Below are 109,585 nucleotides of genomic sequence, written 5' to 3' on the forward strand. Positions count from 1 at the left end.
GCTGGCGGCGCGGCTGGCCGGCCGCGGCCGGGAATCGGCCGAGCGCGTCGCCCTGCGGCTGGAGGAGGCCGCCGCGCTGACGCCGCCGCCGGACGCGGCGGTGCTGCAAAACGACGGCGAACTGGCCGAGGCCGGCGAGCGGCTGCTGCGGCTGCTGACGCGGGGCAGGGAGGCGGACTGTCCTTAATGCCTGGAAAACCGCGCCGGCGAAGCCGCCGCCGCTTGCTATAACCGGGGCAGTTCGCCGGCCGCGTGGCGGCGAGCCGCGCGCCGTCTCCGGCTGGCGGGACGCCGGAGAACGTGTTTACGATTTCGCGAGCTAAGGCGAGACAAGGCGAAAACCGCTGAGAAAGCGGAATGTACAGGTGGTACATGAGCATTTCGAAGTGGTTTTCAACGCGGTATCGCCGACGCGCAGCAGATCGTAAACAGGTTCTGAGCGGTGCGCATGCAATGGTCGTCCCGCCGTTGGCAGGAGAATGGATATGGCTTTGCAATCGAGAAACTGGCATGCCTGGCTGAACGTGATGCCGGGTCACCCCAAGAGCTTGCATGTGGCAGGCGACGTGGTGGTGGCCAACCCCGGCGTGGAGGCGCTGCTGTGCATGCGCGAGCCGCAAGGCATCAACCCGGCCATCCTGATGCTGGACTTGCACCTGGTGCAAAAGCCCGGCATGTGGCCGCAGGTGTTGGCGGTGGCGCACGCCCACTACGACAGGGTGCTGCCGCCGGGCGCGCCCAAGTACACGGCGGTGGAAGTGCTGCACAATAACGAGCGGGTGGCTTATATCGAGCCCATCCCCGAAATCGTATAGACAGCGGCAGTCACGGCGGCCTGGCAGGGCCGCCGGACGGCTTGCGGGATCGTAAACGGGTTTTACAGCGTGACGCTTTCGCAGCCGCTGCGGCCGGACTTTTTGGCCCGGTACATCGCCTGATCCGCCGCCTGCAGCAGGCTGTCCGCGCTGCTGTCGCCGTTGCCCAGCGCGATGCCGACGGAAATGCCCAGCTGGCGTTGTTCGCCGCCGATGTCGAAAGGCGTTTGCATCGTCTCTATGCATTTGGCCGCCACGATGCGGGCCGCTTCCTCCGCGTCCTCGCCCAGATCGCCGATCAGCAGCACGAACTCGTCGCCGCCGATGCGCGCCAGGGTGTCGGTCTGGCGCACGATGCCGCCCAGGCGCTGCGCCGCCTGCCACAACACTTTGTCGCCGGCCTTGTGGCCGTAGCCGTCGTTGATCTGCTTGAAGCCGTCCAGATCCAGAAACAACAAGCCCAGCCGGCTTGCATTGCGCTGCGCGCGCGCCAGCGCCATGGTCAGGCGGTCGGCCAGCAAGGCGCGGTTGGGCAAGCCGGTCAGGGTGTCGTGATGGGCCATGCGCGCCAGTTCCGCCTGATGCTGGTCCAGCTTGCTCAGCAGCCGGTTGAAGGCGGCCAGCAGATAGCCCACCTCGTCGTTGCGCTTGACCGGCAGCGGTTCCAGCGGCAGTTCGCCGCGGGTCATGCGGTCCGCGTGGCTGGCGGCGCGGAACAGCGGGCGGAACAGCAGATACAGGCCCGCGCCCGCGGCCAGGGCGAACACCAGCACGGCGATCACCGCGTTTTTCAGCAAAAAGGCTTGCGCCCGTCCCACGGTGGCGAAGGCCTCGCTGCTGGGCAGGCGCGCCACCACGAACCAGCCGGTGCTGGGCACCGAGGCGATGGCGGAGACTTCCTCGCGCCCCTGGGCGTTGACGGTGATGCCCACGCCGCGAAACCCTGTCATCGCCCGGTCGTGCAAGGGATTGATCCCCGCCGGCGGCGTGGGTTTGAGCACCATGTCCGGCTGGGAGGAGGCGACGAAGATCTTGTCCTGCGGCGAGATCAGCAAAAAGCCGCTATTGGGCCCGCCGATGTGGGAGGCCAGCAGCAAGTCCATGAAGCCCGGCGCGGCCAGCGCGGTAATGCCGGCCAGCGCGCCTTGCGGGCGGCCGTCGCGCCAGGGCAGCGCCGCCGCCATCGGCAGCACCGGTTTTTTGCTGATGCGGCCGATAAGCGGGCGGCCGATGACGACGCGGTCCAGATTGGGCGGGCTGGACAGGGCGACGCGGATATAGTCCCGGTCGGAATAGTCCCGGCCCACGCGGCCGGGCATGGACGGATAGTCGGCGATGGCGCGCCCGTCCGGCGTCACCACGTACAGGCCTTGCGAGAACGGGCATTGGAAGTCGCAATGCAGGCGCAGCCAGGCTTGCAGTTCCGCCGGGCGTTGCAGCAGCTCCTGGGGCAGGCTGGCGGCCAACCGCTGAAGCAAGGCCTGGCGCTGCTGGATCTTGAAGTCCACGTCGCGGGCGACGTAGCTGGCCAGCGCCATCTGCTGGTTCTGCACCACCTTGCTCAAATCCTCGCGCAGAAACTGGCTGAGCGCGTAGTAGCGCGCCACCGCGCCGGCCACCACGATGCCCAGCGCCAGCAGCAGCAAGCGGGTAACGATGCTATCAAGGACGCGGCGCAGGCTCATGGTCGCAAATAAGGTTGTCTTCAAGACAGTTTAGTCAAGGTTTCGGGCCTTGTATGCCCGGGCCCGGCGGGGCGGCTCAGCGCGGCAGCAGGCCGGCGCAACACAGCGCCACCGCGGCGCGGATGCGCTCGCCGGGGTCGTGCTCCGGCAGCGGCGGCGTCAGGCCCAGCGCCATCCGGCGCAGCGGCTCCGCTATCGTCATCGCCAGCAGCAGTTCGGCGGTTTGCGCCGGCTGCGGGCAGCGGATCAAGCCCTGTTCCGCCTGGCGTTCCAGCCAGCCAGCCAAGAGCGCGGCGCAGCGCTGCACGCCGTGCTCGGCGTACTGCGTCAGCGCCTGTTCCCGGCCGGGAAAGTCTCCTATCAGCAGGCGGAACAATCCCACCGCCTCGCGCGTGAGCACCTTGGCCGCCACGGTGTTCAGCAGCGCTTCCAAGGCCTGCGGCAGCGCGGCGGCCTCCGTCAGCGGCTCGCTCATCGGCGCGACGAAGGCGTCGGTCCAGCCGTGGATGACCGCGCCCAGCAACTGCTCGCTGTTGTCGGCGAAGCGGTACACCGTTTTCTTGGCCACCCCGGCCCGCTGCGCCACCGCCGCCATGGTGGCGGCCTGGTAGCCCTGGCTCAGCAAGAGTTCGGTGGCGGCGTCCAGCACCTGTTGCTTCAAAGCGTGTTCCGGCGCGGCGGGGCGGCCGCGCGCGCGCGGCGAGGCCTGATCCTGGCTTGACATCGGGGTAAGGTTTCCTCAATATGGAAACGCAATGCGTTTCTTAATTAACCAGCGCCGGCGTCGCGCCGCGCTGATCTTCAAGCCAAGGAGTGTACTGTGAATTCTCACTATGAAACATCTTACGATGAGCTGTTGCAGCCCGGCCCGCTGATGCTGGAAACCGGCGTGCGCCGTCTGGACGACGGCCGCTTGCTGGTGGCCGCGCGCACCGAAATGCCCGGCTGCGCCGGCCGCATGTTCGACTGGTGGTTCACCTTCTTCGATTCCACCCGGCACATCCGCTGGTGGCATCCGCACGACCATGTGGAGCTGCGCGGCTGGGACGGCCGCCGCCGCGCCGGCCGCGGCTATATCGGCTCCACCGTGCGCGCGGTGGAGGCGCTGGGCGAGATTCCGCCGGTGGCGGCGGTGTTGAAGTTCCACCCGCCGGAAACCTTCTTCGGCGCCGGCCGCTTGAGCGCGGCGCTGGCGCGCGGCGAGGCCTCGGCCGCGGTGTGCGCGCGCATCGCTTTCGGCAACGAACCGCGGCTCAGCGCCGACGGCGACCCGCTGGACGGCGAGATGGTGCACCTGACGCGGGACACCGCCCACGGCGCGGTGCTGCGCAGCCGCTTCTTGCTGGGCGCGGCCGACGGCAGCGGCGAACCGGTGCCGGAACGCCTGGGCCTGGAGCTGATGCGCCATTGCTACAACGAGTTCAGCTGCCTGGCGCGGTTCTTGCCGTCGCTGTATTACGGCGAGCACGCCAACGGCGAGAAAGGGCCGCTGGCCTGGTAGGCCGCCGCGCCGGCGGGCAGGACATCCAGCCGCGCAAGACAAGCTTCACCCGGCCGTCACCGCGCTGTCATCGGCGCGTCGTAAGGTGGCGGCTGATTGACGGACGGCGCATGGACCATGAGGTCTATACGTCTAAACCCATTGGAGCGATGTCGATGAAACAGCTGATTGTCCTGGCCGCCGGCCTGGCCCTGTCCGGCCTGACGGCCCCGCTGGCGCAGGCCGCCACCACCCTGACCGTGTACACCGCGCTGGAGGCGGACCAGGTCAAGGAATACAAAGAGGCTTTCGAGAAGGCCAACCCGGACATCGAAATCCGTTTCGTGCGCGAATCCACCGGCATCATCACCGCCAAGCTGTTGTCCGAGAAAAACAATCCGCAAGCCGACGCGGTATGGGGCCTGGCCGCCACCAGCCTGATGATTCTGGACCAGCAGGGCATGCTGCAGCCTTACGCGCCCAAGGGCGTGGAAAAGCTAAGCCCGGAATTCGTCGACAAGGCCAAGCCGCCCAAGTGGACCGGCATGGACGTGTGGGCCGCCGCCCTCTGTTTCAACACCGTGGAAGCCGCCAAGAAAAACCTGCCCAAGCCGGAGAGCTGGGCCGACCTCGCCAAGCCGGTCTATAAGGGCCAGATCGTGATGCCGCATCCGGCGTCCTCCGGCACCGGTTATCTGGACGTGTCCGCCTGGCTGCAGATGATGGGCGAGAAAAAGGGCTGGGATTATATGGACAAGCTGCACGCCAATATGGCCCAGTACGTCCACTCCGGCTCCAAGCCGTGCAAGATGGCCGCCGCCGGCGAGTATCCGATAGGCATTTCCTTCGAATACCGCGGCGCTCAGCTCAAGGAGAAGGGCGCGCCCATCGACCTGATCTACCCGAAGGAGGGCCTGGGCTGGGATCTGGAGGCCACCGCCATCATCAAGGGCAGCAAGAAGCTGGCCGCCGCGCAGAAGCTGGCGGATTTCTCGGTCAGCCTGCCGGCGATGCGTCTGTATGAAAAGAACTACGCGGTGCTGGCCATGCCCGGCGTGGCCAAGCCCAATCCCTTCATCCCCGCCGATTACGCCCAGCGTCTGAGCAAGAACAATTTCGCCTGGGCCGCCAAGCAGCGCGAGGCCATCCTGCGCGAATGGTCGCGCCGCTACGAAAGCAAGGCCGAACCCAAGAGCTGAGCCGGCTTCCGTCATTGCGCCGCCCGCCGGGCGGCGTCGTTTCTTTTTAAAAACCTGTTTACGATCTGCTGCGCGTCGTGGAGCGTTACACGGTGAGTGCGTCTTCAAAATGCTCATATACCGTGTGTGCGCTCGGCTTTTTCAGCCGTTGTCGCCTTGTCTCGCCCTTGCTCGCGAGATCGTAAACAGGTTCTAAGACACCCTGGAGTTGCGCATGAAACCGGCCGATAGCCTGGACGGCTTGTCCGAACACCTGTCCGTCCGCGGCCTCAGCCGCCGTTTTGGCGGCTTTACCGCTTTGGACGGCGTATCGCTGTCCATCCGCAAAGGCGAATTCGTCTGCCTGCTGGGCCCGTCCGGCTGCGGCAAGACCACCTTGCTGCGGCTGATCGCCGGGCTGGAACGGCCGGACGCCGGCAGCGTCCATTTGCTGGAGCGCGACATCACCGACGAGCCGCCGGCGCGCCGCGACTACGGCATCGTGTTCCAGAGCTACGCGCTGTTCCCCAATCTCAGCGTCGCCGACAATATCGCCTACGGCCTCAAGCCGCGCGGCGGCGGCGCGCGCCACGCCCGCCGCGTGCGCGAACTCCTGGACCTGGCGGGCCTGCCCGGCGCCGAGGACAAATACCCGGCCCAGTTGTCCGGCGGCCAGCAGCAGCGCGTGGCGCTGGCGCGGGCGCTGGCCACCTCGCCCGGCCTGCTGCTGCTGGACGAACCGCTGTCCGCGCTGGACGCGCGGGTGCGCGACAAGCTGCGCGACGAACTCAAAGGCCTGCAAAAACGGCTGGGCGTCACCACGCTGATGGTGACCCACGATCAGGCCGAGGCGCTGGCCATCGCCGACCGGGTGGTGGTGATGAACGCCGGCCGCATCGAGCAGATCGGCACGCCGGCCGAAATCTACCGCCGGCCGGCCAGCCGCTTCGTCGCCGAATTCGTCGGCGCCGCCAACTGGCTGCCGGCGCGGCGGCGGGACGCCCACGGCGCCGCCGTCGGCAACTGCCTGCTGCGGCTGGACGCGCCCTTGCCGCAGGCCGAGGCGCTGACCTTGTTCCTGCGGCCGGAAGACATCATCGTCAAGGCGCGCTGGGACGGCGCGCCCAACACCTTGCTGGCGAGGGTGGCCGACATCAGCTTCGGCGGCGCGATGACCCGGCTGCGCCTGCAGCCGGAAGGCATGCCCGGCCAGCTGCTGCATGCGGAAATCTGCCCGTCCATGCTGCAACGCCAGCCGCTGACGCCGGGCGAGGTGGTGCCGGTGGAATTGCCGGCCGCGCTGCTGCGCGCCTATGCCGGAGAGGGTGCATGCTGAGCCGCGCCTTGCCAGGCCGGCGCGCGGCGCCGGCCGACGGCGAGCGCCGCGTCGCCGCCGCGCTGGTATGGACGCTGACGGCCTTGCTGGCCTTGGCGCTGGGTCTGCCGCTGCTGTTCATCTTCGGCAAATCGGCATTGGACATGGACGGGGGCTTCGTTGGCCTGGCCAACTTCGTCCAGGTGCTGGACAGCCCGGGCCTGATGCGCGCCGCCCGCCACAGCTTGTGGCTGGCGCTGACCGTCACCGCCCTGGTGCTGCCGCTGGCCTTCGCCTTTGCCTGGGGCTTGAGCCGCAGCCGCGTCTGGGGCCGCGGCGTCTTTCGTCAGATCGCCTTGTCGCCGCTGTTGGCGCCGTCCTTGATGCCGGCCATCTCGCTGGTGTATTTGTTCGGCAACCAGGGCCTGCTCAAATCCTGGCTGGCCGGCGGCAGCGTCTACGGCTTTTGGGGCATGGTTTTGGGCGAAGCCTTCTATACCTTTCCGCATGCGCTGCTGATCCTGCTGACCGCGCTGTCGGCGTCGGACGCGCGTTTGTACGAGGCCGGCCGCGCGCTGGGCGCCGGCGCCTTGCGTCGCTTTCTCACCATCACCCTGCCGGGCGCGCGCTACGGTCTGGTCTCGGCGGGCCTGGTGGTGTTCACCCTGGTGATCACCGACTTCGGCGTGCCCAAGATCGTGGGCGGGGACTACAACGTGCTGGCGGTGGAAGCCTTCAAGCAGGTGGTGGGGCAGCAGAACTTCCCGCGCGGCGCGGTGGTGGGCCTGATGCTGCTGTTGCCGGCGGTGTTTTCCTTCTTCATCGAGCGGCGGATGGCGCGTCGCCAGCAGGCGGCGCTCGGCGCGCGCGCGGTGCCGTTTTCGCCGGGGCCGTCGCCGGGCCGCGATCTGGCCGCCTGGCTGTTGCTGGCGGCGATCTCGCTGCCGCTGCTGGCCTTGCTGGGCGTCGGCGTCGCCGCCTCCTTCATCAAATACTGGCCTTACGACTTGAGCCTGACGCTGGCGCATTATCAGTTCGACCGCGTGGACGGCGGCGGCTGGAGCGCCTATTTCAACAGCCTGAAGCTGGCCTGCCTCACCGCCGGCGCGGGCAGCCTGCTGGTGTTCGCCGGCGCTTACGCCTGCGAGAAGCTGCCGGCCGCGCCGCTGGGCCGCGCGCTGCTGCGCTTCTTCGCCATGCTGCCGATGGCGGTGCCCGGCCTGGTGCTGGGCCTGGGCTATGTGTTCTTCTTCAACCATCCGGACAATCCGCTGCATGCGCTTTACGGCGGCATGACGCTGATGGCCGCCTGCACCATCGCCCACTTCTACACCACCGGCCACCTGACCATGAGCACCGCGCTCAAGCAGCTGGACGGGGAGTTCGAAGCGGTGGCCGCCTCGCTCAAAGTGCCATTCTGGGTGACGCTGCGGCGGGTGAGCTTGCCGGTGTGCCTGCCGGCGCTGTTGGACGTGATGCGCTATCTCTTCGTGTCCGCGATGACCACGCTGTCGGCGTTGATCTTCATCGCCAGTCCGGACAACAGCCTGGCCGCGGTGGCCATCGTCACCATGGACGACGCCGGCGACACCGCGGCGGCGGCGGCGATGGCCACGCTGATCGCCTTGAGTTCGGCCGCGGTTTCGCTCTTGCTGCTGGGGCTGGAACGGCTCTTGTGCCGGCGCGGCCAGGGCTGGCGCGGCCGCGCTTGACTGCGGTTTGCTTTGGCGTGACGATGTCATGTCTTGGCCCGCCGGAGTGAGGAGACGCGCATGGGATGTCCGCAAGTGTGCATGGGCGCGATGCTGCAATGCAGCTTCGGCGTCGCCCCCAGCAGCCTGGTGGTGTTGCCCGCCAACCGGGTGATGGCCGGCGGCGTGCCGGCCGCCAACATCATGGACAACGTGCCCATGCTCAACGTCATGCCCTTCGGCATGTGCCAAAGCCCGGCCAACCCGATGGTGGCGGCCGCCACCGCCGCCGCCATGGGCGTGCTGACGCCCATGCCCTGCATCCCGGTCACCGCCGCGCCGTGGACGCCGGGCGCGCCCACGGTGCTGATAGGCAATATGCCGGCGCTGGACAGCAACAGCATGCTGATGTGCAACTGGGGCGGGGTGATCAAGATCAACGCGCCCGGCCAGTTCACGGTGATGATTCCCTGAGCAGGTTTAAGTGGTCGGAGTGGCTCGGCCTAAAGGCTGGACCGGCGAAGCGGCCTGCCGGGTTGGCGCTGACTGATTTGGACTAAGCAAGCCGGCTGTGTGTTGAGCCGCGATGATGGTATCCATTACTTTGTCGTAGACCAACCAGCCAAACAGCGCTCGCGGGATGGGCAGCAAAGATGAAAGCCAGCGGGGCGCATTGGAGAGGGGCAGCTTGTCCGCTTGGAGCAGGGCCTTGAACCTGGTTTTGACGCCATCGCGAATCTGCCCCAGCCGGGCTTGATCCAGCGCGTCGACCGGCCACTCCGGCTGAGGCGCCGGCAGCTCTTCACCGACGGATCCCAGCAAAGGAAGGATCCGCCATTCTTCCTGCCCTTGACCTTGCTGCGCCCTGGCTTGCTGCTGTTCACCCGAGCGGAACAAGGGGTGGCCGGCCGGCAGGGTGAAATGCTGCTTCAGAAACTGCTGGCAATTGCGGCGGCCCAGCATGAAGTCGTGATGGCGATAAGCTTGGTGCAGAAAGCCGCCGAAGGCGCCGAGGCTGGAGGAGGCGAGGTGTGGCAGTTTGGGGTCTTGCTGCTGCCAGGCTGCTCCCCGGTTAGGCGAAATCAGGAAGCGGCTGTAAACATGGTCATCATCGGCGAGCATGCTTTCAGCGCTGTCGGTGCGACACTGATCTTTCCAGGCCGTCAGCAGTTTGGGCAAGGCGGAGAACAAATCGTCGGTTTTCTCCGGCGCGTGATAGGCGGCGCTCTCCGGGAAGGGATCGATCATTATCATGGCGCGGGTGGCGATGCCATCCGAGGTTTCTAGATGCCCCAGCGGGCCGCAGAGCAACTGATGTGTCAGCGCCACCGGTTCGTTGTTCATGGTTCCGCCATCGACGCATAGATAGGAGTAATTGCCCGTCAGTTGGCAGGAAGGCCGCAGCCGAATCAAGCGTCCATTGTGAGGGATGAAGCGATATAAATAGTCGCTGGCGTGTCGTTCCAGCAAGCGGTGGCGCAGGCCGCCAGGAAAGGCGCTGGAACCTAGTGCGTGTTGCAGCATTTTGCGCCAGTTCTGGTCTGGCGTGTTCGTGGAAAGCGGATATTCATCGGGTTGCAGAGGCGTCTGCGCGCTGTCCGGCCGAGTGTTCAGCGCAAACAGGATGTGATCGGCGTGCGCTGTCATATCCAGGCCATGGGCTCCTGGCGCGTCGGAGTCACTGGACATGGCCAAGTCGTAAGGCACGCCGGACAGATTGGCTTGGCAAAACGCCAGTCGCAGGGTGTCGGCTACATGATCGCGCCGATACGGCGCACCGAGCGTGGTTTGAGACCGTGCCTCCTCGGCCAATTGATCCAGTCGGCTGCAATCCAGTAAAGAAGGAAAGCCGGAGTTTTGGTCTTGCAAGTCCTGAGTGCCGAGCAGATTCAGGATGTCCACGGCTTCCACCCAATTGTGGTACAGCGGGTTGTCGGAGCGAGGGCCGTGAGCGAAATTCTTGTGCAAGGAGCAGGCCAACAGCGCGGCCACGACGCTGCCGGCGGAAGCGCCGGCCATCACGCTGAGTTTGACGCTGTGGGAGGGAGGGTTTTGCGCAGGGTCCGCTTTAGCCTGCTGCCACGCCTCCAGCGCCTCCAGCAAAAAATCAAGCACGCCGGCGGTATACGCGCCCGCCGACACCGCACCGGCCAGACAGAGGCCGATTTCAAACACGTTGTTCTGCTTTAAGTCCACTTGTGACCGGGTTTTATCGGCCGGCATGGACATGGTTTCTTCATACTGTTCGTTGGATACGAAAATCGAGTCGCTCATGGTGTTCTCCCAAAGAAACACGCGCGCTCCGTTGCCATAGAACGGTGTGACGGGGGCTTCGGTGCGGGCTGACTTATGGCTGGTGGAAAATACAAGGGACTGTAAAAATCAAAACATGACAAGTTAAATAGCATCGCCATGGTGTTTTGTAATAATAGCCGTTCCCATCTTTTGGTATTTCATGGTGTATTGTTTCGATATTTATAAAATTCAAAAATGGTTTTGATGAAAATTCTAAGCACTTTTTTGACGCATGGTGAGTGTTTTAACAGAAGAGATGATTGCCGAGCCAGCACCGTGAGGCGGCTTGGCTTATTGGGTATAGTTACATTGTTCTAATTAGATCAAGTTTAAATGACTACGTGCGATTACTAAGAATATTTGCTGTAGTACAGTTTTGTGGTTGATTTATCCAATGGAAAGCGCTGGCTTTTAATTGACGGGTGAGCGAGATGATTTTAAGAATCAGTAGCAAATAAAGGAAGCCTTTAGGTGTGCAGGCATTTTTTATCAGCCTAAATGTCAGTTGTCCGTAATGCGGCAATGGCGAATTTGATAAATATCAATTTGTCATTTTTTGTTTGACGAAAAATGCCTGTTGTTTTCAACGCCGATATTGAAAGGGCATTCATGCAAGGATTCGCACTGTTTTCTCATGGCGCCGCTCTGGCACTCAGCCTGGCCGCCGCTTCCGTCTTCGCCGTCACCATCACTCCGCCCGGTCCCGGCGGCGCGCCTATGCCGTTTTCCGCGGTGGGGCCGGCCAAGGTGGGCAAGTTCGGCATCGATCTGGACTGCAAGGCGGTGTTCAGCGGCACCGTGGACGGCTACGGCAATGTGGCCATCACCAGCGCCTCGTTCAGCGGCGGCGCGCTGTGCAAGGTGATCAAGCCCTCCGCCTCGCTCGCCTCGCCGTGGACCGGCCATGTGGACACCGCCACCCAGCTGACCTTGGACAATGTGGCGGTGAACGTGAAATCGCCGATCGCCGGCGGCCTGTGCGGGCCCACCAAGATAGTCGGCAGCGTTGCCGACAACGGCAGCGAAACCGTGATCGGCCTGGATGCGGCCCAGCTGTCCGGCGGCTGCTCCATCAGCGCGACGTTGAGCACCACGCCCTATATGCGGGTCACGCCTTAGAACCTGTTTACGATCTGCTGCGCGTCGTGAGACGTGACATGGTGAGTACCGCATTCGAAATGCTCATGTACCGTGTGTACACTCCGCTTTCTCAGCGGTTTTCGCCTTGTTTCGCTCTAGCTCGTCACGGGTAGGGCGGGGGGAGCGCGGCGATACCCACGCGGGAGGCTTGAAGGGGCCGTCGAATACAAGGTTTCCCGCGTATCTACGCAAGGCTCCGACGTCATCATCATAGAAGGATGATGAACAGGCGCTTCAGCATCAAGGGCCGGGACCCCCTGATCCGTCGCAAGACGGCGTCAGGGGTTGTGTCCGTGGCGTTTGTCCAAACAGAAGCCCGGGCGCCCTCAATGGGCCGGCGTCTGGAGAAAGTGTTCGACGATGCGTTCGGTTTCGCCGGATTGCTTCATCGCCTGCAAGGCGGCCGTCAGTCTGCCGGCCAGCGAGGCCGGGTCCAGCCGCAGCGGGTAGTTGTCCGGGTTTAAGGGCTGGTCGGCGCGGTAATCCGGATTGGGCTGCGCGCGGTAAAAGCGGGAGTGTTTGGAAAAGCCCATATGCATGGCTTGCCAGGGCTCCAGCGACGGGTGCAGCGTCAGCCCGGCCGGCCGCAGCCGCTCCCAGTAGAAGCGCAGCGTCAGTTCGTCGTAGATGTAGAAATCCGCCTTGCCGGCGCTGATCAGGCGAAAGGCGCGCTCCACATCCATTTCCGGCACTTGCAGCACCTTGATGCGCGCTTGCCACGGCAGGGGAATCAGGTCCGGGTTGCCCAGGCTGCGTAGTTCCACGCCATTGTCCAGATCGGCGTAGCCGCGTACCGCGGGGTGGCTGGCGCGGGTAATGACGACATGGCGCTCGCGCAGGCCGTTGGGCAGGAACAGGGCGATGGGCTCGCGCTCCGCGTTGTAGGTATAGCCGGGATAGAAGTCCACCTCGCCCTGCGCCAGCGCTTGCAGCACGCGCTTCTTTGGCAGGCGAACCACTTTCAGCGTGCAGCCGATTTTTTGGCAGGCGCGGCTGTACAGGGTTTTATAGATGCCTTCGTCGTTGTCGTCGTCGATATAGGGACGCCGTTCATTGGTGCGGTAGCCCATCACCAGTTCCGGATCCTGCGCCAGGGCCAGGCGGGCCTGGGCCGCGATGACGGCGATGATGATGCAAAGCGCGAGACGCATGCCGGCCCCTCCTGTATTCCGTCTTCAGCTTATGTCATTCTTCCCGCCGGCGCGCGGCGGCGGGAAATACATGATAAAAATAGATAGGTTTCCGCAAAATTCATCGCTTTTTCAAATGCATGTCCGCTTGCACAATGCCAAGCACGGCCATGTGGCTGGAAACCGGCCTTGGAGACACGGCGATGAGCACTAGACGACAATTCCTGGGCGCAAGCCTGTTGACGGCGGGCGGCATGATGGCCGCCCGCGCTTGGAGCGCGGAGCCGAACGCGGCCGGCTACCGCATGCCGGACGAGGGCGAGGGCCACGCCGCCACCTGGATGGCCTTCGGCCCCAGCCTGGAGGTGTGGGGCACGAGTCTGCTGCCGGTGGTGCGGCGGGATCTGGCGCGAGTGGCCCAGGCCATCGCCGCCCACGAGCCGGTGCGCATGCTGACGCGCGCCGAGGACATGGTGCTGGCGGCCAAGCTGTGCGGCCCCAAGGTGGAACTGGTGGAGCAGCCGCTGGACGATCTGTGGATACGCGACAGCGGCCCGATCTTCGTCAAGGGCAAGGGCGGGGCGGCGGCGGTGGATTTCAACTTCAACGGCTGGGGCGGCAAGCAGGCGCACCGTAGGGACGCCAAGGTGGCGGCCGCGGTGGCGGCCAAGAGCGGCGCGCCGGTCGTGCGGACCTCGCTGGTGCTGGAGGGCGGCGGCATCGAGGTGGACGGCGAGGGCACCGCCATCATCACTGAAAGCTGCGTGCTCAACCCCAATCGCAACCCGGGCCTGAGCAAGGCGCAGTGCGAGCGCGAACTGCGCCGGCTGCTGGGCGTGGACAAGGTGATCTGGCTGCCCGGCATCGCCGGCCGCGACATCACCGACGGCCATACCGATTTTTACGCCCGTTTCGCCCGCCCCGGCGTGGTGGTGGCCGGCCTGGAGACGGACTCGCAGTCTTACGATTATCAGGTGACGCGCCGTCATCTGAGCCTGCTGCGCCAGGCGCGGGACGCGCGCGGCCGCAAGTTGGAGGTGGTGGTCTTGCCGGGGCCGGAGCGGGTGAGGCCGGAGTATGAGGGCCACGAGATGGCGGCCGGCTATATCAATTTCTACGTCTGCAACGGGGCGGTGATCGCGCCGGAGTTCGGCGACGCCAAGGCGGACCGCAACGCGGGCGCGGCCTTGCGCGAGCTCTTCCCGCAACGCGAGGTGGTGCAGTTGAACATCGACGGCATCGCTGCAGGCGGCGGGGGCATTCATTGCGCGACCCAGCAGCAACCGGCTTGAGCATGCGTTCACAGCCCGCTGCGCGTCCGCGCCGGCCGGAAATCAGGAGGACATATTCGGATGGAGAAAGGCGATAACAGCGGCGGGCCGCAGGCGGCCGAGCGGGAAGACCCGGCGACGGGCGCGCTTGGCCGCCTGCCCTCGCTGCGGCTGCTGACCGGCTTCGAAGCCGCCGCGCGCCTGGGCAGCGTTTCCCGCGCCGCCGAGGCGCTGCATCTGTCGCAGTCCGCGGTCAGTCATCAGATTCAACAGCTGGAGGCCTTTGTCGGCCAGCCTTTGTTCCAGCGAGTGGGCCGCGGCATCGAACTGACCTTTGCCGGCGAAATGCTGCAACAAAGCGTGCGGCGCGCGCTGGACACGCTGCGGCGCGGGCTGGACCGCATCGCGGTCTACACGGACCCGGGCCTGGTGGTGCTGGTGGGGCCGGCTTTTTTACTGCACGGCTGGCTGCAGGGACGCTTGGACCGGCTGCGCGCCGCCCATCCCGACATCGTGCCTTTGTTATCCATAGACGAGGAGCCGGGCCAGGCCGATGAGATCGACGTGGACATCGTCATCGGCCGGCAGCCGATGGCGACGGCCGGCTGGGAGGACGCAGTCTGGCTGCGCGAGGACTGGCGTTTCGTCGCCGCGCCGGCCTTGGCGGAACAGCTGGCGGCGTTGCCGGCCGAGCGCCATCCGCAGCTGGCGCGCTTGATCTGCCTGGAAAAGACGCGCATGCCGGAGGAGGCGGAGGCCGCGGTGCAAGTGCTGCTGCCGCGTTTCGGCGTCGCCGCCGTTTACGACGCGCCGCAACTGGCGCTGGACGCGGCCCTGCGCGGCCACGGCATCGCCTGTCTGCCGTCGCCGGCCTTGGAGGAGGCGCTAGCCGAAGGCAGGCTGCGCGAGCTGGCCGGCTACCCGCGCCGGCCCGGCGCGCAATGGTGGTTGTCCCGGCCGCGCGACGCGCTGCGCAGCGAGGCGATGGCGAATCTGTTTGATTGGCTGCGGGAAGAGGGCGGCGGCGAGTCGGCGCCGCTTTAGGTCCTGTTCACAGTCTGCCGCTATTCGTGAAACGCGGCGCGGGGAGCACGGCTTCGAAATGCTCATGCGCCGCGAGCACATTCCGCTTTCTCCGCCGCAACGCCTGGCCTCGCCCTCGCTCGCGAGGCTTTGAACAGGCGCTTAGTCCGCCAGTTGCGCCCGTCGCGGCAGGTCCGGGCCGCGCCGCGCGCAGGTGAGGGCGGCGGCGCGCGTTGCGAAGCGGACCAGATCCTCGGTTTCCGCCCGGCTCAGCGCCGCCAGCCCGTCCGGGCTCAGCCGGCCCAGCTCGGCCAGCCGGCACAGCAGCGTGGCCTGGAAGCTATCGCCCGCGCCCACGGTGTCCACCACCTGGACGGCGGCGGCCGGCTGTTCCCATTCGCCGTGACGGCGGCTGAACACGCGCACGCCTTGTTCGCCGCGGGTCAGCAGCAGCAACTGGCATGGCGGGGCGAGCCAGCCGCGGGCGCAGGCTTCGATCTCCTGTCCCGGATACAGCAGGGCCAGATCCTCGGCGCTGACCTTGATCAGATGGGCGTGGCGGCGATGGATGTCCAGGCATTGCCGCCAGCGCGCCCGTTCCGGCTCCACGTTCAGCCGCAGATTGGGATCCAGCGAGATCAGCCGCCGGCCGCTTTCGCGGGCCGCCAGCGCTTGCAGCGCCTCGCCGCCGGGGCGGCCCACCAAGGCGTAGGAGCCGAAGTGGACGGCGGCGACCTCGTCGTCCAGCGTCGGCAGCTCCTCCGGGCGCAGGCTGGCTTCCGGCGCGCGCTCGCCGTAGAAGCCGTATTGCGGCTGGCCGTCTGCGTCCACGCTCACCATCGCCAAGGTGGTGGGCAGATCGCGCGGCAGCAGATAGCGTCCGTCCACTCCCTCCCGCTCCAACAGCCGCCGCAGCTGCGCGCCCAGATAATCGTTGGACAAGGGCGTCAGCAGGGCGGCGCGCCGGCCCAGCCGCGCCAGGCCCACGGCCACATTGAACGGCGAGCCGCCGGGCACGGCGCGGTAGTTCAGCTGCGGCCATTCCGCCGCGCCGGGTTCCAGGAAAAAATCGTACAGGGCTTCGCCGCAGCACAGAATCATGGGGAGGTCTCCGCAAATGAGGGGGGCCGCGCCTGGTAGAGGGCGCGAAAGTGACGCAGGCGAGCTTGCAAGGCCTGATGCCGGGCGGCGTCCGGCGCGCAGCGCGCCCGCAGCGGCGGTTTGGCGCAGACGGCGCCGAGGTCGCCGCCGTCCGCCAGCCAGCCCAGGCGGGCCGCGCCCAGCGCGGCGCCGGCTTCGCCGCCCTGATGGGTGAGGATTTCGGCGTCCAGCGCGTCGGCCAGCAACTGCGCCCAGAACGGGCTGCGCGCGCCGCCGCCCACCAGGGACAAGGCTCGCGGCGCGGCGCCGGCGGCGCGCAGCGCGTCCAGCCCGTCCGCCATGCCGAAGGCGACGCCCTCCAGCACCGCGTAGCCGAGCGCGGCGCGGCCGTGCGCCTGGCTCAGGCCCCAGAAGGCGCCCGGGGCGAAGGGGTCGTTGTGCGGAGTGCGCTCGCCGGACAAATAGGGCAGGAACACCGGCGCGGCGGCTTGCTCCGCCGGGCTCAGCCGCTCGACTTCCGTCAGCAGCGTCGCCTCGTCCACGCCGGCCAGCCGGCAGAACCAGCGCAGGCAGCTGGCGGCGGACAGCATCACGCTCATCAGGCTCCAGCGCCGGGGCAGCGCATGGCAGAAGGCGTGCAGCGCCTGCGCCGGATTGGGGCGGAAACGGTCGTCGACGACGAAGATCACCCCGGAGGTGCCCAGGGACAGGAAGCCGTCGCCGGGGGCGATCGCGCCGATGCCGACGGCGCTGGCCGCGCCGTCCCCGGCGCCGCCGGCGATCAGCGGCGGCTGAGCGATGCCCCAGGCGGCGGCCGCCGCCGGGCTCAGCCGTCCGGCCGGCGCCAGTCCCTCCACCAGCCGCGGCATCTGGCGGCGCGACAGTCCGCCGGCGTCCAGCAGCTCCTCGGACCAATCGCGGCGGCCCACGTCCAGCCACAAGGTGCCGGAGGCATCCGAGGTGTCGGTGATCTTGTCGCCGCTCAGGCGCAGGCGCAGATAGTCCTTGGGCAGCAGCACGGCGGCGACGGCGCGGAAGCTCTCCGGCTCATGCCGCGCCAGCCAGCGCAATTTGGGCGCGGTGAAGCCGGGCATGGCCAGGTTGCCGGCGACGGCGTGGAGCCGCGGCGCGGCGGCGGTCAGCTCGGCGCATTCGGCCACGCTGCGCAAATCGTTCCACAAGATGGCCGGCCGCAGCACCCGGTCCCGGCTGTCCAGCAGCACCGCGCCGTGCATCTGGCCGGACAGGCCGACGGCGCGGGTGGCGGCCAGCGCGGCCGGCGCCTGCTCGCGCAGCTTGGCGACCGCCGCGCAGGCGGCGCGCCACCAGTCTTCCGGGTCTTGCTCGGCCCAGCCCGGCCGCGGCCGCGACACGTCCAGCGCCGCGCCGGCGCTGGCGAGCGGGCGGTTGTCGCCGTCCAGCAGTACGGCCTTGATTTCCGAAGTGCCCAGATCGATGCCCAGATACATGGTTTTGTCCTTGGAGGGAGTGGCGGACGGCCGGATGGCGGCTCTCTCGCGCAGTCTATCCCCGTCCGCGGCCGTCCAGCCAGCTGTCCACCCGCGCCAATGCGGCGCGCAAGGGCGCGACAAGCGCCGGGCTGCCGGCCAAGGGGCCCCAGAGCGCCGGGTCCGCGCAGTAGGCGGCCACCGGGTCGGCGGCCGCCAGCATGCGATGGCAGGCGGCGATGTCCATGCTGCCGTCCCGGTAGGCGTAGCCCAGCCGGCCGGCGCGCCAGCGTTGCAAAAAGCGCAGGAACAGCGCCGGCAGCATGGCGCAGGCGTCCGGCCGGCGGCCGGCGTCGATGGATTCCCGCAGCGTGGGCGCGATGAAGCCGGGCAGCTTGGCGTAGCCGTCCGCCGCCACGCGCTGATTGCTGTCGCCCAGCGCCGGATTGCCGAAGCGCTCCAGCACGCTGTCGCGGTAGCCGGCCAGGTCCAGCGGGCTGGGGCTGAGGCAGGGGATCACGTCCTGGCTGACGTAGTCGTGAGCCAGTTGCCGGATGTCCGGGTCCGCCGCGCCCTGGTGGATGAAGTCCAGGCCAAGCAGGCTGCCGGCCCAGGCGATGCCGCTGTGGCTGGCGTTGAGGATGCGGATCTTGGCTTCCTCATAGGGCTGGACATCGGCCACCAGCTGCGCGCCGACGCGCTCCAGCGCCGGGCGGCCGGCGGCGAAGCGGTCCTCTATCACCCACTGGGTGAAGGATTCGGCGGTGATCGCGCAGGGGTCGCGCCAGCCGGTGGCGGCGGCCACCCGCTCCGCCAGCTCCGGCGGCGGCCGCGGGGTGATGCGGTCCACCATGGCGTTGGGGCAGCTGCTGTGGCGGCGTGTCCACGCCAGCAGCTCGGTTTCCTGGCGCAGGGTCAGAAACTGTTCCAGGCCCTGGCGGAAGCGCTCGCCGTTGTGGCGCAGATTGTCGCAGTTGAGCAAGGTGAGCGCGCCGCCGCCGCGCGCCGCGCGCGCGCGCAAAATCGCGGCGACGGCGCCGTACAGGGTGTTGAGCCCGCCGTGCAAATCGTCCGCCAGCTCCGGATTGGCGGTGTCCAGCGCCTGCTCCTGGTTCAGGTAGTAGCCGGCTTCGGTGACGGTGAAGGAGATCACCCGGGTGGCCGGATGAGCGCCTTCGCCTATCAGCGCGCTCAGTTGGCGGTCCCAGGGCAGCACCGCGTCGATGGCGCGGATGCGCCGGTAGCGGCGCTCGCCGGCCGGGCTGACGGTTTCCAGCGTGTACTGGCCTTGCTGCGCCGCCAACTGCTCCAGCAGCGGGTTCAGGTCGGCGCGGATATTGCCGACGGCCAGCCGCCAGGGCTCGGCGTCGGCGCCGGCCAGTTGGTCCAGATAGACGGCCTGGTGGGCGCGGTGGAAGGCGCCGGCGCCGATATGCAGCCAGCGCGGCGGGGTGGGGGCAAGTGTCATCGCGGGTTCCATGGCGGGGTTTAGCGCGGCAGGCGCGGCAGGGCCAGGCCGTCCTCGCGGAACAGGTGGCAGTGTCGCGGCAGGGCGCTGAAGCCGGTTTCGTCGCCGGCGGCGAAGTCCTGCGCGTCCGAGATCCGGCTGATCAGCGGCTCGTCGGCGTCCGGCGCCTCGGCGTACAGATAGGCGCAGTCGCCCAGGCTTTCCACCGCGGCCACGCGGGCGCGCAGCGCCGCTGGCCCGGGGGCCGGTTGCAGGTGTTCCGGGCGGACGCCTACGGCGACGGCGTCGCCGGGCTTCAGGTCTTGCGCCGTCACCGCCGCCAGCAGCTCGCCGCCGCCGTCCAGACGCACGGCCACGCCTGCCGGCTGGATGCTCAACACGCGGCCCGGCAGAAAATTCATCCGCGGCGAGCCGATGAAGCCGGCGACGAAACGGTTGGCCGGATGGTGGTAGAGCGCGCGCGGCGCGCCCACTTGTTCGACGCGGCCGGCCGACAGCACCACGATCTTGTCCGCCAGCGTCATCGCCTCCACCTGATCGTGGGTCACGTAGATCATGGTGGTTTTCAGTTGCTGGTGCAGGCGGGCGAACTCCAGCCGCATTTTGACCCGCAGCGCCGCGTCCAGATTGGACAGCGGCTCGTCGAACAAGAACACCTTGGGTTGGCGGGTGATGGCGCGGCCTATGGCCACCCGTTGGCGCTGGCCGCCGGACAGAGCCTTGGGCTTGCGCTCCAGCAGGTGGTCGATGTGCAGGATGGCGGCGGCGCGGCGCACCGCGGCGTCGATCTCGGCGCGGCTCTTGCCGGCCAGTTTGAGGCCGAAGGCCATATTGTCGTACAAGCTCATATGCGGGTAGAGCGCGTAGGACTGGAACACCATGGCGATGCCGCGCTTGGCCGCCGGCACCTCGTTCATGCGTTCGCCGCCTATCTCCAGCTCGCCGTCGCTGATCTCCTCCAGGCCGGCGATCATGCGCAGCAGCGTGGACTTGCCGCAGCCGGACGGGCCGACGAAGACGACGAATTCGCCGTCGTCGATGTGCAGTTGAATGTCGGACATCACTTCCGGACCGTCGCCGTAGCGTTTGCCGACATGGCGCAATTGGACGCTTGCCATGCGTTTTCTCCTTTCAGTATTTCAGAACGGACGGGCTTGCAGCCGGCGCACCAGCTCCGGCAGCCGCCGCATATCGTCGAAGACCAGGCCGGCCCCGGCGGCCAGCAGCCGCTCCGCGTGGCCGGCGGCGATGTGGCCGGCGCCGGCGAAGCCCAGCACGCGCAGGCCGGCGGCGCGGGCGGCGGTGACGCCGGTGACGCTGTCCTCCAGCGCCAGGCAGCGATCCGGCGCGGCGCGCAGCGAGCGGCAGGCCGCCAGGTAGACATCCGGCGCCGGCTTGGCCGCGCCCACCTCGTCGGCGCAATGCACGCGGCCCTGGAACAAGGGCCACAGCCCGGTGCGGCGCAACGCCGCGCGCACCCGCGCCCCGGCGCTGTTGCTGGCCACCGCCTTGGGCAAGGGGATGGCGCGCAAGGCGGCGGCCACGCCGGGCACGGCCCGCAGCCGCGCCGCCACCTCGGCGTCCACCGCCCGGCGGATGCGCGCGATCTCGTCCGGCGTCAGCGGCAAGGGGTGCTGGCGGGCGATGTCGGTCAACAGCGCTTCCAGCGTCATGCCCAGCCGCGGCTGGATCACCGCGGCCGCGTCCACGCCGGACGGCAGGCGCGCCGCCAGCTGCGTTTGCAGCGCGCGCTGGGCGGCGGCCTCGCTGTCCAGCAGCACCCCGTCGCAATCGCAGACCAGATGGGCGACGGCGGCGCTCATTTGACCGCTCCGAAGGTGAGGCCGCGCACCAGCTGCTTTTGCGTCAGCCAGCCCAGCGCCAGGATGGGCGCCACCGCCAGCAGCGAGGCGGCGGACAGCTTGGCCCAGAACAGGCCCTCCGGGCTGGAGTAGGAGGCGATGAACACCGTCAGCGGCGCGGCGTGGGCGCTGGACAGATTGATGCTCCAGAACGCCTCGTTCCAGCTCAGAATCAGCAGCAGCAAGCTGGTGGACGCCAGGCCGGGCAGGGCCATCGGCAGCAGCATATGCGTGATTTCCTGCCACAGGCCGGCGCCGTCCATGCGCGCCGCTTCCAGGATTTCGCGCGGCACTTCGCAGAAATAGGTGTAGGCCATCCACACCGCGATCGGCAGATTGGCCAGCGCGTAGACCAGCGCCAGCCCGGTCACGGTATCCAGCAGGCCGCCCTGTTTCAGCAGCAGATAGACCGGCAGCAGCACGCCCACCGAAGGCAGCATCTTGGTGGACAGCATCCACAACAGCAGCGGCTGCGCGCGCGCGCCGGGATGGAAGGCCAGGCTATAGGCGGCCGGTACCGCCAGCAGCAGGCTGAGCGCGGTGGCGCCGAAGGACACGGCGACGGAATGGCCGGCAAAGGCCAGGTAGTCGCTGCGGGCGAACACCTCGCGGAAGCTGTCCAGCGTGGGCTGGAACCACAGGCTGAGCTGGTAGGCCTGGGCCTCGGTCTTGAAGGCGGTCAGCAGCATCCACAGGATGGGGAAGAACAGCAGCAGGGCGATCAGCCAGGCCGCGGCGGAGGTGGCGGCGTAGCGCCAGGACAGCGTCGCTTTCGCGTTCATGTTTGTCGTTCCTCCTTGAAGTTCTGCGCCAGCATGCGGATCAGGAACACCGCCACGATATTGGCCAGCACCACCGCCAGCACGCCGCCGGTGGACGCCAGGCCGACATCGAATTGCTGCAAGCCCACCGCGTAGATCAAAAAGGACAGCGTGGTGGTGGCGGTGCCGGGGCCGCCGCCGGTGGTGGCGTAGATTTCCGCGAACACCGATAGCAAAAAGATGGTTTCAATCATCACCACCACGCCGATGGGCCGCCTCAGATGCGGCAGGACGATGTGGAAGAACATGGCCAGCGGGCCGGCGCCGTCGATCTGGGCGGCTTCCTTCTGCTCCGGGTCCAGCGACTGGATGGCGGTGAGCAGGATCAGGAAGGCGAAGGGCAGCCATTGCCAGCTGACGATCAGGATGAGAGAGAACATCGGGTACTGGCCCAGCCAGTCCACCGGCGGCAGGCCCAGCGCTTGCGCGGCGGCGGCGAACAGGCCGTAGACCGGGTGCAGCAGCATGTTCTTCCAGATCAGCGCGCCCACGGTGGGCATCACGAAGAATGGCGCGATGGCCAGCAGCCGGGCCGGGCCGCGGCCGAAGCAGGGCTGGTCGAACAGCACCGCCATCAGCACGCCGCCGACGACGGAGATCAGCAGCACCGCGCCGGTCAGCAGCAAGGTGTTGGCGATGGAGGGGACAAAGGCCGGATCGCTCCACAGGAAGCGGTAATTGTCCAGGCCGGCGAAGCCGGATTCGTCCGGGCTCAGCAGGCTGTAGCGGTTGACCGAGAAATACAGGGTCATCGCCAGCGGCACCAGCGACCACAGCAACAGACTGAGCACCGCCGGGGCCAGCAGCCAGCGCTGTACGCCGCCGCGGCGCGGCCTGGGCGGCGGGGCCGCGCCGGCGGCGGCGCGCAAAGTGTGAGCGGGAGAGGGCATGGGTTTTCCTCCGGACCGCCGCGACGGCGGTCGTGGGTGGATGGGAGCGGCGAAGCGCTGGGAGCAGACTCCGTAGGTTCTACGGCTTCTGATAACCGCCTTGCCGCACCGCCCGGTCCGCCGCCGCCTGGCCGGCTTTCAGCGCCGCGTCCACGCTGCTTTGACCTGCCAACGCGCCGGAAACGGCCTGGCCCACCACGGTGCCGAAGGACTGGAACTCCGGGATGCCGACATACTGGATGCCGGTATAGGGCACTTTTTTCAGCGCCGGCTCATTGGGGTTGGCCTGCTGGATCGCCGCCAGCACGAATTTGGCGAAGGGCGCGGCCTTCTGGTATTCCGGCTGCTGGTAAGTGGACAGGCGGGTGCCGGGCGGCACCGAGGTCCAGCCCTGATCCTTGGCCACCAGCCGGATGTAGTCCTTGGAGGTGGCCCATTGCGCAAACTGCTTGGCCGCCGCCTGCTGGCGCGAGGACTTGGGCACCGCCAGCGCCCAGGACCACAGCCAGCTGGAGCCCTTGGGCGTCACCCCCGTCGGCGCTTGGGCGAAGCCCACCTTGTCCGCCACCTGGGATTCCTTGGGGTTGAACAAGAGTCCGGCGGCCACGGTGGCGTCTATCCAGATGCCGCATTTGCCGCTGGCGAACAGGGTCAGGTTCTCGTTGAAGCCGTTGGTGCTGGCGCCGGGCGGGCCGTAGCGGCGCATCAGGTCCACGTAGAAGTTCAGCGACTGCTTCCACTCCGGGCTGTCTATCGTCGGCCGCCATTGCTCGTCGAACCAGCGGCCGCCGTTGGTGTGGATCAGGGTGGACAGATAGGCCATGTTCTCGCCCCAGCCGGCCTTGCCGCGCAGGCAGATGCCGTACACCCCGCCTTTTTCCTTCAGCGTTTTGGCGAAGCCGGCGATCTGCTGGTAAGTGGGCCGCTCCGGCATGTTCAGCCCCAGTTTGGCGAACAAGTCCTTGCGGTAATAGGTCATCGAGCTTTCCACGTAGAAGGGCAGCGCGTACAGCTGGCCCTTGTAGGACAGCGCGTCGCGCGCGGTCTTGACCACATCGGCCAGCTCATAGCCGGGCGCCAGTTGATCCATGGGCTGCAACCAGCCTTTTTGGGCCCAGATCGGCGCTTCGTAGGTGCCTATCGTCATCAGATCGAATTTGCCGCTCTTGGTGGCGATGTCGGTGGTGACGCGCTGGCGCAGCATGTTTTCCTCCAGCACCACCCAGTTGAGCTTGATGCCGGGGTTTTGCGCCTCGAAGGCCGGGGACAGCTTTTTCAGCGTGATCATGTCCGGGTTGTTCAGCGTGGCGATGGTGAGGGTGGCGGCGTGGGCGGAGCCGGCCAGCAGCAGGGTGGCGGCCAGCGGGAAGCGGCAGGGTCTGGTCATGGCGTTTCTCCTTGCTTGAAGCGTTGAGGACAAAGCTGGTGCGGCCGGCTTGCCGGGCGCGATGCGGCGGCGGCTCGGGCCCGCTCGGGGCGGTGTCTGCGGTTCTGGATCGGGTATTGAGGCGTGAATCAGGGCGGCTTAGAACGTGTTTGCGATCTCGCTAGCTAAGGCGAGACAAGGCGTTGCGGCTGAGAAAGCGGCGTGTACATACGGTACATGAGCATTTCTAAGCGGTACTCACCGTGTCACGTCTCACGACGCGCAGCAGATCGTAAACAGGTTCTCAGCTCATCCAGTTGCCGCCGTCCACGTTCAGCGTCTGGGCGGTGATGTAGTCCGCGTCGGCGGAGGCGAGAAACACCGCCGCGCCGCATAAATCCTCCGGCCTGCCCATGCGGCCCAGCGGCACCGCCGCGCCCACCCGCCGTTTTTTCTCGCCGGGGCCAAGGCTCTCGTAAAGGGCGAACTGCGCGTCCACCTGATCCCACATCGGCGTGTCCACCACGCCGGGCGCGATGGCGTTGACGTTGATGCCGTGCGGCGCCAGCGCCAGGGCGGCGGACTGGGTGTAGCTGATCACCGCCGCCTTGCTGGCGCAGTAATGGGCCACCAGCGCCTCGCCGCGGCGGCCGGCCTGGGACGACAGATTGATGATCTTGCCGCCCTCGCCCTGGGCCGCCATTTGCCGCGCCGCCGCCTGCATCAGGAAGAACATGCCCTTGACGTTGACGGCGAACAGCCGCTCATAGCTGTCCCAGCTGGCTTCCAGCAGCGGGGCCAGGTCGAACAGCGCCGCGTTGTTGTAGAGGATGTCCACGCGGCCGAAGCGCTCGATCGCGGCGCGGACGATGTGTTCGATATCGTCGCGCTTGCCGATGTCGGCGGCCAGCAAGGCCGTGTTGTCCGCGTCCGCCCCGCCGGCCAGCGCCAGCAGTTCCGGGCTCAGCCGCAGGTCCACCAGCAGGCAGCGCGCGCCTTCGGCCAGATAGCGGCGCGCCACCGCCAGCCCGATGCCGCCGGCCGCGCCGGTGACGATGGCCACCTTGTGTTTCAACTTCATGCTTTCTCCTCCAAAGATTATTTTTGAGCATTTGCTCTTGTTGTGGGCAAATATTCGATAAAATGGAGAAGGCTGTCAAGCGCAGAGGGCGAAAAAGAAGTGCTGCATAGCAGCATGATTTTTAAGAAAAACTTGCCGCCCGTGACGACGGCGGGGCCGGTTCCGGCGTGGCATGGCTTGTCATTGCGGCGCTATGCCGCTTGGCGTATAAACACCTATGTGTATAAACGCCTTGTGGAGGATGTCATCATGAACACCGTTCGCTGGAATATCGCCGTGTCGCCGGAGGTGGATCAGTCCGTGCGCATGTTCATCGCCGCGCAAGGAGGCGGCCGCAAGGGCGATTTGTCGCGTTTCATCGAGGAGGCCGTGCGCGCCTACTTGCTGGAGAGCGCCGCCAAGCAGGCCAAGAGCGCCGCGGCCGGCATGAGCGAAACGGAGCTGAGCGAGCTGATAGACGAAGCGGTGCAATGGGCGCGTGAAGACTGATGCGGGTCATCTTGGACACCAATGTGCTGCTGGGCGCGTTGATTGCGCCAAGCGGTCCGGCGGATGTCATCTATCGCGCCTGGCGCGCTTCGCGCTTCGAATTGCTGACCTCCGCGGCGCAACTCGATGAGCTGCGCCGCGCCAGCCGTTACCCCAAGCTCAGGGCCATCCTGCCCGCGCATCGCGTTGGCACCATGGTTAACAATTTGCAGCGCGCCATCGTATTGGACGTTTTGCCGCCGCTGCCGCCTGGGGTGGAGGCGACGGATCCGAACGACGTTTTCCTGCTGGCGATGGCCTTGGCGGGCGAGGCGGACTATCTGGTGACGGGGGACCGCCGCGCCGGCTTGCTGCAACGCGGCAGCATCGGCCGCGCGCGCATCGTCACCCCGGCCATTTTCTGTTCTGATAACCGGTTCACGATCTAGCGAGCAAGAGGAACCGCGCTGAGAAAGCGGAATGTACTCGTGATACATGAGCATTTCGAAGTGGTGCTCGCCGTGTGACGTCTCACGATGCGTCGCAGATTGTGAACAGGCTCTGAGCTGCTTTGACGCAGCGACAAGGATTGGTAAGCGAGGAGGGTGTTTTGTCCAAACAGCAGGAAAAGCTGGACCAGGCGGCGCGGGCCGCCTGGCTGTATTACGTGGCGGGCAAGACCCAGAACGAGATCGCCGAGCAGCTACAAGTGTCGCGCCAGGTGGCGCAGCGGCTGGTGGCGGCGGCGGTGGACCAGGGCCTGGTCAAGGTGACGGTGACGCATCCGGTGGCGGCCTGTCTGGAATTGGCGGAAGCCTTGCGCCGGCGTTTCGGCCTGCAACTGTGCGAGGTGGTGCCGGCCGACGCAGACACGCCGGCGGAACTGCGCAAGAAGCTGGCGGTGGCCGGCGCGCGCGTGTTCGAGCGCTATTTGCAGCAGCCGCGCCCGCTGGTGGCGGCGCTGGGCTCCGGCCGCACGCTCAAGGCCGTGATCGACGAACTGGGCGACATCCACAGCCCGCAGCACCGGCTGGTGTCGCTGATCGGCACCATCGCCCACGACGGCTGCTCCAACCGCTACGATGTGGCGCTGCCGGCGGCGCAGAAAACCCAAAGCCGTTACTACCTGCTGCCGGCGCCCTTGTACGCCGACAGCGCCGACGACCGCGCGCAATGGTGCCACCACCGGCTGTACCGCGCGGTGGAAGCGCTGGGCGCGGAGGCCGACGTGGCCTTCATCGGCATCGGCGCCATTGAACCGGGCTGCCCCTTGCAGGAGGACGGCTTTCTGGATCAGGAGGAGATTGCCGGGCTGATGGCGCGCCAGGCGGTGGCGGAGCTGCTGGGCCGGCCGATGGACAGCGCCGGCCGGCTGGTAGGCGAAGCGGTGCAGCAGCGGGTGACCAGCCTGGCCTTGCGGCAGCGGCCGGCCAAGCCGGTGATCGCCTTCGCCGGCGGCGAGGGCAAGGCGGCGGCCATCCTGGCGGCGCTGCGCGGAGAATGGCTGTCCGGCCTGGTCACCGACGAGGCCTGCGCGCGCAAGATGCTGGAAGGATGAGGCCAGCGGCCTCTAAGAAGCTGTTTACGATCTGCTGCGCTTCGTGGAGCGTTGCACGGTGAGTACACGCTCAAAATGCTTTGTGCCACGTGTACATTCCGCTTTTTCGCTTGTTTTCGCCTTATCTCGCCCTGGCTCGCGAGACTTTGAGCTGGCTCTGAAAGGTGGCGCGCATGAGCGCGGGCGGGCTCGGAACCGGCTCGTCTCTCTTGCGCAGCGTGAGCCGCGGCGCGGCGAGCGCGGCTTCTAAAACGCATGGGCGCCGTTTGCGCTGGCCGCCGTCTCGGCCGCAAGCGCCAGTCTCGCGCTGGCTGGCGCGACGGTCACGCCGCCGCTCAGGAGGTCACCGCCTCCAGCTTGGCCGCCGCCAGCTGCAAACGTTGCTGCAGCGGCTCCAGCAAGGCCCACAGCGCCTTGCCGCGCAGTTGCGCGTTTTCGGTGTGGCGCAGCATCAGCAGCAGCGCGCTCAGCGCCTCGCAGCACTGGCGCAGCTCGTCCGCGATATCGTCGTAATGCTCGCAGCAGCGGGACAGATAGGCGAGCTCGAGATCGATGGCGGCGAGGGCGGGGTTGTCGGCGCGCTGCGCGTGCAATTGCTGCACGGTCTTGATCAGGCGGGCGAGCGGCTTGGCCGGCGGCGGCTTGGCGAATCGGGCGAGGAGGGTGCGTATCGGCATGGCTGCTCCTAAAGGGGGCCAGCGGCGCGGCCGGCTTGCCGCCGGCGCGCCGGCCGGGGCTGGACCGGCCGGATTCGCGCTTTCCAGAGGGCGGGCTTAGAATGCACGAATCGTGTCGGCGCCTGGTTTGGCCTTGACGCAAGCGCGGCCTGGCGGATGGCCGCCGGGCCTGGGCCGGCTCAGCCTTGACGGCGTCGGCCGCTTCTTGTCATCGGCATGGAAACATCTGACCACGATTGAGGTTTATTGCAAATGCGAGCGTGGTCCGTCATGCGGGAAAATAAATATATTCAATAAAGTCAATGCATTGCATGGACCGCGAATGTTGTTTTTCCGTCTATCAGCTGGGTCCGTTGTTGAATCTGAGGGGGTGGGCAGTGGAATCTCTTGGCAAACGACTGAGGTTTATCCGCGATACGGTGCTGAAAGAAGCGCGCGACGTCACCGCGCAGAAACTGGGCATCTCGCTGGTGTCGCTGCAAAACTACGAAGGCGGCGCGCGCCAGCCGTCCGCCGTGCTGGTGGCCAAGTTTTCGCGTTTGACCGGCGTGCGGGCGGATTGGCTGCTGTTCGGCGAGGGCGAGGCCTTGCCGGGCGAGGCCGGTCCGCGGACCGGCGAGACGGCGGAGCGCTATGCGCCGCAGGGCGCGCATGTGGAGGTGCCGTGTTACGGCGCCGGCGCGGCCTTGCCGCTGGCGCAGGGCTGGCTGGCGTCCCGGCTCAAGCTGCCGGCCGAGCAGCTGGCGGTGGTGGCGGTGGCCGGCGACGCGATGGCCGGGGTGTTGAACGACGGCGATCTGGCCCTGGTCAACCGGGCGGAGACGCAGCCGGGCAGCGGCTTGTACGCGCTGGAGCTGAACGGCGAGGTGGTGGTGCGCCGGGCGCAGCGGCTGCCGGGCGGCAAGCTGGGGCTGTCCAGCGCCAATGAGGCTTATCCGCCGTTTGAGGTGGACCTGGCCGCGCCGCCGGCGGATTTCTCGGTGTTGGGACGGGTGGTGTGGCTGGGGCGGCAGGTGTAGCGCTCGCCTGTTCATGGTCTTTGCTGACGGGAAGTCTTGTTCAAAGCCTTGAATCCGCTGCGTGGCTAGGCAGCATTTCACGCACTGAAGAAATCGTAATGTGAGCCTACAAGTTTAAAAAACGGATATTTTTATTTGCGAAGGAGAATAAGGAAATGTCGAATAACAATTTTACGAGTGTAGTCTCCGTTCTTCACGTGAATGATTTTGACGGAGCCGTTGAATGGTACGCCACATGGCTTGGGCGCAAGCCAGATGTGACCCCTTATGAGGGCGTCGCCGAATGGCAGCTGGCGAAAAATGCTTGGATTCAAGTTTCGCTGGCTCCTGACCCTAGCCTTGCGGGTAAATCATCTGTGGTATGCGGTGTCCACGATATCGAAACACAGAGGGCCGTTTGTCAAGACGCTGGTATTGCCGCTAGCGAAACACAGGACCTAGGATTCATAAAGCTTGCGCAAGTGAGCGATCCAGCCGGAAACACGGTGATGTTCGTTCAAGAAATGTAGAGCCGTCCTGATTGTCGAAAGACGTGAAACTGACAATGTTAGCCGCTCTTAGAACGTGTTTACGATCTCGCGAGCAAGAGCGAGACAAGGCGAAAACGAGCGAAAAAGCGGAATGTACACGTGGTACATGAGCATTTTGAGCTTGTTTTTAACGCCCATTTCTATCCATCCCGCCGATGCGCAGCAGATCGTAAACAGGTTCTTAGGCCCCGCGCTCACCCCATCATCTTTCTCCACCACCAGCGCCAGCGCGCCATCGGCTTGCCGTCCGCGTTCAGCGGCCGGCCGTCGTCGGCGAAGCGTTCCGGCGGCCCCAGCGGCTTGCCCTCGACAAAATTCTGCCGTTCCGCCAGCGCGCCGTTGGGGTGGTAGCGCTGTTGCAGGCCGTGCTTGAGGCCGTTGCGGTAGACCGCCAGCTCCGCCGCCTGGCCGTTGGGAAACAGGGTGCGGGTTTCGCCGTGCGGCAGGCCGTGGCGGTAATGGGCCTGGCGTTGCAGCGCGCCCTCCGGCGACCAGTACTGCGCCGCGCCGTGCAGCTGGCCGCGCTGGTAATGCAGCTGGGCCGAGGGCTGGCCGCCGGGGTGCAGCAGGGTGGCCGGGCCGTGCAACTGGCCATCCTGGTAGTGGAAGCGCGCCAGCGGCGCGCCGGCCTGATCGATGCGCGCCGGGCCTTGCAGCTTGCCGTCGGCCAGCTGGCCGACGAAGCGCTGCTGGTCTTGCTGGAGGTCTATCGGTTCCGCCATCGCGTCAGTTCTGCTGGATCAGCCCGCCCTTGAGGGTGAGCATGCCGCCGCCGTCCACGGTCTGGCTGGCGCTGGCTTTGTTGGTCAGCGACACCCCGGCGTCGTTGGTCAGGGTGGTGCCGGCTTTATTGGTCAGCTCGGTGCCCGCCTGGTTGGTGAGCCCGGTGCCGGCCTTATTGGTCAGGCTGGTGCCGGCCTGGGCGGTGTAGGCGGCGTCGCTCTTGGCGGTGAAGGCGCCGCCGCTTTGCAGGGTGAGGGTGCCGCTGACCTTGATGGTGAGGTTGCCGTCCACGGTCAGCGTGTAGTTGCCGCTGACCTTGTGTTCGTGATTGCCGCCGGTGCTGTGGCTCTGGTCGCCCTCCACCTTGACCGTGCGCTTGCCCTTGACGTTGAGGGTTTCATTGCCGGTTTTCACTTCCACGGTGCGGTTGCCCTTGTCCACGCTGAGGCTGTCGTTGCCCTCGGTGACGCTGCGCTTGCGCTCGTTCTTCACCACCAGGGTTTCGTCGTGGCCCACGTCGGCGGCCGCGTCGTTGAGCACTTTCACCGTGTAGTCCTTCTGCGCCTGGAAGAACACTTCTTCCTTGTCCTTGCTGTCGTCGAAGCGCAATTCGTTGAAACCGCCGCCGCCTTTTGTCGAGTTGGTCTTGAGGCCGGATTGGGCCTGCTTGGCCGGCAGTTCGTAGGGCAGCGCGTTGTCGCCGTTGTAGACGCAGCCGCTGACCAGCGGCTTGTCCGGGTCGCCGTCGATAAAGCTGACAATCACCTCCTGGCCGATGCGCGGGATGAACTGCATGCCAAAGCCCTTGCCGCTCCATGGCTGCATCACCCGCAGCCAGCAGGAGCTGGATTCGTCGTCCTTGCCGTCGCGGTCCCAGGGGAATTGCACTTTGACGCGGCCGTATTTATCGGTCCAGATCTCCTCGCCGGCCTTGCCCACCACCTTGGCCACCTGCGGGTGCATCACCGGCTTGGGTGTGAGCCGCGGCGGGCGGTAGGGCGTGGCCTTGGGGATGGCAGCGAAGCGGTTGCGGTAATGCTGCTGGCCGGCCTCGTGGCTGACGCGGGTCACCACCCAGGCGATATTGCAGGCCGGGTCCGGGTGGCCGCTCAGGGTGAAGCAGTGGCCGGGAATCAGCCAGCGGCAGTCGCTGTCGCCCACCAGTTCCACTTCCTCGGCGCGCAGACCGTCGCTGCGCTGCTTGGCCAGCGCGTCGCCGTCCGCCTTCTTGGCGTAGCCGCCCGGGTATTGGTAGAGGTTGGGCAGATCGGATTTGGCCAGCGCCTGCGCGTACAGCGAGGCGCTGGCGGTGGTGAATTCGTAATCGCCGGCGCGGTAGCCGCCGGCCACCGCCTGGCGGCTGATGCCGGCGCTGCGCACGCCTTCCAGTTCGCGCCCGCCCAGGTCCTGGCCCAGATAGGGGATCTTGGCGTTATTGGGGCAGTCCGGGAAATGGCTGTTGCCGTCCGCCAGCACCAGGGTGTGCTTGCCGTCGGCGTGGGTGAAGAACCAGAAGATGCCGGCGTCTTCCAGCAGCCGCATCACAAAATTGAGATCGCTCTCGCCAAACTGCACGCAGTATTCGCGCTTGGGATAAGTCGCATCCAGCTTCAGCTGGTAGTCGCTGAAGCCGTGGCCGGCGAATACCGCTTTTACGATGTCCGGCACGCTCTGGTTCTGGAAGATGCGGTTGTTGCCGGCCAGGCTCAGCCACCACAGCCAGGGCCGCAGCGTCACGCTGTAGCGGTCCGCGGTGGCGTCGCCCGGCAATTGGCGTATCGCCGCGCACAGGCCGTCTACGGGCCGGGTCTTGTCGTCGCGGCGCAGGCTCAGCGTCAGGTGGGAAGCCACCGCCTTGTCCAGCGTCAGCGCGCTGTCGCTGAAGCCGGCCAGGGTGAAGCTGCCCAGCGCGTTCAGCGCCTCGTCGCCGGACAGGCTGTCCGGGTACAGCTCTTTCAGCGCGGAGGCGCTGAGCGAGAGCGGGGTGGTTTTGTCGGAGGGGCGGGGCATGACGGTTCTCAAATATTGGGAAATAGAGCATGAGCGGCGCGGCGGGATTGACTCTGCTCCTGCCTGGGCGTCTCTGGCGGCAAGACGGCCAATAGGGCGGCTTGCCGCTGGCCAGGCCGGCTTGAGGCGGTGAATGGGGCGCGGTGTTTCATGTGCACTTCCCCTCTGCCCCCGGCTCGGAGGCTGGCGCGCATCGATGCTTGCGATTGCCGCGTCATACGATATAGGTGGTTTTTAATTTGGATTCGGGAATGACGTACAGGTCTTCGTGCCCCCATATCGAGTCCGGCGCGTCCAGCCCGTCGTACATCCTGACCCATTGCGATAATAAAGGGTAAATGTCGTCGTCTTTCTTCATCTCGCACACTAGCAGGTTGGGATCGTAAAACTGGACTCTGCCCGTCCAGGGAAAATAGACACCCAACGCATGGCCGCTGCCTTTGGAACTGGCGATGATGTAGAGCTTGTATTTGCCTGACCATGGGGTTTTGTCTTTGATGTTTTCCGCGGAGTTTTGCCCGCGCATATTGACGGTTTTCTCCGCTATCGACGCCAGTATTCTGGTGTTGCCGTTATTCAGCTGTTCAAAATGCAATTGGGTGGCCTGTTGTTGCGGACTTAATAGCGATTCGCTAAGGCCGGTGCCGCTTTTCAAGTTGCCGCTCAAGGCGCGAAACCAAGTCAGCACCTGACCGGTGCAGCTGCTGTTGGCATTGCCGGGAAACTTGCCGTCGCCTTCTATCGATGTGACATTCACCAGGCTCTTCAGCAATTCAAATCTCAACCTTAGACTCATCGCTATGCTCCTCAAAGGTGGGCTTAGTATTGCTTTGTCGAATAATCAGTCAGGCCGATGGCGGGGCATGGGCGTCTCGCGGCAGCGGCGCTCAGCTGAGGACGTCGAAGACGATGGGACGATGGTCCGGGCCGCTCATATCGAACGCGTCCGCCCAGCCGCTGATGTCGAAAGGCGCGACTTTGACGTCGACCGAGGCCAGCACCCAATCCAGGATGCCGCCTTTGGCGTGGGTGGCCTGTCCTTGCCAGCATTCATAGGCCACGCCGGGGGTGTCCAGCTCCTCTACACGGGTGTAGTCCAGGTTCAGATCGCCGGTGGCCACCCAGTGTCCGTCCAGGCTGGTGCAGTCCCGCAGCTGGCTCTTGGTCAGCCCGCCCTGGCCGGATTTGAAGTGAGCCAGAAACAAGAGGCCGGTGTAGCCGTTGACGCCTTGGGCCACGACCGCGATCAAGTCCCGGTTCAGGCCTTTCAAGTGTCCCTGGCTGACAACTTCGAGATGTAGCCCTTTTCTGGTTATCACGATGTAGCCGTTGGAGTGTCCGCCGGCAAAGGCGTGGACATCATAGTTTTGATACACGCCGCGTAAATAATCGTAATAGTCGTCCAGCCTGGCGGAGTGCACTTCGCACAGAAACACCACGTCAACGTCCCAGCTGTCGTTGGAGCAGCATTGGTGGATGAAGGTCTCGACCTGCGCCTTTTTATCCAGCGGCGAGGATTCGCCGTTTTTTTCCAGATTGAAGCTGGCTACGCGCATCGTTGCTCCTTGACGGCTCTAAACGTCTGTTCACGATCTTTTCAGGTATTGCCCAATACATTGAATCCGCTATGCGGATGATGGTTTGCATTGCCGGGGCTGCCCGGCGGGCAGGAAGGGGAATTTGCTCGGCCAAATTCCCCTTCACCCCAAAGGCCGCCCTGCAAGCCTGGCCTACGGCTTCCCGTCGGGCCCCGTCAGGCCCGAGGCGCGGCTGAACTCGCCCCGCGCTAACGTCGCGGTGCTCGAACAAGCAGCCGCTTAAGACCTCGGGCCTGCCACCCGACGGCAGGCTTGAAGGGACCTGGGGAGCATCGAATACGCGGTTTCCAGTGCGGCTGGCAAGCCAAGTCGCTTTGATCTTGACCGCGTAGCAGATGGTAAACAGCTTCCAAATTAATGCTGCGGTGTTAGTGCTGCTTGTCTTGGCCCCCGCCATGCGCTCTGGAGTAGGTGCTGAAGGTGCACATGGATAAAGTGTCCCAGATGATTTTAATCAGGGAGGTACAGCAATTGTCATCTTTCTGGTAGTAAGACAGCGAGTCAAAGTCGATATCGAATAAGTCGAATTCGTCACGTTGACTTTTCCCGGCTTGGGAGATTTTATTGGGGGCGTAGCCCAGCAAGTCCGTGCTCAGCAGGCCTTGTTCGCTGAGTTGCGCCAGGGTGTTTTTCTGGATGTTAAAGGCCAGTTTGCTCACCGAGGTAGGCGAATGGCAGCAGCAGATGCAAGCGCATAAGGGCAGCGTGTAGCCGGTGGTCAGCGGCCTATCCCGAGCGTCGGTGATGCCGGCCTCAAGCACCGCCGCCACCACCTCCGCGCAGTTGCCCAGGTTTTTTCCATTATTCTCCGTCATGAATTGGATCATTCTGTCTTGATCCAAGCCCAGCGCCGTCGGCATTTTTTTTAATAGCGGCTTATGCGAGAAGGCCTTTTCATCGCCATGGCTGCCGCCAATGTCAATCAAGACATCATCGCCGCGACGCATGGTCATGGTGGGCGGCTTCATATCCACTACCGAACCCATGCTCTGATGGGCTGGCGGCGGCCTGCCGATGGCGCTGGTTGGCGGGATGCCGATTTCCGGCGGCTTGCTTCTTAGAATGTGCGCCACTTCATTCTTGCTGGGGATGTAAATCACATGCCGGACCCGGATGTGAGCGGCTTTGGTGTTGGTCCAAAACTGGGTGATCTTATCCTTGGCGGTTCTGAGATACATTGTTTGATGGCCGGCGGAGTATTGAAACTGATAGACCTCATGGTTTTGAGTGCTAATGGAAATGAGGCTGTGGTCTTGGCAGTCCCCATTCTTGCAACTGCAAAACATGGTGCCCGAGCCACCACTGAGGGTCATAACGGTAATCATGCGGCCTCCCTGTGTTTGTTTCCAATGAGTTGATACTCTGCCGGTTGCTGCTTAAATCATCGTATCGATTCTAAATTCGTTCCGCTAACTTGCTAACTAGGATAGAAGAGCTTTGTTCTGTGGTAGAGCGCTGTCGCTGAAGCCGGCCAGGGTGAAGTTACCCAGCACATTCAGCGCCTCGTCGCTGGACAGGCTGTCCGGGTAGAGCTCTTTCAGCACGGAGGCGCTGAGCGAGAGCGGGGTGGTTTTGTCGGAGGGGCGGAGCATGGTGGTTTAGTGGATTGCGTTTATTTTATGCGTGAATAGGAAAGCCCAAGGTTATGTCGCTTTTGGATGGTGAATGGTAAACGTTGGGCTTCATTGCATTTAGCCCAACCTACGGCCCTTAGTATTTCCGTAGGCTATAAAAATAAATAAATTGAGTGGGGCGTATTTCAGGTTCTTGGTGGTGAGTATATGTCCGCCTCTAGCACAGGTGCTTCTTTTGTGTTCTATCTTAATTTGAGTTGGCATAGTTGGCTCGTCTTAAATGAAGTCATCGTCACCTAAATTCGAGTTAAGCGATTCTCCGGTTATTTTTTTGTAGACTTCTGCCGCAAAGGTTTGGCAATCTGCTTGGTCGTAGTATGGTCTAGCATTTTTTGTTTCTGAAAATGCAATAAAAACGGTTTTTGTGTTTATTTTTTTGTCGGTTATTTTCTTTTCATGTAGTACATTTTTTGCATATTTCCCTGTATCTATAGCATCTAATTGAAGGGTGTCCTCCCCATTTGTTCTTGATACCCTTATATTTATTGAATTTTCTAGAAAAATCATTAGCTCATGATGAACGCCGGTTGTGTAGGAGTCTCCTCGTAGTTGTATTTTGTTTATGGGCACTTCTTTTATTGCATGGTAGCGTGACTGCTTAGCCTTAAGAAGTGTAGAATTTTTTTCGCGCGTACTACCTATGCCTGAAAAAAAGAAGTCATCATCCATGTTATTCTTTCTAGAAAAATGTTGGTGAATTGTATTTCACTGGTCAGTGTTCGTGGATAAATAAAAAGCCTTCATTGCCCTTGCTGTTTCTATCTAAATAGCCTGTTCTTGATAGTCAAAGGGGCGGGTAGGGTAGCTTTAGTGTCGATAGGGTGAGGCATTGGTTTGTCTCATAAGTGAGAAATATCTATCTGTGCCATCGAGGCCAACTGCACTAGCTACGTAAAGAAAATTGTGTCTTTTTCCGAACGACTAGCATGCATTTGGGGCTTGCTGATCATGAGGCCGTGTATTTTTATAAATGGGGCTCTTCGAAAAATCATTACTCCACTTTCAAATGAGTCTTTTTCGCATGAATAGCACCATGCATCTGCTATCTCGATGCCAATCGTAAGCGGACGACTAAACTGATTCGCCATGTTTGGATTCGTGGTGTATTCAACTATCGCGTTGTCTCCTGTGTGATTCTTCTGCATAAAGTAGATCCAGGCGGAGTCTTGGGAGTAACGGGTTTCGCCATCGGTTCCTTTTTGTACATCACAGGCGTCCTTAGGCGGCTTGGCTGGAACTTCATTGGGTATGGGGGCGAACCCGCCAGCAGTTTTGTAGGTCAGTATTGTCACAGCTTCAGCGTAACTATTCAGTCCTCTGAGTAAGTTCATGTGCATATCTCCTAGGGTTCCAACACCCACTCCGCCAACTTCCCCGTCACCTGCGCCATCAACACGTTCTCGATATCCCGCGCGCCGGCAGAGCTGCATTTAGCCAAAACCGCTTTCACAATGGCCGGGTCGAAGTCGAATTGTTTCCCTGTCGCCGCCTTATAGCGGGCTTGCAGTTTTTCCAGCTTATTGATCACGATGTTTTCCAATGTGCGTTCCGCCAATGGCGGATAGGGCACCACGGTCATGCGGGCGAGGAAGGCGGGGCGGAAGGCTTGTAACAGCGTTTTGCGCAGGCGTTCGTCGAACTGCTGGGTGGCGAGTTGTTCGCCTGGCGTGGTTTGCAATAGCTCCGCCCCCACATTGCTGGTGGCCAGGATGATGGTGTTGTTGAAGTCCACCGTCAGGCCGGTGCCGTCTTCCATGACTCCCTTGTCGAACACGTTGTAGAAGGCTTCCAGCACATCCGGGTGGGCTTTTTCGATTTCGTCCAGCAGCACCACGCTGTAGGGTTTGCGCCGCACCGCTTCGGTCAGCACGCCGCCCTGGCCGTAGCCGACGTAGCCGGGCGGCGCGCCCTTGAGCTGGCTGACGCTGTGGGCTTCCTGGTATTCCGCCAGGTTGACCACGATCAGATTGCGTTCGCCGCCGTAGAGCGCGTCGGCCAGCGCGTAGGCGGTTTCGGTCTTGCCCACGCCGGTGGGGCCGAGCAGCAGGAACACGCCCACCGGTTTGCCGGGGTCGGTCAGGCCGGCGCGGTAGGCCTGGATGCGTTGGGCGATCTTGCCCAGCGCGGCCGGCTGGCCGATCACGCGCTGGCCCATGCGCTGGGCCAGGGTGCGGATGGCGTAGGCTTCGTCGGCCAGCATCTTGCCCACGGGGATGCCGGTCCAGCCGGCGATGACGGCGGCCACCGCCTTGGAATCCACATGCTCCGGCACCAGCGGGTCGTCCTGGCGCAGCGCGTCCAGTCCGGCCTCCAGCCGCGCCAGTTGTTCCGCCAGCCGCAGCGCCGGGTCCGCGGCTTCGTCCTCGTCGGCGGTCGCTGGCCCGTCTTCGGCTTCTTCCAGCAGCAGCGGCGGTTCGCCGGCGGGCAGCTCGGGCTCGCTGGCCAGGAAGTCCAGCAGTTGCTGGCGGGTGCGCAGGATTTCGCGCACCGCGCGCAATTCGTCCTGCCAGCGCACGGTCAGTTCGCGCATGGCTTGCAGCTGGCGCGCGCTGTCTTGGCGCAGCGCGGCGATGCGGGCGGCGTGGTCCAGGCCGGTGGCCTGTTCGTTCAGCAGCCGCTCCAGTTCCTCGTCCAGCATGGCCTGGCGGTGGCGCAGGTTTTCCAGCTGCGGCGGCTGGTCGTGCTGGGCCAGCGCCACGCGGGCGCAGGCGGTGTCCAGCACGCTGATGGCCTTGTCCGGCAGCTGGCGGCCGGAGATGTAGCGGTGGGACAGTTTGACCGCGTCGTGGATGGCGGCGTCCAGGATGCGCACGCCGTGGTGTTGTTCCAGCCGGGCGGCGACGCCGCGCAGCATGGCCACGGCGCGGTCTTCGTCCGGTTCTTCCACTTGCACCGGCTGGAAGCGCCGCGCCAGCGCCGGGTCGCGCTCGAAGTATTTCTTGTATTCCTGCCAGGTGGTGGCGGCCACGGTGCGCAGCTCGCCGCGCGCCAGCGCCGGCTTGAGCAGGTTGGCGGCGTCGCTGTGGCCCTCGGCCGCGCCGGCGCCCACCAGGGTGTGGGCTTCGTCGATGAACAGGATGATGGGCCGGGCGGCGGCGCGGATGTCGTCCATCACGCTTTGCAGCCTTTGTTCGAATTCGCCCTTGAGCCCGGCGCCGGCTTGCAGCAGGCCCAGGTCCAGCGCCAGCAGGCCGACGCCGGCCAGCGCCGGCGGCACTTCCTCGTGGGCGATGCGCAGCGCCAGGCCTTCCGCCACCGCGGTTTTGCCCACGCCGGGCGCGCCCACCAGGATGGGGTTGTTCTGGCGGCGGCGAAGCAGGATGTCCAGGCATTGGCGGATTTCGCCGTCGCGGCCGACGATGGGGTCGATGCGGCCGGCGCGGGCGTCGGCCACCAGGTCGTGGGTGAAGCGCGCCAGCGCGCCGGCCGGCTCCGCCGCGGCGGCGGACGGGGCTTCGCGCGAGGCGGCGGCCCAGGCGTCCAGTTGTTCGCTCAGCGGCTGGCGCGGCGCGCGCAGCAGGCAGGGCGCGCCGATCAGCAGCAGATTGCGCAGTTCGTCGCGCTCCAGCAGGGTGAGCAGCAGCAGGCCGGAGCGGATGCTGGCCTGCTGGCGCAGCGTGGCCAGCAGCAGCGCTTCCTTGAGCCAGGCCACGGTGTGGCTGGAGAAGGCCGGGGCGCGGGTTTCGCCGCGCTTGAACTGGTCCAGGCTGCGGCGCAGCTCCGCGCTCAGCTGGTCTGTGCTCAGGCCCAGCTTGGGCAGCAGCAGCGGCAGGTCGCCGTTGGGCAGTTCCAGCAGCTCCAGCAGCACGTGTTCGATTTCCACGTAGTAGTGGCTTTGTTGCAGGCAGCGCTGGGCGGCCAGCTCCAGCGCCTTGCGGCAGCTGGGGTTGAGGCGGGCCACCAGTTCGGACAGTTCGGCGCTCATGCCGGGTCCTCGCCGGCCGGGGGCGGCCGTTGCAGCCGGGTGTCCAGCTGTCGCGCTCCGCCGGGGCCGCCCAGCCAGCTGTCCCAGCTCAGCCGCGGCGCGGCGCGGGCTTGCAGCTTGAGCGCGGCGGCCGGCGCTTGCCACAGCAGGCTGAGCTGGATGTCCAGGTCCGGGCCAAAGTAGAACACCGCCAGCGCGGCCAGCGCGCGGTGGCGTTCGCCGCCGGGCAGGAAGGCGCGGTAGCCGGCCGGGTCCAGCGGGCCCACGGTGAGGCGGATGCCGGCGTGTTCGTCCCAGGCGCGGCGGCCGGCCAGCGCGCCCTGGCCCAGCGCGGCGTTGCGGCCGTGGGGGCCGATGCGGGTGCGGCTGGCCGGCGGGATCTCGCGCCAGCCGCCGGCGTAGGGGCTGGCTTGCACCGGCGCGGCCAGGTGGCGGCTGGCCAAGGCGGCGAAGCCGGCCAGCGAGCGGCGGCGGTCCGCCAGCAGGGCGGCGCGGGCCAGCAGCGCGGCGTCCGGCACCGCCTGGCGTTGTTGCAGGCCGGCGGGCAGCAGGCCGCACAGGCTGAGCAGCAGCGGCCGCGCCGGGCTGAGCCGCGGCGCGGCGAAGCTGGGCGCCAGCCGGTATTTGCGCTGGGCGCGGTAGAGCAGGGCCAGCAGCCGGTGCTGGAACAGTTGCAGGAATTCCGCCGGCGCGTGGTCTTTGTCCTGGCGGCGTTGTTGCAGCCATTCCTGGTAGGCGTAGGGCAGCGGGCCGTCCGGGCCGCCCAGGCCGAAGGACTCGACATCGAGCGCCGGCTGGCCGTCGCGCGCGTCGCCGCCCAGCGCGCCCGGTTCCAGCGCGCTCAGTTCGCTGGCGGCGAAGGCGGGCAGCAGCGGGCCGCGCAGCCGCAGCGCCTCGCGCGCCGGGTCCGCGCCCTGGCCCAGCGGCGCGGCTTGCGGCGTCAGCCGTTCCAGCAGCATCACCGCCTGGGCGAATTCAAAGCCCTGCGGCCGCGTCAGCAGCCGCTCGGCTACAGAACCAGGCTGGGGCCGGGCGGGGGCTGCCATGTCTGGATCTCCTGTTGCTGGTGGACGAGTCGGGTGCGCACGAAGCGGTTGGCGTGGGCGTAGAGGGCGAAGAAGTGGGCGAGCACGGCGGCGAACAGCACGCGGCTGCCGCCGGCGAAGCAGGCCGGGTCCAGCTCCAGCGTCAGCAGCAGGCCGTTGCGCCAGCCGCGCCAGGCGTCGGCGCCGACGTGGTCGACGATGCGTTCGCTGCCGAGCGCGACGATGCCTTCGATCTGGCGGCGCGCGGCCGGCTGTTCGCCCAGATTGTGCAGCGCCAGCATTTCGCGCAGCGCGGCCAGCGCTTGCGGGCCTTCGCTCAACGACAGGTGGTTGAGGCTGAGCTGGGACACCAGTTTCCAGCGCGAGGCGCCGTCCAGCGCGGCTTCGGTTTGCGGCCGCGGCGGGCGCAGCAGCCGCGCCTGGCCCACCGGGCCGGGCAGTTCGAACATCAGCGGCGCGCCGGCCGGCAGTTGCTCGGCCAGGTGGCGGTTGGTGCATAGCAGCTCGGCGGTGAGGCTGAGCTCGCTGGCGGCCAGCGGGTCGAAATCGGCGTCCACCAGGGTGAGCAGCATGTCGCTGCCGGGGCGCAGCCGGTTGAGGCCGCGCACGCGGCGCGCGTGCCAGTAGCGGCCGTCGCCGCCCTCGCCGTGGCTGCAGGCGAAGTAGGGGGCGATGCGGCGCGCGCCGTCCGGGCCGGCGGCGCGCAGCTGGCGGATGGAGTGGATTTCCACGCTGTGGTCGCGGTGGGCGTCGGCCACCAGCAGGTATTCGCTGCGGCTGCCGTCCGGGCGCAGCGGCTCTGAGGTGTGCGGAAACAGATTGATCACCGGCGCGCAGCCCAGCGCGATGTCGCCGTGCTGGATGCCCAGGCGGCCGGCCGGCGCGCGCTCGAAGGCGATGACGATTTCCAGCTGCCGCTCCGCCTGGCGCGGCAGGCTGAGCGGCAGGTCGAAGAAGGCGAATTTTTCCGGGCAGGCGAAGTATTCCGCCAGCAGCGCGTGCGCCGGGTGCACGCCGTCCTCGGCCGGCAGCAGCGCTTCGTCGGCGCCAAAGCCGCAGGCGCGCGGCAGCGCGCCGGGGCGGATGGAGGGCGCGAGGCCGGGCCGCTCCGGCAGCCGGCAGCTGATTTGCAGGCTGTGGGCGGACAGTAGGTCGTAAAGCGCGGCGGCGTTGAGCGGGGAGCCGGCCAGGTGGATGCGCAGGCTGTTCAGCGGCAGCGCGCCCAGCGGCTCCGGCCCCAGTTTCTCCAGCCGCAGCACCAGGGCGGCGCGCGCCTGGGCCAGGCCGCTGGCGGCCTGGGCTTCGTCCTCGGTCAGCAGGCTGGCGTCGGCGAGCCGCAGCGGCCACAGGGTGACGGCGGCGCTGGTGCGAAAGCGCAGGCTGTCGCCGGCGGTGGTGGCCACGAACAGCGGGGTGCCGCGTTCGATGCGGTAGCCGGCGTCCAGCTTGCCCTTGTCCGGGTCCGGCTCGAAGCGGGCGATGGCGCAGGAGGGCATGGGCCGCAGCGCGTGCGGGTAGAGCTGTTCCAGCAGCGCGTCGGTGAGTTCGGAGTAGTCGTCGTCCAGCCGGCGTTGCAGCCGAGCGCAGAGCAGGGCGAAGCCTTCCAGCAGCCGCTCCACTTGCGGGTCCGGGCATTCGCCGTCGCTCAGTTGCAGGCGGTGGGCCACCTTGGGGTAGCGTTGGGCGAATTCGCCGCCGGCGTGGCGCAGGTAGGCGAGTTCGCGTTGGTAGTAGTCCAGCAGGCGCGGGTCCAGCGATTCCATCAGCCGGCGTCCTCGCAGGCGGTGAGCCGCGCGCCGGACGGGTCCAGCTCGGCGACGAAGGCGGCCGGCCAGCGGCTGCCCTCGGCCTGGAGTTCGCCGTCTATGCGCACGCTGAGAAGCAGGCCGCGGCCCGGCACGGTGTCCACGCTGACGCGCGGCGCGGCCAGCCGGGGTTCGAAGCTGCGTATCGCCTGGCGGATCTCGCGCGCCAGCCGCTGGCGGTCTTCGGCGCGCTCCGGGTGCAGCGCGCTCCAGTCCGCCACGCCGTAGTCGATGACGCTGAGTTCGGCCAGGTAGGGCTGTGCCGCGCGGCGGCTGGACAGCAGCCGTGCCAGTTCCGCCCGCACCGATTCCTGCAGCCGGCGGCGGTCCACCCGCAGCAGCGGCTCGGCCTCCAGCCGCTGCCGCGGTTCGGCGTCGGCCAGCAGTTCGAACAGACCCGGGCGAAACTGGGCGGCTTGGCGCATCGCGGTATCCTAAAAGTGCATGGGCCATGGAAAAACGCTTGGCCCCGAAACCCACGTAAAGACAGGAAAGAAATCTTTCTTGCCACGGAAGCGCACGGAAAACACGGAACAAGACAACAGCCGTGGTCATCGCTCACGCAAGCCCGGTGCCGCCTTTGGGTTTGTCCGTGTTTTTCCGTGGCTAAGCCACAAAACCCACGTAAAGACAGGAAAGAAATCTTTCTTGCCACGGAAGCGCACGGAAAGCACGGAACAAGACAACACCCGTGGTCATGAAGTCCATGCAAGCCCGATGCTTCCTTTGGGTTTGTCCGTGTTCTTCCGTGTGCTGCCGTGGCCAAAAGACCCCGGAACGCCCGCTGTGCTGATGGGCTTCCGCGGCGGATTCAATCGACTTATTTGGAGTACTTGTTGGCGGCCAGGTCCCACACCGCGGCGGCGTTGCCGTCCTTGGCGCCGGTGTCTTTCTGGGTGGTCAGCTCCCACTTGATCTTGGTGAAGTTGAGCGAGAGGTTTTCCACCGGCTTGCCGCCGGTGCCGCCGCTGACGCTGACATTGGACAGGATGGCGTTGGTCAGGGTGTAGACGATGTAGGGCAGCACCTTGCCGCTGCTGTCGGCCGCGTTGCGGCCGATGGTGATCTTGACCTCGGGGATGTTCTTGCCCTGGCAGCAGTAGGCGTTGAGTTCCGGCGTGGATTTGTCGGTGAACTTGGTCAGGCTGAATTCGCCGATATGCGGCTTGCCGGAGGTGCGTTCGGTGTTGCTGACGTCGTTGGTCACCTGCATGGCCACGTTGTGGCTGTAGGACAGCACTTCGATCTTGTCGGTGTAGCCTTCCAGCTTGCACTCGCCCTTGATGTCGCTGCCCAGGTCCAGAATGATGGCGTCCATTGCTATGTGTTCTCCGTGTTATGAGAAGTATTGGGCCCGCCGCGCGGCGGGCCCTTGGTGTGGCGTCAGGCGGCGGCCGGCGGCGGCAGCTCCGCCACCAGGCGGATGGACGCGGTCAGTTCTTCCAGCTGGAAGTGCGGGCGCAGGAAGACGGTGGCGCGGTAGGCGCCGGGCTTGCCCGGCACTTCGGTCACGTCCACCCGCGCTTCGCGCAGCGGGTACTGGGCCTTCACTTCCTGCGGCGCGTTGTCGTTGACCAGCACGTAGTCCGCTATCCAGTTGTTCAGATAGGTTTCCACATTGTCGCGGGTCAGGAAGCTGCCGATCTTGTCGCGCATGATCACCTTGATGTAGTGGGCGAAGCGCGAGGCGGCCAGCACATAGGGCAGCATCGCGGAGATGCGCGCGTTGGCGTTGGCGGCGTTGGTGTTGTAGACCTTGGGCTGGTTGGCGCTCTGGCCGCCGAAGAACACCGCCAGATCGGTGTTTTTCTTGTGACACAGCGCGATGAAGCCCAGGCCGTCCAGTTCTTTCTCGCGGCGGTCGGTGATGGCGATCTCGGTCGGGCATTTGAGCGCGATGTCGCCGGACACGGTGCCGAAGGTGTGGGCCGGCAGGCCTTCCACCGCGCCGCCGCCTTCCACGCCGCGGATGGCCGCGCACCAGCCGTATTTGGCGAAGGCGTCGGTGATGCGCTGGCCCAGCGCGTAGGCGGCGTTGCCCCACAGGTATTTGCCGTGGTCGGTGCCGTTGACGTCTTCCACGTAGTTCATGCCCTCGGTGGGCTTGGTGTCCGGGCCGTAGGGCAGGCGCAGCAGGATGTGCGGCAGCACCAGGCTGACGTAGCGGGAGTCCTCGCTGGCGCGGAAGGAGCGCCATTTGATCAGCTCGGCGCTTTCAAAAGCCTTGGACAGGTCGCGCGGCACCGCCAGTTCGGTGAAGCTGCTCATGTCGAACAGGCGCGGGCTGGCGGCGGAGATCAGCGGCGCGTGCGCGGCGGCGGCCACATTGGACAGCTTCTCCAGCAGCGCCACGTCCTGCGGATGGCGGCCAAACTCGTAATCGCCGATCAGCAGGCTGATGGGGTGGCCGCCGAAGGTGCCGTATTCTTCCTCGTAAATCTTCTTGAACAGCGCGCTCTGGTCGAATTCCACCGCCTTTTCCAGATCGTTCTGCAGCTCGTCCTTGGTGGCGTTGAGCAGGCGCAGCTTCAGGCGGCTGCTGGTTTCGGTGTTCATCACCAGGAAGTGCAGGCCGCGCCAGGAGGCTTCCATCTTCTGCACGTCCGGGTGGTGCAGGATGTTGTTGAGCTGCTTGCTCAGCAATTGGTCGATGATGGCGATGCGGTGGTTGATCATGGCCACGGTGTCTTTGTCGATGGCCATGCCTTCGTCCAACACCTGGGTGGCGAATTCGGACAGCAGGTCCTTGGCGTACTCCTGCTGGATGTCGTCGTGGGCCATGCGGCCTTCCTGGATGATGCGGTCCAGCAGCGACAGCGAGGCGGCGTCGCCGCTGGGCGCTTCGGCTTGGGTCTTAGCCATGAGATGTCTCCGGTATCAGGGGGTCGGGCGGGGCGTCAGGCGGCCGGCGGCGCGTCCGGCGCCGGCGCGGCTTCCGCGGCGGCCGGGGCCTCCGGGCGGGCGCTCTTGATCTTTTGCAGTTCCTCGGTGTTGGCCACCACGTCCTGCAAGAGCTTGTCCAGTTCGTCGTTGCCGTCCAGCTTGGTCAGCAAGTCGCGCAGCTTCTGGCGCGCCTCGTACAGCCGGCGCAGCGGGGTGACTTGCTTGACGATGTTGACCGGGTCGAAGTCGTCGAAGTGGTTGAACTTCAGCTCCACATTGAGCTTGCTGCCGTCGTCGGACAGCGCGTTGTCCACCTGGGCGGTGACGCGCGGCGTCAGCGAGGCCAGCACGGCGTTGAAGTTGTCGCGGTCTATCTCCACGAAGCGGCGCTCGCTGAGCTTGGGCAGCGGCTGCTCCTGCTTGCCGGCCAGGTCCGCCATGATGCCTACCACCAGCGGCAGCTCCCGTTTTTCCAGGGCGTTGCCGATTTCCACGTCATACGTGATTTGCACGCGGGGCGGACGAATCCGGTCCAGCTTGTGCTGTGTGCTCTCTGCCATAACAGACCTCGATCGGTTGGGAAGCTGGGGACGCCGACGGCGGGCCGCGTATCCGGTCCGCTTGGGCGAAACTGCATGATTGTCAGACCATTGTTGCCCGGCCGGGCCTGGTCGTTCTTTTCCATTGAAGCCGGCTCAAGCCGCCGCATGGAAGCCCTTTTTGCTGACAAATGCTTGCAACTTGCATTTTTCAATGACCATGGCTTAACAATTCCTATAGAACTGTCGGCGTTTTTTTGCCAATATTATTTGCAATGGATAATGGCGTCGGGGTGATGCGGATGCGCAACGGGTATCTGGCTGGGCTGTTCTGCGTTTTGGCTTTGGGCTTGGGCGGGTGCTCGTCGCTGGGCTTCGGCCCCTCGGTCAAATTGCAGGCGGCCACGCTGGACGTGGTCAGCATGGCCAACGACGACACGCCGCTGGCGGTGGACTTCGTCGCCGCCAAGGACCCGGAGCTGTACAAGCTGCTGCTGGGGCTGCCGGCGGCCAAGTGGTTTGAGCAGCGCGAGCAGCTGCTGCGCGACTACCCGGCGGATCTCAAGGTGTGGGAGCTGGAGCTGGTGCCGGGCCAGCATCTGGAAACCGAGGACGTGCCGATACGGGGCGAATCCGCGGCCGGCCTGCTGGTGTACGCCAGCTACGCCGGACCGGGCATGCACCGGCTGAGCCTGGACGCGCGCAAGAAGGTCTGGCTGCGCTTTGAAAGCAAGAATATGCGGCTGATGGAGCCGTAGCGGGGGGAGAGCGGTTTGAAAGCAGTGCCACAGGCGGTGTGTTGGTACGAGGGGATGCAGTTGCTGCCCCAGCATTTTCAATGGCAGGCGCTGAGGGCGGACGGGGTGTCCGCGGCGCTGGCGGCGGCGGCCCAGCCGCTGTATTGGGGCGTGCTGGAGCTGGAGCTGGACGAGGCGGCGCTGGCCGGCGGCGTGGCGCGGGTGTCCGCGCTGGAGGCAGTGTTGCCGGACGGCTTGCCGCTGCGCTTCGACGCCGGCGACGGCGCGGCGCTCAGCTGCGACGTGACGGCCGCCGCGGCGGAGGCGCCGGGCCGCACGGTGACGGTTTACCTGGCTTTGCCGCCCCTGTGGCGCGCCGGCCGGCTGGACCCGGCCGCCGGACGTTTCCGCTCGGAAAACAGCGAGGCGGTGCCGGATTTGAGCAGCGGGGAGAACCCGGCCAGCCTGACGCTGTGGCGGCCGGACATCCGCCTGGTCACCGAGGCCGAACGCGCCGACATGATCTGCCTGCCGTTGTTGCGCATCGCCCAGCAGGGCGGCGGCTTTGCCCGCCGCGCCTACGCGCCGCCGTCGCCGCGGCTGCTGCCGGACAGCCTGCTGGGGCGCAAGGTGGCGGCGCTGTGCGCCAAGGCGCGCGAAAAATGCGTCTTCCTCAGCGGACGTCTGCGCCAGGCCAAGGAGGCCGGCAAGGACGACGATATCGACGAAATCCGCCGCCAGCTGGCGGCGCTGTGGGCGCGGCTGCCGGAGACGGAAGCCGCGCTGGGCAGCCGCGCCGCCCATCCGGCCGCCCTGTTCGGCCTGCTGGCCGGCATGGCCGGCTCGCTGACCGCGCTGGACCCGGGCGCCGGCGCGCCGGTGTTCCCGGCCTTCAATTACCAGGAACTGCTGGCCAGCTACGAGCCGCTGCTGAACTGGCTGTCCGCCGCGCTGGACCGGGTGCGCGCCGGTTACCGCAGCCTGCCGTTCAACCGCGACGAAGAAGGTTTCTGGATCGTCTTGCCGGAGGCCGCGCGCGATAGCGGGCGCTTGATCGTCGGCCTGCGCATGCCCGGCGGCGCGCCGGATTCCGCCGCCCAGCAATGGCTGGGCCAGGCCATCATCGCCTCCGAATCCCATGTGGCCACGCTGGCGCGCCAGCGCATGCGCGGCTTGTCCTTCCAGCCGCTGGACCGCGCCGAACAAGTGGCTTACAGCGTGGGCGACGACACCCGGCTGTTCGCCGTGCTGGCCAACGGCGACTGGCTGCAAGCGGATCAGCCGCTGAGGATGACGCTGCCGGCCGGCGGCGCGGCGCTGGAGCCGTGGGAGGCGCTGCTCTTCGTCGCGGACCCGCGCGAGGACGCCGATGGAGAACGCCATGCTGGATAGCGCGCTGTCCCAGCCGCTGGGGGCGCTGGCGCAAGCGCCGCTGAGCGCCACTTTCGAAGACGCTTACGCCGAATGGCTGCAAGTGTTCCGGGAACTGGCCGGCGGCGGCCACAAGGCCGAAACCGCCGCCGAACTGGCGGCCGAGCAGGGCGGGCTGCTGGCGCGGCGCTTGAGCCGCGCCGCCGGCGCGCGCGTGGGCGCGGCCGGGCAGAGCCAGATCGAGGCCTTGCAGTATCTGTTCGTCGCGCTGATAGACGAGCGGCTGTTGTTCGACGACTGGCCGGGGCAGAGCCTGTGGCAGACCACGCCGCTGGAGCAGCGGCTGTTCGGCAGCCGCGCCGCCGGCGACAAGGTGCCGGCGCTGATCGAGCGGGTCTTGCGCGAGCGCGATCCGGCCGGGCGCGATCTGGCCAATGTCTGCCTGCAAACGCTGACCCTGGGCTTCTACGGCCGGCTGCGCGGGCCGGGCGGGCTGGCCCAGCACGAGGAATGGCGGCGCGAGCTGTTCGCCTTCGCCTACCAGCGCGACGCCGACATCCGCAGCCTGGCGCCGGCGCTGGAGCGCAGCAGCAATGTGCCGCCGCTGCGGCTGACGGTGCGGCGCATGCTGCCGGACGGCTTCCGGCTGGCCGTGGGCGTGGCCGCCATCCTGGTGGGCATGTCGGTGGTGGGGCACGCGTTCTGGCACGACATCGTGTCGCGGGTGGAGCCCATGCTGTACCGCGGGGCGGACGGGGACGGGCAGAGCAAATGACGATACAGACCCTAGCCGGCATTGTGCTGCTGACCCTGTTGATCCTGCTGGCGCTGGCGGCGCTGATCTGGTGGCTGCGGCGCGAGGCCGATCCGGCGCGGCGCAGCTTCCGCGGCTCGGTGCGCCGCTTCGAGCGCGAGATCGGCGCGGAAGACCGCTACCAGACCCCCTGGGTGCTGGCGGTGGGCGACCGGGTGCGCAATGTGGAGGCCTTGTGCGCCTCGCTGCAGCTGAAGAGCGAGGGCGAGGCCAATTGGTTCGGCCGCTGGTGGTACGGCGGGGACGGCGCGGTGCTGGTGATACCGGACGATATGTTCAGCCATCCGGAAGGCGCGCTGGCGCCGCTGTCGGCCTGGCGGCGGCTCTTGGGCGTGCTCTTGCGCAGCCGCGCCGCGCGGCCGCTGGACGCGCTGATCTGGACCGTGTCCGCCGGCCAGCTGTGGAGCGAGCACCTGGCGGTCAGCGCCGGCCTGGCCGCGGCCAAGAAGTTTTCCGATCTGCAAAGACGGCTGGGCCTGAGCCTGCCCATCTATCTGGTGGTGACCGAGACCGAGCAGGCGCCGGGCTTCCTGGAGCTGGCGCAGGCGCTGCCCCGCGAAGCGCGCGACGCGATGCTGGGCTGGTCCTCGCCCTACGCCGCCAGCGCCGCCTATCAATCCGACTGGATAGAACAGGCTTTGACGCGGCTGCGGCTGACCCTGAGCGAAACCATAGCCGAATTCGGCGCCCTGCAAGGCGGCGTGTCCACGGATCTGTACCTGCTGCCGCGCAGCTTCGAGGCGGTGCGCGCCAATCTGCAGGCGTTGTGCGATCCGGTGTTCCGCGGCAACGCGCTGGGCGAGGCGCCGCAATTGCGCGGCATCTACTTCACCGGCGCCCAGGCCGCGCCGCAGGACGATCTGGAAGAAACCGTCGCGCCGCCGGCGCTGCCCCTGTTCGCCGGCCGGCTGCTGCGCCAGCGGGTGCTGGCGGAGCAGGGCCTGGCCCAGCCGGTGCCGCGCATCCTGCGGCTGCGCCAGCGCTGGCACCGCTGGACCCTGGCCGGCATGGGCTTGTTCGCCGCCCTGTGGCTGGCCGGCATCAGCTGGTACTGGCACGCGGCCACCGACGACGCCGACGCGCTGGGCCGCCAGCTGCGCATTCTGCAACTGGACCGCGGCGGGCCGCGGCCGGAACTGGGCAACGACGCGGCGGCGCGGCAAAGCGTCGCCGCCTTCTGGCGCGCGCTCAAGGACGCGCCCTCGCGCCGTTTCGGCACCTTGCTGCTGCCCACCTCGCTGATGTCCCCGGTGGACGGCCGCATCGACGACACCATCGAATACGCGCTGCGCCGCTCGGTGATGCTGCCCTTGCAACAGCGGCTGCTGCGCGACGCCGAACAAGTGCGGCGCTTGGGCGAGGCCGGCGCGGACAGCGTCAGCGACGACACCGCCGCGCCGGAGAAATGGCCGGCCTATCTGCTGGCGCGGCAACTGGCCGGCGACGCGGTCAAGCTGGAACAGCGCGTCAACCAGTTCAACCACGCGGTGCGCGACGGCAACACCACGCTGGACGAGGCGGCGGAGCTGGCCAACGGCCTGTTCGGCCTCAGCCTGCGCGCGCCGCAGAACGCCCAGCGCGACAATCTGCGCCGCATCCTGCTGTCCAGCGATCAACTGGTGGCCGCGCCGATCGACCTCTCCAAGATCCGGCCGCAGGTGGGCGAACACTTCAGCGGCCTGATGCAAGCCTGGCTCGGCCAGCTCTACACCAATCAAACCTTCGACCTCACCGCCCAGCAATTGCAGAAACAGCTGCTGATGCTGGAGTCCGGCCAAGGCAACTCCTTGCCGGAACTGGACAGCGTGGCCGGCCACATCGGCCTGCTGCAAAGCCTGGTCAACGCCACCAACAGCGCCTGGAGCCGCGCCGCCGGCCAGGACCTGGTGCCCGGCTACAGCGCGATGCTGGACGGCGCGCGCCGCTCCAGCCTGATAGGGCGGGACGCGGTGGCGCGGGTGGTGGACCATTCCGCGGTGGCGCGCCAGGAATTCCGCAAGCGCTGGCTGGGCGGCGTGGGCGCCAGCTCGGCGCTGCTGGCGCAAGGGCCGTCCGGCGGCCTGGAGCTGCAGGACCAGGTGCTCAAGCTGAACGTGACCCTGGCCTCGCTGCTGAAACAGGACTTCGTCGCCAGCGCGCGGGCGCAGGGCGAAAGCGGCCCGACGGCGGGCGGGCTGGCGAATATGGACGCCGACGCGATGACGGCGGCGCTGCGTCATTACGACGGCTACCAGAAATACCTGGCCGGCAGCGCCGGCCAGATGCCGCCGGCCTACCGCAAGGGCCTGGAGCGCGCCTTGCAGGACAGCGCGGCGCGGGCGATGTGGGCCGCCCTGAGCAGCCGCCGCGCCGAGCCGTCGGTTGGCCTGAACGGCGGTTCCATCGACGAGGGCAACGCCTTCGACGCCCAGGCCAAGGCCGCCACCCCGGTGCTGGCGGCGCTGGACGAACTGGCCCAGCCCGCCTTCCGCGACAGCGTGCTGCGCGAGATGGACCGGCGCGCGCTGCAATCCTTGCGCCACGCGGAGCGCAGCCTGCAAGGGCTGGGCTTGTACCAGCCGCTGCAGGGCAGCTTCCGCTGGTGGGACGGCTCGCGCAACGCCGGCGCCCGCGCCTTCCGCGCCGGCGGCGCGCGCGAGCTGCAGCAATACCTGGGCGCGCAGCTGGAGCTGGTGGGCAATCTGACCCAGGCCCAGGCGCCGGCGCTGAGCTGGCTGGCCTCGCACAAATCCTCGTTGCCGGTCAGCGACCAGCAATTGCAGCAACGCTGGCAAAGCGCCGCCGTCGAACTGCGCCACTACAAGGAAAAGGCCGCCAACAGCGCGCCGGCGGTGCTGGAAACCATGATCGTCAAGGATTTCAACGAGATGGACGTGGGCAATTGCCGCGCGGTGCTGGACCAGGTGGAGCTGCCGGCCGCCGGCAACGTCTTCTCCGACCGCGCCCAGACCCTGGTCAGCCTGGCCAGCGACCGCTGCGGCGCGCTGCGCACCCAGGCCGGCGCCGCCGCCTACCAGAAGCTGAGCGCCTTCTTCAATCAATACCTGGCCAACCGCTTCCCCTTCGCCGCCAAGCTGGCGGCGCCGGACGCCGCGCCGGAGCGGGTGGCGGAATTCATGCGCCTGATGGACGACAGCGGCGGGCTGGCGGCCGCCGGCCTGCAGGACCTCAAGTCCGGCCAGGCCCAGGCGGCGCGGCGCTTCCTGGACGCGGCCAAGGCGGCGCGCGCCTGGCTGGGCCCGATGTTCGCCCGCGAGGGCGGCGGACCGTGGCAGGGCGTGGACGTGGAAGTGCGCTGGCGCACCGACCGCGAACACGAACAGGCGGCGGACCAGGTGATCGAATGGACGCTGGCCAGCGGCGGCCAGCGCCTGCGCTACCCCGGCGGCGACGGCCAGCGCCTGCACTGGAACATCGGCCAGCCGGTGACGGCGACCCTGCGCTGGGCCAAGGAATCGCAACAGGCGCCGGTGGAGGATTCGACGCAAAGCGGGCTGACCGTGTTCGACCGGCTGGCCAGCTGGAACTACGGCGGACAATGGGGCTTGCTGCGCTTATTGCGCGAGAACAATTCGCCGCTGCGCACCAATAGCGTGGAAGGCGTCAACGATGTGGGCCTGATGCTGGCGCTGCCGGTGCGCAACCCGGCCTTGCTGGGCAACGGCGACGCGCAGATGTTTTTGCGGCTGACCTTGCAGGCGCCGGGCGGCAAGAGCGGCCTGGCCGTGGCCAGCCTGCCGTACGCCGCGCCGCCGTCGCCGTTCCGCGCGGCCGCCAATCCGCGGCTGGCCGCGATAGAGGGCAGCTGATGCGCGCTTTGAACACCTTGAGGAAACGGCCATGAGCGCCATGTCGAGTCTGGAAACCCTGTTGCAACCCATCGCCGCGGACAATCCCGGCGGCGAGCCGCTGCGCTACGCGCCGGAATACGACCAACTGCGCGAACTGCGGCGCGAGGACGATCCCAGCCTGCCCGCCGGCATCTGGGAAAGCGATTTGAAGCGCGCGGACTGGTCCGGCGTGGAGCGCCTCGCCTCCGCGCTGCTGGCCGAGCGCAGCAAGGATTTGATGGTGGCCGGCTGGCTGGGGGAATCCTGGCTGCACCTGCTGGGCCTGCCCGGCCTGGAAGCGGCGCTGGCGTTGAGCGCGCAGTGCTGCGAGCAGTACTGGGACAGCCTGCACCCCTTGCCGCAGCAAGACGATCTGAGCTTTCGCACCGGCCCGCTGGAATGGCTGGCCAAAACCTACGCCGCCACGCTGGCGGCCCAGGTGCCCTTGCTGGACGCGCCGCCGCCGCAGGGGCGGCAGCCGCTGACCCTGCGGCAGTGGCAGGACCTCAACCGCCGGCTGCTGGCCGGCGGCGACGAGGGCAAGCTGGAGCGCGAACAGGCGCGCCACGAGCAGCAGAAGCTGAACGACTGGGTGCGCGCGCTGCCGCCGGCCGCGCTGGAGGAGAGCCGCGGCGCGCTGGCGCGCAGCCGGCAATGGCTGGCGCGGCTGCAGAGCTGGTGCGACGAACGCATGGGCGCGGACGCGCCGTCCTACGCGCCCTTGAGCCAGACGCTGGAGCAGGCGGCGCAAGCCTTGCAGGAACTGGCCGTCCTGCATCCCGGCCCGCCGCCGGAGCCGGAAGCCGCCGCCGTCGACCAGGCCGAGGCCGCCGCGCCGCCGGTCCTGGCCGAAGCCGGCCACGGCGCGCCGCCGCCGGCGTCCGCGCCCGTTTTCGCCCAGCGCGAGCCGCAGGGGCGGGAGGACGCTTACCGCCAGCTGCGCGGCATCGCCGATTATCTGGCGCGCACCGAGCCGCACAGCCCGGTGCCCTATCTGATCTACCGCGCGGTGGAGTGGGGGGAGAAGCCTTTGCGGGAGCTGCTGGCGGAGCTGATAGACAGCGACGCCGAGGCGCGGCGGCTGTGGTCCCTGCTGGGGGTGTTGCCTTAGAACCTGTTTATGATCTGCTGCGCGTCGGCGATACGGCGAACAAGCTCAATATGCTCATTGCCTCTTGTACACTTCGCTTTTTCGCTTGTTTTCGCCTTGTCTCGCCCTTGTGCGCGAGGCTTTGAGCAGGCGTTTAAAAACGGGGCTTGAGGCGGAGAAGCCGCCTCCCGCTTGACGGGCATTCAGTGAAGGACGGCCAGATGGCGAATGTGGAGTGGAACGGGCTGATCATCCGCCGCGCAAGCACGGCCGACGCGCCCGCGGTATTGAAAATTTTCGATGAAATCATCGCCTGGTTCGTCGCCATGGGCAACGCGGAGCAATGGGGAAGCGAGCCGTGGTCAAGCCAGCCGCGACAAGTGGAGCGGGTGGTCGAGGCGTGCTCGCTGCCGGGAGCGTGGGTGGCGGAGGAGGGAGGCGGCGCCGTGTTGGCCGCCTTGGTGCTGGGGGAGGCCATGCCCTATGCGCCGGCCGCGACGGAGCCCGAAATCTACGTGCGCTTGCTGGTCGCCTCCCGCCGCTCCGGCGCGCGGGGCGTCGGCCGGCGTTTGATGGCTTTCGCGGACGAACAGGCGAGGCTGGCCGGCGTCAAGCGCTTGCGCGTGGATTGCTATGGCGGGGGCACGGGGGCCCTGGCGCGTTTTTACGAGTCCTGCGGTTATGAGCGCATCGCCGCATTCGACGTGGACGGCTGGCCCTGCCAGCTGCTGGAGCGCGTTCACGCTCCCGCGAGCTAGGGCGAGGCCGCTTGGGAAAGCGGCTTGCTCGCATGGCGCGCTGCGCCGCGCGCAGCGGACCGCGAACGGACTCCAAGGCCAGGATGCCTGGCCCGGAAGGACGGCGCGGGCAAGGGCTCAGTCCAGCGTGTCCATATAGTCCTTGCCGCGCAGCCGCCCGGTTTGCGCCCAGGGCAGCGGCTGGCCGGCGGCCAGCGGGCGGATCTCCACGCGCATGCTTTCGCGATGGCGGCCGTCCTGTGAACGCGATTCCACCCGCAGCGGCATCGCCCAGCGCGCGCTCCATTGCAATTGCTTGCTGTGGCCCTTGGCGGTTTTGCGATACCAGCGGCTGCCGTCCGCGCCGGGGCTGACGGTGAAGCCTTTCAGTTTTTCAATGTCCACCAGCTGGCTGGCCAGGATCCAGGAGCCGTCGAAGCCCACGTCGCTCCATTCGCGCTGCCCCACTTGCACCAGCAGCCGCTGTTGCGGCAGGGCGAACTCCAGCCGCGGCTGGCCTTTGGCGTCCAGCCAGACGTGGCGGCTGGCGGCGGCGTAGTCGATGTGGTCGTGGCCGTCCTCATGGCCGTGGCCGTCATCGTGATCGTGGTCGTCGGCGGGGGCGTTCAGCCGTTCGCGCCAGACGTGCTTGCCCTGGCGGGTCAGTTTTTCCTGATAGCGTATGGTTTTTTCCACGCCGTCCTTGCCGATGGTGACGGTTTCGTAGCGGATGGTGGCCACCAGATCCGGCGCGGCGGCGCGCAGCGCCGGGGACAGGGCCAGCAGGGCCAGCGGCAGCAGGATTTTCATCGCGGTCTTTCTTCATGCGTAAAAGTAGGCTTGCCCGTGGGCAAGCCGAATGGGGTGCATCCGGGACGGCCGCGCCGGGCCTGGAGCGGCGCCGGCGCGGAGCTCGTCGCGGGGGCGGGGGCTTAGAGCCTGTTTACGATTTCGCGAGCTAGAGCGAGAGAAGGCGAAAACGAGCGAAAAAGCGGAATGTACTCGTGATACATGAGCATTTTGAGCTGGTACTCACCGTGCAACGCTTCACGACGCGCAGCAGATCGTAAACAGGTTCTTAGAGGCCCAGCGCGCTTTTCACCAGGCCGAACACCTTGGTGTTGTCCATCACGCCCTTGAAGCCCTTGGAGCCGGCGCCGCCGGACATCAGCATCACGTCGCCGCCGCCGTGGGTTTCGCTGGACAGGCGGATGCCGGTTTCCTGCTGGTAGTCGTCGCCCATCGCGGTGGCGGAGTCCACCGACACGCGGCTGGCCTTGCGGTTGGGGCCGTTGCCGAACACCAGCGCGGTGTAAGTGGCGCCGTCCGCGTCCTTGGATTCCTTGCCGTCGGCGTAGCCGCGCACGATGTCGTGGATGGGGTTGCCGCGCTTGGCGTAGCCGTTGATGGTCATGGTGTGGTCATGGTCCGCGGTGACCACGATCAGGGTGTTGTTCAGGTCCACCTTGGCCAGCGCGGTCTTGATGGCGTTGTCGAAGGCGATGGTGTCTTCCAGCGCGCGCTTGGCGTTGGTGCCGTGCAGCGCGTGGTCGATGCGGCCGCCTTCCACCATCAGCACATAGCCGTTGCCGTTGCGGGACAGGGTGTCGATGGCCTTGGCGGTCATGTCGGCCAGGCTGGGCTGGTTCAGGCTGTTCTTCACCCGGTCCAGCTCGTAGTCCATGTGGTCCTTGTTGAAGATGCCCAGCAGTTTGTTGCCGGACTGCGGGTTGAAGGCGGCCAGCTCGCTGCCGCTGCTCACCAGGGTGTAGCCCTTGGCCTGCATTTCGGTCAGCAGATTGCGGCCGTCCGGGCGCTTGCCGCCGGAGGCGGTGGGCAGGAAGAATTTGCCGCCGCCGCCCATCAGCACGTCCAGGCCGGCGCCCAGCTTGGCGTTGTAGCCGGCGCCGCCCGGCGCCGCCTGGGCGGCGATGTCGGATTCGGCGTCGCGGTGGCAGACGTGGGAATAAGTGGCGGCCGGGGTAGCGTGGGTGACGCGGGTGGTGGTCACCGCGCCGATGGCCTTGCCCTTGGCCTTGGCCAGTTCCAGCAGGGTGGTCGCCGGCTGGCCGTTGCCGCTGCCGCAATTGCCGGTGCCGTTGCTATTGGGGTCGATGGCGCGGGTGTCGGCGGACATGGAGATGACTTCGTTGTTCATCTTCACGCCGGTCATATAGGCGGACATGGACGGCGCGCTGTCGGTGGTTTGCGCGTCGTTGGAGAAGGTCTTGACGCGGGCGGTGCGGGACAGCTGTTCCATGTTCAGCTTGCCGGCTTCGCCGTATTTGTAGATGCGCGAGGCGGTGACGGTGGTGGGGCCCATGCCGTCGCCCAGGAAGAAGATCACGTTCTTGGCTTCGCCCGCGGCCTGGGCCGGCAGCGCGTGCAGGGCGGCGGCCAGCGCGGCGACGCTGAGCAGCGGTTTCATCATCGGTTTCATTGCGGTTCTCTTGTATGGGTTTATGTAGCGTTTGGGGGCGGCGGCTCAGAACCTGTTTACGGTCTGCTGCGCGTCAGCGATACGGCGTTGAAAATGTCTTCAAAATGCTCGTGTACCGTGTGTACACTCCGCTTTTTCAGCCATTTTCGCCTTGTCTCGCCCTTGCTCGCGAGATCGTAAACAGGTTCTCAGAGCGCGGCCGCTTTCTTCACCAGGCCAAACACGTCGATGTTTTCCAGGAAGCCGTGGAAGGCGTCCGAACCCTGGCCGATGGCGCCGATGTAGACATCGGTGCCGCCGTGGGTTTCGCCGCCGGCCGGCATGCGCACCGCCGCTTCCTGGTGGTAGTCGTTGGCGGAGACCACGGTGTCGGTCAGCGCGGCGGCGGCGTTGCGGTTGCCGTTGACGCGGTTTTCGCCGTTGCCGAAACCGATGATGGAATAGGGCATGCCGTCGGCGTCGGTGGCCAGGCTGCCGTTGCTGTAGTTCTTCACCAGGCCCAGCACGCCGGGGTTGCCGGCCGTGGTCTTGCCGGTGCGTTGGGCGTAGCCGTTGAGCACCAGGGTGTGGTCGTGGTCCGCGGTCACCACGATCAGGGTGTTTTTCAGGTCCGGATCGCGCTGTTTCATCGCGTCGATGGCGGTCTTGATCGCCTGATCGAAGGCCACGGTGTCCTGCAGCGCTTTCTTGGCGGTGGTTTCATGCAGCGCGTGGTCGATGCGGCCGCCTTCCACCATCAGGAAGAAGCCTTGCTTGTCCTTGCGGTCCGCCAGCATGGAGATGGCCTTGGCGGTCATCTCGGCCAGGCTGGGTTCCTTGGAGGCGTCGCGGTCCAGGTCGTAGCTCATGTGGCTGCTGGTGAACAGGCCCACGGCGCGGGTGGTCTTGGCCGGGTCCAGCGCGTTGAAGCCGGTGTTGTCCGCGGCGTAGCCGTAGCCCTTGGCTTTCAGCTCCGCCACCAGATCGCGGCCGTCGGCGCGCTTGCCGCCGGCGGCCTTGGGCAGGAAGAACTGGCGGCCGCCGCCGAAGACCACGTCCACGCCGTCTTGCAGCTTGGCGTTGAAGAGCGCGCCGCCCGGCACCAATTGGGCGGCGATGTCGGATTCGGCGTCGCGGTGGCAAACGTGGGAGTAAGTGGCCGCCGGGGTGGCGTGGGTGACGCGGGTGGTGGTGACCACGCCGGTGGCCTTGCCGCCGGCCTTGGCCAGCTCCAGCAGGGTGCTGACCGGCTGGCCGTTGCCGCTGCCGCAGTTGGAGGTGAAGTCCGCGGTGGGGGATTTGGCCTGGGTGTCGGTGGACATGGAGATGACTTCGTTGTTCATCTTCACGCCGGTCATGTAGGCGGACATGGACGGCGCGCTGTCGGTGACTTGGGCGTCGTTGGAGAAGGTTTTGACAAAGCCGCTCTCCGGCAGCGTGTCCATGGTCAGCTCGCCGTCTTCGCCCACGGAGTAGATGCGGGCGGCGGTGGTGGTGTTGATGCCCATGCCGTCGCCCAGGAAGAAGATCACGTTCTTGGCGGCGGGACGGAGGCCCTGGTTGTTGTTGGCGGAGCCGCTGGCGGTGCCGCCGCTGCTGCCGCAGGCGGCCAGGCCGATGGCGGCCGTCACGGCCAGGGTCAGGCTGAGGATGCGCATGATGTTATGTTCCGGGCATGAAAAAAACCGGCACAGCATAGTGCGCGCATGTTTCGGCCAGGAGAGGGTTTGATGAAGATTTTGTTGCGGGGTCAACCGGCGGGCCGGGGCCGGCGTTGGCGGGGCGCGCTTAGAACCTGTTTACGATCTGCTGCGCGTCGTGGAGCCTTACACGGTGAGCACACCTTCGAAATGCTCATGTACCATTTGTACATTCCGCTTTCTCAGCCGTTTTCGCCTTGTCTCGCTTTAGCTCGCGAGATCGTAAACAGGTTCTTAGCGCCGGTCGGCGCATAGCGGCAGCAGCCGCTGATAGGCGGCGTTGATGTCCTTGCTCTTGCGTTCCGCCAGTTCGCGCAGCTCCAGGCCCAGGGCGCTGACCTTGTCCGGATGGTATTCCGCCATCCGCGCCCGGTAAGCGGCTTTCAGTTCTTCCGCGGAGCAGGGCCAGGCGACTTGCAGCACCTGGCAGGCGCGCTCGGTCTCGGAGACGGCGCCGGACGGCGGGGCGTCCGGCCGCGTCGGGCTCAGCGCCCGGCGGATCAGCCAGTAGGCCAGCAGGGCAAACAACAGCAGCGCAATCAATCGCATCGACACGGTTCCTTGGCAGAGGGCCGCCCGCGCTTGCGGACGGAATAGCAATATGGAGCGGCTGGCCGGACGCTGGTTCCCGGCGCGGGGCGGCGGTGGGTGAACTATGCCGCCGGCGGGCGGTCCCACCCGGCCCGGTTATGTTCTTTAATTTAGAGCCGCCTGCCGATCCGGGGAGGCGGCGGCCCGCAAGGAAGCATATGAGTTCCACCATCCGTCCGGCCGTCCGCGCCGACATCGCCGCACTGTTCGACATCCGCACCAGCGTCCGGCAAAACCACCTTTCCATCGAGCAACTGGCCGACCTGGGCATCACGCCCGAGACCATCGCCGAAACCATCGCCGCCGCGCCCTGCGCCTGGATCGCGGAGCAGGACGGCCAGCCGGCCGGCTTCGCCATGGCGGACCTGGACGCCGGCGAAGTGTTCGCCTTGTTCATCAAGCCGGCGTTCGAGGGTCTGGGCCTGGGTCGGCAACTGCTGAGCCAGGCCGAGGCCGCGCTGTTTCAACGCCATCCGGTGATCCGGCTGACGACCGACGGCGACGCGTCCATCCGCGCCAACGGCTTTTATCAGCGTCAGGGCTGGCGGCAGGCCGGCTTGGCCGAGGGCGGAGACCTGTTGTACGAAAAGCGGCGCGAGGGCTGAGCGAGGCGCGCCTCCGGCGACGAGACTGAAGAGGCCGGGGGCGTGCCGGATACGCGCGCTCCCGGGCGTCCGGAGGCGCGTGGCGGGCAGGTAAAGAGGGAGCGCTTCTTCTTTAAGCGCATAAGCATAAGCCAATATGCCACTACAGCCGCGCCGGCTTTTATATTATGATGCCGGCTCTGCGTTGTTTGCCACCCCTGTCCGCATTACCCAGTTCCCTGCTTCATGCCAAGACGCCGCGTTTCGCGCGCCGTCGTCGTCGACTGTTTCCGGGTGGCCGCGCCAAGTCATAGATGATAGCCGTCCTGGAGTTTTGAATGAGTTTCGCCACCTTATTGCTGTACATCGTCGCCGTCAGCGCCGTGATGATCACCCCCGGTCCGTCCATGCTGCTGGCGCTCAACAACGGCGCCAGCCACGGCATGCGCATCGCCAGCTACGGCTTTGCCGGCGCGGTGCTGTCCGATCTGCTGCTGATCGCCGCCGTGGGCTGCGGCCTGGGCGCCTTGCTGCAAGCGTCGGAACAACTGTTTTCCATCGTCAAATGGGGCGGCGCCGCCTATCTGGTCTACCTGGCCTGGATGATGTGGCGCGCGCCCACCCAGGCGCTGGCCGCCAGCGCCCAGAGCGGCGAGGCCAGCGGCCGCGGCACGTTTTTGCGTTCCCTGGTGGTGGGCCTGTCCAATCCCAAGGGCCTGCTGTTCTTCACCGCCTTCCTGCCGCAGTTCATCCGCCAGGACCAGCCGGCGGTGCCGCAATACATGATTCTGGCCGTGGTCACCGCCAGCGTGGACTGCGTGATGATGTTCATCTACGCCTACGGCGGCCGCCACGCGATGCGCACCTTCTCCGCCCGCGTGATGGGCTGGATCAACCGCAGCTGCGCCGGCATGCTGGCGGTGCTGGCCATCGGCCTCAGCCTGTACCGCCGCAGCGATATGAGCTGAGCGCGCCGCTTTGCCTGCACGGAAAACCCGCCGAATCCGGCGGGTTTTTTGATGTGGGCCTATCGCCGGGCGCGACAAAAAGCCGCCCCTGGGGGCGGCAAGAGGACATCGATAGATACAAAGGAGGGGAGGACTTGTTCCTGAACCCTCCGGCCAATATATCCGCCGCCCGTGACAGCGGGATGACGGCTCAACGCAGCGGCGAGGCGGCCGACGCCGGCGCCCGACGGCGCGCGGCGGGTTCGGCGGCATCCCGGTACACCCGCACATAGTCCACCACCATCTCCTGCGGCCAACGCGTGGACGCGTCCGGCGCGCCGGCCCAATCCCCGCCTACCGCCAGATTCAGCACGATGAAGGCCGGTTCTTGCAAGGCGCTCCAGCCGTCGCCGCCGTCGGTTTTCATCGTCACGGTCTGATAGAGTTGGCCGTCGACGAAGTAGCGGATCGCCGCCGGCGACCACTCCACGGCGAAATCGTGGAAACGGTCGTTGAACCAGCCCAGATCCGGCGTGACATAGGAGGCCGACGCCGTTTGCACCGTCCCGGCCGGCGCGCCGGGCTTGGGCCGGTGCGCGCTGCCCCAGACGGTGGCGTTTTCCGCGCCGGCCTCGCTGCCCACCATTTCCAGGATGTCGATCTCGCCGTAATGCGCGGGCTGATCCCAGCGCTGGTTCAGCATCCAGAACGCCGGAAACATGCCCTGGCCGTAAGGCAGCTTGATGCGCGCCTCGATCCGGCCGTAGCGCCAGGCGGCCTGGCTGCGCAGGCGCGCCGAGGTATAGTCGCGGCCGCCGTAAGCCTGCCGCCGCGCGGCGATATGCAGCGCGCCGTCGCGCACGGCCACATTGTCTCCGGCGGTGTAGTACTGCAGCTCATGCAGGCCCCACGGGCCGGGGCCGGATTCCAGCCGCCATTTGGCGCCGTCCAGCGCCGTGCCGTTGAATTCGTCCTGCCACGCCAACTGCCAATTGGCCGCGGCTGCGCCGCCGCTCAGCAGCGCCGTAATCGCGGCGGCTGCCGCCATCTTGCTTTTCATCGCTCATCTCGCGCGAGTTTGTCGAGCGTCCAGCATAGCCGGAAGCGAGAGCGGCGCAGCGCGGCCGCGCTTGGCAGTTTTACCAAGCGCGGCCAGGCCCGCGGCTTAGAGCCGTTCAACGCCGTATCGCTGAAGCGCGGCAGACATTGAACCGCTGCTTAGAGCCGCTAACAAATGCTCGCAGAGAACCTGAGCCAAGGCGCGCCGACGCAGGCAGTACAAGTCGTACGACAAGGAGGCGCAACGCGGGATCAGGGGTTTTGTTAGCGGGTCTTAGAGCCTGTTCACGATCTCGCGAGCAAGAGCGAGACAAGGCAAAAACGAGCGAAAAAGCGGAATGTACACGTGGTACATGAGCATTTTGAGCTTGTTTTTAACGCGGTATCGCCGCAGCGCAGTAGATCGTGAACAGGTTCTTAGGAGCAATTCGAGTTCAGGCTGGGATAGGCGGTATTCAGGATCCACTTGCCCTTGCTGTTCTTGGCATAGCGGAAAGATAGGTAAATGGGCTCCCCGGCGGGAAACGGGGTGGACAGGGTGCAGACTCCGGCCGCGTTCACTGTCTTGCAGGTGCTGGGTCGCGCGCCGGGCCAGCCCTTGGGATAGAGAGTGCCCTCCGGCACGCAATCGGACTCCGCCGCCCGGGTGCCGCATATGGCCGGTTTGGGGCCTTTGGGCCCGGGATAACCCTGCCAGGTGGTGAAGGCGGCTTTGAACTGGTCCCAGCTGTCGAACTGCGATTTGCCCGCCTGGGTGGGTTGGCCGCGGATATGGATGCTGACATGGCCTTCCATCGCGGTGTTGTCCGCCATGGATTTGACGCTGGCGTTCACATCCGGGGTGACGCGGCAATCCGCCGCCTGAACCGGCGCAGCGGACAACAGGCATAGGGTCAGCGCCGTCAGCGCGGCGCCGGAACAGATTGGGAGGAGGCGATTAGGCATGAGGGAATCCTGAAAACGTCGGGCGCGCAGGCCCGATGGGGTTTTTTAAAAGCGGGCGGCTGTAAGTTATTGCGCCAACAGGGCATGACGCGATTTATCGTTGAAGATTAATGCAAAAGGCATTAATGATGCCTGCGCTTTGGGACAGGTGGCGGGCGAGCGCCGTGCGCCGAAGCCTGGTCGAGGAGGCCTCCGGCGTCGGCGGCGCGGCCTTGAGAACGGCTTCCGCGCGGGGCGGTGAGGGAGAGGAGTGCTTGGGCGATATTCCGGGGCGGCTGCGGCTGAGGCCGGCCATGCGCCAAGCCGCCGTCTCAGCCGCAAGGCTCCGCCTCGGGCCGGCTTGCCGGGAAGGGCGTCCTACTGGCGGCTCCGCTCCCAGGCGGCCTGGGTTTCCAGGAATAAGCCGTGCAGCCGGTATTTGTCCCAGATGAAGGCCGTTTCCTTGGCGAACAAGCCGGCGCGCAAAGCCTGCCTGAGCTTGGCCAGAATCGCCGGCGGCGTGTCCGGATGGCAGATCAGCCAGCGCTCGGCCGGCGTCAGCGCCAGCGCCTTGCGCGGCGGCGGTCCGTCCTCCGGCGCGGGCGGGGTGTCGCTGACGAAGACCTCCAGCCGCTTGGCCGCCAGCATTTTGAAACCCAGCGCCGGTTTGGCGATGGGGATGTAGCTCAGTTGGGCGGAACTGAGCAGATCGCGCGCTTCCGCAATGTCCACCGTGCCCAGGGTCATGCCCTGCATATCGCGCAGATTCTTGAACGGCGCCGCGTTGCCGCGGGCCACGTAGGCCTGCAAGACCACCGGCGAGATGGCGGCCACATAGCTGACGGTTTCCGCCTTGCCCTGGTCGAAGTTCACATCCAGCGCGCAGGTGTTCTTCTCCGCGGCGGCCAGGAAGTACGCGCGCTTGGCCGGCACGCCTTTCAGCGCCACCTCCAGCCCGGCCTTGGCCGTCAGGTAGCGGAAAGCGTCGGCGTAGGGGCCGCCGAGGCCGTCTCGGGCCGGCGTCAGATAGGGCGGATGCGCGTCCGCCACCACGGTCAGCAGCGGCTGGGCCTGGGCCAGGCAGGCGGCGCCGGCCAGCGCCGCCGCCAGCCGTCTGAACGCGGGCGGCGGGCTCAAGACTTCACCAGATCCACCGGCGTGCGCACAATGCTCTGCATCTCGCTTTGCGTCAGCCGCTTGTTGAAGGATTCCAGCCCCAGGCGGATGGCGTACTCCGCCTGCAAGGCCGGGTGCTGGTCCGCGGTGGCGTAAATGCGCTTGGACGCCAGCAGCGCGGCCATCTCCGGGATATTGTCGTAGCCGCCGATCAAGACCTTGCCGTCCCGCTTCAATTCCGTCACCGCCTGCGCCGCGCCAATCGCCATATTGTCGTTGCCGCACAAGAGCGCGGCCAGGTCCGGCGTCTGTTTCATCAGCTTCAGCGCCGCCGCCCGCCCGGCGTCCCGCTCCCAATCGCCCCAGGCGAGGGCGGCCAGCGTCATATTGGCGCTGGCTATCGCCTCCCGGTAACCGTCGCTGCGCGCCTTGGCGTTGATGGAGCCGGGCAGGCCCTCGATGATGGCCGCCTTGCTGCGCGGCTTCAAGGCCCGCAGCACATAGTCTCCCACCGCGCGCGCGCCGCTGAAATTGCTGGGGCCGACAAAGGGAATGTTGACGCCGTGGCTGGCCAGCGCCCGGTCGTCCAGCTTGTTGTCCAGATTGATCACCAACAGGCCGCTTTGCACCGCCTTGATCAGCGCCGGGATGATGGCGCGGGAGTCCGCCGGCGTGATCAGCAGGATCTGCTCGCGGCGGGCGATGCAGGCTTCAACGATCTTGATCTGCCCGGCCAGGTCGGTCTCCCCCTGCACCCCGTCTATCGTCAGCTGATAGTCGCCGCTGTGCTGCGCGTGGTGCCTGCGCGCGCCGGCCGTCATCACGCTGAAGAAAGGGTTTCTCAGCGATTTGAGCACCAGGGTCACCGCGGGCTTCGTCGCGGCCGCCGCCAGCCGGGGCCAGGCCAGCAGGCCCAGAGATGCCAGTAAAAACGCGCGCCGCCGCATGGAGCTCCCCCGCCTGTCGAATGAATGCGCCGGCAAGCCGGCGGCCAGGCCCGGCCGCGCGGCCAGGCTCAAGGATATGGCTTCTTTATAGAGCACAGCGGGGAGGGCGGCAGGAGCGGACTATCCATGCGTTTGAGGGGTTTGGCCTCACTCTCGTCATCGATGGGCGTCGTCATGATGGGGGCAGGCCAAGCTGCTGCCGCAGCGGCGGCTGTTATGGAAACATGGCCGTAGAGGACGCTTGGCGGGGACGTGTGGAGTGGCGCTTGAGTGTTTACCCTAATCCCTGCAAAATCTAGCACCTACTCTCTAACAATTAATACATTCCGCCGATGAACATTTCTCTCCCCCTCGCGCTGCGCGCCTGCGCCGCGTTGTGCTTGTCATGGCCCGCCGTCGCGCCGGCCAAGTCCTTGCCGGTTCAGCCCGTCTCCACCGTGGTCGCTGACTATCTGCAACAGGCCAAGGCCAGTCAGCAGCCGGCCGAGCTGCTCAGCTCGGTGGTGGAGGACGGGGTGGAGGTGCGCATGTACCGGATGGTGTCGCAGCAATGGCCGGGAGCCGGCAGCGGCATTGGGAGCAATGCGCCGCTGTGGGAGCAGCAGTACAAGCTGGTCCTGCCCTTGACGCGCAAGCCGGGCGCGCCAGTGCTGCTGTACGTCAACGGCGGCAGCAATCACGCGCAGCCGCCCAAGCTGCCGGACCGCTTGCCGGCGGAAGCGCTGGCGCGCGATCTGGGCGTGCCGGTGGCCGAGCTGTATTTCGTGCCGAACCAGGATTTGCAATTGGACGAGCAGCCGGCCGGCCGCGAGGACGCGCTGGTGGCCTATACCTGGCGCAAAACGGTGGATCAGCCGCAGGCGGAGCGTTTCAGCTCCCTGCATCTGCCGATGACGCAGGCGGTGAGCGCGACGATGGACGCCTTGCAGCGCAGCCTGCCGGGCAGCGAGCGTTTCGTGGTGGCCGGCGCGTCCAAGCGCGGCTGGGCCGCTTGGCTGGCTGGTCTGAACGATAAGCGGGTGAGCGCCATCGTGCCGGTGGTGGCGGATTTCTGGAACGTGCGCGTCAACTTCACCCATGTCTACAACAGCTACGGCCAGCAGTGGCCGGCGGCACTGCGCGATTATCAGCGCAACGGCATCACCGAGGATGTGCTGCAAGGAGGGCCGGGTCTGGACGCCTTGTTGCGCTTCGAGGACGTGGTCAATTACCGCGCCGGGATGGCGCGTTTGAGCAAGTATATGATTTCCGCTTCCGGCGACGACTTCGCGGTGCCGGATTCCGCCTGGAGCTATCTGCCGGACTTCGCCGGCCCCACCCAGCTGCGCTATCTGCCCAATCAGTCGCACTATGTGAAGGGCGATCAGATCGGCAAGGCCTTGCGGCAGTTCATGCGCCGCTGGCTGGCCGGCAAGCCGATGCCGCGGGCGCAGGTGGACGCGGACCCGGCCAGCGGCCGGCTGCGCGTCAGCGTGGCGGAGCGCGAGGCGGGCAAGGCGACGCTGTGGCTGGCGCATAACCCCGCGAGCCGGGATTTCCGCTTCAATTCCGGCATCCGTTATCAGCCCAAGGCGATTGAAGGCCAGTGCCGCCGCGGCAACTGCCGTTTCGAGTTCAAGCCGGACGCTTCGCTGCCGGGCTGGCAGGCTTATTTCATCGAGTTCGAGGGCCAGGATTTCGCCTGGAGCACGCCGCCCTTGGTGTGGCCGCACGCCTATCCCAACGGCGAGCCGGTGCCGTTTGGCGCGCCGCGTTTGCAACTGGGGCGCTGATCGCGCTTGGGCGGGCGGTTTGGCCGCCTGCGCCAGATCTCGAAGCCGGCTGAGCCGGCTTTTATTTTTCTCATGTTTTGTATTTTTTAGTCCAACCTGGATTTTTTTGTTTACATTTTGGATTTCAAAGTCTACTCTGGATTCATTGATCCAATTGCGAGTGCCGCCATGCTGTCCCGTTACCAGTCCATCGCCGACGCCATCGCCACCTTGTTCTATCCCTATGCCGAAGTGGTGCTGCACGACCTGGCCACCCAGTCCGTGGCCTATATCGCCAACAATTTCTCCAAGCGCGAGCTGGGCGACGATTCCGGCCTGGACGAACTGGAAAACACGCCGGACGCGACGGTGATCGGTCCTTACGAAAAACTGAACTGGGACGGCCGCAAGCTGCGTTCCATCAGCGTGGTGCTGCGCGACGACGCCGGAGTCGTGCTCGGCATGATGTGCGTGAACCTGGACATCTCGGTGTTCGAGGGCGCGCGGGCGGCGCTGGACCTGTTCCTGTCCGGCAGCAAGCTGGTGGCGCAGCCGGCCTTGTTGTTCGAGGACGACTGGCAGGAGCGCATCAACCGTTTCATCCACGGCTGGCTGCAACAGCGCCAGCTCAGCCTGTCCATTCTCAACCGCGAGCACAAGCGCGAGCTGGTGGAGGCGCTGCTGCACGAGGGCGCGTTTCGCGGCAAGAACGCCGCCAACTACGTGGCCAATGTGCTGGGCATGGGCCGCGCCACGGTTTTCAAGCATTTGAAAGAGCTGAAGGAGCAAGCATGACACTGGATTCCCTGTTCGACGCCATCGCCGCCGCTCACCAGGCCATCCGCCCGCAGGCGCGGGTCACGCCGCTGGAGCACAGCCCGGCCTTGTCCGCCCTGACCGGCTGCGAGGTGTATCTGAAGTGCGAGCATCTGCAGCGCACCGGCTCCTTCAAATTCCGCGGCGCCAGCAACAAGCTGCGGCTGCTGGACCCGGCGGCGCGGCGGGAAGGGGTGATCGCCGCGTCCACCGGCAACCACGGCCAGGCGGTGGCCTTGGCCGGCGGGCTGTTGCAAGTGCCGGTGACGGTGTACGCGCCGGCGTCCGCCGCCGCGGTGAAGCTGGACGCCATCCGCGCGCTGGGGGCGGAGCTCAAGCTGGTGGACGGCGGCGCGCTGGAGGCGGAACTGAGCGCCGGCGAGGCGGCGCGGCGGGCGGGTCTGCCCTTTGTGTCGCCGTACAACGATCTGGACGTGGTGGCCGGCCAGGGCACGGTGGGCATGGAGCTGGCCGAGCAGTGCCCGGAGCTGGACGCGGTCTTTGTCTCCGTGGGCGGCGGCGGCCTGATTTCCGGCATCGGCGCGGCCTTGCGGCGCCTGGCGCCCGGCGCGGAACTGGTGGGCTGCTGGCCGGAGGCGGCGGCCACTATGCACGCCAGCCTGCAAGCCGGCCGCATCGTCGAGGTGGACGAGGGCGACACCCTGTCCGACGGCACCGCCGGCGGGGTGGAGCCGGGCGCGGTGACTTTCGAGCTGTGCCAGGCCTTGATCCGCCACTGCGCGCTGGTCAGCGAGGCGGAGATCCGCGCGGCGCTGCGCTTGCTGGCGCAGAGCGAGCGCTGGATGACGGAGGGCGCGGCGGGCGTGGCGCTGGCCGGCCTGTTGCGGCAGGCGCCGCGCTACCAGGGCAAAAAGGTGGCGGTGGTGCTGTGCGGCCGCAACATCGTGCTGGATAAGTTTTTGAAGGCGGTGTCATGAAAACCTTCAACAAGGATGAAATCCTGGCGCGGCTGGATCTGGAGCGGGCGGAAGCACTGCTGCGCCAGGGTTTCATCGCCTATTCCGCCGGCCGCGCGCAACTGCCGCCGGTGCAGCATTTCGCCTTTGCCGCGGCCAACGGCGATTGCTGCGTGAAATCCGGCTATGTGGAGGGCGAGAGCCTGTTCGCGGTCAAGGTGTCGTCCGGTTTCTACGACAATCCCAAGCGCGGCCTGCCCAGCAATCAGGGCCTGGTGCTGTGCTTCTGCGCCCGTACCGGCGCGCCGTTGGCGCTGCTGCGGGACGAGGGCTGGCTCACCGCCTGGCGCACCGCGCTGGCCGGCAGGCTGGCGGCGCGGGTCTTGGCCCCGCGCCGGGTGGAGGCGATAGGCATTGTCGGCACCGGCTTGCAGGCGCGCTTGCAATTGCGCGCCTTGCAGGCGGTGACGCCGTGCCGGGAGACGTGGGTGTGGGGGCGTTCGGAGACCGAGCTGGCGGCTTTCGCCGCCGAGTTCGAAGCCGAGGGCTACCGTGTGCGGACCACGCTGGACGCGGAGCCGCTGGCGCGCGCCTGCCGGCTGATCGTCACCTGCACGCCGTCCGCCCGGCCCATTCTGCGGGCCGGCTGGCTGCGGCCCGGCAGCCATGTCACCGCGGTGGGCGCGGACGCCGCCGGCAAGCAGGAACTGGAGACGGAATGGGTGGCCGCCGCGGACCGCATCGTGGTGGACTCCGTCGCCCAGTGCGCGGCTTACGGCGAGGTGTCGCACGCGCTGGCCGCCGGTCTGCTGGAGCGCGAACGCTTGACGGAGCTGGGGCGGGTGCTGGCCGGCGAGCAGGCGGGCCGGCAAAGCGAGGACGAGATCACGCTGGCGGACCTGACCGGACTGGCGGTGCAGGACGCGCAGATCGCCAAATGCGTGCTGGAGGCCCAGGCCTGAGACGCGCTTGACCGTCAAGGGGTTCTCAGAACGTGTTTACGATCTCGCGAGCTAAGGCGAGACAAGGCGAAAACGGCTGAGAAAGCGGAATGTACTCGTGGCACATGAGCATTTCGAAGCCGTGTTCACCGTGGGGCGTCTCACGAAACGCAGCAGAGTTTGAACAGGTTCTCAGGCCGCGTGCGGGAAACCGTGCACCGGCCGCAAGGGCGGCCGGGCGTAGCCGCCCTGTTTTTGCGCCGCCATCAGAAAGCGGGTGTAGTTTTCCTTGCCCACCTGGCGGAAGTTGAATTTGACGGTGTCGGCAGAGAGCGCGGCGCCGTCCTTGGCCTGCAAGCGGGCGACGATGTCGGCGACCACATTGTCCGCCTGCTGGCGCAGCGCCGAGCCCGCTTCTTTTTTCAGCATCTCGTTGAGGGTGACGATGGCGGGCGCGTCCGCCAGCCCCATGGCGGACAGGGCGGCGGCGTGTTGGCCGAAGTGCCGCCAGACGATGGCCTGGGAGCCCAGCCGCAACACGAACTTGAACGGAAAGCCGGTGCGGATGGAGAGCAGCACCGGGTCTATGCACACCAATTGTTCTATCGAGTTGACGCCCTCGGCCGCCAGCGCGGCGGAAATATTGGCGGTCACGCCTTCCAGCTGGATCAGTTGGTCGTTTTCCTGCGGCTGTTCCTTGGCGTTCAGGTTCAGCGCCACCAGCCGGCGCAGCAGCTTGAACAGGGAGTCCATCGGAAAGGCGCCGACGGCGAAGGCGGCCACGGTCTGCGCGGCGGAGACGGTTTCGGAGTCGCCGGCGGCGCTGACGGCCGCGCCGATGGGAATGGCCAGCATCATGCGCAGCGCGTACCAATACACGTCTGCCACATTGAGGCTGCGCTTGCGCACGCTCAGCACCATATCGCTGACCACGAACAGATAGGCGCCGGCGATGGCGGCGCAGACGATCTGGGTGCCGAAGGGCAGGGCCAGCTGTCCGTTGACGGCGAGCAGATAGAGCACGCTCATGCACAGGGTGGCGATCAGCATCAGCATCATGGGCGTGAGAAAGGCGGCGCGGCCGTAGTGCTCGCGGTAGATCTGCTCGAACAATTGCTCGGCGGCGGCCTCCACCTCCTCGTTTTCCGGCAGCGGCCAGGCGTTCAGTTGCGGGTGTTTGTCGGTGCGCGGCTGCCAGAACTGGCGCAGATAATAGATCAGCGCGCCGTTGTTGAGCCGGTTGCGGAATTCCTCGTAGCGGGCGCCCCAGCCTATGACCAGGAAGCGGATCATCGGCGCGGCCGCCAGCGCGGTGGTCAGCAGGCCCAGCGCGAAATGACTGGCGTGCTGCGGGCGGGAAAAAGGCTGCGCCATCAGCAGCGACAGTCCGTACAGCGCGGCGATGTCCAGCAGCAACAGGCCTGCCCACAAGCCGTGATATTTCAGGTTTTTCATGATGGCCTCGCTGATTGGCGGCGTGGCTACCATGGTAGTTCTCCAGCGTAAAATCGCACTCCGTACGAATAACTAGCGCGCCGACCGGCGGCTACCTTATCAAAAGTAGTGTTGAATCATTGATGTCCGGCCCCTAGCATCGGCTTCGCGTTTCATTGGCCCAATGGCGCGGACTGGACGACGGGCGCCGACGCGCGTGCTCGCCAGACGCTTTCCTTGCCGCCGCTTGCCATCCTCCAGCCGACGTTCACGAACGGAGCCAGACATGCCGGACATCATCGATTTGAGAAGCGACACCCTGACGCGGGTCAGCAAGAGCGACGTGGAGACGCTGGATTTCGCCAAGATCGGCGACGACTGCTACGGCGAAGACCGTTATGTGCGTGAACTGGAAGCCTACTGCGCCGAGCTGTTCGGCAAGGAAGCGGCCTTGTTCATGCCCTCCGGCACCATGAGCAATCAAGTGGGGCTGCGCTGCCTGGCCGGGCCCGGCGATGAAATCGTCACCGAGGTGGGTTATCACATCAATTTCTTCGAATCCTCGGCGGTCAGCGCCAACAGCGGCCTGGTGCTGAATGCCTACCATAGCCGGAACGGCGTGCTCACCGCCGACGAAGCGCGCATCGCCATCCACGCCAAGGCGCGCTGGTCCAGCCTGTACGCGGTGCCCAAGGTGGTGGCGATAGAAAGCAGCATCAACAGCTATGGCGGCATCGTCTATCCGGTGGACGAAATGGGACGCATGCGCGCGCTGTGCGACGAAATGGGCCTCAGCCTGTACCTGGACGGCGCGCGGGTGCTCAATGCCTGCAGTCATCTGGATCTAGCGCCGGCGCGTTATGCGCGGCCGGCGGACATGTTGAACTTCTGCTTTTCCAAAGGCGTGGGCGCGCCCTTCGGCTCCATCCTGGCCGGCCCGGCCCGCAAGATAGAGGCGGCCAAGGTCTTCCGCAAATGGTACGGCGGCTGCCTGCACCAATCCGGCCTGATGGCCGGCATCGCGCTGGACAAGATGCGGCGCTGGCAGCAGGTGACGCAGGAAGACAATGAAAAGGCCCGCATCCTGGGCGACAAATTGAGCGCGGCGGCGCGGCTGAAGTACCCGGTGGAGACCAATATGGTGTTCATCGAAGCGGCGGACGCCAAGGCCATGGTGGCCAGACTGGCGGAGCGGGGCGTGCTGGCGCTGGCCTGGAAACCGGATCTGGTGCGCTTCATCAGCAGCAGCCTGGTGACGCGCGGGCAGGTGGAGCGGGCGGCGGACATCATACGCGCCAGCCTCTGAAGCGCCGGTCTCCCATTCCGGACAATTTCTCACGATAGCGCGGAGCGCCGCCCGCTTTTTCCCGGCGCGGCCGTCGCTTATCGTGGTGGCTGTTTTGAAGCCAAAGGAAGCGATATGTCGAATGTGGAATGCGGCGTGCGGCCCAGCCGTCTGGAAGCGGGCCTGGACGCGCGGGTGGACGCGGTGCTGGAACAGGCGCTGAGCGAGCGGCGGCTGGTGGGGGCGGTGGTGTTGGTGGCCAAGGACGGCGCGCCGGCTTACCGCCGCGCGGCCGGCTGGGCGGACCGGGAGGCCGGCTTGCCGATGCGGGAGGACGCGCTGTTTCGGCTCGCCTCCGTCAGCAAGCCCATTGTTTCCACGGCGGCGATGGCGCTGGCGGCGCGGCGGCGGCTGGACCTGGACGAGGACATCGCCCGCTGGCTGCCGGAATTCCGGGCGCGGCTGGCGGACGGCGCGCCGGCGCGGATCACGCCGCGGCAGCTGCTCAGCCATACCGCCGGCCTGGGCTATCGCTTTTTCGAGGAGGACGGCGACGGACCCTACGCCCGCGCCGGAGTGTCCGACGGCATGGACGCCGACGGCCTCACCCTGACGGAGAATCTGCGCCGCATCGCCAGCGTGCCGCTGCTGTATACGCCGGGCCAGTCCTGGGGCTATTCGCTGGCCACCGACGTGCTGGGCGCGCTGGTGGAGCGGGTGGCGGACCAGCCGCTGCCGCAGGCGGTGCGCCGCTGGGTCACAGAGCCCTTGGGCATGGACGACACCGATTTTCACGCGCTGGAGCCGGGCCGCCTGGCCGCGATCTACGTCAACGGCGAGGCCGAACCGTGGCGGATGGAGCAGCCGGCGATCGTGGCGCCGTTCGAAGGCACGGTGGGCATACGCTTTGCGCCGCAGCGGGCGCTGGACGCCGGCGCCTATCCGTCCGGCGGCGCGGGCATGGTGGGCAGCGCCGACGATTTCCTGCGCCTGCTGGAGGCGCTGCGCCAGGGCGGCGCGCCCTTGCTGCCGCCGGAGTGGGTGGAGGAGATGGGGCGCAATCACACCGGAACGCAGGAACTGCCGGAAATGCCCGGCTTCGGTTTCGGCCTGGGTTTCTCGGTGCTGCGCGATCCGGCCGCCGCCGCCTCGCCGGAATCGCCCGGCACCTGGCGCTGGGGCGGCGCTTACGGCCACTCCTGGTTTGTGGACCGCGCGCGCGGCCTGAGCGTGGTGGCCTTCACCAATACCTTGTACGAAGGCATGTCCGGGCGCTTCGTCGCCGATCTGCGCGACGCGGTCTACGGCGTGGAGCCCCTCTTGCAATAATTCAACAAAAAATGTAAATTTCAACAAATTGTTGAATTATGGCGGCCCAAGCCCGGCAAGATTCGAGCTTGGGCCGCTGGCGTGAGGGGGAAACGATGTTGCAATTGGAACGGCTGACGCTGCGCGAATTTCGCGCCGAGGATTTGCCCAATGTGTTTTACGGGCTGTCGCACCCGGAGGTGATCAAGCATTACGGCATCCATTACGCCAGCGAGGAGGACTGCCGCGCGCAGATGCGCTGGTTCGACGACATCCGCGCCGACGGCAGCGGCCTGTGGCTGGCGCTGGAAACGCGGGAGGATGAGCGCTTCCTGGGCGCGGTGGGCATCAGCTCCTGGTCGGAACAGCACCATTGCGCCGAACTGGGCTATTGGCTGCTGCCGGAACACTGGGGCCGCGGCTATATGCGGGAAGCCCTGCGCGGTTTCCTGAGGCTGGCCTATCGCCGCTTCCCGCTCAACCGCGTCTACGCGCAAGTGGAAGTGGACAATCTGGGCTCCGGTAAACTGTTGCGTAGCGTCGGCTTTACCCTGGAGGGCGTCAGCCGCGAGTGCGAATGGAAGGACGGCCGCTATCTGTCGCTGGCCAATTACGCCTTGTTGCGCGCGGAGCATGAGGCGGAGGACGGCGGCGATGTCTGAGGCGGAACGCAAATACGTGGCGGTGATCCACAAGCGGCTGGAGCTGGGCCGGGCGATGAATGTGCTGGGCCATCTGGCGCTGGCCCTGGCCTGCCGGCTGCGGCGCGCGGACGCGGCGGCAAACCACGTGGATTATGTGGACGCCGACGGCGGCGTGCACCCGGCGATCTCGGCCGATCCCTTCATCGTGCTGCGCGCGGACAACTCCGCCAAGCTGGAGCGGCTGCGTCAGGCCGCCGCCGAGGCCGGCGTGGTCTGCGTCGACTTCACCGACACCATGGGCGAGGGCGGCAGCGCCGAACAACTGCGCCGCACCGCGGCCACCCCGGCCGCCGCGCTGGAATACTGGGGCGTGGCCTTGTGCGGCGACGAGGCGGCGCTGGGCGCGCTGACGCGCAAATTCAGTCTTTACCGTTGACGGGCGGCCGCATGGAAGACCCGAAACCGGCGGCCGATCCGGCCCAGGCGGAAAAACAGGCGGTGCTGCGCGCCTTGAGCGCCGCGGTCAAATTGGTGGGGGCCATGGTGGACGCGCACACCGAGGTGGTGCTGCATGATCTGAGCCGGCCGGAGCGCTCCGTCGTCGCCATCGAGAACGGCCATGTGTCCGGCCGCCGTCTAGGGGACGCCATCCTGGGCGGCCCGGCCGGCGACCGCGGTTTCGCCGCCATCGAACAGGCGATGCGTCAGGGCGGCGCGGAACCGGCGCTGGTGTCCGGCTACCACACCCTGAGCCGCGACGGCCGGCGGCTGCTGTCCGCCAGCGCCGTCTTCAAGACCGCCGCCGGCGAACCCTTCGCCGCGCTGTGCCTGAACAGCGACCGCAGCCAGCTGGAAGCGGCGCTGGCCTGCCTGCAGGCGCTGGTGGGCCGCGCGCCGCCGCCGCCTCCGGCCGCGCCGGAGCCGCCGGCCATGGACGAGGCGATGCAGGACATCATCGCCCAGGCGCTGGAGCGCGGCGGCAAGCCGCTGGCGCGGATGAAAAAGGCGGACAAGAAACAGGCGGTGGCGCAGATGCTGGAGCAGGGCCTGTTCATCGTCAAAGGCGGGGTGGAGCGCGCGGCGGAGGCGCTGGGCGTCAGCCGCTACACCGTCTACAACTATCTGGACGAAATCCGCGGCGATGCGCGGGAGGACAAGGCATGAAGATTCCCATCTACCAGGTGGACGCGTTCTGCGACGCGGTGTTCCACGGCAATCCGGCGGCGGTGTGTCCCTTGCCGGCCTGGCTGCCGGACGCCGCGCTGCAAGCCATCGCCATGGAAAACAATCTGTCCGAGACCGCCTTCCTGGTGGCGGAGGGCGAACGAATGGCGCTGCGCTGGTTCACGCCGACCACCGAGGTGGATTTGTGCGGCCACGCCACGCTGGCCAGCGCCTGGGTCTTGTTCCATGAGTTGGGCTGGCGCGGCGAACGCATCGTCTTCCAGACCCGCAGCGGCGAATTGACGGCGCGGCGCGACGGCGAGCTCATCGAACTGCGCTTCCCCGCGGTGACGCCGCGCCCCTGCGCCGAGCCGCCCGGCCTGCTGGCGGCGCTGGGCCTGGACGCCGGCCAGGTGCTGGCCGCCGACGATTACATCGTGGTGCTGGACGACGCGGCGCGGCTGGCGGCGCTGCGGCCGGACTTCCAGCGGCTGCGCGGCTTGCCCAAGCGCGGGGTGGCGGTGACCGCGCGCGGCGCGGACTGCGATTTCGTCAGCCGTTGGTTCGGCCCCGGCGTGGGCGTCGACGAAGACCCGGTCACCGGCTCGGCGCACTGCTGGCTGGCGCCGTACTGGGCCGGCGTGCTGGGCAAGACCCGCTTGCAGGCGCGCCAGGGCGGCGCGAGGCGCGGCAGCCTGGAGTGCCGGGTGGAAGGCGCGGAAGTGGCTTTGCTGGGGCAGGCGCGGCTGTATCTGAGGGGCGAGATTTACGTTTAGAGCCGGTTCAATGTCTGCCGCGTTTTGTGAAGCGTTGCAGGTGAGTACAAGCTCAAAATGCTCATATACCACGCGTACATTCCGCTTTTTCGCTCGTTTTCGCCTTGTCTCGCCTTAGCTCCCGAGATCGTAAACAGGTTCTGAGAGAATAGTGCCGATATGATCGCTCGGAACTATTCCGTTATTTAACAGTAACTTTTACCGTTATGACTTTTTTAGCATCCTTGCTCCACTGTTGGCCATACTCAAATCTTACTGTCCCGGTTCCTTTTTCTAATGCTTTAAATATATAGCTTGTAAATCCGCCACATCCAACTGGCGGCACGCCCTCATTGTTGACGACGCCGCATTTGTCAGATGGTTTATGGCTGGAACTCAGAAACATCAATTCCTCAGGAAGTGTCCTTAAGCCCCAAGAGGCTCCTGTTGAGGGATTGTCAGGAAAGGTAATCGAAAAATTACGATCCAAGCTGACTTCAATATGGCCATTCCCTTCTTTAGGCAGGTCGTGATGTTGTTCGGGCGCTGAATAATCGCCAATATTTAAATCATAATAGCCGAATGAATCTGATTTCATTTGAGCCCCTTTCTCAGAAGAAAAGCAAGTTGCCGGAATTAAGCAAAAAGATGTGACCATCAGCGTCTTATAAAAACTATGCATACTTTACCTCACTGAATATGAGTGATCAGAAGTTGATTGGCTGCCTAATGGATTGGCAAGCGAGTCAGCGTTGAAGCGAGTCATGGAGTCGCCAGCTTACTGAAGCGCTTTAGAACCTGTTTACGATCTGCTGCGCGTCGGCGATACGCAGGTAAACAGGTTTTTAGAGCGGCGCGCTTCAAACGGCGGCTTCCGTCGCCAATTGTTCATCGCACACCGCCTTGACGCAGGCGCGCAGCCATTGCTGCGCCGGGTCCGCGTCCAGGCGCGGATGCCAGATCATGGAAATGGTGATCTCCGCCACCGCCAGCGGCAGCGCGAAGCTGTGCAGGCCGGCGCGCAGATGGCCGGTGTGGCGCTCCGGCACGGTGGCGATCAAATCGCTGGCGCGCGCCAGCGCCAGCGCGGCGGCGAAGCCGCCCACGGTGACCGCGACGTCGCGGCGCAGCCCCTGCGCGTTCAGCGCCTCGTCCACCGGCCCGACCAGCCCGCCGCGGCGGGCTACCAACACATGGCGGCCGGCGGCGTAGCGGGCGATGTCGACGGCGTCGGCCGCCAGCGGATGGCCGGCGCGCACCACGCCGACGAAGCGGTCGCGGAACAACATGCGCACCCGCAACTCCGGCCCGGCTTCGTGGCCCACCACGCCGGTGTCCAGATCCACCGCGCCGTCGCGCAGCGGCGCGTTGTCCTTGTCGCGCTTGGGCAGGAAATGCAGACGCACGCCCGGCGCCTCGCCTTGCAGCCGCGCCAGCAGCCGCGGGCCGAAGTTTTCGACGAAACCGTCGCTGCAGCGCAGGGTGAAGCTGCGTTGCAAGCGGTCCAGCCGCAGCGTTCCGGCCGGGCGCAGCGCGCTTTCCGCGTCCAGCACCAGCGTGTGCACCCGTTCGCGCAGTTCCAGCGCGCGCGGCGTCGGCGTCAGGCCGCGGCCGGCGCGCACCAGCAGCGGGTCGCCGGTGACCTCGCGCAAGCGCGCCAGCGCGCGGCTCATCGCCGAGGGGCTGAGCTGCAGGCGGCGCGCGGCGCGGGCCACGCTGCCTTCGTTCAGCAGCGCGTCCAGGGTGATCAGCAGATTGAGATCGGGTATGGGCATGGCTTCGCCTTAAAGAGCCTATTCAATGTCTCGCGAGCAAGGGCAAGACGAAAACGGCTGAGAAAGCGGAATGTACACGTGGTAGATGAGCATTTCGAAGCCGTTTTCAACGCTCTTGTCTACAATCCCGCCGCAGCGCAGCAGATGGTACACAGACTCATTAGAGCGGCTAACAAACCCCTGATGCTGCGTTGCGCCGACTTGCCGTACTCAAGTACTGCCTGCGTCGGCGCGCCTTGCCTCAGTCGTGAAACTGATTTTTGTTAGCCACTCTTAGTACAGCGATACCTGGCGTCAAACGCAACTATTTAGTGTAAACCATGCGTCTTCCGCCTGCTGTGGCGGCGGCGTAGCCTGTATCGGGTCCGTGTCGACGGCCCCGGCGTTCGGGGCCGGATGCGGGCGGGAGCCGCCCTCATGTCTGTTTCTCCATCCTCTTCGTCCTCTTCCGCCGCCGCGCTGGCCGGCCTGGCGCTGTCTATCCTGCTGGCCTCGCTGGGCGCCAGCGTGGCCAACGTCGGCCTGCCGGCCTTGGCCGCGGCCTTTCGGATCAGCTTCCAGCAGGCGCAATGGGTGGTGCTGGCCTATCTGCTGCTGATCACGCTGGCCAGCGTCAACGCCGGCCGGCTGGGCGATCAGTTCGGCCGCCGGCGCGCCTTGCTGGCCGGCATCGCCTTGTTCGTCGCGGCCTCGGCCGGCTGCGGCGCGGCCGACGCCTTCTGGGCGCTGATCGCCGGACGCGCCTTGCAGGGCGTAGGCGCGGCCTTGATGCTGGCCCTGGGTATGGCTTTTGTCGCGGACATCGCCCCGCAGGGCGAAGTGGGGCGGGCGATGGGATTGTTGGGCGCCATGTCCGCCGTCGGCACCGCGCTGGGCCCGTCGCTGGGCGGCGCGCTGATCGCGGGCTTCGGCTGGCGCGCGATGTTCTGGCCGATGTTGCCGCTGGGCGCGCTGGCTTTCGGTCTGGTCTGGCGCAGCGTGCCGGCGCCAAGCGGCCCCGCCGCCGAGCGCGTCGGTTTCGACCTCGCCGGCAGCGGCTGGCTGGCGCTGACCCTGGCCGCCTACGCGCTGGGCTTGACCCTGAAGCCCGATCACGCCCAGGGGGGCTTCGGCGCGCTCAACGCCGTCTTGTTGCTGGCGGCCGTCGTCGGCGGCCGCGCCTTCTTGCGGGCCGAGTCCAAGGCCGCCTCGCCCTTGCTGAACCTGGCCCTGCTAAGAGACCCGGCGCTGGCCGCCGGTCTGCTCGGCAACGCCCTGGTGTCCACGGTGATGATGGCCACCCTGGTGGTGGGGCCGTTCTATCTGGCGCGGGGGCTGGGCCTGGACGCCGCCGGCGTCGGCCTGGCGATGTCGCTGGGGCCGCTGGTGGCGGCCTTGAGCGGCGTGCCGGCCGGTCGTTTGGTGGACCGCTGCGGCGCGGACGCTTCGGCGCGCTCCGGTCTGGCGGGCATAGGCGCGGGCGCGCTGGCGCTGGCCTTGCTGCCGGCCAGCCTGGGCCTGGCCGGCTATCTGTTGCCGCTGACCCTGATCACCGCCGCCTACGCCTTGTTCCAGGCCGCCAACAACACTCAGGCGCTGACCGGCGCCGCGGCGCGGCAGCGCGGCCTGGTGTCCGGCCTGCTCAGTCTGTCGCGCAATCTGGGTTTGATCACCGGCGCGTCCTTGATGGGCGCGGTGTTCGCCGCGGCCAGCGGAGCCGCGGACATCGCCGCCGCTGCGCCGCAGCAAGTGGCCGCCGGCGCGCGCGCCGCTTTTGGGCTGGCGGCGGCGCTGATGCTGCTGGCGCTGTTGGCGTCGGCGCGTGGGCGCAGAAAAGCCGCGCTCTGCTGACGCCATGCTGTCAGCAGGGGGCAGGCAGACTGGTTCTTTTCCACGGCGCAAGCCGCATTCCAGTGAAAAGGAGCAAGTCATGACCTTGACCCCCCAAGCCAATCTGCAATTGCTGTATGTGACGGATATCCAGCGCTCCGCCGCGCTGTACCGCCGTTTGTTCGCCGCCGATCCGGTGTTCGTCAGCCCGCGTTACGTCGCCTTCAGCGCCGGCGGCGAGGCGCTGTTCGCCTTGTGGAGCGGCGGGGACGCGCCGCATGCCGATGTCCCGAGATTCGTCGAAGCCGGTATCATGCTGGCATCCGGCGAGGCGGTGGACCAGCTCTATCAGGTCTGGCGGAACGATCCCGATCTGCGCATCGCGCAGCCGCCGAGTACCGAGGTCTTCGGCCGCACCTTCCTGATGCTGGACCCGGACGGGCATCGGCTCCGGGTGTGCCAGCGGGACTGAGCGTTTGCGTCATGCCTGCTGCGCTTTGGCGGTCTGGCCTCGCCGTTGCGCGGCCGGCATGGAATACAACGAAGGGTAATCATGCGAATACACATCATGGCCGCCTTGGCGGCGCTGAGTCTGCCCGCCGCGGCATGGGCCAAGACGGAGTCGTACAAGGACTGGGCGGTGGCCTGCGACAACACCCGCCATTGCGAAGCCAACGGCACCCAGGCCGCGGACGGCGATAATCCGGTCAGCCTCTTGCTCAAGCGCGACGGCGGCCCCAATGCGCCGCTGACCGGGGAGTTGATCGCGGCGGACGCCGACGACGGCAAGGCGGGGCCGCTGACGCTGCGGCTGGGCGATTTCAAACTGAGCGGCTTGAAAACGGAGCAGAGCTTGAGCGCCGGGCAGATGGCGCAGCTGCTGCCGCGCATGCTCAACGCGGACGCGATCAGCCTAGGCGACGGCAAGCTGCAATGGACGCTGTCGCTGGCCGGCCTCAAGGCCGCTTTGCTGAAGATGGACGAGGTCCAGGGCCGTCTGGGCACGCCCGGCGCGCTGGTAAAAAAGGGCGCGAAGCCGGAAGCCTCGGTGCCGCCGGCCTTGCCGGCGCCTTTGCTGAAACCGGTGGTGGTGGCGGCCCGGCCCGGCGACGCCGCGCTGGCGGCGCCCATTCTCAAAGCGGTGCGCGAGCGCGGCTGCTGGGAGGATATGCCGGATGCGGAGAACCCGACGATAGACGTCCACCGCTTGAGCGCCGACAAGGTGCTGGTGCTGCGCGAATGCGGCCGCGGCGCTTATCAGGGCGGCTTCAGCGTGTGGATAGCCAACGATAAGCCGCCGTATCGGCCGGCGCTGGCCAAGCTGGCCGACGGCGACGCCGCCTATTTGATGAACGCCGAATTCAATCAGGGCGTGCTCAGCAGCTACGCCAAGGGGCGGGGCATAGGCGATTGCAACGTCAGCAGCGCCTGGGCCTGGACCGGCGGCCGCTTCGAACTGATGCACGCCGCCGAGGCGCCGCAGTGCCGCGGCATTCCCGGCGGCGTGTCGCTGCGCAGCTGGGTGACGCGGCAGAAATAAGCGTGCTCGGTCCGCCCGCGCTCCGTGGCGGGGGCGGACCGAGATCCCGTCGTTGGCGTGGCGCTGGTCTTTGCTTATGTCGACGCGGACGCGGCGGCCTCGGGCTGATGCAAGCCAAAGCTCAGGCCGCCGGGCGCATGGCATTGAGCGAATTTGCCGAAGCCCGGCTCCTCCGCGATGCCGCCGTCGATTTGGCCGCCCAAGGCCCGCACGCGCTCCACGGCGGCCGTGAGGTCCGGCACCTGGAAGAAGAGATCGATCCGGGGCGCGGTATCTCCCCCGTGCAGGCCGGCTTTAATCGATCCGGCCTGAAACCAGCCGCCGCCGTCCGTGCCCATCGGATGGAAGCTCCAGCCGAACAGTTCGGCGAAGAAGGCGCCGACAGGGGCCGCGTCTCCGGCGCCGATCTCGATATAGGAAACAGGTGATGCCATGGGAATCTCCTTTTGTGGTGAAAAAGCCTTTTGGCCTATTTCAACGGCCTAAACGATTATAGGCCGGATCAGGCCGGATCGACGGCTTCCAGTTCCACTCGCCACAGCGACAGCGGTCGCGCGGCTTGCAGCCGCAGCGTTTCGCCGCGTCGGGCGACGGCGGCGTCCCAGGCCGCCAGCGGCTGCGGCCGGCCGTCATGCCACAGCCGCGCGCCGTCCTCCAGCGCCAGCAGCAGGGTCAGCTCGGCGTCGGCGCGTAATTCCAGCGCGCCGTCCAGCGTCAGCCTGTCCAGGCGCGAGCGGTAGCGGCCGCGCCGCGTCATCACGTTGAAATCGGTCAGCGGGCCGTCCAGCAGCCGGCTTTGCGCCGGGGTTTCGCCGGCGAAGGCCAGCGGCTCGCCGCCCGGCGTCAGTCGCAGACTGCCGCGGCCGTCCAGTTCCAACTCCAGCCCCGCGCCTTGCAGGATCAGCAACTGCCGGTCCACGCCGTCGAAGCGCGAGAACGGCCCGTCGCTGGCCACGCTGGCCAGGCTGACGCGGTAGTCGAAATCGTCCAGGCCGGCCTCGGCCGGGGAGATCAGCAATTGCCGGGTGCTGCCGCCGCCGTTTTTCCATGGGCTGGGCGGGCAGTCTTGCAGGCGGATGAGCGTCATGGCGGGCCTTTGAGTGATTGCGGGGTGGGAAGGGCGCTCCAGTCTAGCAGGAGTGCGCCGCCGGCGTCGCCGGACGCGGGCGGGACTGGAATAGGCGGCCGCGCTTGGTTTACACTTCGGGTTTCCATCACCTTGAATAAAAAAGAAAGGAGGTAAATATGCTTCAATTTGCGCGCCCAGAAATGTTGGTTCGCTTGTTTAGCGCATTTGCCGGCTCTTGCCCGAGTTCCATCGCGCTGCGATAACCGGGTCGGAGCAAAGCCACTCTTCACTTCGAGTTTCACTCGCCGAGTCTTTCCCGACTCCCATGTTGTCGCCAGCGCTCCTGTTGACAGGGACTGTCACGTCCCGAAAAAACGAGAGCAAGAGCATGACAACCCTGATTTCCGCGCAATCCCTGCAACTGGACGCCGGCCACGGCCCGCTGTTCCAGGACCTTTCCTTTACCGTAAAACTGGGCGACCGCATCGGCCTGTTGGGCCATAACGGCTGCGGCAAGAGCAGCTTGCTGGACGTGCTGGCCGGCCAGCGCGAAGCCAATGCCGGCGCGGTGCAATACGCGGGCCTGTGCCGGCTGCAATACGTAGAGCAACACCTGCCGGCGAGGCTGGCGGGCTTAAGCGCGCGCTCGGCGCTGCTGGAGGCGGTGGACCGTCAGCCGGAGCAGCGCTGGCGGGTGGACAGCCTGCTGGACGAGCTGGAACTGTCGGCCGCGGCCGACACCCCGGCGGCCAGTCTCAGCGGCGGCCAGCACACCCGGCTGCTGCTGGGGCGCGCGGTGCTGCGCCAGCCCAATCTGCTGCTGCTGGACGAGCCCAGCAACCATCTGGACCTGCCGTCGCTGCTGTGGCTGGAAGACTTTCTGCGCCGCTGGCAGGGCGGCTTCATCCTGGTGTCCCACGACGCGCGGCTATTGGACGCGGTGACTTCGCACAGCTGGATTCTGCGGGACCAGCGCCTGTACCGCTTCGAGCTGCCGTGCAGCCAGGCGCGGGTTGCGCTGGCGGAGGCGGACGACGCCGCGCGCGCGCGCTGCGCCGGCGAGCAGAAGGAGATAGACCGTCTGAACGCCAGCAGCAAGCGGCTGGCGATCTGGGGCCGCGAGCACGACAACGAAAAGCTGGTGCGCAAGGCCAAGTCCATGCAGAAGCGGGTGGACCGGCTGAAGGAGGAGCAAGCCTTCGTCAGCCGCGGCAGTCCGTGGCGCTTGCGGCTGCAAGGCCAAGCGCTGGCGGCGGACCGCTTGCAGGCTTTCGAGGGCTTGCAGGTGAGCGCCGCGCCCGGCTTGCCGGCCTTGTTCGAGGCCGACGAGCTGAGCCTGCGCAGCGGCGACAAAGTGGCCTTGCTGGGCGCCAACGGCGCGGGCAAGTCCTCCTTGTTGCGCCAGTGCTGGCAGGACTGGCTGCAAGGCGAGGCCGGCGCGGGCTGGCGGCCGCACCCGGCGGCGCGCGTCGCGTATTACGATCAGTCGCTGCGCCGGCTGGACGACGCGGCCGCGCTGTCGGACGCGCTGTACCCCTTCGCGCCGCTGAGCGAGGCGGAGCGGCGGCAGGCGCTGATTTCCGCCGGTTTCGCCTATGCGCGCCACGGACAGACCGTGGCCACTCTCAGCGGCGGAGAGCGCGCGCGGCTGCTGTTTCTGGCGCTGTCGCTGGCCAGCTACCACCTGCTGTGGCTGGACGAGCCGACCAACCACCTGGATCTGGACGGCAAGCGGGAACTGGCGGAGGCGCTGGCGGACTTTGCCGGCGGCTTCCTGCTGGTGTCGCACGACCGCGAGTTGATCGAACAATCGTGCAACCGCTTCTGGGTGGTCAGCGAGGGCCGGCTGCGGGAGTGGCCGGACGCCGCCGGCGCCTACGCCCAGCTGTTCACCCCGCAGGCCGTCGCGCCCGTGGCCGATCAGCCGACGGCGTCCGGCGACGCGTCCGTTCCCAAGGGCGCGGAGCGGCAGCTGGAGCGCCTGTATCAACTGGAGGCCTTGCTGAGCGCGGACCTGGCGCGCAAGCCCAAGCATCAGAAGCCGCAATTGCAGCGTGAATGGCGGCGGGAGATGGGGGCGCTGGAACGGGAGCTGGGCTTGTAACGCGAAGGGCGGCGTTAAAAACGCCGCCCGTTCGTCGCGTGTTTCGCCGCTTCATCCATCGCCTTGCGCGTTTCGTCGCAAGCCGCTGTCGGCCGCGTTTGGCGCTGGCTACAGTGAGCAGCGTCAACCACAACGCATTGCAAGGAGCTGAACATGGATCGGGAAAAACACGCGGAAGCCCTGGACGGACTGAACGGCGTCAAGCACAAAATCGCCATTTACTGGCGGCTTTATGTAGACTGGCTGGCCGGCCTCGGCTGGGGGCGGCTGGCCTTGGTCTCGCTGCTGGCCTTGATTTTGAGCGGCGTGCTGGCCTTGAGCGGCGCCGTGGTTTTTTTGATACTGATGTCCTTCCTGGTCAAGGCCTGCGTCGCGCCGAAGCCGTCGAGGCCGGCGGCGCTGACGCAGGGGACCGAGGAAGAAATGAAGCAAGACCGGGGGGCGTATCATGGATAGGCAAAAACATGCGGAGGCGCTGGCGGGCATTGAACTCGTCAGCCACAAGGCTTCCATCTACTGGTGGCTGTTTTTCGACTGGCTGGCCGCCGTCGGCTGGGGCCGGCTGCTGCTGATCTGCTTTCTGGGCCTGATCCTGGGCGGCATCATCGGGATTCCCGCGCTGGCCTTCTTCCTGGGCGTGACCGTCTGCATCGTCAAGATCGTGGCCAGAGGCAAGCGCCGGGCGGAGCAGCGCGCCGACGCGGCGGTGGTGCGCAGCCGGCAGGCGGAGGAGCTGGCCGAGGTGGAGGCGCTGCAACGCCAGCTGGCGGAAGCGCGGATGGGAGCGCTGCAGGCGCAGATCGAGCCGCACTTCCTGTTCAACACCCTGTCCTCGGTGTGCCAGTTGATGGAAACCGCGCCGGAGCGCGCCTTGCTGATGCAAAAGGCGCTGATCCGCTATCTGCGCTCCTCGCTGCCGGAGTGGCGGGAGTCCCCGGCGGAAACCAGCCTGGGCCAGCAGCTGGAATTGTCGCGCGCCTATCTGGACATCATGCAGCTGCGGATGGAAGACCGGCTGCGGGTGCGGCTGGAGGTGCCGGAGTCGCTGCTGGACGCGCGCTTTCCGGTGATGATGCTGCAAACCCTGGTGGAAAACGCGATCAAACACGGCCTGGAGCCCAAGGCCGAAGGCGGCGAGATCCTCATCGACGCCAAGGTGTTGGCCGGCGAGCTTAGGGTGGCGGTCAGCGACAGCGGCGTCGGCTTCCCGGAGCAGCCGGGGCAGGGCCTGGGCCTGAGCAATATCCGCGAGCGCCTGGCCATGTTGCACGGCGAGCGCGCGCAGCTGTTGCTGGAGGTGTTGCCGACAGGCGGCACCCGCGCCACCATAGGCCTGCCGTTCGCCTTGGTGTGAGCGGCCCGCTTGAAAGAGGACAGCGTTAATGAGCAAATTGAGCGCGGTGATCGCCGACGACGAGCGCCTGATGCGCGAGCAACTGCGCATGGCCCTGCAACGGGTGTGGCCGGAGTTGAGGATAGTGGCCGAGGCCCGCGACGGCGCGGAGGCGGCGGAGTTGGTCCGCGAGCATAGGCCGGACCTGGCTTTTCTGGACATCACCATGCCGGTGCAGAACGGCATCGCCGCGGCGATGGAGATAGACGGCCTGTGCCCGGTGGTGTTCGTCACCGCTTACGACCAATACGCGATCAAGGCCTTTGAAGAAGGCGCGGTGGATTATCTGCTCAAGCCGGTGGAGGACGAGCGGCTGTTGCGCACGCGCCAGCGCTGGGAGCAGCGGCAGCTGACGCTACCCTCGCATTGGCAGGACTCGCTGCAGCAACTGAGCCGCCAACTGGCGCGGCCGGATTATCTGCGCTGGATCAAGGCCTCGGTGGGCAATAGCCTGCGCATGATCAGCACCGGCGAAGTGCTGTTTTTCCAGTCCGATGAAAAATACACCCGGGTGCAGACCGTCGGCTGCGAAGCCTTGATCCGCATGCCGATCAAGGAACTGTTGCAGGCGCTGGACCCGGACGAATTCTGGCAGATCCACCGCTCCACCCTGGTGCGGGTGGACGCCATCGAGCAGATCAAGCGCGACGACGGCCAGCGCGGCCTCATGCTGCAATTGCGCGGCTATCCGGAACCGCTGGAAGTCAGCCGCAGCTACGCCCATCTCTTTCAGCGCATGTAAGCCGGGAGGCTTCAAGGTTTTGCCGTAGAGACCGGCTGATCGTAAGCCCCATCCTCGAAATCCCGCTCCATCCGCCGGTATTGGGCGCTGTTTTTAAGCCGGACCAGGCCTTCGTTGAAGCGGTCCAGCAGCCACTGGCTTTGCGGCTGCGCCCGGCTCAGCATCAGGCGGTACTCGTTGCGTTCCCACACCTTGGGCGCGTAGACGATGGCGGCGCGCTGCTCCGGCGTGAAGCGCCGGCGCAGCAAGGATTGCCCCACCGATTTGACCAGAGGGAAAAAATCGATGCGCTCCGCCAGCAACTGCCGCATGCCGCTTTCTATGTCCTGAGTGCTGTCGTTGCGAATATGGCCGGCGCGCACCGCCTCGCCCCATACCCCCAATTTGGAACCGTTGGGCGTGGCCATGCGCAAGCCGTACAAATCCGGCATCTCCGTCGGAGAAAGCGGGCGTTTGGCCAAGTGAAACGCCACCTCCTCATCCACCACCACCGGCAGGCTGAACAGCGCGAATCGCTCGCGCTCCGGCGTGATCGACCACACCACCGATCCCGCGATCTCGCCGCCGCGCACCATGGCCTCGGCCCGGGCCCAGGGGAAATGCCGGTAGCGCACCGTGATCCCGGCCAGGCGGAAGGCTTCGCTGACAATGTGGGAGGCATAGCCCTGCTGCGGCAGCTTGGCGGATAGATAGGGCGGCCACTCCCCGCTGGCCAGCACCACCTCCCGCGCCGGCGGCGGCGCGGCGGCGAGGCAGGGCGGGGCGAGAACGGCGCAGCAGATCAGCGCCAGGCGCATCGGGGACCAAACCATGGCAGCGTCCGATAGGGTTTGTTCCAGACTAGCAGGTTTGCCGCGCCGCGCTCCGGCATGAAAACTGCTTGTCCCGGCTTGTGGCCGCGGTCCGCGCGCGGCGTTCAAGGGGGAAAAAAGATGAGCACGATCAGAATGACGCCGGCGCTGGCGGCCCGGGATTACTCGCGCCTGAGCGCCTTATTGGCCGACTGCGTGACCGGCGGCGCGTCGGTGGGCTTCCTCGCGCCCTTGCTTGAGGCCGAGGCCGCCGCTTACTGGGCGCAGGTGGACGCGCTGCTGGGCGCCGGCCTGCAATTATGGCTGGCGGAAGAGGGCGAGGAACTGCTGGGTTGCGTGCAACTGGCGCCTTGCCAGCGCGGCAACGGCCGCCACCGCGCCGAGGTGCAGAAGCTCTTGGTGCATTCCGCCCGCCGCGGCCGCGGCGTGGCGCGCCAATTGATGGCGGCGCTGGAGGATCATGCACACAAACAGGGCATTCGCCTGCTGGTGCTGGACACCGAGGCCGGTTCCGGCGCGGAGGACGTCTACCGCAAACTGGGCTGGAGCAAGAGCGGGGAGATCCCGGATTACGCCGCCCGTCCGGACGGACGCCTGCATCCCACCGCCTATTACTTCAAGCGCTTGTGAGGCGTCGGGGCTTGTTGGCCAACGCCATCATGGGGCGGGCGTTTAGCTAGAGGCGATAGCCGTCAGCGCGTCGCGCACCGCGGAGACGACCCGTTCCGGTTCCGAGAATTGCGGAAAATGGCCGCTGCGGGCGGCGATGACGTGGCGGCCGCGCGGCGACAGCGCCGCCAGCCGGCGCTGGCCCTCGGCGCGCGCGTCCAGCACCGCCTTGGAGGTGAGCCAGGACAAGCCCGGCGCGCCGCCGCTGATCACAAACAAAGGGATGTCGGGGAAGGGCGGCGCTTCGGCGATCTGTTCCGCGCTGCGGCGCAGGTGGCCGGTCTCGTTCAGGGTGTCCCGGTCCTGAGCCAGGTCCAGCGCCCGGCGCAGCAACTGGCCCAGCCGGCCTTGCCGCGCGTCCAGCGCGCTGATGTCCTCCGGCGCGGCGGCGTCCAGCAGCACCACGGCGGCCACTTCGCCGGCGTAGCTGCGGGCGAACAGATTGGCGATCAGGCCGCCCAAGGCGTGGGCCACCAGCACATAGGGCGGAGCCAGGTCCGCCTTGAACAGCAGCGCGCGCAGGGTTTCCATCATCGCGGCGCCGGTCTGCGCCTCGCGGGCGTTGCCGCTGTTGCCTATGCCGCAGCGGTTGTAGGCGAACACGCCGCTGAGCGTTTCCAGCGCCGGCAGCACTTTGTACCAGCCCTCCATCGGCGTGCCGGCGTCGTTGATCAGCACGATGGGCGGCGCGGCGGCGCCGACGGCGATGTACTCCATGGCGACGCCGTCGATGGCGACGATGAGCTTGGGGGGCAGGGTGGTCATGGCGCAAGCGGGCGGCGGCCGCCGTAATGGATCTATCTTATTGTTTTTGTAAGTGAAAAATTAATTCAGTTCCTGAACTTCATGAAGGACGCTGATTTTTTTCCGTCGTCGTCGGCTGTCCCAGCCTCTGGCCCAGCTCCGCGGCCAGATAATCCACCCAGGCGCCGACGCGCGGCGCCAGCGCGCCCTGTTTGTAGAACACCGCCCAGATAGTCTGGCTCCACGGCAGGCTGACGGCGTCCAGCACCGGCAACAAGCGGCCGCTTTGCAGATCTTCGGCGGTGAGCAGGTCGTTGAGACAGGCGATGCCGGCGCCGTGCAAGGCCAGGTGCAACAGGGTTTCGCCGCTGGAGGCGGTCAGCGCGGGCTGGATGGCCAGCCCGTTGCCGCCGCGGTGGCGCAGCGGCCATTGATTGAGGGTTTCCGGGGCGGTGAAGCCCAGCAGCCGGTGCCGCGCCAGCGCGTCGGCGTTGTCCGGCGCGCCGCGGCGGCTCAGATAGTCCGGCGAGGCCACCAGGCGGATGCGGCTGTCGCCCAGGCGGCGGGCGCTGAGGCTGGAGTCCGCCAGCGCGCCCATGCCGACGCGAATGGCGACGTCGGCCCGCTCTTCTATCAGATCGACGATGCCTTCCGCGCCCGTCAACTCCAGGCGCACCTGCGGGTAGCGTTCCAGAAAGCCGGCGGCCAGCGGCGCGATCAGCCGGGTGAGGATGGGGGTGGCGGCGTTGACGCGCAGCAGGCCGCTGGGCTGGGCCAGGCTGGCGGCCAACTGAGCCTCGGTGTCCTGCAGCTCGGCCAGGATGCGGCGCGCGCGTTCCAGCAGCCAGCGGCCTTCCGCGGTCAGGTCCAGCCGGCGGGTGGTGCGGGTGATCAGCGCCACGCCCAGCTGTTTTTCCAGCCGGCTGACACTGCGGCTGATGCCGGACGGGGTCTGGCCCAGACGCTCCGCGGCGGCGGAGAAGGAGCCGGCGTCTATGACTGAGACAAATGCAATCAGCGCTTCCATGGGTAGCATTGTTGATTCCTGAGCAAAAGTTTTTGTCAGTGAAGCGGATTTTTCCGCAGCTGGCAAGCGTGGAGAATGCGGCCTTATTCGTTTGCCCGCCGCGGCGGGCCCGACTCGGCTTTTCTTTGGGAGAACACCATGCCGCTTGCCTTATGGGCGCTGACCTTGAGCGCCTTCGCCATTGGCACCACCGAATTCGTCATCGTGGGCCTGATTCCCACCATCGCTTCCAGCCTGGGAGTGTCGCTGCCGTCCGCCGGCCTATTGGTCAGCCTTTACGCCTTGGGCGTGGCGGTGGGCGCGCCGCTGTTGACCGCGCTGACCGGCCGCGTGCCGCGCAAGCCCTTGCTGCTGGGGCTGATGGCCTTGTTCACCCTGGGCAATCTGGTGGCCTGGCAGGCGCCGGGCTACCAGGCGCTGATGGCGGCGCGGGTGCTGACCGGCCTGGCGCACGGGGTGTTCTTTTCCATCGGCTCCACCATCGCCACCGGCCTGGTGAGCAAGGACAAGGCGGCCAGCGCCATCGCGCTGATGTTCAGCGGCCTGACGGTGGCGCTGGTGAGCGGGGTGCCGCTGGGCACCTTCATCGGCCAGACCCTGGGTTGGCAAGCCACTTTTCTGGCGGTGTCCATGCTGGGGGTGCTGGCCTTCATCGGCAGCCTGCTGCTGGTGCCCAAGGATATTCCCCAACCGCCGCCGGCCTCGCTGGCCGCGCAGCTGGCGGTGCTGAAACGGCCGCGGCTATTGCTGGTGTACGCGATGACGGCCTTGGGCTACGGCGGTTCTTTCATCGCCTTCACCTATCTGGCGCCCATTCTGGAGCAGGTCAGCGGTTTCGCGCCGTCGCGGGTGGGGCTGGTGATGCTGGTGTACGGCGTGTCGGTGGCGGCGGGCAATATCTGGGGCGGCCGGCTGGCGGACCGCAAGGGGCCGGTGCGCGCCTTGCAGATCATCTTCGCCTTGCTGGCGCTGGTGCTGCTGGCGCTGAGCTTCACCGCGCCGTCGCCGGCGTGGGTGCTGGTCACGGTGCTGGCCTGGGGCGCGGTGGCTTTCGGCAATGTGGCCGGCCTGCAGCTCTATGTGGTGCGGCAGGCGGAACGCGACGCGCCGCAGGCGGTGAACGTGGCTTCCGGCCTGAACATCGCCGCCTTCAATGTGGGCATCGCCGGCGGCGCCTGGGCCGGCGGCTGGGTGGTGGCGGAGCTGGGCCTGCTGGCCACGCCGTGGATAGGCGCGCTGGTGGTGTTGGCCGCCTTGGCCCTGACCACTTGGTCCGGCGCGCTGGACCGCCGCGCGGCGCGGACGCCGGCAATGTGTTCGCAGGCGGCTTGACCGCCGGAGCAGGACAATGGAAATAAAGCGCCGCAGGGCGCGCAATTGAAAGGACGTTTCATCATGGATATGCCAAAAATAGGTTTGGGTACCTTCCGCCTGGAAGGGCAACAAGTGGTGGATTCGGTATTGATCGGGCTGGAGCTGGGCTACCGCCACATCGACACCGCGCAGATTTACGGCAACGAGGCCGAGGTGGGGCAGGCGCTGCGCCAGAGCGGCTTGCCGCGCGAGCAAGTGTTTCTGACTACCAAGATCTGGACCGAGAACCTGGGGCGGGAAAAATTGGCCGACAGCCTGCGCCGCAGCCGGGACTTGCTGGGCGTGGAACAGGTGGACATGACGCTGATCCATTGGCCGTCGCCCGGCGACGCGCTGCCGGTGGCGGAATATATGGAAGCGCTGGCCCTGGCCAAGCAGCAGGGGCTGACGCGGCGGATAGGCGTGTCCAATTTCACCATCGCCCATCTGCGCCGGGCGCTGGCCGCGGTGGGGCCGGGCGAGATCGCCAGCCAGCAGGTGGAAGTGCATCCTTTCCTGCAAAACCGCAAGCTGCTGGATTTTTGCCGAGAGCAGGGGGTGCCGGTCACCGCCTATATGCCGCTGGCTTACGGCAAGGTGATGGACGAGCCGCTATTGCGCGAAATCGCCGCGCGGCATCGGGCCAGCCCGGCGCAGCTGGCCTTGGCCTGGTTGTTGCGCCAGGGGCTGGCCGTGATTCCATCGTCCACCCGGCGCGCCAATCTGGCCGCCAATCTGCAGGCGGAGACGCTGAGTTTGAGCAAGGCCGATATGGACGCCATCGCCGGCCTGGAGCGCGGCGAGCGGCTGGCCGATCCGGAGTTCAGCCCGCGCTGGGATTAGGAGGGCCAAGGCCGCCTGTAGCGCGGCGGCAACTTGCGCGCGGATTTGCCGCCGGTCAAGGAAATGGGGAATGGCGGCGCCGTCCGGCTTGAGGCGGCTTTCCGGCCAGTGGTATGTTTGTGGTATTCCCGGCCCGGCCGCGCGCCGCGCCGTTTGATTCTCCATTTCTCCAGGTGGCGATGATGTCCAAACCCCGTGCCGTATATTTGCAGTCGGGCGGTCCGACTGCGGTGTTGAACGCTTCCGCGCAGGGCGCGATAGAAACCGCGCGCCAGCGCGGCCTGTCGATGTACGGCGCTTTCGACGGCCTGGCCGGCCTGCTGGAGGACCGCTTGTGCAATACCGACGCGGTATCGGACGAGGCCATCGCCCAACTGGCCTTCATGCCCGGCGGCAGCTTCGGCGTCAGCCGGCGCATGATAGGCAGCTTCGCCGAGGCCGGCGACGACTGGCGGCGGCTGCGCGAAGTGTTGGCCCGGCACGACATCCATTATCTGCTGGTCAACGGCGGCAACGGCTCGCTGGGCTGCGCCGAGCGTCTGGCGGAGTTCGAGCGCCACATGGGCTATCCGCTCAAGGTGGTGGGCGTTCCCAAGACCATAGACAACGATCTGGTGGGCACCGACAACAGCCCCGGCTACGGCTCCTCCGCCAAATTCCTGGCCAGCGCGATGCGCGAGGTGGGGCTGGACATGACCAGCATGGGCTGGGGCCGGGTCTTCATCATGGAAACCATGGGCCGCCATACCGGCTGGCTGGCGGCGGCCTGCGCCGCGGCGGCGCGCAATGAGCGCGAAGCGCCGCATTTGCTGCTGCTGCCGGAAGTGGCTTTCAATGCCGAGCGTTTCCTCGCCGCGGTGGACGACAGGCTGGCGCGCTTCGGCCAGTGCGCGATCGCGGTGGCGGAGGGCATTACCGACGCCGACGGCCGCTTCGTCGCCGAGGCCAAGAAATCCGAAGTCTACGGCCATGAGCAACTGGGCGGCGCCGGCCACTGGATCGCCCAGCTGCTGCTGCGCGAGCGCGGCATTTCCGCGCACGTGGCGCAGGTGGATTATCTGCAACGCGCCGGCGGCCATCTGGGGTCCAGCATGGATGTGCGTCAGGCCTACATCATGGGCGAGCGGGCGGTGGAGTGGCTGCTGGCCGGCAAGAGCGGCGTGATGGCCGGCATCAAGCGCATCCAGAACCATCCCTATTGCTGGGACGTGGTGGAGGTGCCGTTGGCGGTGGTGGGCGATCAGGAGAAGCGGCTGCCGCCGGAGTTCATCGGCGCCGACGGCTTCAGCGTGACGCCGGCCTTCCTCGACTATGTGCGTCCCTTGATGGAGGGCGAGCGGATTCCGCCGTTCAAGGATGGATTGCCGGATTACCGGCCCATCGCCTGGCCCAAGGTGTGAGGGCGGGAAGCACTGGATGGAAAGCCCGGCTGGCGCCGGGTTTTTTATTGCCCGGCGCCGGGTGGCGCGGCGTTTTCAAACCCGGATTGAAAGAGTCTGCGCGGGGCCGGTCTGTTTGGCCTTGCGCGGCGTCTTCATACTGACGGTTTGAGGCGTAGGCCAGCGCGCCGCCGCCGCATCATCCCAAGAACGGAGAACCGCATCATGACGACATTACCCCTGACCAGCATCGCCGTGCTCAAGGCCAAGCCGGGCCAGCGCGACGCCTTGCGCGAGGCCTTGACCGCCTTGGTCGAGCCCACTCGCCGCGAGGCGGGCAACCTCGATTACACCCTGTTCGAACTCACGGACGAGCCGGGCAGCTTTTACATGCGGGAAGCCTTCGTCAGCCGCGCCGCGCTGGACGAGCATTTGGCCGCGCCTTACTTCCGGGCCTTCGAAAAGCGCTTCGATGAATTGCTGGCTGAGCCGATCAAGCTGATTTTCCTCGACAAGGTGGCTTGAGGCGGGAAATGAAACAGGCCCGGCATAGACCGGGCCTGTTGGCGGAGGAGGGGCCGGTTTAGAGCACCAGGCCGCCGATCAGCGCCGACAGAATGCTGACCAGGGTGGAACCGTACACCAGCTTCAGGCCGAAGCGGGACACCATATTGCCGCGCTCCTCGTCCAGGCCCTTGACCGCGCCGGCGATGATGCCGATGGAGCTGAAGTTGGCGAAGGACACCAGGAAGATGGAGATCACGCCTATGGTGTATTCCGACAGCTGGGCGGTCAGCTTTTTCAATTCCATCATCGCCACGAATTCATTGGTCACCAATTTGGTGGCCATGATGCTGCTGGCCGGCATGATGTCGGCGGCCGGGATGCCCATCAGCCAGGCGAAGGGATAGAACACATAGCCCAGCACGTACTGGAAGTTCACGCCGAAGACGGCGTCGAAGAGGTGGTTGACGGTGGTGATCAGCGCGATGAAGCCGATCAGCATCGCGCCGACGATCACGGCGATCTTGAAGCCGGCCATGATGTAGTCGCCCAGCATTTCGAAGAAGGACATGCGGTGGGCGGCTTCGGCGCTGATCAGTTCATCGTCGTCGCGGCTGGCGTCGTAGGGGTTGATCAGCGACAGGATGACGAAGGTGCTGAACAGATTGAGAATCAGCGCGGTGACCACGAAACGCGGCTGGATGATCTGCATATAGGAGCCGACGATGGACATGGACACCGTGGACATGGCGGTGGCGGCCAGCGTGTACATGCGCTTTTCCGAGAAGCTGCCGATGATGTTCTTGTAGGCGATGAAGTTCTCGGACTGGCCCACGATCATGGAGCCGACGGCGTTGAAGGACTCGATCTTGCCCATGCCGCTGATCTTGGCCAGCACCCAGCCGATGCCGCGTATCACCCAGGGCAGCACGCGGATGTGCTGCAGGATGCCGATCAGCACCGAGATGTAGACGATGGGCATCAGCACCTTGAGGAAGAAGCTGAACTCGCCCTGATTGAGCAGGCCGCCGAACACGAAGTTGGTGCCTTCGCCGGCGTAGCTCATCAATTTATCGAACACGCCGGCCACGCCGCCCACCAGGGTCAGGCCGTAGCTGGAGTGCAGCAGGAAGTAGGCCAGCGCCATCTCCACCACGATCAGTTGCAGCACGTAGCGGATCTTGATGTTCTTGCGGTCGCGCGCCACCACTTGGGTCAGCAGGAAGACAACCAGCAGTCCGAAGACGAATTGAAGTATGTGCATATCTATTGCCTTGATGGGCCGTCCTTCAGGCAGGAGCGGCGATGTTGGCGGGCGCGCCCGCTGTGTGTGCTTGTGTTGTTGATTGGCGAACGGCGAATTTTGACATGAAGCGATTGCCGATTCCATGTAAAACGCATTCGCCCGCCACTGTGCGCTTATCCGCTGTCGCAAACCAGCCGGTTTGATCAAACAAGCTGCGCGGCCGGCTCAAAAATAAAGCCCCCGGCCATGGCCGGAGGCTTGTCGCATGCGGGACTATTGCGCTTGCTGTTCCGCTTCGCGGCGGGCTTGTTCGGCGAAATAATAATCGCGGCGGGCCTGCTTGGCCGCGGCCTTTTCAGCCAGCTCCTGCTCCTTCTTGGCGGCTTCCGCCGCCGCCTCGGCGCGCTGCGCCGCTTTCACCGCCTCGCGTTCGGCTTCCTCGGCGGCTTCGATCGCGGCGATTTCGCTGCGGCTCTTGCACGGGCCGGTTTTTTCGAACCAGGCCACGGATTCCACATGGGCGGTGTGCGGGAACATATTGATGATGCCGGCCGCCTTCAGCGTGTAGCCCTTGGTGTGCACCAGCACATTGGCGTCGCGCGCCAGCGTGGCCGGATTACAGGACACATAGACGATGCGTTTGGGCGCGGTGTCTTCGGTGATGGCCTTCAGCAGCTGCACCGCGCCGTCGCGCGGCGGGTCCACCAGCATCTTGTCGAAGCGGCCGAGCGCGGCGAAGGACTCCTCGGTGACTTCGAACAGATTGGCCATCTCATAGCTGACCTTGTCCTGCAGGCCGTTGTGGGTGGCGTTTTCCACCGCGCGCTTGACCAGGGGCTGGCTGCCTTCCATGCCGTGCACCTCGGCGCCGGAGCGGGCGATGGGCAGGGTGAAGTTGCCGATGCCGCAGAACATGTCGGCGATGCGCTCGCCCGGCTGCGGGTCCAGGAATTTCAGCGCGCGCGACACCATCACCGCGTTGATCTCGGGGTTCACCTGGGTGAACTCGGTGGGGTAGTAGGGCATCTCCACACGGTATTCCGGCAGACTGTAAGTCAGCTTGGGCGCGTCCAGCGGGTAGACCGGATAACAGGTGTCCGGGCCCTTGGGCTGCAGCCACATCTGCAGCGGACGCTCCTTGCTGCCGTGGGTGTCGGAGAAGGCGCGCAGCAGCGCGTGGTCGGCGTCGTTGATGGCTTCCATATTGCGGAACACCAGGATGTCCACCTTGTCGCCCACCGCCAGCTCCACCTGGGGCATGCGGTTGTTGATCGACAGCTTGTAGATCATCTCGCGCAGCGGCACGATCAGGTCCGAGATATGGCGCGGCAGGATGTGGCACTCGCTCATATCGGTGATGTAGGTGGAGCGCTTCTCGTGGAAGCCCACCAGCACGCCGCCCTTTTTCTCCACCAGCCGCGCCGACATCCGCGCGCGGTGGCGGTAGTGCCAGGCCGGGCCGGCGATGGGCGTCAGCACCTGTTGCGGCTTGACCCGGCCGATGCGGGCCAGATTGTCTTCCAGCACCCTTTGCTTGACCGCCACTTGGGCGGAGAACTCCACATGCTGCATCGAACAGCCGCCGCAGGTGCCGTAATGCGGACAGCGCGGCTGCGTGCGCAGAAAGCTTTCCTTCAGCACCTGGCTGGTGTTGGCGTTCTCGTAGGAAGACTTCTTGCGATAGGCGCTGTAGACCACGGTTTCATAAGGCAGCGCGCCGTCGATGAAGATGGTCTTGCCATCGACGTGGGCGACTCCCCGGCCTTCGTGGTCCAGCGACTCGACCTGGGCGATAGTCTGTTTGTGCGTCATGGTGTTGCTTGGAAAATCAAACGGAAAGCGGCGATTTTCTCAAATTATCCGGCAACGCGCAGGGGTTTTTTGTCCGCGCCGGCCGGCGCGCCGGTTTCGACCTCCAGCCCGGCCGCTTTCCATTGCGGGAAGCCGCTGTCCAGCCGCCTGGCGTTCAGGCCGCGGGCGCGCAAGGCGGCCACCGCCTGGGTGGACAGCACGCAGAAGGGGCCGCGGCAATAGGCGATGATTTCGGCGCCGGCGCGGAGCTGTGCCAGGCCGTGTTCCAACCGCTCCGGCGGCAGGTTGAGCGCGCCGGGCAGATGGCCGGCGGCGTACTCGTCCGCCGGCCGCACGTCCAGCAGGATGAGGTCGCCGTCGCCCAAGCGGCGCAGCAGCTCGTCCAGCGTGACGCCGTCCAGCGTCTCGGGCCGGGCGGCGGCGTCGTCCAGCAGCGCGCGGACGGCGGCGCGGCGGTGCTCGGCCTGACGGCGCAGCGCGTCCAGCACGGCCAGAATGGGGCCGTCGCCCAGCCGGTACATCACGCGCTTGCCGTCGCGGCGCGATAGGACCAGTCCGGCGCGCTTCAGGTGTTGCAGGTGTTGCGAGGCGTTGGCGATGGACAGACCGGCCAGCTCGGCCAGCCGCTCAACCGGGCGCTCGCTTTGGGCGATGTGTTCCAGCAGCAACAGTCGGTGGGCGTGGCTCAGCGTGCGGGCCAGGTCTGCCAGGTCGGCGAAGCGTTCCGGAGCGGGCGGGGGAGTGCTGGTCATGGACGGCCTTCAAAATATCATTCAATCAATCTATTTAATGATAATCTATTGATCAGCGTTTGTCAGCGCCGGCGTCGCGTCGGGCGCGGCGTGGGCATTGAATGGTTGATGGGGAGAGGGCATGGAGGCGGTGACGGAATGGTTGGCGCGCGGCGCGCTGGTGGGCGTAGGCGCCACGGTGGTGATGGATGCGTGGGCGTACTGGCTGCGGCGGAGCTTTGGCACGCCGTCGCTGGATTACGCTCTGGTGGGGCGCTGGGTGGCGCATTGGCGGCGCGGCCGCTTCCGCCACGCAAGCATCGCCCGCGCCGAGCCGGCGCGCGGCGAGCGGGCGCTGGGCTGGCTGGCGCATTATTTGATTGGCGTCGTCTTCGCGCTGTTGTTGCTGGCCGCGTGCGGCGAGCTTTGGTGGCGCGCGCCGACGCCGGGGCCCGCGCTCTTGTTCGGCCTCGCCAGCGCGGCGGCGCCTTTCCTGCTGATGCAGCCGGCGATGGGCGCGGGTTTCTTCGCGTCGAAAACGCCGCGGCCATGGCTGTCGCGCCGGCGCAGCCTGGCGGCGCACGCCAGTTTCGGCCTGGGCCTGTACGCGGCGGCCTGGGTTTTGGCGCATTGGCCTGCGTTTTGAGCTCAAGCCGGCTATGCTGGCGTAAAACCGACAATATTAGCGACAGCCCGGAGGCGGCAGGGGCTTGGTAATAGTCAGAATCTTGCTTTCCCACGCTTTCTGTTAGAATCGAACAATAGTGATTTTAGATATGGTGCGGTATGTTGAAGCGATGTGTTGGGCTGTTGGGTTGGCTTGGGCTTGGCGTGGCGCCGTTTGTCGGCGCGGCGGTGATTCCCGAGCCTGATGTGCAGGTCAACCCCGCGGGCCTGCACTTGGTGCTGAACCTGCCGCAGGCGCGGCTGTTCCAGTACCAGGACGGCAGGCTGTCCAAGATCTATCCGGTGGCGGTGGGCAAGATGCTGACCCAGACGCCGATTGGCAGCTTCGACATTACCGGCATTTACAAGGCGCCGGCTTGGCATGTGCCGCGCTCCATCCAGGAAGAAATGCGCCGCAGCGGCAAGGAAGTGCAGACCGTGGTGCCGCCGGGGCCCAAGAACCCGCTGGGGCCGGTCTTCATTCGTTTCGGCGAGGCCAAGCTGGGCCTGGGCTTTCACGGCACCAACGCGCCCGGCTCGGTGCCCGGTTTCCGCAGCCATGGCTGCGTGCGCATGAAAAACGACGACGCCTTGCTGCTGTCCAAGACCGTGGGCCGCGGCGACGCGGTCACGGTGGCTTATCAGACCGTGTTGCTGAACCAGGACGCCGCCGGCGAACTGTGGCTGACCGCTTACCGCAATCACTACAAGCAGGACGATCCTTCCTTCCCGATGCTGGCCGAAACGCTGCTGGCCTGGCAGAAGCAAAAGTCCGCGGTGGTGTTCGGCGCGCGGGTGGACCAGGCTTTGAAGGCGCGCAAGGGCGTGCCGGTGTGTCTGACTTGCAAGGACGTGGCCAAGGCCAAGGTGGACGGCGATCTATCCGCGGTGCGCTGGCTGTCGCCGGGCAAGGCGGACGATACTCAGTTCGCGCGCGAACCGGCCGGCCGCGAGCCGGGCGGTCCGTTGCCGTCGCAGGCTACGCCGCCGGCGTCCGCGCCGCAGCACGCGCCGGCGGTGGCGCCGTCGTCCGCTCCGTCCTCTTCGCGCGCCGCGGTGCGCGCCCAGCCGCCGCGTAGCGGCCGTCCGGCCTGATTCAGTCGGCCATCTCTCCCGCCAGTTCCCCCACGCGCCGCAAGGCGCGTTCGTACGCCGGGTTCCACGGATAGCAGCAGGACAGCCGCACGCAATTGCGGTAGCGCCCCTTGGCCGAGTACAGCGTGCCGGGCGCGATGGTGATGCGTTCGGCCAGCGCCGTCTGGAACAATGCCATGGTGTCCACGCCGCTGGGCAGCTCCACCCACAGCAGGCAGCCGCCGGACGGCGAGGTGGCCCGCGTCTGAGCCGGGAAGCAGCTGGCGACGGTGCCGCGCAGCCTTTCCATCTGGCTCATGAAGTGGCGGCGGATCAGCCGCAGGTGGTGGTCGTAGCCGCCGGTTTCCAGATATTCCGCCAGCGTTTCCTCCAATAAGCGCGGCTGGGCCAGCGAGCTGGCGAACTTCAGCCGCGTCACTTCCCGCAAGAAGCGCCCGGGCGCGATCCAGCCGATGCGAAAACCCGGCGCCAAGGTCTTGCTGTAGCTGGAGCACAGCAGCACCCAGCCGTCGCGGTCATAGGCCTTGACCGCGTCCGGGGTGGCGCCGTCGTAGTGCAGATCGGCGTGCGGCACGTCCTCGATCAGCGGCACCTGGTGTTCGTTGACCAGCGCCGCCAGCCTTTGCTTGGCCTCGGCCGGCATGGTGCAGCCCAGCGGATTGTGCACGGTGGGCATGGCCACGATGGCGTTCAGCCTTTTCTCCGACAGCAAGAGTTCCAGCGCGTCCAGCGACAGGCCGTTGGCCGGATGGGTGGGAATTTCGATCACGCTCAGGCCCAGGTTCTTCAGCGTGGGCAGCAGCGCGAAATAAGTGGGCGATTCCAGGCCCACGGTGTCGCCCGGCTTGCAGCAGGCGCGCAAGGCCAGTTGCAGCGCCTCGGTGCAGCCGTTGGTGATCACCAAGTCCTCGGCGGCCAGCACGCAGCCCCAGCTGACCGCGCGCTGGGCGATCTGGCGGCGCAGCCGTTCCGAGCCGGGCGGAAACGGGTAATCGGTGGTCAGCTCCGGGTGCTGGCGCAGCAGCCGCCCCATGATGTGCTTGAAGCGGGTAGTGGGGTAGAAGTCGCTGCCGCGCGGGCTGGCCAAGGACAGGTCGATGAAATCCTCCCGCGTCTGCGCCGTCATCACCGCTTCGATCTGGTCCACCACCTCGCCGGCGTGGTGGGCGGCGCTTTGCCGGCGCATGCGCGGCAGCGGCAGGGTGGCGGCGGATTTGACGTAGAAGCCGGATTGCGGCCGCGCCTCGATCAGGCCGCGGTCCTCCAGCGTGCGGTAAGTCATCAGGATGGTGGACGGGCTGACCTTGTGCATTTCGCAGGCCTTGCGCACCGAGGGCAGTCGTTCTCCGGGCTGCACCACGCTGGTCTGGATCAGGGTGATCCATTCGTTGACCAACTGCTGATAGAGGGGTTCGTCGCTCATGCTGGGGGCCTCGCTGACAGATGTGGGGGTCGCCATCGGTACAATTTTCCGCAAAAACGACCATAACAGTTTTGAAATTGTAAAACTGTTATGGTTCCAATTCAATTTTTCTGAATCTGTATTCGATATTGCGGCGGCGTTATCATGGCCAGCATTGAAAACATGTCGCGTCCGGATTGTCCGGCCGCTGGCTATGGTTTGGAGCGGTAATGAACTTTGTTGCGTTGGTGACTTATCTGTTGGTGATGTCGATCACGCCGGGGCCGAACAATCTGGTATTGGCCTCGTCCGGGGTCAATCATGGTTTTTCCCGCACGGTGCCGGCCTTGCTGGGCATGTCGCTGGGCCTGTCGGTGCAGGTGGGCTTGTTGACGGTGTTCCTGGGCAGCCTGGTCGCCGTCATCGCTTCGGTGCAGATTTACCTGGCCATGGCCGGCTGCCTGTATTTGCTGTGGCTGTCCTGGGGCATGGCGCGCTCGGCGCCGGCCGCGGGCGAGTCCGGCGGCGCGCCTATGGGTTTTTGGGGCGGGGTGCTGTTCAACTGGTTGAATCCCAAGGTGTGGCTGATGGGTTTCAATATCGCGATGGTGTTTCTGCCGGCCAAGATGAACGCCTGGCATGCCGGCCTGCTGTTCGCGGCGCTGACTTTCGTCATCGGCCTGCCGTGCATCGCGCTGTGGGCGGGGTCCGGCGTGGCCGCGCGCCGCTTCCTGGCGTCGCCGCGCCGGTTGAGGGTTTTCAATTGCGGCATGGCGGCGATGTTGGCGGGAACCGCGATCTGGCTGTTGCTGGAAATGCTGCCGGCGCAGTCCTTGCACGCGCTGCCGCAAATGATTTGATGAATAGCTAAATCGATAGGGATGTTCTTGCTGGGGACATCGTCTATGCTGTCCAAAAGGGTAGGTGGCTTATCGTACAGGTATCCTGGGACGCACCCGGGCCGGGGTAGGCCGTAGGCGGGCAGCCGAGACGGGGGCATCATCATGACAGCAGCGGGTTTCGACGGCGTGTATCGTTCGAGCACGTCCTTCTACGGGGACAAGCCGTCCCCGTCCTTGGTCCAGTATCTGGAAAAATATCATGTGGCGGGCGACGGAGCCGGCCTGGATCTGGGCTGCGGCCAGGGTCGCAACGCCTTGTTTCTGGCTCAGCGGGGCTTCGCGATGACGGCGGTGGACGGTTCGGCGGAGGCGATCGCGAGTCTGGGCGAGGCGGCGGACCAGCGCAGGCTGAACGTGAGCGGCAGGGTGGCGGATCTGGCCGGCCTGGAACTGGAGCCGGGGCGTTTCCGGCTGATCGTCGCGAATACTTCGCTGGATCATTTGGGTGTGGACGAGGGCGAGGCGCTGGCGCGCCAGATGGCCGCCGCGCTGGAGCCGGGCGGCCATCTGTTCGTATCGGTGTTCACGGTCGACGATCCGGGGTGCGACGCCCTGGGCCGGGTGGCCAGCGAGACGGCCTCCTACGTCAAGCATTACTACCAGCCGGGAGAGCTGCGCCGTCAGTTCTCGGCGCTGAGCCTGCTGGCCTATCAAGAGGAGTATGCGCTGGATGTCGGCCATGGCCAGCCGCATTACCACGGCATCGCCCGGCTGTTCGCGCGGCGGGATCACTGAGCGCCGTTGCCGCCGACGCGCAGCGGGCTTTATCGGGCTCTCAGAACCTGTTTACGATCTCGCGAGCTAAGGTGAGACAAGGCGTTGCGGCTGAGAAAGCGGAATGTACACGTGGTGCATGAGCATTTCGAAGCGGTACTCGCCGCGTCACGTTTCACGACGAGCAGTGGAACGTAAACAGGTGCTCAGGACTCCAGCGCTCGGCGTATCACTCCTTCCTTGTCGGCCGGCCGCCAGCCGGCCGGCTTCAGCACCTTGCCGTCCTCGCGGCGCACAATCTTGCCGTCCACGCATTTGCGCATATTGGCGGCGTGGATCTCCCGCGCCATCTCTTCCAGCGGTAGGCCTTGCGACATCAGCAGGCCGCTGAGCACATTGAGCACGTCCACGCCCTCGGCCAGCAGCTCCGCCATCCGCCGCGCGCGTTCCGCATCATCGCCGTCCTGGCGCTTGTAGTCGGCCAGCGCTTGCTGGAATTCCGCCAGCTCTTCGCCCAGCATGGTCTCCCACATCGCCAGCTGCTGCGGCTGCCATTGCGGCTGGGCCGGGCTGGGGATGTCGAACTGCTGCATGAATTGGCGGCGTAGGGCGAAGAAATTTTCCATTATTTAGCGTCTTTCTATTTTTGTGATCCATATATTGTGTTTTATCGGCGGGCGGGGCGCAAGCGGCGGGCAAAACAAAGCCCCGCCGGGGCGGGGCTGGATCGGGGCGCCGCGGCGTTTACGCCTGAGCGCTCAGCGCGGCCAGCGCGTCGAAGTAATCGGGGAAGGTCTTGGCCACGCATTTGGGGTCGTTGATGGTGATCGGGGCGCCCAGCAGCGAAATCAGGGAGAAGCACATCGCCATGCGGTGGTCGTCGTAGGTGTCGATCTCGGCGTTCGGCGTCAAGGCCGGCGGCGGGGTGATGCGGATGTAGTCCTGGCCTTCCTCCACCACGGCGCCGACTTTGCGCAGCTCGGCGGCCATCGCGCTCAGGCGGTCGGTTTCCTTGACGCGCCAACTTTCGATATTGCGCAGCGTGCTGGTGCCGTCGGCGGCCAGCGCCGCCACCGCCAAGGTCATCGCCGCGTCCGGGATGTGGTTGAAGTCGGCGTCTATCGCCTTGAGCGGGAGGCTGGCGCGGGCTTCTATCCAATTGGGCCCCATGCTGACTTCGGCGCCCATCAGGCGCAGCGCGTCGGCGAACTTGACGTCGCCCTGAATGCTGTCCGCGCCCACGCCCTCCACCCGCACCGGGCCGCCCGCCAGCGCGCCGGCGGCGAGGAAATAGGACGCGCTGGAGGCGTCGCCTTCCACGTGAACCTCTCCCGGGGAAATATAAGTCTGGCCGCCGGGGATGGTGAAGCGGCGCCAGCCGTCGCGCTCAACCCGCACGCCGAAGCGCGCCATCAGATTGAGGGTGATTTCGATATAGGGCTTGGAGATCAGCTCGCCGCTGACTTCGATGACCGCGGTTTCGCCGGTCAGCGGCAGCGCCATCAGCAAGGCGGTGAGGAACTGGCTGGACACATTGCCCTTGACCGGGATGATCCGGCCGGCCTCCAGTTGCGCCGGCGCGATGGTCAGCGGCGGGTAGCCGGGCTGGCCTTGGTACTGAATCTTGGCGCCGGCCACGCGCAGCGCGTCCACCAGATCGCCGATCGGCCGTTCGTGCATGCGCGGCACGCCGCTGAGTTGGTAATCGCCCTGCATCAGCGCCAGCGCGGCGGTTAGCGGGCGGAAGGCGGTGCCGGCGTTGCCGAGGAACAGGTCTGCGCTTTTAACCGGAAATTCGCCGCCCACGCCCTGCACGCGAAAGTCGCGGCTGTCGCCTATCTGTTCGATCTCCACGCCCAGCAGCTTCAGCGCCGCCAGCATGTGGCGGATGTCGTCCGAATCCAGCAGATCGCGCACCAGGGTGCTGCCGCTGCCCAGCGCGGCCAGCAGCAGGGTGCGGTTGGAGATGCTTTTCGAGCCGGGGAGCTTGATGGCGCCGGACAGGCGGAGGACGGGGGCGAGATGCAGTTGTTCCATGGCGGTTCGGGATCTTGTGTTCTTGGGGTTGGCGAAGGGCGACGCGGCGCCCGTCGGACAATGTAACCGCCAGCAAGGTCTTTGCGCAAACCCGCGTGGCGGCGCGTCGGCGCGGCGCGCGTCGTAGAATCTTGCTGCGCCGGCCCGCGGCTTTGAGATAAAATCGACGGTTTGGCCGGTTGCCCGTTGCGGCGGCCGGCGCGAATTTCTGCAAGGACATCGTCTGTACATGACCGCACCTGTCATCGCCATCGACGGCCCGTCCGCCTCGGGCAAGGGCACCGTCGCCGCCCTGGTCGCCGCGCGGCTGGGGTTTCATTATCTGGATTCGGGCTCGCTCTACCGGCTGCTGGCGCTGTTCGCGCAGCGTCACAATATAGGCTGGGACGACGAGCCGGGCCTGGCCGCGGCCGCCTCCGGCTTGCCGGTGGAGTTCGCCGACGGGGCGGTGTGGCTGGAGAGCAACGACGCCAGCGCGGCGATACGCAGCGAGGAAATCGGCATCGGCGCGTCCAAGGTGGGCGCGCTGCCGGCGGTGCGCGCCGCGCTGTTGCAGCGCCAACGCGATTTCTGCCAGTTGCCGGGCCTGGTGACGGACGGCCGCGACATGGGTTCGGTGGTGTTTCCCGCCGCCGCCTTGAAGGTGTTTTTGACCGCCAGCGCCGAGGAACGCGCCGAGCGCCGCTATAAGCAGTTGATCGGCAAGGGAGATTCTGCTAATCTCCCACGGATTCTGCAGGACATTATCGATCGGGACGCGCGCGATGCCGCCCGGCCGGTAGCGCCGCTGCGCCAGGAGCCGGACGCCTTTTTGCTCGACACCACGGAGCTGACCATCGACCAGGCGGTCGCACAGGTTCTACGTTGGTTCGAGGAAAGACAGGTCTCCGGCCTATGATTTTTTTGTCGGGTGAAAATGCTGCAAGGCAATAAACCCGTTGTGCAACCCTAACCCCGCACGCCGCAAGGCGCGCACCGAGAGTACGCTTGATGACTACCCTCTCCATGGAAAACTTCGCTCAGCTGTTTGAGGAAAGCCTGACCCTTCACGACATGCGCGTGGGCGAGGTGATCACTGCCGAAGTGGTGGCAGTTGATTCCAACTTTGTAACCGTGAACGCAGGCCTCAAGTCCGAGTCCCTGATTCCGGCTGAAGAATTCAAGAACGACCAAGGCGTGGTCGAAGTGGCCATCGGCGACTTCGTTACCGTCGCCATCGACGCGCTGGAAAACGGCTTTGGCGAAACCAAGCTGTCCCGCGAAAAAGCCAAGCGCCTGGCCGCTTGGGTGGAGCTGGAAGAGGCTCTGGAAACCGGCAAGATCCTGTCCGGTCTGATCAGCGGCAAAGTCAAAGGCGGCCTGACCGTTATGGTCAACGGCATCCGCGCCTTCCTGCCGGGTTCCCTGGTTGACGTGCGTCCGGTGAAAGACACCACCCCGTACGAAAACAAACAGATCGAATTCAAGGTCATCAAGCTGGATCGCAAGCGCAACAACGTTGTTGTGTCCCGTCGTTCCGTGCTGGAAGAAACCCTGGGCGAAGAGCGCAAAGCTCTGCTGGAAACCCTGAAAGAGGGCGCCATCATCAAGGGTATCGTCAAGAACATCACCGACTACGGTGCGTTCGTTGACCTGGGCGGCATCGATGGCCTGCTGCACATCACCGACCTGGCATGGCGCCGCGTGAAGCACCCGTCCGAAGTTCTGGCCGTGGGCGACGAAGTGGAAGCCAAGGTACTGAAGTTCGACCAAGAGAAGAACCGCGTATCCCTGGGTCTGAAGCAACTGGGCGAAGATCCGTGGGTGGGCCTGTCCCGCCGCTACCCGTCCGGCACCCGTCTGTTCGGCAAGGTGACCAACCTGACCGACTACGGTGCGTTCGTGGAAATCGAACAGGGCATCGAAGGCCTGGTGCACGTGTCCGAAATGGACTGGACCAACAAGAACGTACACCCGTCCAAGGTTGTTCAGGTTGGCGACGAAGTGGAAGTCATGATCCTGGAAATCGACGAAGACCGTCGTCGCATCTCCCTGGGCATGAAGCAGTGCCTGGCCAACCCGTGGAACGAGTTTGCCGACAACTTCCACAAAGGCGACAAGCTGAAGGGCGCGATCAAGTCCATCACCGACTTCGGCGTGTTCGTTGGTCTGCCGGGCGGCATCGATGGCCTGGTTCACCTGTCCGACCTGTCCTGGAACGAAGCTGGCGAAGAAGCCGTGCGCAAGTTCAAGAAGGGCGACGAGGTTGAAGCCGTTGTTCTGTCCATCGACGTAGAGAAAGAGCGCATTTCCCTGGGCATCAAGCAGATGGAAGGCGATCCGTTCAACAACTTCGTTGCGATGAACGACAAGGGCGCTCTGGTTAAGGGCACCGTGAAGTCCGTTGACGCCAAAGGCGCCGTCGTGACTCTGGACACCGATGTTGAAGGCTACCTGCGCGCTTCCGAACTGTCCCGCGACCGCGTGGAAGACGCTCGCTCCGTTCTGAAGGACGGCGAAGAAGTGGAAGCCGTGATCATTGCCGTGGACCGCAAGTCCCGCAACATCAGCCTGTCCATCAAGGCTAAAGACGCTCAGGAAGACAACGTTGCTCTGAAGAGCCTGTCCGTTGACAGCGCTTCCGCTGGCACCACCAATCTGGGTGCCCTGCTGAAGGCAAAACTGTCCGGCTCTAACGAGTAATTGAGACATGACCAAATCTGAGCTGATCGCTAGGCTGTCGGAACGACTCGCCGAGCGCAATTCTCAGTTGGTCTACAAAGACGCTGAGTTGGCCGTCAAAACCATTTTGGATGCGATGGCCAATAACCTGGCGCAGGGAAACCGGATTGAAATCCGCGGTTTCGGCAGTTTCGATTTGAACTACCGTCCGCCGCGGATTGGCCGCAACCCCAAGTCGGGCACCAGCGTCTCGGTTCCTGAGAAATATGTGCCGCATTTCAAGGCGGGTAAAGAATTGCGCGAACGCGTCGATCTGTCCCTGTTGGAGCAGAGCGAAGCCTAGGCGTTCAAGCCCTGTCTAGCGAATCCGAAGCGCCGCTTTTTGCGGCGCTTTTTCTTTGCGCGGCTGAAATTCCAGCTTGGGTTGCGCCGGGCTATCGTTTAAACTTGCACTCCGGCAAACAAATCGAGCGAGATCATGCGTTACCTGCTTCGTATCGTTGAATTGGCCCTGTTGGTATTCCTGATCGCGGTCACCGTGCAAAACAGCCATGCGGTTGAATTCAAATTGTTCTTCGGCCAGTCCTGGTCCGCGCCGCTGATTGTGTTTCTGCTGCTGTTTTTCGTGGTTGGCGCGCTGGTCGGTCTGCTCGCCACGCTCGGCTATTATCTGCGCAGCCGGAAAGAGCTGTCCCAATTGAAAAAAGAATTGCGCAACCGTCCCCCCGCCAGCAAGGTGATCAGCGACCCCAGCGACGCGATCGCCGATTGAGCTAGCGCGAGCGGCGGAGTGAGCCGGCGCCGCGCCTAGGCGCCGCCGCGATGGAATCCGTCGTTCTTGATGATGCCGCCCGGGAGCGGCTGTTGTTGTTTGTCCGGAAAGGATTGCTGTTGGAACTGGATTTGTGGTGGTTGCTATTGTTTCCGGCCTTTTTCGGCCTGGGTTGGTTTGCCGCGCGCGTGGACATGCGCACGGTGCTGAAACAGGCGAAGGCGGTGCCGACCGGATTTTTCCGCGGCCTGGACGCGCTGGTGGAGGACAAGACCGATATCGCCGCCTCGGCCCTGGCCGAAGTGGCGCGCCAGCAAGGGTCGGCGCTGGAGTTGCAGCACACCTTGGGCAAACTCTACCGCAAGCGCGGGGAGAACGACCGCGCCATCCGGCTGCATCAGCGCATGCTGGACGCGCCGGATCTGCCGGCCGAGCACCGCGACGCGGTGCGCTTCGAACTGGCCCAGGATTTCCGTAAAGCGGGTCTGGTGGACCGGGCGGAAGAGATTCTGATCAAGCTGCAGGATGGCAATATGGGCCTGGCCGCGCGGCGTCAGCTGCTGGACATCTACCAGCAGGACCGCGATTGGCACAAGGCCATCGCCACCGCCAAGGAGCTGCGCAGCGACGCGCATTCCTTCCAGCACGAGGTGGCGCAGTTCTATTGCGAACTGGCCCAGGGCGAGTTGTACAAATCCAATAGCGAACAAGCGCGCCACTATGTGGAAGAAGCGTTCACGGCCAACCGCAAGTGCGTGCGCGCCAGCCTGATCCTCGGAGACATCGAGTTCGCCGGCGGTCATGTGGAGGCGGCGATCGCGGCCTGGCAGAACATTGAAAAGCAGAATTACGAATACTTGTCGATGGCCGCCGAGCGGCTGTTCGACGCCTATGAGCGGCTGGACAAGCCGCTGGAAGGCATCGCCTTGCTGCGCGGCTATCAGAAGACTTTCCCGCAGCTGGAACTGACCGATCTGCTGTACCAGAAGATCGCCACTTACGAGGGCGAGGAAAAAGCGCTGGAAGTGGCGCGCGAGGGCGTGCACGCCCGTCCCAGCCTGTCCGGCGTCTACCGCTTGATCGAGGCGCAGATGGACGAATTGAGCCCGGAAGGGCGGATGGACGCGGAAGTGGCGCGCGCCTTGGTGCTCAAGCACGCGCAGCGCCTGAGCGTGCACCGTTGCAAATGCTGCAACTTCCGCTCGCGCGCCTTCTTCTGGCATTGCCCGGCCTGCGGCGAGTGGGAGGGCTTTACCGCCAACCGGACGGAATCGCAGTAAGCAGCAGCGCCGCTGAACAAAACGCCTAGATGTACTGCTTACGTCTGCGCGCCTTGCCTCTGCTTCTCCGCGAGGTGTTGTCAGCGGCTTGGGCGTAGGGATAGTTGTGCAGCCGCCAGAGAGCGGCTGCGCTGATTTGAATACCGGCCGTCGGCGAGCGTCGGCGGCAAGAATGGAGCAAGCATGAATCCTTTGATCGCAGCCGACGCGGCGCAGCCGACTTCGCCCGTCGTCGTGGCCCTGGACTTTGCCGACGCGGACAGCGCCTTGCGCTTCGCCAGCCGCCTGGACCCGAGCGAGTGTCGCCTCAAGGTGGGCAAGGAGCTGTTCACCTCCTCCGGCCGCAGCCTGGTGGAGAGTCTGGTGGCCAGAGGGTTTCAGGTGTTTCTGGATTTGAAGTTCCACGATATTCCCAATACCGTGGCCCATGCTTGCAAGGCGGCGGCGGAAGCCGGCGTCTGGATGGTCAATGTGCACGCCTCCGGCGGCCGCCGGATGATGGAGGCCGCGCGCGAGGCGCTGGCGCCGTACAGCCAGCGTCCGCTCTTGATCGCGGTGACGGTGCTGACCAGTATGGAAGCGGCGGATCTGGCCGAAATCGGCATCGCCGCTTCGCCGCAAGAGCATGTGCTGCGGCTGGCCGCGCTGACCCGCGACTGCGGGCTGGACGGCGTGGTGTGTTCGGCCCAGGAAGCCGGCGAACTGAAAGCCGCGCTGGGCCGCGAATTCAAACTGGTGACGCCGGGCATCCGCCTGGCGGACAGCGTAGCCGACGATCAGCGCCGGGTGATGACGCCGACGACCGCGCTGGCCGCAGGCTCCGATTATCTGGTGATAGGCCGGCCCATCACCCGCGCCGCCGACCCGCTGGCCGTGTTGCGCGCGATCAATCAAGACATTCAGCACTATCAGGCTCAATAAAATATGAAAATCACAGTTATCGGTACGGGGTATGTCGGTCTGGTGACCGGCACGTGTCTGGCGGAAACCGGCTATCACGTGTGCTGCCTGGATGTGGATCCCAATAAGATCGCCATCCTGAAACAGGGCGGCATTCCGATTTTCGAACCCGGTCTGGAAGACATGGTGCGGCGCAACGTCGCCGCCGGCCGGCTCAGCTTCACCACCGACATCGCCGAGTCTGTGGC

Annotated in this window: 106 protein-coding genes and 1 pseudogene (1 of these 107 cut by a window edge); 56 read left to right on the plus strand and 51 right to left on the minus strand. The window is 66.1% G+C overall.

Going from position 1 to position 109,585, the window contains the following annotated elements:
- Positions 1-187: pseudogene (locus ACODSD_RS13875) on the plus strand (phosphonate metabolism protein/1,5-bisphosphokinase (PRPP-forming) PhnN); the annotation flags it as partial.
- Positions 188-485: 298 nt separating this feature from the next.
- On the plus strand, positions 486-815 hold the full coding sequence (locus tag ACODSD_RS13880) for a hypothetical protein (protein WP_107799819.1): 330 nt from the start codon (positions 486-488) through the stop codon (positions 813-815).
- 62 nt (positions 816-877) lie between these two features.
- Here ACODSD_RS13880 and ACODSD_RS13885 read toward each other — a convergent pair whose 3' ends face one another.
- Positions 878-2,500, minus strand: coding sequence for a sensor domain-containing diguanylate cyclase (locus ACODSD_RS13885; RefSeq protein WP_107799818.1), 1,623 nt, complete (start codon positions 2,498-2,500; stop codon positions 878-880).
- Positions 2,501-2,576: 76 nt separating this feature from the next.
- Positions 2,577-3,224 carry a TetR/AcrR family transcriptional regulator gene (locus tag ACODSD_RS13890; RefSeq protein ID WP_488877617.1) on the minus strand — a complete coding sequence of 216 codons (648 nt, stop codon included), beginning with the start codon at positions 3,222-3,224 and terminating at the stop codon, positions 2,577-2,579.
- Positions 3,225-3,320: 96 nt separating this feature from the next.
- Between ACODSD_RS13890 and ACODSD_RS13895 the strand changes: the two genes are divergently transcribed.
- The 5 genes from ACODSD_RS13895 (at position 3,321) to ACODSD_RS13915 (ending at position 8,638) form a co-directional block, all read left to right on the plus strand.
- Positions 3,321-4,001 carry a DAPG hydrolase family protein gene (locus tag ACODSD_RS13895; protein WP_107799816.1) on the plus strand — a complete coding sequence of 227 codons (681 nt, stop codon included), beginning with the start codon at positions 3,321-3,323 and terminating at the stop codon, positions 3,999-4,001.
- Positions 4,002-4,156: 155 nt separating this feature from the next.
- Positions 4,157-5,179 (plus strand): putative 2-aminoethylphosphonate ABC transporter substrate-binding protein, encoded by a 1,023-nt coding sequence (locus ACODSD_RS13900; RefSeq protein WP_227104125.1) that lies wholly within the window; start codon positions 4,157-4,159, stop codon positions 5,177-5,179.
- A 214-nt stretch (positions 5,180-5,393) separates the two neighbouring features.
- Complete coding sequence (locus ACODSD_RS13905) at positions 5,394-6,494, plus strand: putative 2-aminoethylphosphonate ABC transporter ATP-binding protein (protein ID WP_227104124.1); 1,101 nt, start codon at positions 5,394-5,396, stop codon at positions 6,492-6,494.
- The gene (locus tag ACODSD_RS13910; RefSeq protein WP_488877618.1) at positions 6,488-8,185 is read left to right on the plus strand and encodes a putative 2-aminoethylphosphonate ABC transporter permease subunit; all 1,698 of its coding nucleotides are present in this window, start codon (positions 6,488-6,490) and stop codon (positions 8,183-8,185) included. Before ACODSD_RS13905 ends, ACODSD_RS13910 begins: the two co-directional genes overlap by 7 nt.
- Before the next feature lie 60 nt (positions 8,186-8,245).
- Positions 8,246-8,638, plus strand: a complete 393-nt coding sequence (locus ACODSD_RS13915) for a DUF4280 domain-containing protein (RefSeq protein WP_081545670.1) — start codon at positions 8,246-8,248, stop codon at positions 8,636-8,638.
- Between the two features lie 6 nt (positions 8,639-8,644).
- On the opposite strand, the gene ACODSD_RS13920 is transcribed toward ACODSD_RS13915, so the two are convergent.
- Positions 8,645-10,438 (minus strand): patatin-like phospholipase family protein, encoded by a 1,794-nt coding sequence (locus ACODSD_RS13920; protein WP_488877619.1) that lies wholly within the window; start codon positions 10,436-10,438, stop codon positions 8,645-8,647.
- Between the two features lie 630 nt (positions 10,439-11,068).
- On the opposite strand from ACODSD_RS13920, the gene ACODSD_RS13925 reads away from it, so the two are divergent.
- On the plus strand, positions 11,069-11,578 hold the full coding sequence (locus tag ACODSD_RS13925; protein ID WP_488877620.1) for a hypothetical protein: 510 nt from the start codon (positions 11,069-11,071) through the stop codon (positions 11,576-11,578).
- Positions 11,579-11,925: 347 nt separating this feature from the next.
- Here ACODSD_RS13925 and ACODSD_RS13930 read toward each other — a convergent pair whose 3' ends face one another.
- A complete protein-coding gene (locus tag ACODSD_RS13930) occupies positions 11,926-12,750 on the minus strand; it encodes a substrate-binding periplasmic protein (protein ID WP_488877621.1) in 825 nt (274 codons plus the stop codon).
- A 182-nt stretch (positions 12,751-12,932) separates the two neighbouring features.
- On the opposite strand from ACODSD_RS13930, the gene ACODSD_RS13935 reads away from it, so the two are divergent.
- Positions 12,933-14,021 (plus strand): agmatine deiminase family protein, encoded by a 1,089-nt coding sequence (locus ACODSD_RS13935; RefSeq protein WP_488877622.1) that lies wholly within the window; start codon positions 12,933-12,935, stop codon positions 14,019-14,021.
- A 60-nt stretch (positions 14,022-14,081) separates the two neighbouring features.
- The gene (locus tag ACODSD_RS13940) at positions 14,082-15,044 is read left to right on the plus strand and encodes a LysR family transcriptional regulator (protein ID WP_488877623.1); all 963 of its coding nucleotides are present in this window, start codon (positions 14,082-14,084) and stop codon (positions 15,042-15,044) included.
- A 141-nt stretch (positions 15,045-15,185) separates the two neighbouring features.
- Here ACODSD_RS13940 and ACODSD_RS13945 read toward each other — a convergent pair whose 3' ends face one another.
- The 9 genes from ACODSD_RS13945 to ACODSD_RS13985 form a co-directional block, all read right to left on the minus strand.
- Positions 15,186-16,124 (minus strand): carbohydrate kinase family protein, encoded by a 939-nt coding sequence (locus tag ACODSD_RS13945; protein ID WP_488877624.1) that lies wholly within the window; start codon positions 16,122-16,124, stop codon positions 15,186-15,188.
- Positions 16,121-17,593 (minus strand): xylulokinase, encoded by a 1,473-nt coding sequence (gene xylB, locus ACODSD_RS13950; RefSeq protein ID WP_488877625.1) that lies wholly within the window; start codon positions 17,591-17,593, stop codon positions 16,121-16,123. Before xylB ends, ACODSD_RS13945 begins: the two co-directional genes overlap by 4 nt.
- A gap of 55 nt (positions 17,594-17,648) precedes the next feature.
- On the minus strand, positions 17,649-19,040 hold the full coding sequence (dalD, locus tag ACODSD_RS13955; RefSeq protein WP_227104116.1) for a D-arabinitol 4-dehydrogenase: 1,392 nt from the start codon (positions 19,038-19,040) through the stop codon (positions 17,649-17,651).
- A 20-nt stretch (positions 19,041-19,060) separates the two neighbouring features.
- A complete protein-coding gene (locus ACODSD_RS13960) occupies positions 19,061-20,158 on the minus strand; it encodes an ABC transporter ATP-binding protein (RefSeq protein ID WP_107799805.1) in 1,098 nt (365 codons plus the stop codon).
- A gap of 21 nt (positions 20,159-20,179) precedes the next feature.
- Positions 20,180-20,863 carry an HAD family hydrolase gene (locus ACODSD_RS13965; protein ID WP_488877626.1) on the minus strand — a complete coding sequence of 228 codons (684 nt, stop codon included), beginning with the start codon at positions 20,861-20,863 and terminating at the stop codon, positions 20,180-20,182.
- Entirely contained in the window at positions 20,860-21,684 is an 825-nt protein-coding gene (locus ACODSD_RS13970; protein ID WP_488877627.1) for a carbohydrate ABC transporter permease, read from the minus strand. The genes ACODSD_RS13965 and ACODSD_RS13970 overlap by 4 nt, the downstream gene beginning before the upstream one ends.
- Complete coding sequence (locus ACODSD_RS13975) at positions 21,681-22,613, minus strand: carbohydrate ABC transporter permease (RefSeq protein WP_488877628.1); 933 nt, start codon at positions 22,611-22,613, stop codon at positions 21,681-21,683. The genes ACODSD_RS13970 and ACODSD_RS13975 overlap by 4 nt, the downstream gene beginning before the upstream one ends.
- Positions 22,614-22,692: 79 nt before the next feature.
- Entirely contained in the window at positions 22,693-24,000 is a 1,308-nt protein-coding gene (locus ACODSD_RS13980) for an ABC transporter substrate-binding protein (protein ID WP_227104109.1), read from the minus strand.
- 283 nt (positions 24,001-24,283) lie between these two features.
- On the minus strand, positions 24,284-25,060 hold the full coding sequence (locus ACODSD_RS13985) for an L-iditol 2-dehydrogenase (RefSeq protein ID WP_019102568.1): 777 nt from the start codon (positions 25,058-25,060) through the stop codon (positions 24,284-24,286).
- 249 nt (positions 25,061-25,309) lie between these two features.
- Here ACODSD_RS13985 and ACODSD_RS13990 point away from each other — a divergent pair, with 249 nt between their 5' ends.
- The 3 genes from ACODSD_RS13990 (at position 25,310) to ACODSD_RS14000 (ending at position 27,086) form a co-directional block, all read left to right on the plus strand.
- Positions 25,310-25,549 carry a ribbon-helix-helix domain-containing protein gene (locus ACODSD_RS13990; RefSeq protein WP_107799802.1) on the plus strand — a complete coding sequence of 80 codons (240 nt, stop codon included), beginning with the start codon at positions 25,310-25,312 and terminating at the stop codon, positions 25,547-25,549.
- Between the two features lie 11 nt (positions 25,550-25,560).
- On the plus strand, positions 25,561-25,977 hold the full coding sequence (locus ACODSD_RS13995) for a putative toxin-antitoxin system toxin component, PIN family (protein ID WP_488877629.1): 417 nt from the start codon (positions 25,561-25,563) through the stop codon (positions 25,975-25,977).
- A gap of 161 nt (positions 25,978-26,138) precedes the next feature.
- Positions 26,139-27,086, plus strand: coding sequence for a sugar-binding transcriptional regulator (locus ACODSD_RS14000; protein WP_474454000.1), 948 nt, complete (start codon positions 26,139-26,141; stop codon positions 27,084-27,086).
- Positions 27,087-27,421: 335 nt separating this feature from the next.
- Here the strand turns inward: ACODSD_RS14000 and ACODSD_RS14005 are convergent, their stop codons facing one another.
- The gene (locus tag ACODSD_RS14005) at positions 27,422-27,763 is read right to left on the minus strand and encodes a hypothetical protein (RefSeq protein WP_107799799.1); all 342 of its coding nucleotides are present in this window, start codon (positions 27,761-27,763) and stop codon (positions 27,422-27,424) included.
- 377 nt (positions 27,764-28,140) lie between these two features.
- Between ACODSD_RS14005 and ACODSD_RS14010 the strand changes: the two genes are divergently transcribed.
- On the plus strand, positions 28,141-28,782 hold the full coding sequence (locus ACODSD_RS14010; protein WP_235087642.1) for a S24 family peptidase: 642 nt from the start codon (positions 28,141-28,143) through the stop codon (positions 28,780-28,782).
- A gap of 155 nt (positions 28,783-28,937) precedes the next feature.
- On the plus strand, positions 28,938-29,291 hold the full coding sequence (locus tag ACODSD_RS14015; RefSeq protein WP_488877630.1) for a VOC family protein: 354 nt from the start codon (positions 28,938-28,940) through the stop codon (positions 29,289-29,291).
- Positions 29,292-29,506: 215 nt separating this feature from the next.
- On the opposite strand, the gene ACODSD_RS14020 is transcribed toward ACODSD_RS14015, so the two are convergent.
- The 15 genes from ACODSD_RS14020 to tssB form a co-directional block, all read right to left on the minus strand.
- Entirely contained in the window at positions 29,507-30,034 is a 528-nt protein-coding gene (locus ACODSD_RS14020) for a toxin-antitoxin system YwqK family antitoxin (RefSeq protein ID WP_227104103.1), read from the minus strand.
- 4 nt (positions 30,035-30,038) lie between these two features.
- Positions 30,039-32,045 carry a type VI secretion system Vgr family protein gene (locus tag ACODSD_RS14025; protein WP_488877631.1) on the minus strand — a complete coding sequence of 669 codons (2,007 nt, stop codon included), beginning with the start codon at positions 32,043-32,045 and terminating at the stop codon, positions 30,039-30,041.
- A gap of 214 nt (positions 32,046-32,259) precedes the next feature.
- On the minus strand, positions 32,260-32,841 hold the full coding sequence (locus tag ACODSD_RS14030) for a hypothetical protein (RefSeq protein WP_156183856.1): 582 nt from the start codon (positions 32,839-32,841) through the stop codon (positions 32,260-32,262).
- A gap of 91 nt (positions 32,842-32,932) precedes the next feature.
- Positions 32,933-33,601 (minus strand): endonuclease/exonuclease/phosphatase family protein, encoded by a 669-nt coding sequence (locus tag ACODSD_RS14035; protein ID WP_107799793.1) that lies wholly within the window; start codon positions 33,599-33,601, stop codon positions 32,933-32,935.
- Between the two features lie 410 nt (positions 33,602-34,011).
- Complete coding sequence (locus ACODSD_RS14040; RefSeq protein ID WP_488877632.1) at positions 34,012-34,968, minus strand: hypothetical protein; 957 nt, start codon at positions 34,966-34,968, stop codon at positions 34,012-34,014.
- A gap of 96 nt (positions 34,969-35,064) precedes the next feature.
- Positions 35,065-35,235, minus strand: a complete 171-nt coding sequence (locus ACODSD_RS14045) for a hypothetical protein (RefSeq protein WP_158274300.1) — start codon at positions 35,233-35,235, stop codon at positions 35,065-35,067.
- Between the two features lie 258 nt (positions 35,236-35,493).
- Positions 35,494-35,946 carry a hypothetical protein gene (locus ACODSD_RS14050; RefSeq protein WP_486635506.1) on the minus strand — a complete coding sequence of 151 codons (453 nt, stop codon included), beginning with the start codon at positions 35,944-35,946 and terminating at the stop codon, positions 35,494-35,496.
- A 218-nt stretch (positions 35,947-36,164) separates the two neighbouring features.
- The gene (locus tag ACODSD_RS14055; RefSeq protein ID WP_146176658.1) at positions 36,165-36,608 is read right to left on the minus strand and encodes a hypothetical protein; all 444 of its coding nucleotides are present in this window, start codon (positions 36,606-36,608) and stop codon (positions 36,165-36,167) included.
- A gap of 11 nt (positions 36,609-36,619) precedes the next feature.
- Positions 36,620-39,202, minus strand: coding sequence for a type VI secretion system ATPase TssH (gene tssH / locus ACODSD_RS14060; RefSeq protein WP_488877633.1), 2,583 nt, complete (start codon positions 39,200-39,202; stop codon positions 36,620-36,622).
- Complete coding sequence (gene tssG, locus ACODSD_RS14065) at positions 39,199-40,248, minus strand: type VI secretion system baseplate subunit TssG (protein WP_488877634.1); 1,050 nt, start codon at positions 40,246-40,248, stop codon at positions 39,199-39,201. Before tssG ends, tssH begins: the two co-directional genes overlap by 4 nt.
- Entirely contained in the window at positions 40,212-42,011 is a 1,800-nt protein-coding gene (tssF, locus tag ACODSD_RS14070; protein ID WP_488877635.1) for a type VI secretion system baseplate subunit TssF, read from the minus strand. Before tssF ends, tssG begins: the two co-directional genes overlap by 37 nt.
- Positions 42,011-42,478 (minus strand): type VI secretion system baseplate subunit TssE, encoded by a 468-nt coding sequence (gene tssE, locus ACODSD_RS14075; RefSeq protein WP_107801837.1) that lies wholly within the window; start codon positions 42,476-42,478, stop codon positions 42,011-42,013. The genes tssF and tssE overlap by 1 nt, the downstream gene beginning before the upstream one ends.
- A gap of 395 nt (positions 42,479-42,873) precedes the next feature.
- Positions 42,874-43,371, minus strand: a complete 498-nt coding sequence (locus ACODSD_RS14080; RefSeq protein ID WP_048409970.1) for an Hcp family type VI secretion system effector — start codon at positions 43,369-43,371, stop codon at positions 42,874-42,876.
- 65 nt (positions 43,372-43,436) lie between these two features.
- Positions 43,437-44,915, minus strand: coding sequence for a type VI secretion system contractile sheath large subunit (tssC, locus tag ACODSD_RS14085; RefSeq protein ID WP_081545014.1), 1,479 nt, complete (start codon positions 44,913-44,915; stop codon positions 43,437-43,439).
- Positions 44,916-44,950: 35 nt separating this feature from the next.
- Positions 44,951-45,496 (minus strand): type VI secretion system contractile sheath small subunit, encoded by a 546-nt coding sequence (gene tssB, locus ACODSD_RS14090; RefSeq protein WP_081545015.1) that lies wholly within the window; start codon positions 45,494-45,496, stop codon positions 44,951-44,953.
- Between the two features lie 275 nt (positions 45,497-45,771).
- On the opposite strand from tssB, the gene ACODSD_RS14095 reads away from it, so the two are divergent.
- The 6 genes from ACODSD_RS14095 (at position 45,772) to ACODSD_RS14120 (ending at position 54,075) form a co-directional block, all read left to right on the plus strand.
- Positions 45,772-46,233 (plus strand): hypothetical protein, encoded by a 462-nt coding sequence (locus ACODSD_RS14095; protein ID WP_488877636.1) that lies wholly within the window; start codon positions 45,772-45,774, stop codon positions 46,231-46,233.
- 24 nt (positions 46,234-46,257) lie between these two features.
- Entirely contained in the window at positions 46,258-47,604 is a 1,347-nt protein-coding gene (tssK, locus tag ACODSD_RS14100; RefSeq protein ID WP_227108596.1) for a type VI secretion system baseplate subunit TssK, read from the plus strand.
- Positions 47,594-48,358, plus strand: coding sequence for a DotU family type IV/VI secretion system protein (locus tag ACODSD_RS14105; RefSeq protein ID WP_488877637.1), 765 nt, complete (start codon positions 47,594-47,596; stop codon positions 48,356-48,358). The genes tssK and ACODSD_RS14105 overlap by 11 nt, the downstream gene beginning before the upstream one ends.
- Positions 48,355-52,206, plus strand: coding sequence for a type VI secretion protein IcmF/TssM N-terminal domain-containing protein (locus ACODSD_RS14110; RefSeq protein WP_107799786.1), 3,852 nt, complete (start codon positions 48,355-48,357; stop codon positions 52,204-52,206). The genes ACODSD_RS14105 and ACODSD_RS14110 overlap by 4 nt, the downstream gene beginning before the upstream one ends.
- A gap of 31 nt (positions 52,207-52,237) precedes the next feature.
- Positions 52,238-53,338 (plus strand): type VI secretion system protein TssA, encoded by a 1,101-nt coding sequence (gene tssA, locus ACODSD_RS14115; protein WP_488877638.1) that lies wholly within the window; start codon positions 52,238-52,240, stop codon positions 53,336-53,338.
- 200 nt (positions 53,339-53,538) lie between these two features.
- Positions 53,539-54,075, plus strand: coding sequence for a GNAT family N-acetyltransferase (locus tag ACODSD_RS14120; protein WP_488877639.1), 537 nt, complete (start codon positions 53,539-53,541; stop codon positions 54,073-54,075).
- A 117-nt stretch (positions 54,076-54,192) separates the two neighbouring features.
- Here ACODSD_RS14120 and ACODSD_RS14125 read toward each other — a convergent pair whose 3' ends face one another.
- The 4 genes from ACODSD_RS14125 to ACODSD_RS14140 all read right to left on the minus strand — a co-directional run bounded on the left by ACODSD_RS14125 (position 54,193) and on the right by ACODSD_RS14140 (position 58,722).
- A complete protein-coding gene (locus tag ACODSD_RS14125; RefSeq protein ID WP_488877640.1) occupies positions 54,193-54,864 on the minus strand; it encodes a hypothetical protein in 672 nt (223 codons plus the stop codon).
- Positions 54,865-55,132: 268 nt separating this feature from the next.
- Complete coding sequence (locus ACODSD_RS14130; protein WP_488877641.1) at positions 55,133-56,494, minus strand: alkaline phosphatase; 1,362 nt, start codon at positions 56,492-56,494, stop codon at positions 55,133-55,135.
- 188 nt (positions 56,495-56,682) lie between these two features.
- Positions 56,683-58,131: an alkaline phosphatase gene (locus ACODSD_RS14135; protein ID WP_488877642.1), complete on the minus strand. Its 1,449-nt coding sequence runs from the start codon at positions 58,129-58,131 to the stop codon at positions 56,683-56,685.
- 276 nt (positions 58,132-58,407) lie between these two features.
- Positions 58,408-58,722, minus strand: coding sequence for a DnaJ domain-containing protein (locus ACODSD_RS14140; protein WP_107799780.1), 315 nt, complete (start codon positions 58,720-58,722; stop codon positions 58,408-58,410).
- A gap of 200 nt (positions 58,723-58,922) precedes the next feature.
- Between ACODSD_RS14140 and ACODSD_RS14145 the strand changes: the two genes are divergently transcribed.
- Positions 58,923-59,369 carry a GNAT family N-acetyltransferase gene (locus tag ACODSD_RS14145; RefSeq protein ID WP_488877643.1) on the plus strand — a complete coding sequence of 149 codons (447 nt, stop codon included), beginning with the start codon at positions 58,923-58,925 and terminating at the stop codon, positions 59,367-59,369.
- 317 nt (positions 59,370-59,686) lie between these two features.
- On the plus strand, positions 59,687-60,316 hold the full coding sequence (locus tag ACODSD_RS14150) for a LysE family translocator (RefSeq protein WP_107799778.1): 630 nt from the start codon (positions 59,687-59,689) through the stop codon (positions 60,314-60,316).
- Between the two features lie 190 nt (positions 60,317-60,506).
- Here the strand turns inward: ACODSD_RS14150 and ACODSD_RS14155 are convergent, their stop codons facing one another.
- The 4 genes from ACODSD_RS14155 to ACODSD_RS14170 all read right to left on the minus strand — a co-directional run bounded on the left by ACODSD_RS14155 (position 60,507) and on the right by ACODSD_RS14170 (position 64,413).
- Entirely contained in the window at positions 60,507-61,355 is an 849-nt protein-coding gene (locus tag ACODSD_RS14155; protein ID WP_488877644.1) for a glycoside hydrolase family 16 protein, read from the minus strand.
- Between the two features lie 416 nt (positions 61,356-61,771).
- The gene (locus ACODSD_RS14160) at positions 61,772-62,299 is read right to left on the minus strand and encodes a hypothetical protein (protein ID WP_227104071.1); all 528 of its coding nucleotides are present in this window, start codon (positions 62,297-62,299) and stop codon (positions 61,772-61,774) included.
- 357 nt (positions 62,300-62,656) lie between these two features.
- Positions 62,657-63,415: a hypothetical protein gene (locus ACODSD_RS14165; protein WP_227104069.1), complete on the minus strand. Its 759-nt coding sequence runs from the start codon at positions 63,413-63,415 to the stop codon at positions 62,657-62,659.
- Positions 63,412-64,413, minus strand: a complete 1,002-nt coding sequence (locus ACODSD_RS14170) for a substrate-binding domain-containing protein (protein ID WP_488877645.1) — start codon at positions 64,411-64,413, stop codon at positions 63,412-63,414. The genes ACODSD_RS14165 and ACODSD_RS14170 overlap by 4 nt, the downstream gene beginning before the upstream one ends.
- Before the next feature lie 260 nt (positions 64,414-64,673).
- Between ACODSD_RS14170 and ACODSD_RS14175 the strand changes: the two genes are divergently transcribed.
- The 4 genes from ACODSD_RS14175 to ACODSD_RS14190 all read left to right on the plus strand — a co-directional run bounded on the left by ACODSD_RS14175 (position 64,674) and on the right by ACODSD_RS14190 (position 68,787).
- Positions 64,674-66,113, plus strand: a complete 1,440-nt coding sequence (locus ACODSD_RS14175; protein ID WP_488877646.1) for a PhoPQ-activated protein PqaA family protein — start codon at positions 64,674-64,676, stop codon at positions 66,111-66,113.
- A gap of 168 nt (positions 66,114-66,281) precedes the next feature.
- Positions 66,282-66,887 carry a helix-turn-helix transcriptional regulator gene (locus ACODSD_RS14180; protein ID WP_486635489.1) on the plus strand — a complete coding sequence of 202 codons (606 nt, stop codon included), beginning with the start codon at positions 66,282-66,284 and terminating at the stop codon, positions 66,885-66,887.
- Positions 66,884-67,846 carry a threonine/serine dehydratase gene (locus ACODSD_RS14185; RefSeq protein WP_233246696.1) on the plus strand — a complete coding sequence of 321 codons (963 nt, stop codon included), beginning with the start codon at positions 66,884-66,886 and terminating at the stop codon, positions 67,844-67,846. Before ACODSD_RS14180 ends, ACODSD_RS14185 begins: the two co-directional genes overlap by 4 nt.
- Complete coding sequence (locus tag ACODSD_RS14190; protein ID WP_486635488.1) at positions 67,843-68,787, plus strand: ornithine cyclodeaminase family protein; 945 nt, start codon at positions 67,843-67,845, stop codon at positions 68,785-68,787. Before ACODSD_RS14185 ends, ACODSD_RS14190 begins: the two co-directional genes overlap by 4 nt.
- 171 nt (positions 68,788-68,958) lie before the next feature.
- On the opposite strand, the gene ACODSD_RS14195 is transcribed toward ACODSD_RS14190, so the two are convergent.
- A complete protein-coding gene (locus tag ACODSD_RS14195) occupies positions 68,959-70,221 on the minus strand; it encodes a hypothetical protein (RefSeq protein ID WP_488877647.1) in 1,263 nt (420 codons plus the stop codon).
- A 265-nt stretch (positions 70,222-70,486) separates the two neighbouring features.
- On the opposite strand from ACODSD_RS14195, the gene ACODSD_RS14200 reads away from it, so the two are divergent.
- The 6 genes from ACODSD_RS14200 to ACODSD_RS14225 all read left to right on the plus strand — a co-directional run bounded on the left by ACODSD_RS14200 (position 70,487) and on the right by ACODSD_RS14225 (position 75,377).
- Positions 70,487-71,506 (plus strand): threonine aldolase family protein, encoded by a 1,020-nt coding sequence (locus tag ACODSD_RS14200; protein ID WP_488877648.1) that lies wholly within the window; start codon positions 70,487-70,489, stop codon positions 71,504-71,506.
- A 114-nt stretch (positions 71,507-71,620) separates the two neighbouring features.
- Positions 71,621-72,814 carry a serine hydrolase domain-containing protein gene (locus ACODSD_RS14205; protein ID WP_488877649.1) on the plus strand — a complete coding sequence of 398 codons (1,194 nt, stop codon included), beginning with the start codon at positions 71,621-71,623 and terminating at the stop codon, positions 72,812-72,814.
- Between the two features lie 95 nt (positions 72,815-72,909).
- The gene (locus ACODSD_RS14210) at positions 72,910-73,455 is read left to right on the plus strand and encodes a GNAT family N-acetyltransferase (protein ID WP_107799764.1); all 546 of its coding nucleotides are present in this window, start codon (positions 72,910-72,912) and stop codon (positions 73,453-73,455) included.
- On the plus strand, positions 73,448-73,873 hold the full coding sequence (locus ACODSD_RS14215; protein WP_488877650.1) for a DUF2000 domain-containing protein: 426 nt from the start codon (positions 73,448-73,450) through the stop codon (positions 73,871-73,873). Before ACODSD_RS14210 ends, ACODSD_RS14215 begins: the two co-directional genes overlap by 8 nt.
- An 11-nt stretch (positions 73,874-73,884) precedes the next feature.
- Entirely contained in the window at positions 73,885-74,601 is a 717-nt protein-coding gene (locus ACODSD_RS14220; protein ID WP_107799762.1) for a helix-turn-helix transcriptional regulator, read from the plus strand.
- A complete protein-coding gene (locus ACODSD_RS14225) occupies positions 74,598-75,377 on the plus strand; it encodes a PhzF family phenazine biosynthesis protein (RefSeq protein WP_488877651.1) in 780 nt (259 codons plus the stop codon). The genes ACODSD_RS14220 and ACODSD_RS14225 overlap by 4 nt, the downstream gene beginning before the upstream one ends.
- Before the next feature lie 181 nt (positions 75,378-75,558).
- On the opposite strand, the gene ACODSD_RS14230 is transcribed toward ACODSD_RS14225, so the two are convergent.
- Positions 75,559-76,038, minus strand: a complete 480-nt coding sequence (locus ACODSD_RS14230; RefSeq protein WP_488877652.1) for a protease inhibitor I42 family protein — start codon at positions 76,036-76,038, stop codon at positions 75,559-75,561.
- Positions 76,039-76,216: 178 nt separating this feature from the next.
- Positions 76,217-77,131, minus strand: a complete 915-nt coding sequence (locus ACODSD_RS14235) for a LysR family transcriptional regulator (RefSeq protein ID WP_488877653.1) — start codon at positions 77,129-77,131, stop codon at positions 76,217-76,219.
- Between the two features lie 417 nt (positions 77,132-77,548).
- On the opposite strand from ACODSD_RS14235, the gene ACODSD_RS14240 reads away from it, so the two are divergent.
- The 3 genes from ACODSD_RS14240 to ACODSD_RS14250 all read left to right on the plus strand — a co-directional run bounded on the left by ACODSD_RS14240 (position 77,549) and on the right by ACODSD_RS14250 (position 80,480).
- Positions 77,549-78,961: an MFS transporter gene (locus tag ACODSD_RS14240; protein ID WP_488877654.1), complete on the plus strand. Its 1,413-nt coding sequence runs from the start codon at positions 77,549-77,551 to the stop codon at positions 78,959-78,961.
- Positions 78,962-79,040: 79 nt separating this feature from the next.
- On the plus strand, positions 79,041-79,412 hold the full coding sequence (locus ACODSD_RS14245; RefSeq protein WP_488877655.1) for a VOC family protein: 372 nt from the start codon (positions 79,041-79,043) through the stop codon (positions 79,410-79,412).
- 81 nt (positions 79,413-79,493) lie between these two features.
- Positions 79,494-80,480 (plus strand): DUF1176 domain-containing protein, encoded by a 987-nt coding sequence (locus tag ACODSD_RS14250; protein ID WP_488877656.1) that lies wholly within the window; start codon positions 79,494-79,496, stop codon positions 80,478-80,480.
- A gap of 74 nt (positions 80,481-80,554) precedes the next feature.
- Here the strand turns inward: ACODSD_RS14250 and ACODSD_RS14255 are convergent, their stop codons facing one another.
- Entirely contained in the window at positions 80,555-80,914 is a 360-nt protein-coding gene (locus ACODSD_RS14255; protein ID WP_488877657.1) for a VOC family protein, read from the minus strand.
- A 68-nt stretch (positions 80,915-80,982) separates the two neighbouring features.
- Entirely contained in the window at positions 80,983-81,567 is a 585-nt protein-coding gene (locus ACODSD_RS14260; RefSeq protein WP_488877658.1) for a HutD/Ves family protein, read from the minus strand.
- Positions 81,568-81,937: 370 nt separating this feature from the next.
- Between ACODSD_RS14260 and ACODSD_RS14265 the strand changes: the two genes are divergently transcribed.
- The 4 genes from ACODSD_RS14265 (at position 81,938) to ACODSD_RS14280 (ending at position 85,788) form a co-directional block, all read left to right on the plus strand.
- Entirely contained in the window at positions 81,938-83,653 is a 1,716-nt protein-coding gene (locus tag ACODSD_RS14265) for an ABC-F family ATP-binding cassette domain-containing protein (protein ID WP_488877659.1), read from the plus strand.
- 153 nt (positions 83,654-83,806) lie between these two features.
- Positions 83,807-84,109: a hypothetical protein gene (locus ACODSD_RS14270; protein WP_107799752.1), complete on the plus strand. Its 303-nt coding sequence runs from the start codon at positions 83,807-83,809 to the stop codon at positions 84,107-84,109.
- A complete protein-coding gene (locus ACODSD_RS14275) occupies positions 84,102-85,007 on the plus strand; it encodes a sensor histidine kinase (RefSeq protein ID WP_107799751.1) in 906 nt (301 codons plus the stop codon). Before ACODSD_RS14270 ends, ACODSD_RS14275 begins: the two co-directional genes overlap by 8 nt.
- Positions 85,008-85,035: 28 nt before the next feature.
- Positions 85,036-85,788, plus strand: coding sequence for a LytR/AlgR family response regulator transcription factor (locus ACODSD_RS14280; RefSeq protein ID WP_488877660.1), 753 nt, complete (start codon positions 85,036-85,038; stop codon positions 85,786-85,788).
- An 11-nt stretch (positions 85,789-85,799) separates the two neighbouring features.
- On the opposite strand, the gene ACODSD_RS14285 is transcribed toward ACODSD_RS14280, so the two are convergent.
- Positions 85,800-86,600 (minus strand): substrate-binding periplasmic protein, encoded by an 801-nt coding sequence (locus ACODSD_RS14285; protein ID WP_488877661.1) that lies wholly within the window; start codon positions 86,598-86,600, stop codon positions 85,800-85,802.
- Between the two features lie 120 nt (positions 86,601-86,720).
- Here ACODSD_RS14285 and ACODSD_RS14290 point away from each other — a divergent pair, with 120 nt between their 5' ends.
- Positions 86,721-87,230, plus strand: coding sequence for a GNAT family N-acetyltransferase (locus tag ACODSD_RS14290; protein ID WP_488877662.1), 510 nt, complete (start codon positions 86,721-86,723; stop codon positions 87,228-87,230).
- Positions 87,231-87,272: 42 nt separating this feature from the next.
- Here ACODSD_RS14290 and ACODSD_RS14295 read toward each other — a convergent pair whose 3' ends face one another.
- Both ACODSD_RS14295 and ACODSD_RS14300 read right to left on the minus strand, forming a co-directional pair.
- Complete coding sequence (locus ACODSD_RS14295) at positions 87,273-88,034, minus strand: alpha/beta fold hydrolase (RefSeq protein WP_107799747.1); 762 nt, start codon at positions 88,032-88,034, stop codon at positions 87,273-87,275.
- A gap of 79 nt (positions 88,035-88,113) precedes the next feature.
- Positions 88,114-89,049 (minus strand): LysR substrate-binding domain-containing protein, encoded by a 936-nt coding sequence (locus ACODSD_RS14300; RefSeq protein ID WP_488877663.1) that lies wholly within the window; start codon positions 89,047-89,049, stop codon positions 88,114-88,116.
- A gap of 129 nt (positions 89,050-89,178) precedes the next feature.
- Here ACODSD_RS14300 and ACODSD_RS14305 point away from each other — a divergent pair, with 129 nt between their 5' ends.
- The 4 genes from ACODSD_RS14305 (at position 89,179) to ACODSD_RS14320 (ending at position 93,140) form a co-directional block, all read left to right on the plus strand.
- The gene (locus tag ACODSD_RS14305; protein ID WP_227104024.1) at positions 89,179-90,372 is read left to right on the plus strand and encodes an MFS transporter; all 1,194 of its coding nucleotides are present in this window, start codon (positions 89,179-89,181) and stop codon (positions 90,370-90,372) included.
- A 63-nt stretch (positions 90,373-90,435) separates the two neighbouring features.
- Complete coding sequence (gene dkgB / locus ACODSD_RS14310; protein ID WP_488877664.1) at positions 90,436-91,236, plus strand: 2,5-didehydrogluconate reductase DkgB; 801 nt, start codon at positions 90,436-90,438, stop codon at positions 91,234-91,236.
- A gap of 182 nt (positions 91,237-91,418) precedes the next feature.
- Positions 91,419-92,636 carry a 6-phosphofructokinase gene (locus ACODSD_RS14315; RefSeq protein ID WP_107801833.1) on the plus strand — a complete coding sequence of 406 codons (1,218 nt, stop codon included), beginning with the start codon at positions 91,419-91,421 and terminating at the stop codon, positions 92,634-92,636.
- 204 nt (positions 92,637-92,840) lie between these two features.
- Positions 92,841-93,140: a putative quinol monooxygenase gene (locus tag ACODSD_RS14320; protein WP_227104018.1), complete on the plus strand. Its 300-nt coding sequence runs from the start codon at positions 92,841-92,843 to the stop codon at positions 93,138-93,140.
- A gap of 58 nt (positions 93,141-93,198) precedes the next feature.
- Here ACODSD_RS14320 and ACODSD_RS14325 read toward each other — a convergent pair whose 3' ends face one another.
- The 3 genes from ACODSD_RS14325 to ACODSD_RS14335 form a co-directional block, all read right to left on the minus strand.
- Positions 93,199-94,383: a NupC/NupG family nucleoside CNT transporter gene (locus ACODSD_RS14325; protein WP_107799742.1), complete on the minus strand. Its 1,185-nt coding sequence runs from the start codon at positions 94,381-94,383 to the stop codon at positions 93,199-93,201.
- A 255-nt stretch (positions 94,384-94,638) separates the two neighbouring features.
- On the minus strand, positions 94,639-96,177 hold the full coding sequence (gene rlmD / locus ACODSD_RS14330; RefSeq protein WP_488877665.1) for a 23S rRNA (uracil(1939)-C(5))-methyltransferase RlmD: 1,539 nt from the start codon (positions 96,175-96,177) through the stop codon (positions 94,639-94,641).
- Positions 96,178-96,221: 44 nt separating this feature from the next.
- A complete protein-coding gene (locus ACODSD_RS14335) occupies positions 96,222-96,929 on the minus strand; it encodes an ArsR/SmtB family transcription factor (RefSeq protein ID WP_107799740.1) in 708 nt (235 codons plus the stop codon).
- Between the two features lie 121 nt (positions 96,930-97,050).
- Between ACODSD_RS14335 and ACODSD_RS14340 the strand changes: the two genes are divergently transcribed.
- The gene (locus ACODSD_RS14340) at positions 97,051-97,554 is read left to right on the plus strand and encodes a DUF2938 domain-containing protein (protein ID WP_107799739.1); all 504 of its coding nucleotides are present in this window, start codon (positions 97,051-97,053) and stop codon (positions 97,552-97,554) included.
- 140 nt (positions 97,555-97,694) lie between these two features.
- Positions 97,695-98,669, plus strand: a complete 975-nt coding sequence (locus ACODSD_RS14345; protein WP_107799738.1) for a L,D-transpeptidase — start codon at positions 97,695-97,697, stop codon at positions 98,667-98,669.
- A gap of 1 nt (position 98,670) precedes the next feature.
- Here ACODSD_RS14345 and ACODSD_RS14350 read toward each other — a convergent pair whose 3' ends face one another.
- Positions 98,671-100,092, minus strand: coding sequence for an aminotransferase-like domain-containing protein (locus ACODSD_RS14350; RefSeq protein ID WP_488877666.1), 1,422 nt, complete (start codon positions 100,090-100,092; stop codon positions 98,671-98,673).
- 209 nt (positions 100,093-100,301) lie between these two features.
- Here ACODSD_RS14350 and ACODSD_RS14355 point away from each other — a divergent pair, with 209 nt between their 5' ends.
- Both ACODSD_RS14355 and ACODSD_RS14360 read left to right on the plus strand, forming a co-directional pair.
- Positions 100,302-100,931, plus strand: coding sequence for a LysE family translocator (locus ACODSD_RS14355; protein ID WP_107799736.1), 630 nt, complete (start codon positions 100,302-100,304; stop codon positions 100,929-100,931).
- A gap of 144 nt (positions 100,932-101,075) precedes the next feature.
- Positions 101,076-101,708 (plus strand): class I SAM-dependent methyltransferase, encoded by a 633-nt coding sequence (locus ACODSD_RS14360; RefSeq protein ID WP_488877667.1) that lies wholly within the window; start codon positions 101,076-101,078, stop codon positions 101,706-101,708.
- 185 nt (positions 101,709-101,893) lie between these two features.
- Here ACODSD_RS14360 and ACODSD_RS14365 read toward each other — a convergent pair whose 3' ends face one another.
- Positions 101,894-102,313, minus strand: a complete 420-nt coding sequence (locus ACODSD_RS14365; protein WP_488877668.1) for a pyrophosphohydrolase domain-containing protein — start codon at positions 102,311-102,313, stop codon at positions 101,894-101,896.
- A gap of 118 nt (positions 102,314-102,431) precedes the next feature.
- Positions 102,432-103,724, minus strand: coding sequence for a 3-phosphoshikimate 1-carboxyvinyltransferase (gene aroA / locus ACODSD_RS14370; protein ID WP_488877669.1), 1,293 nt, complete (start codon positions 103,722-103,724; stop codon positions 102,432-102,434).
- A 229-nt stretch (positions 103,725-103,953) separates the two neighbouring features.
- Here aroA and cmk point away from each other — a divergent pair, with 229 nt between their 5' ends.
- The 7 genes from cmk to ACODSD_RS14405 form a co-directional block, all read left to right on the plus strand.
- Complete coding sequence (gene cmk / locus ACODSD_RS14375; protein WP_107799732.1) at positions 103,954-104,622, plus strand: (d)CMP kinase; 669 nt, start codon at positions 103,954-103,956, stop codon at positions 104,620-104,622.
- A 92-nt stretch (positions 104,623-104,714) separates the two neighbouring features.
- A complete protein-coding gene (rpsA, locus tag ACODSD_RS14380) occupies positions 104,715-106,406 on the plus strand; it encodes a 30S ribosomal protein S1 (RefSeq protein WP_085951937.1) in 1,692 nt (563 codons plus the stop codon).
- Positions 106,407-106,413: 7 nt separating this feature from the next.
- On the plus strand, positions 106,414-106,728 hold the full coding sequence (locus ACODSD_RS14385) for an integration host factor subunit beta (protein ID WP_019104286.1): 315 nt from the start codon (positions 106,414-106,416) through the stop codon (positions 106,726-106,728).
- Positions 106,729-106,863: 135 nt separating this feature from the next.
- A complete protein-coding gene (locus tag ACODSD_RS14390; RefSeq protein ID WP_019104285.1) occupies positions 106,864-107,157 on the plus strand; it encodes a LapA family protein in 294 nt (97 codons plus the stop codon).
- Between the two features lie 119 nt (positions 107,158-107,276).
- Positions 107,277-108,437, plus strand: coding sequence for a lipopolysaccharide assembly protein LapB (gene lapB, locus ACODSD_RS14395; RefSeq protein ID WP_199225882.1), 1,161 nt, complete (start codon positions 107,277-107,279; stop codon positions 108,435-108,437).
- Between the two features lie 183 nt (positions 108,438-108,620).
- Positions 108,621-109,358 (plus strand): orotidine-5'-phosphate decarboxylase, encoded by a 738-nt coding sequence (gene pyrF, locus ACODSD_RS14400; protein ID WP_107799730.1) that lies wholly within the window; start codon positions 108,621-108,623, stop codon positions 109,356-109,358.
- A gap of 3 nt (positions 109,359-109,361) precedes the next feature.
- Positions 109,362-109,585, plus strand: partial view of a UDP-glucose dehydrogenase family protein gene (locus ACODSD_RS14405; protein ID WP_488877670.1) — the 5' end (the start) only. 1,096 nt of this gene lie beyond the right edge of the window; 224 of the gene's 1,320 nt are visible here — the first part of the coding sequence; the start codon lies at positions 109,362-109,364; the stop codon falls past the right edge of the window.

Source organism: Chromobacterium sp. FG22 (assembly GCF_057809415.1).

Excerpts from the sequence above, each read along its gene's own strand:
- ACODSD_RS13880 (WP_107799819.1), top strand. The coding sequence starts at position 486 with ATGGCTTTGCAATCGAGAAACTGGCATGCCTGGCTGAACGTGATGCCG.
- ACODSD_RS13885 (WP_107799818.1), bottom strand. The coding sequence starts at position 2,500 with ATGAGCCTGCGCCGCGTCCTTGATAGCATCGTTACCCGCTTGCTGCTG.
- ACODSD_RS13890 (WP_488877617.1), bottom strand. The coding sequence starts at position 3,224 with ATGTCAAGCCAGGATCAGGCCTCGCCGCGCGCGCGCGGCCGCCCCGCC.
- ACODSD_RS13900 (WP_227104125.1), top strand. The coding sequence starts at position 4,157 with ATGAAACAGCTGATTGTCCTGGCCGCCGGCCTGGCCCTGTCCGGCCTG.
- ACODSD_RS13905 (WP_227104124.1), top strand. The coding sequence starts at position 5,394 with ATGAAACCGGCCGATAGCCTGGACGGCTTGTCCGAACACCTGTCCGTC.
- ACODSD_RS13910 (WP_488877618.1), top strand. The coding sequence starts at position 6,488 with ATGCTGAGCCGCGCCTTGCCAGGCCGGCGCGCGGCGCCGGCCGACGGC.
- ACODSD_RS13915 (WP_081545670.1), top strand. The coding sequence starts at position 8,246 with ATGGGATGTCCGCAAGTGTGCATGGGCGCGATGCTGCAATGCAGCTTC.
- ACODSD_RS13920 (WP_488877619.1), bottom strand. The coding sequence starts at position 10,438 with ATGAGCGACTCGATTTTCGTATCCAACGAACAGTATGAAGAAACCATG.
- ACODSD_RS13925 (WP_488877620.1), top strand. The coding sequence starts at position 11,069 with ATGCAAGGATTCGCACTGTTTTCTCATGGCGCCGCTCTGGCACTCAGC.
- ACODSD_RS13930 (WP_488877621.1), bottom strand. The coding sequence starts at position 12,750 with ATGCGTCTCGCGCTTTGCATCATCATCGCCGTCATCGCGGCCCAGGCC.
- ACODSD_RS13935 (WP_488877622.1), top strand. The coding sequence starts at position 12,933 with ATGAGCACTAGACGACAATTCCTGGGCGCAAGCCTGTTGACGGCGGGC.
- ACODSD_RS13940 (WP_488877623.1), top strand. The coding sequence starts at position 14,082 with ATGGAGAAAGGCGATAACAGCGGCGGGCCGCAGGCGGCCGAGCGGGAA.
- ACODSD_RS13945 (WP_488877624.1), bottom strand. The coding sequence starts at position 16,124 with ATGATTCTGTGCTGCGGCGAAGCCCTGTACGATTTTTTCCTGGAACCC.
- xylB (WP_488877625.1), bottom strand. The coding sequence starts at position 17,593 with ATGTATCTGGGCATCGATCTGGGCACTTCGGAAATCAAGGCCGTACTG.
- dalD (WP_227104116.1), bottom strand. The coding sequence starts at position 19,040 with ATGACACTTGCCCCCACCCCGCCGCGCTGGCTGCATATCGGCGCCGGC.
- ACODSD_RS13960 (WP_107799805.1), bottom strand. The coding sequence starts at position 20,158 with ATGGCAAGCGTCCAATTGCGCCATGTCGGCAAACGCTACGGCGACGGT.
- ACODSD_RS13965 (WP_488877626.1), bottom strand. The coding sequence starts at position 20,863 with ATGAGCGCCGCCGTCGCCCATCTGGTCTGCGATTGCGACGGGGTGCTG.
- ACODSD_RS13970 (WP_488877627.1), bottom strand. The coding sequence starts at position 21,684 with ATGAACGCGAAAGCGACGCTGTCCTGGCGCTACGCCGCCACCTCCGCC.
- ACODSD_RS13975 (WP_488877628.1), bottom strand. The coding sequence starts at position 22,613 with ATGCCCTCTCCCGCTCACACTTTGCGCGCCGCCGCCGGCGCGGCCCCG.
- ACODSD_RS13980 (WP_227104109.1), bottom strand. The coding sequence starts at position 24,000 with ATGACCAGACCCTGCCGCTTCCCGCTGGCCGCCACCCTGCTGCTGGCC.
- ACODSD_RS13985 (WP_019102568.1), bottom strand. The coding sequence starts at position 25,060 with ATGAAGTTGAAACACAAGGTGGCCATCGTCACCGGCGCGGCCGGCGGC.
- ACODSD_RS13990 (WP_107799802.1), top strand. The coding sequence starts at position 25,310 with ATGAACACCGTTCGCTGGAATATCGCCGTGTCGCCGGAGGTGGATCAG.
- ACODSD_RS14005 (WP_107799799.1), bottom strand. The coding sequence starts at position 27,763 with ATGCCGATACGCACCCTCCTCGCCCGATTCGCCAAGCCGCCGCCGGCC.
- ACODSD_RS14015 (WP_488877630.1), top strand. The coding sequence starts at position 28,938 with ATGTCGAATAACAATTTTACGAGTGTAGTCTCCGTTCTTCACGTGAAT.
- ACODSD_RS14020 (WP_227104103.1), bottom strand. The coding sequence starts at position 30,034 with ATGGCGGAACCGATAGACCTCCAGCAAGACCAGCAGCGCTTCGTCGGC.
- ACODSD_RS14025 (WP_488877631.1), bottom strand. The coding sequence starts at position 32,045 with ATGCCCCGCCCCTCCGACAAAACCACCCCGCTCTCGCTCAGCGCCTCC.
- ACODSD_RS14030 (WP_156183856.1), bottom strand. The coding sequence starts at position 32,841 with ATGAGTCTAAGGTTGAGATTTGAATTGCTGAAGAGCCTGGTGAATGTC.
- ACODSD_RS14035 (WP_107799793.1), bottom strand. The coding sequence starts at position 33,601 with ATGCGCGTAGCCAGCTTCAATCTGGAAAAAAACGGCGAATCCTCGCCG.
- ACODSD_RS14040 (WP_488877632.1), bottom strand. The coding sequence starts at position 34,968 with ATGATTACCGTTATGACCCTCAGTGGTGGCTCGGGCACCATGTTTTGC.
- ACODSD_RS14045 (WP_158274300.1), bottom strand. The coding sequence starts at position 35,235 with ATGCTCCGCCCCTCCGACAAAACCACCCCGCTCTCGCTCAGCGCCTCC.
- ACODSD_RS14050 (WP_486635506.1), bottom strand. The coding sequence starts at position 35,946 with ATGGATGATGACTTCTTTTTTTCAGGCATAGGTAGTACGCGCGAAAAA.
- ACODSD_RS14055 (WP_146176658.1), bottom strand. The coding sequence starts at position 36,608 with ATGAACTTACTCAGAGGACTGAATAGTTACGCTGAAGCTGTGACAATA.
- tssH (WP_488877633.1), bottom strand. The coding sequence starts at position 39,202 with ATGAGCGCCGAACTGTCCGAACTGGTGGCCCGCCTCAACCCCAGCTGC.
- tssG (WP_488877634.1), bottom strand. The coding sequence starts at position 40,248 with ATGGCAGCCCCCGCCCGGCCCCAGCCTGGTTCTGTAGCCGAGCGGCTG.
- tssF (WP_488877635.1), bottom strand. The coding sequence starts at position 42,011 with ATGGAATCGCTGGACCCGCGCCTGCTGGACTACTACCAACGCGAACTC.
- tssE (WP_107801837.1), bottom strand. The coding sequence starts at position 42,478 with ATGCGCCAAGCCGCCCAGTTTCGCCCGGGTCTGTTCGAACTGCTGGCC.
- ACODSD_RS14080 (WP_048409970.1), bottom strand. The coding sequence starts at position 43,371 with ATGGACGCCATCATTCTGGACCTGGGCAGCGACATCAAGGGCGAGTGC.
- tssC (WP_081545014.1), bottom strand. The coding sequence starts at position 44,915 with ATGGCTAAGACCCAAGCCGAAGCGCCCAGCGGCGACGCCGCCTCGCTG.
- tssB (WP_081545015.1), bottom strand. The coding sequence starts at position 45,496 with ATGGCAGAGAGCACACAGCACAAGCTGGACCGGATTCGTCCGCCCCGC.
- ACODSD_RS14095 (WP_488877636.1), top strand. The coding sequence starts at position 45,772 with ATGCGGATGCGCAACGGGTATCTGGCTGGGCTGTTCTGCGTTTTGGCT.
- ACODSD_RS14105 (WP_488877637.1), top strand. The coding sequence starts at position 47,594 with ATGCTGGATAGCGCGCTGTCCCAGCCGCTGGGGGCGCTGGCGCAAGCG.
- ACODSD_RS14110 (WP_107799786.1), top strand. The coding sequence starts at position 48,355 with ATGACGATACAGACCCTAGCCGGCATTGTGCTGCTGACCCTGTTGATC.
- tssA (WP_488877638.1), top strand. The coding sequence starts at position 52,238 with ATGAGCGCCATGTCGAGTCTGGAAACCCTGTTGCAACCCATCGCCGCG.
- ACODSD_RS14120 (WP_488877639.1), top strand. The coding sequence starts at position 53,539 with ATGGCGAATGTGGAGTGGAACGGGCTGATCATCCGCCGCGCAAGCACG.
- ACODSD_RS14125 (WP_488877640.1), bottom strand. The coding sequence starts at position 54,864 with ATGAAAATCCTGCTGCCGCTGGCCCTGCTGGCCCTGTCCCCGGCGCTG.
- ACODSD_RS14130 (WP_488877641.1), bottom strand. The coding sequence starts at position 56,494 with ATGAAACCGATGATGAAACCGCTGCTCAGCGTCGCCGCGCTGGCCGCC.
- ACODSD_RS14135 (WP_488877642.1), bottom strand. The coding sequence starts at position 58,131 with ATGCGCATCCTCAGCCTGACCCTGGCCGTGACGGCCGCCATCGGCCTG.
- ACODSD_RS14140 (WP_107799780.1), bottom strand. The coding sequence starts at position 58,722 with ATGCGATTGATTGCGCTGCTGTTGTTTGCCCTGCTGGCCTACTGGCTG.
- ACODSD_RS14145 (WP_488877643.1), top strand. The coding sequence starts at position 58,923 with ATGAGTTCCACCATCCGTCCGGCCGTCCGCGCCGACATCGCCGCACTG.
- ACODSD_RS14150 (WP_107799778.1), top strand. The coding sequence starts at position 59,687 with ATGAGTTTCGCCACCTTATTGCTGTACATCGTCGCCGTCAGCGCCGTG.
- ACODSD_RS14155 (WP_488877644.1), bottom strand. The coding sequence starts at position 61,355 with ATGAAAAGCAAGATGGCGGCAGCCGCCGCGATTACGGCGCTGCTGAGC.
- ACODSD_RS14160 (WP_227104071.1), bottom strand. The coding sequence starts at position 62,299 with ATGCCTAATCGCCTCCTCCCAATCTGTTCCGGCGCCGCGCTGACGGCG.
- ACODSD_RS14175 (WP_488877646.1), top strand. The coding sequence starts at position 64,674 with ATGAACATTTCTCTCCCCCTCGCGCTGCGCGCCTGCGCCGCGTTGTGC.
- ACODSD_RS14180 (WP_486635489.1), top strand. The coding sequence starts at position 66,282 with ATGCTGTCCCGTTACCAGTCCATCGCCGACGCCATCGCCACCTTGTTC.
- ACODSD_RS14185 (WP_233246696.1), top strand. The coding sequence starts at position 66,884 with ATGACACTGGATTCCCTGTTCGACGCCATCGCCGCCGCTCACCAGGCC.
- ACODSD_RS14190 (WP_486635488.1), top strand. The coding sequence starts at position 67,843 with ATGAAAACCTTCAACAAGGATGAAATCCTGGCGCGGCTGGATCTGGAG.
- ACODSD_RS14195 (WP_488877647.1), bottom strand. The coding sequence starts at position 70,221 with ATGAAAAACCTGAAATATCACGGCTTGTGGGCAGGCCTGTTGCTGCTG.
- ACODSD_RS14200 (WP_488877648.1), top strand. The coding sequence starts at position 70,487 with ATGCCGGACATCATCGATTTGAGAAGCGACACCCTGACGCGGGTCAGC.
- ACODSD_RS14205 (WP_488877649.1), top strand. The coding sequence starts at position 71,621 with ATGTCGAATGTGGAATGCGGCGTGCGGCCCAGCCGTCTGGAAGCGGGC.
- ACODSD_RS14210 (WP_107799764.1), top strand. The coding sequence starts at position 72,910 with ATGTTGCAATTGGAACGGCTGACGCTGCGCGAATTTCGCGCCGAGGAT.
- ACODSD_RS14215 (WP_488877650.1), top strand. The coding sequence starts at position 73,448 with ATGTCTGAGGCGGAACGCAAATACGTGGCGGTGATCCACAAGCGGCTG.
- ACODSD_RS14220 (WP_107799762.1), top strand. The coding sequence starts at position 73,885 with ATGGAAGACCCGAAACCGGCGGCCGATCCGGCCCAGGCGGAAAAACAG.
- ACODSD_RS14225 (WP_488877651.1), top strand. The coding sequence starts at position 74,598 with ATGAAGATTCCCATCTACCAGGTGGACGCGTTCTGCGACGCGGTGTTC.
- ACODSD_RS14230 (WP_488877652.1), bottom strand. The coding sequence starts at position 76,038 with ATGCATAGTTTTTATAAGACGCTGATGGTCACATCTTTTTGCTTAATT.
- ACODSD_RS14235 (WP_488877653.1), bottom strand. The coding sequence starts at position 77,131 with ATGCCCATACCCGATCTCAATCTGCTGATCACCCTGGACGCGCTGCTG.
- ACODSD_RS14240 (WP_488877654.1), top strand. The coding sequence starts at position 77,549 with ATGTCTGTTTCTCCATCCTCTTCGTCCTCTTCCGCCGCCGCGCTGGCC.
- ACODSD_RS14245 (WP_488877655.1), top strand. The coding sequence starts at position 79,041 with ATGACCTTGACCCCCCAAGCCAATCTGCAATTGCTGTATGTGACGGAT.
- ACODSD_RS14250 (WP_488877656.1), top strand. The coding sequence starts at position 79,494 with ATGCGAATACACATCATGGCCGCCTTGGCGGCGCTGAGTCTGCCCGCC.
- ACODSD_RS14255 (WP_488877657.1), bottom strand. The coding sequence starts at position 80,914 with ATGGCATCACCTGTTTCCTATATCGAGATCGGCGCCGGAGACGCGGCC.
- ACODSD_RS14260 (WP_488877658.1), bottom strand. The coding sequence starts at position 81,567 with ATGACGCTCATCCGCCTGCAAGACTGCCCGCCCAGCCCATGGAAAAAC.
- ACODSD_RS14265 (WP_488877659.1), top strand. The coding sequence starts at position 81,938 with ATGACAACCCTGATTTCCGCGCAATCCCTGCAACTGGACGCCGGCCAC.
- ACODSD_RS14270 (WP_107799752.1), top strand. The coding sequence starts at position 83,807 with ATGGATCGGGAAAAACACGCGGAAGCCCTGGACGGACTGAACGGCGTC.
- ACODSD_RS14275 (WP_107799751.1), top strand. The coding sequence starts at position 84,102 with ATGGATAGGCAAAAACATGCGGAGGCGCTGGCGGGCATTGAACTCGTC.
- ACODSD_RS14280 (WP_488877660.1), top strand. The coding sequence starts at position 85,036 with ATGAGCAAATTGAGCGCGGTGATCGCCGACGACGAGCGCCTGATGCGC.
- ACODSD_RS14285 (WP_488877661.1), bottom strand. The coding sequence starts at position 86,600 with ATGGTTTGGTCCCCGATGCGCCTGGCGCTGATCTGCTGCGCCGTTCTC.
- ACODSD_RS14290 (WP_488877662.1), top strand. The coding sequence starts at position 86,721 with ATGAGCACGATCAGAATGACGCCGGCGCTGGCGGCCCGGGATTACTCG.
- ACODSD_RS14295 (WP_107799747.1), bottom strand. The coding sequence starts at position 88,034 with ATGACCACCCTGCCCCCCAAGCTCATCGTCGCCATCGACGGCGTCGCC.
- ACODSD_RS14300 (WP_488877663.1), bottom strand. The coding sequence starts at position 89,049 with ATGCTACCCATGGAAGCGCTGATTGCATTTGTCTCAGTCATAGACGCC.
- ACODSD_RS14305 (WP_227104024.1), top strand. The coding sequence starts at position 89,179 with ATGCCGCTTGCCTTATGGGCGCTGACCTTGAGCGCCTTCGCCATTGGC.
- dkgB (WP_488877664.1), top strand. The coding sequence starts at position 90,436 with ATGGATATGCCAAAAATAGGTTTGGGTACCTTCCGCCTGGAAGGGCAA.
- ACODSD_RS14315 (WP_107801833.1), top strand. The coding sequence starts at position 91,419 with ATGTCCAAACCCCGTGCCGTATATTTGCAGTCGGGCGGTCCGACTGCG.
- ACODSD_RS14320 (WP_227104018.1), top strand. The coding sequence starts at position 92,841 with ATGACGACATTACCCCTGACCAGCATCGCCGTGCTCAAGGCCAAGCCG.
- ACODSD_RS14325 (WP_107799742.1), bottom strand. The coding sequence starts at position 94,383 with ATGCACATACTTCAATTCGTCTTCGGACTGCTGGTTGTCTTCCTGCTG.
- rlmD (WP_488877665.1), bottom strand. The coding sequence starts at position 96,177 with ATGACGCACAAACAGACTATCGCCCAGGTCGAGTCGCTGGACCACGAA.
- ACODSD_RS14335 (WP_107799740.1), bottom strand. The coding sequence starts at position 96,929 with ATGACCAGCACTCCCCCGCCCGCTCCGGAACGCTTCGCCGACCTGGCA.
- ACODSD_RS14340 (WP_107799739.1), top strand. The coding sequence starts at position 97,051 with ATGGAGGCGGTGACGGAATGGTTGGCGCGCGGCGCGCTGGTGGGCGTA.
- ACODSD_RS14345 (WP_107799738.1), top strand. The coding sequence starts at position 97,695 with ATGTTGAAGCGATGTGTTGGGCTGTTGGGTTGGCTTGGGCTTGGCGTG.
- ACODSD_RS14350 (WP_488877666.1), bottom strand. The coding sequence starts at position 100,092 with ATGAGCGACGAACCCCTCTATCAGCAGTTGGTCAACGAATGGATCACC.
- ACODSD_RS14355 (WP_107799736.1), top strand. The coding sequence starts at position 100,302 with ATGAACTTTGTTGCGTTGGTGACTTATCTGTTGGTGATGTCGATCACG.
- ACODSD_RS14360 (WP_488877667.1), top strand. The coding sequence starts at position 101,076 with ATGACAGCAGCGGGTTTCGACGGCGTGTATCGTTCGAGCACGTCCTTC.
- ACODSD_RS14365 (WP_488877668.1), bottom strand. The coding sequence starts at position 102,313 with ATGGAAAATTTCTTCGCCCTACGCCGCCAATTCATGCAGCAGTTCGAC.
- aroA (WP_488877669.1), bottom strand. The coding sequence starts at position 103,724 with ATGGAACAACTGCATCTCGCCCCCGTCCTCCGCCTGTCCGGCGCCATC.
- cmk (WP_107799732.1), top strand. The coding sequence starts at position 103,954 with ATGACCGCACCTGTCATCGCCATCGACGGCCCGTCCGCCTCGGGCAAG.
- rpsA (WP_085951937.1), top strand. The coding sequence starts at position 104,715 with ATGACTACCCTCTCCATGGAAAACTTCGCTCAGCTGTTTGAGGAAAGC.
- ACODSD_RS14385 (WP_019104286.1), top strand. The coding sequence starts at position 106,414 with ATGACCAAATCTGAGCTGATCGCTAGGCTGTCGGAACGACTCGCCGAG.
- ACODSD_RS14390 (WP_019104285.1), top strand. The coding sequence starts at position 106,864 with ATGCGTTACCTGCTTCGTATCGTTGAATTGGCCCTGTTGGTATTCCTG.
- pyrF (WP_107799730.1), top strand. The coding sequence starts at position 108,621 with ATGAATCCTTTGATCGCAGCCGACGCGGCGCAGCCGACTTCGCCCGTC.